We start from the raw sequence: 115343 nt of genomic DNA, 5'->3' as shown, positions 1-115343 counted from the left end.
CCGTCTGCTGGCGGGCGACAATAATAACGTGATGATCGTCGGCGATGATGACCAGTCGATCTACGGCTGGCGCGGTGCGCAGGTTGAGAATATCCAGCGTTTCCTGAAAGATTTTCCGAACGCGGAAACCATCCGCTTAGAGCAAAACTACCGCTCCACCAGCACCATTCTCAAAGCCGCCAACTCGCTTATCGAGAACAACAGCGGTCGTATGGGTAAGAACCTGTGGACCGAAGACGGTGAGGGCGAAAAAATTTCCCTCTACTGCGCCTTCAACGAGCTCGATGAATCGCGCTTTGTGGTGAACCGCATCAAAACGTGGCAGGACAACGGCGGTGCGCTGAAAGACTGCGCCATTCTCTATCGCAGCAACGCCCAGTCGCGCGTGCTGGAAGAAGCGTTATTGCAGATGGCGATGCCGTACCGCATTTATGGCGGGCAGCGATTCTTCGATCGTCAGGAGATCAAAGATGCGCTGGCATATCTGCGTCTGATGGCTAACCGCAATGACGACGCCGCCTTTGAGCGCGTGGTGAATACACCGACGCGCGGCATCGGTGACCGCACGCTGGACGTCGTTCGTCACACTGCCCGTGACCGTCAGCTGACCATGTGGCAGGCGACGCGCGCTCTGTTGCAGGACAAAGTGCTGGCGGGCCGCGCAGCCTCTTCGCTGCAACGCTTCACTGAGCTGGTGGATGCGCTGGCGCATGAAACCGCCGATATGCCGCTGCACGTTCAGACTGACCGCGTGATCAAAGATTCCGGCCTGTTCATCATGTATGAGCAGGAAAAGGGTGAAAAAGGCCAGGCGCGAATCGAAAACTTAGAGGAACTGGTGACGGCAACACGCCAGTTCAGCTATCAGGATGAAGACGAAGATTTGATGCCGTTGCAGGCGTTCCTGTCACATGCTGCGCTGGAAGCGGGCGAAGGTCAGGCCGATGCCAATCAGGACGCCGCGCAGCTGATGACGCTGCACTCGGCAAAAGGGCTGGAATTCCCGCAGGTGTTTATCGTCGGGATGGAAGAGGGCATGTTCCCGAGCCAGATGTCGCTGGAAGAAAGCGGTCGTCTGGAAGAGGAGCGCCGTCTGGCCTATGTGGGTGTGACGCGGGCGATGCAAAAACTGACGCTCACCTTTGCTGAAACCCGTCGTCTGTATGGCAAAGAAGTCTCGCACAAGCCGTCGCGTTTTGTCGGCGAGCTGCCAGAAGACTGTGTGGAAGAAGTGCGAATGCGCGCTAACGTCTCGCGCCCGATGAACAACCGCAGCGTCGGCACCCCAACCAGCGTCAGCGATACTGGCTTCAAACTCGGTCAGCGCGTCGTACATCCTAAATTCGGCGAAGGCACCATCGTGAACATGGAAGGCAGCGGCGAACACAGCCGCCTTCAGGTGGCGTTCCCGGGAGAAGGGATCAAATGGCTGGTCGCCGCCTACGCTAAGCTGGAAGCCGCAAGCTAGCTTACTTGCGTCCTGAGCCCAGGCAGTGCCCGAGATCCTCATGGACTGCGTGTCCATTCCGGTGTCTCCGCGCTGGCCGGGCTCAATTTCGCTGCGCCGCTGACGCGTGCATCACGGTGTATTAAAGAGTATAAACGTCGCCCACTTCCGCTTTTGCATACCATTCCAGCATTGCTTTCACGCGTTCGTCGCCTTCTGGCGGTGTGCCGGGCAGGTAATCTTGTTCCTGAACGGGTTGATACGCGCCGTGTTTCACTTCGAAAATCACGCCACCTTCATCAAGCGATAATACGCTATGCCAGGTGTTGGCCGGGATTTCCAGCAGTTTGGTTTCAGCGCCGAGCCACAGGCGTTCGGTGACCTTGCCACTCTCATCGTAAGTCAGCACCAGAAAACGGCCACGCAGCGCGGTCAGCATTTCCCAAGTGTGCGGGTGACGGTGTATGCGCACGTAAGTCCCCGGCTCCATGGCGATCGCCAGGCGTTGTACGTCATCTTCCGGTAACGGATGGATGTTCAGATTCTGGCGCAGTCGCGGTGAATGCGCGGCCTGAGTGATCAGGTCGCACAGCGTGTCTTGGGTAATCTGCTTAATCATAGTTGGCTTCAGAAATAGAAAGGGGCTCAGGTCTCTGAGTGTAGCCAAAAAAGGGTTCTGACATAAGCGGTCAAAGGTTGCCAATATCGTCTGTATTTTATGCATAAATGTTGCGGGAATAGATTTGTTCGCGGTTGACAGTCTTTTTCTTCTCGGCGTAACATGCGCGCACTATTATCAATGAGGAACTGCGCCTTGGACACACCCAGTAGATACTGGCTCAATAACCTGTTCGTTAGGTACCACTTCTAAGGCCCTCCTCTATGCTGATGGCCTTAGTGGTTGTCAGCGACCCCCGTTCTGTCGCTGTGAGTCGGATCTGAATTTGGTCTGAATTACGCCGGTGACTCTTTTCGCCCCGTGATTTTCTGTGCTTCAACGCGTTGTCCACTTTCTGTCATTCTTGGGAGAACGGGCACATGCTGAGTGCTTTTAAATTAGAAAACAGCCGCTTATCCCGTTTAGAGCTGGACGAGGCAGACGATCTCAAAACCTCATTGTGGGTTGATTTGGTCGAGCCTGATGAGCAAGAGCGCGAGCGCGTTCAACATGAATTAGGGCAAAGCCTGGCGACGCGTCCCGAACTGGATGACATCGAAGCCTCCGCACGTTTCTTCGAAGACGAAGACGGCCTGCACATTCACTCCTTCTTTTACTATGAAGATGCCGAAGACCACGCGGGCAACAGCACCGTAGCATTTACCGTGCGTGAAGGTCGTCTTTACACCCTGCGCGAGCGTGAGTTACCGGCGTTTCGTCTTTACCGTATGCGCGCCAGAAACCAGACGCTGGTCGATGGCAATGCTTACGAGCTGCTGCTGGATTTGTTCGAAACCAAAATCGAACAGCTGGCGGATGAAATCGAAAATATCTATAGCGATCTGGAAAAACTCAGCCGCGTGATCATGGAAGGGCATCAGGGCGACGAATATGACGCCGCGCTGTCCACGCTGGCGGAGCTGGAAGATATCGGTTGGAAAGTGCGTTTGTGTCTGATGGATACCCAACGCGCGTTGAACTTCCTGGTGCGCAAAGCCCGCTTACCCGCAGGCCAGCTGGAGCAGGCGCGCGAAGTGTTGCGTGATATCGAATCCCTGCTGCCGCACAACGAATCCCTGTTCCAGAAAGTGAACTTCCTGATGCAGGCGGCGATGGGCTTTATCAACATCGAGCAGAACCGCATCATCAAGATCTTCTCGGTCGTTTCCGTGGTGTTCCTGCCGCCGACGCTGGTGGCATCAAGCTACGGGATGAACTTCGAATTCATGCCTGAGCTGAAATGGGCATTTGGTTATCCGGGCGCAATCGGTCTGATGATCATCGCCGGGCTGGCGCCGTACCTGTATTTCAAACGTAAAAACTGGCTGTAATCGTTTTTACGCGGACAACAAAAAGCCCCTGAACGGGGCTTTTTGTTGCTGTTAGGCTTTCGCCGTCATACCTCGACGCAGACGGCCCTGCGTGTAAAGCGCGTCGGTGATAAAGCACAGCAGGCCGGCCCAGATAAAGCCGAAGGTGATGAGCTGCGAGGTATTTACCGTTTCGCCGTAGAACACCACCGCCAGCAGGAACATCAACGTCGGGCCGAGATACTGGAAAAAGCCCAGCGTCGAGAGCTTCAGCCGTGCAGCCGCTGCGGTAAAGAACAGTAGCGGAATGGTGGTGATGATCCCCGCCGCCATCAGCAGTAAATCCAGTGACCATGGATTCGCCGACAGATTGCTGGTCGGGCTGTTAGCGATAAAGAACAGATAAACGCCCGCCAGCGGCAGCAGCCAAAGTGTTTCGATGAGCATGCCGGTCTGAGAATCCACACCGATTTTCTTACGCAGCAGGCCGTAAAAAGCGAACGTGAGCGACAGCCCCAGCCCGATGATCGGCACCGAGCCAAACATCCAGACCTGAATCAGCACACCGGCAAATGCCAGCACCACCGCGAGCCATTGCAAACTCCGGAACCTTTCGCGCAAAAACAGCATGCCAAGCACGACATTCACCAGCGGGCTGATAAAGTAACCAAGGCTGGCTTCGAGAATGTGGTTATTGTTAATCGCCCAGATAAAAATCAGCCAATTCCCACCGATAAACAGGGCGGTGATGAGTAACATGCCGACTTTCTTTGGTTGTGCGAGTACCCGCCGGACGTCACCCCAGCTGCGGCTGACGGACAGGAGCACTAACATAAAGAAGAACGACCAGATGACCCGATGGGTAAGGATTTCATCGGCAGGCACTTCTTTGATGAGCTTGAAATACGCCGGAGCGATCCCCCAAATCAAATAGGCGATAAAGGCAAAAATGACGCCTTGCCGGGTACGTTGTGCATCCATGTGGGTACCTGAAGTAAAAAATAAGAAGGAAAGGTTGCGAGTGTAACGGGTTTACGTCGCCTGATTTCTTTTTCGACGTCTCAGCCAACCATGTAGGTCGCGGTCGTTGTCGCTATATGTACGCCGGTGTCATTGTGCAGATCGACGCGGGCGACAGAAACTTTATTCCCGGCGCGGATCAGGCTGGCTGAGGCGATAAAATATTCGCCACGGCCGGGGCGCAGGTAATCGACCCGTAAATCGACAGTACCCATTTTTGACAGGCGCTGGCGCATTTCTGCTTCGAGCAACGGGTGGTCGGGTTTGTCGCGGCGGATCAACGAACTGGTGACGCACACCAGCCCGGCAGCGACGTCGAGCACTGCGGCGATCACCCCACCGTGTAAGATTTTTTGTGCTGCGTTGCCAACCAGTTTGGTTTGATTAGCGAATTTCAGCTCCGCGTAATCGCAGTCGAGACGTTTAAGCTCCAGACCGAGTTCGCGGTTAAAAGGCATGTCATAAACGAAAATATTGCCGATCAGCTGCAGGGCAGCTTCGTGGCTGAGGGATGACGCGGACATGAAAGGTTTCCTGATCCAAACGACTGAGCGTTATAGTCGCCCAACTAGTTAACGGAATGTTGATTTTATGTGCCAAGGACAGTGAATTCTACCTCGTGCATGATAAATCTATTCATTACTCTTGCGCGAATGTATATGTGTGTAAAATGCTCTGCTTTGTTTCTGAATACCGGCCTTTAGCTGGCTATTTCAAACCATCAATTCTAAAAAACATTAAACACTATAGGGTGAGGAAAAAATGCGTAAAACTTGGGCTGTCGGGGCCACCATGTTGGCGTTGCCATTGCTGGGACATGCAGAAGAAGCAACGGTACAGGAAGTGCATGATAAACCGGCAGTGCGTGGCAGCATCATCGCCAGCATGTTGCAGGATCACGATAACCCGTTCACGCTTTATCCTTACGAATCGAACTACCTGCTTTATACCGATACCAGCAACATCAACAAGAAAGCCATCCAGTCTTATGACTGGGCAAATAAAGCGCGTCATGACGAAGTCGCCTTCCAGCTGAGCCTGGCCTTCCCGCTGTGGCGTGGCATTGCCGGTGATAACTCGGTGCTCGGTGCATCCTATACACAGAAATCCTTCTGGCAGCTTTCTAACAGCGGCCAGTCTTCACCTTTCCGTGAAACTAACTACGAACCGCAGCTATTCCTGGCGTGGGCGACGGATTATGACTTCCTGGGCTGGACGCTGCGTGAAGCTGAATACGGCGTGAGCCACCAGTCAAACGGTCGCTCAGACCCGACGTCGCGCAGCTGGAACCGCGTCTATGCGCGCTTTATGGCCCAGCACGGCAACTGGCAGGTAGATCTCAAGCCGTGGTATCGCATTCCTGAAAGTGAAGAAAATGATGATAACCGCGACATCACCAAATACATGGGGTACTACCGTCTGAAAGTCGGTTATGCGTGGGGCGACAGCGTGTTCAGTGTAGAAAGCCGTTACAACTGGAACACCGGCTACGGCGGCGCGACCACTGGCTGGAGCTACCCGATTTCCAAGCACGTACGCTTTTACACGCAGGTGTTCAGTGGTTACGGTGAGTCATTGATTGACTACAACCACAAGCAAACTCGCGTGGGTGTGGGTATCATGCTTAACGATATGATGTAATACCCGTCATACTTCAGGTTGCAGATCTGCTGGTTGCGCCCGGTTCCCCGAATCACTTACTCAGATAAGTTTATCGGGATGCCCTCACTTGCCGCCTTCCTGCCACCCGAATTATTTAGGGTATATAATATTGTTGCAGTACAGCCCCGGCGGCTTTAGGGCTTAGCCGGGTGGTTTGAACAGTTGGGGAATTGAGTGTCTACGGCGGCAGTGATAAATAAAGAAGAGCTGGCTCATCAGGTATTACGCGATACCTTCGGCTATCAGCAATTCAGACCGGGTCAGCAAACGATCATCAATACCGCCATTTCTGGCCGGGATTGTCTGGTGGTGATGCCGACCGGCGGCGGTAAGTCGCTGTGCTATCAAATCCCTGCGCTGGTGATGGACGGCCTGACGCTGGTGGTTTCACCGCTCATCTCCCTGATGAAAGATCAGGTCGACCAACTGATGGCGGCGGGTGTTGAAGCCGGCTGCCTGAACTCGACCCAAACCCGCGAGCAACAGCAGGAAGTGATGGCAGGCTGCCGTACCGGCCGCATCAAAATGCTGTATATCGCGCCGGAACGTCTGATGCTGGGGGATTTCCTCGAGCAGTTGCAACAGTGGAATCCGGCGATGCTTGCCGTCGATGAAGCCCACTGTATTTCCCAATGGGGACACGATTTCCGACCAGAATACCGGGCACTCGGCCAGCTCAAACTGCGTTATCCGCAACTGCCGGTGATCGCGCTGACGGCGACCGCTGATGAAGCGACCCGCAACGACATCGTCCGTCTGCTGGAGCTTAACGATCCGCTGATTCAGGTCAGCAGTTTCGATCGTCCCAATATCCGTTACACGCTGGTGGAGAAGTTTAAACCGCTCGATCAGCTGATTCGCTTCGTGCAAGACCAGCGCGGCAAAAGCGGCATTATTTATTGCAACAGCCGCGCCAAAGTCGAAGACACCGCCGCGCGCCTGCAAAGCCGTGGTCTGAGCGTGGGTGCTTATCACGCCGGTCTGGACAACGATACCCGCGCCCGCGTGCAGGAAGGTTTCCAGCGCGATGATTTGCAAATTGTGGTCGCCACCGTGGCGTTCGGCATGGGCATCAACAAGCCCAACGTGCGTTTCGTGGTTCACTTTGATATTCCGCGCACCATCGAGTCTTACTATCAGGAAACGGGCCGTGCCGGGCGTGATGGCCTGCCTGCCGAAGCGGTGCTGTTGTACGATCCGGCCGATATGGCATGGCTGCGCCGCTGTCTGGAAGAAAAGCCGGCCGGTGCGCAACAGGATGTCGAACGTCACAAACTGAATGCGATGAACGCTTTTGCGGAAGCGCAAACCTGCCGCCGTCTGGTGTTGTTGAATTACTTCGGCGAAGGCAAACAGAACGCCTGCGGTAACTGCGACGTTTGTCTTGATCCGCCAAAACGCTACGACGGCCTGCTGGACGCGCAAAAAGCGCTGTCAGTGGTCGCACGCGTCGGACAACGCTTTGGTTTAGGTTACGTGGTCGAAGTGCTGCGCGGCTCGAATAATCAGCGCATCCGCGAATACGGGCATGAAAAACTGAGCGTCTACGGCATCGGTAAAGAACACAGCAACGAACACTGGACCAGCGTGGTACGCCAGCTGATCCACCTCGGGCTGATTATGCAAAATATCGCCATGCATTCGGCATTACAGTTGACCGAAGCGGCGCGTCCGGTACTGCGCGGAGAAATCCCTTTGCAGCTGGCGGTACCGCGTATTCAGACGCTGAAGATTAAAAGCCCGTCCCGCCAGAAAGCTTATGGCGGCAATTACGATCACAAGCTGTTTGCCAAACTGCGCAAGCTGCGTAAGTCGCTGGCCGATGACAATAATGTGCCACCGTACGTGGTGTTTAACGACACAACGCTGCTGGAAATGGCTGAACATCTGCCGATAAGCCCAAGCGATTTGCTGGATATCACCGGCGTCGGCCAGCGCAAGCTGGAAAAATTCGGGCGACCGTTTATGGCGATGATCCGCGATCACATCGATAACGGCGACGACTAACAGATTCGAATACCTACACATAACACAGAGAGTTAATCATGCTGACGCTGTTTCTGATGGTTGCGATGGTGCATATGATCGCACTGGCCAGTCCCGGTCCGGACTTCTTCTTTGTTTCGCAAACGGCGGCCAGCCGCTCGCGTAAAGAAGCGATGATGGGGGTCATTGGTATTACGCTGGGTGTCGCGGTATGGGCAGCGGTGGCGCTGATGGGCCTGCATCTGATCTTGCAAAAAATGGCCTGGCTGCATCAGATTATTACCGTCGGCGGTGGCCTGTACCTGTGCTGGATGGGGTGGCAGTTACTGAAATCTGCACGTTCTAAAAAGCAGGACGGCGGAGCTGAAACCGACGTCGCTGTCGCATTGCCCGCGCGTGGCCGCACCTTTATGCGCGGGCTGCTGACCAATCTGTCCAACCCGAAAGCCGTCGTCTACTTCGGCAGCGTGTTCTCGATGTTCGTGGGCGACAGCGTCAGCGGCGGCGAGCGTTCAGCCATATTCCTGTTAATCGTGATTGAAACCCTGGCCTGGTTCTCTCTAGTCGCCATGGTCTTTGCGCTGCCGAAAATGCGTCGCGGCTATCAGCGTTTAGCCAAATGGATTGATGGCGTCGCGGGCGTGGTATTTGCCGGATTCGGTATCGCGTTAATTGTAAATCGTTGATCTGAACGTTAAGCGCATAAAAAAGGGTCCGGCTAAATACCGGACCCTTTTTGCATTCTGAGGACTTAAACTTTGCGCGCACTCGCCAGTAAAACCCCCACCAGCATAAACAGCGAACCAAAAATGCGGTTGAGCAACTGCATCTGTTTTGGCGCCTTCACCCAGCCCGCGATGCGCGTTGCCAGCGTGGCGTAACCGATCATCACAATGATATCGACCACCACCGTTGTAACGCCTAACACCACGTATTGTGCAGCCTGCGGCTGGTGAGGAATGATAAACTGCGGGAACAGTGCCGCCAGAAAGACGATGCTTTTTGGATTGGTGAGGTTCACCAGAATGGCGCGTTTGAACAGGCGACGGCGCGGCATGCTGCTGGCCAGAGCGTTCAGATCAATCGCCCCGGCAGAGCGCCACTGGCAGATACCCAGCCAGATGAGATACGCCGCGCCCAGCCATTTGAGCATCTCAAACGCCAGCAGCGATTGTGAAATCAGCGCGCCAAGGCCGATACCTACCAGCACGATGTGGATTGACAATCCCAGTTGCAATCCGGCAATCGACGCCACTGCGCCGCGATAACCGTGACTGATGCCGGTGCTCATCGTATTGATTGCGCCGGAACCTGGGGACAGACTTAAAATAGAAGTAGTGAGCAGGTAGGTTAACCACCAGTCCAGTGTCATTGCGAGACTCCCTGAATACGTTTTATGTTGTTTTATGGCACAATACGCCATTGTCTATAGTTGTGCTATAGCTCACAAATAACACTTTTCTCCTCTGCGACTCACAAATTTGGATCAATTGAATGTCTGCGAATTACGCAAGTTGGTTAACACGTGAAAAGGAGTTTGCCGCCTTTGCGACCGGGCCTTTGCTTGATTTCTGGCGCACGCGTGAGGAAGGTGAGTTTAACGGCGTTGACGATGTCCCGATCCGCTACGTCCGGTTCTGTTCCCCCCACCATGATAAAGTCATTATGGTGTCACCGGGCCGTATCGAAAGTTACGTAAAATACCCCGAAGTAGCCTACGATTTATTTCACTGTGGTTACGATGTGATGATTGTCGATCATCGCGGGCAGGGGCGTTCCGGCAGGATGCTTGACGATCCACACTGCGGTCACGTCCAGCACTTTGATGATTATGTAGAAGATTTTGAGCGCTTTTATCAGCTGGAAATTGCGCCCCGTCAGTACGAGAAAAAGTTCGCGCTGGCACACTCTATGGGGGGGGCAATTCTGGCGCTGTATCTGGCGAAGAACCCGCAAAGCTTTGATGCGGCGGCCTTGCTGGCTCCTATGACCGGCATTTATTTGCCGATGCCGGGCTGGATATCCCGCCGGATCCTCAACTGGGCGGAAAACCGTCCGGTTCGTCGCGATGGCTATGCGCTTGGCACTGGCCACTGGCGGCCACTGCCGTTTGTGGTGAATCGTCTGACTCACAGCCGCGAACGTTATCGCCGCAATCTGCGCTACTACGCCGATTATCCCGAGCTGCAAGTCGGCGGGCCAACGTATCACTGGGTGCGTGAAGGTATCGACGCCGGGATGCATATCCTGAAAGAAGCCGAGAAAATCACCACGCCCGTCCTTTTATTGCAGGCAAGCGAAGACCGTGTGGTCGACAACCGGTCTCATCTTGCTTTTTGTCAGGCCATGGCCGTTGCGGGTCACCCTTGTGAAGGGGATAAACCGCTGGTCATTGAAGGCGCGCGCCATGAGATCCTGTTCGAGCGGGACGACCTCCGGGCACAGGCGCTGGACGCTATCATGCGCTTTTTTGTGCGACAGCATTAATCCGCGGTACGCCGCGCACAACTCCATCAGAGGTTAGAACCTACGCTATGTACCATGTTGTTGCTTCCGATTTAGATGGCACACTGCTATCACCTGACCATACCCTGAGCCCGTTCGCAAAAGAGACGCTCAAGCTGCTCACGCAGCGCGATGTGCATTTTGTGTTCGCCACCGGGCGTCACCATATCGATGTCGCGCAGATGCGTGACAATCTGGAAATCAGCGCTTATATGATCACCTCGAACGGTGCGCGCGTGCATAACACCGACGGTGAACTGATTTTCTCCCACAATCTGGACGAAGATATTGCCCGCGATCTGTTCGGCATCATGCACAACAATCCGGATATTCTGACCAACGTTTACCGTAACGACGACTGGTACATGAACCGCGACCGCGCCGACCAGGACGATTTCTTCCGTGAATCCGTGTTCAAATACAAGTTGTACGAACCGGGTCTGCTGGAAACGGATGGCATCTGCAAAGTCTATTTCACCTGCGAAGATCACGAGAAACTGCTGCCGCTGGAAGAAGCGATCAATGCGCGCTGGGGCGATCGTGTAAACGTCAGCTTCTCGCTGCCGGTCTGTCTGGAAGTGATGGCAGGCGGCGTATCGAAAGGCCACGCGCTGGAATACGTCTCGAAACTGATGGGTTACACGCTGAAAGACTGTATCGCCTTTGGCGATGGTCTGAATGACCTTGAGATGCTGAGCATGGCCGGAAAAGGCTGCCTGATGAGTGGCTCCCTGCCGCGCCTGAAAGCAGCGATGCCGGATGCGGAAATCATCGGTTCTAACGCCGACGATGCGGTACCGCATTACCTGCGCAGAATGTATCTGTCTGAATAATCCCGACGATGAAGTCCGTTAATCAGTAAAAGAAAAAGGCACCGTTCGGTGCCTTTTTGCTATGCGTCATGACATTTGGAATCAGGCGTTTTTCGCCAGCTGCGCCTTGTGTTTATTTTCACTCAGCATAGTTAATACCAGCAGCAGAACCGCCAGCACACATCCGGCAATCATCACGATAAAGCCGCCGTCCCAACCGAAGTAATCCACGGTGTAACCAACGATGGCACTTGCCGCAACCGAGCCGCCCAGATAACCGAACAATCCGGTAAAGCCCGCCGCCGTTCCCGCCGCTTTCTTCGGTGCCAGCTCCAGCGCGTGTAAGCCAATCAGCATCACAGGGCCGTAAATCAGGAAGCCGATGGTGATCATACAGGCCATATCAACGCCCGGATTGCCCACCGGATTCAGCCAGTAAACCACCGTGGCGATGGTCACCAGCACCATGAAGAATACACCGGTAGCGCCGCGGTTGCCTTTGAACACTTTGTCTGACATCCAGCCGCACAACAGAGTCCCCGGTATGCCCGCATATTCATACAGGAAATACGCCCACGAGGATTTATCCAGCGCGAAGTGCTTCACTTCTTTCAGGTAGGTCGGTGACCAGTCGAGAATGCCGTAGCGCAGCAGGTAAACAAACACGTTCGCCAGCGCGATATACCAAAGCAGTTTGTTGGGCAAAATGTATTGCATGAAGATCTGCTTCGCCGTCAGTTCCTGCTCGGCAGACTCTTTCACGTAGTCAGGCGGATAATCGTTTTTATACTCTTCGATAGGCGGCAGACCGCAAGACTGCGGAGTGTCGCGCATGGTCATAAAGGCAAATACCGCCAGCAGGATCGCCCCGAAAGCGGGCATATACAGCGCCGCATGCCAGTCGTTAAACCACGCCATGCCGAGCAGGAAAAGCAGGGGAGGAATACCGCCGCCGACGTTATGCGCGCAGTTCCACACCGAGACAATTCCGCCGCGCTCCTTCTGTGACCACCAGTGAACCATCGTGCGTCCGCACGGCGGCCAGCCCATGCCCTGAAACCATCCACACAGGAACAGCAGCACGAACATGATGGCGATGCTGGAGGTTGCCCATGGCACAAAGCCCATAAACAGCATCACAGCGGCGGCGAGGATCAGACCCGCAGGGAGGAATACGCGCGGATTAGAGCGGTCGGAGACCGAGCCCATAATGAATTTCGAGATACCGTAAGCGATGGAAATCCCGGACAGCGCAAAGCCCAGATCGCCGCGCGAAAAACCCTGATCGATGAGATAAGGCATTGCCAGGGCGAAGTTTTTGCGCACCAGATAATAGGCCGCGTAACCGAAGAAAATCCCCATGAAGATTTGCCAGCGGAGACGGCGATAGAGCGGGTCGACGTGGCTTTCATCCACGGGCGCTTTGTGTGGCGCGGGTTTGAAGATACTGAGCATACATGCCTCCCATGGCATAAATCAGGTCTGACTCATCATGAGCCACTGACAAAGGGCAATGCCGATATGTTCCAAAACGAACATCATGCTAACGGGCAGAGCGCCGATGAACTGTGATAGATGACATAATTGTTACAGTTTTATGACTAAGGAGGCGGATTTTGCGATATTGAGTAACAAAATGAAACGTCAGAAGGCCGGAATGTCTGGTTTGATCACGTTTTTGAAAGGTATCCCGTTCGTTAACGTGATCGCGCGCGTTTCCCTTCGAATGTGAGCGAAAAAATCCATTTTAACTCTGTGGACAACGCGATGAGGTGTCAAACCTGGCAGATCAGCAACAAAAAAGCGGAGCCAAAGCTCCGCCTGAGAGTGCCGCTGAAAGTGAAGATTACTGAACTTTCAGGGTATTGATAATAGCTTCGGCATCCGCCTGCGCTTGTTGCTGATTGTCAGCCGGCAGGGTGATTTGCAGCGTCAGAAGATGGCTGTCCACTTTACCCAGCACGATAGACGAATAAGCTTTCTGACCGGCAGAGGTGATCACGCTGTCATACTGTTGCATCGTCTGGCCGTTAACCTGAATCGATTTGTTCGTCACAACCTGCAGGTTGGTATCGCGGGCTTTTTGCTGATCCTGCAAACGGGCAGTCAGCGTTCCCAGCGATTCGGTCGTGTTATCCCCGAGGATCACAATCACCGCTTTCTGACCGGTGCTGTCGGCGTACACGTGCATGTTGTTTGCCTGAGTGCCCAGCTTACCGCTCTGGTCGCTCATTCCCTGCGGAAGGGAGAAGGTGACTTTTCCATCCAGCAGGCTGACTGGCGCGGTGGTTGTCGCGGCGGCGGCTGCTTTATCTGCTGCCGGTGCGTCAGTCGTTTTACCGTCACACGCCGCCAGACCGGCGACCAGTACTGCCATTCCCATCATTTTAGCGAAGTTACGCATCGGTCTTCCTTAAGTGGCCTGTTCATCAGGCTTAGATGTTGACTTAACGGCCTTATGGCAACCTATTCACGCCGCAAATGCAAGTCAGATTATGGCGCGATTTGTGTTTTGGTGAAGGCGGATCTGATAAGGGGCGAAAGCCCCTTGTTAACCGCTAGTGCGCGCGCATGGCCGACGAGGTGTGATTTCCCTGAGCGGACAGCCGCTTAAGCAGCATGTTCAGCAGCACGCCGTACATTGGCAGGAAGAACACCAGACAGATCAGCACTTTGAACGTGTAATCCACCAGCGCGATTTCCACCCAGTGTTCGGCCATAAAGGCGTCGGTGCTTTTGTAGAACGCGATGAAAAAGAACGACAGCGTATCGCTGATATTTCCCAGGAACATCGAGGCAACCGGTGCTATCCACCAGCGGCGGTTCCGGCGCAGGCGGTTGAAGACGTGAACGTCGAGAATTTGACCCAGCACATACGCCATAAAGCTGGCGGTCGCGATGCGTGCCACCATGATGTTCAGGCTGCTGAGTGCGCCGACACCCTGCCACTGCGCTTCAAAGAACAGGGCGGAAATGACGTAGGAGATGGCCAGTGCAGGCACCATCACGGAAAGAATAATCCGTCGCGCCAGAGGCGCACCGAAAATCCGCACGGTCAGATCGGTCGCCAGAAAAATAAACGGAAACGTGAACGCGCCCCATGTGGTGTGGAAACCAAAAATGGAGACGGGCAACTGAACCAGATAGTTACTGGAAGTAATGATGGCGATGTGGAAAAGCGAAAGCCATATCAACGCGGAAAACCGCTGTTGAGCAGTAAAGGAATACATGATGTGACCTTTTTAGTGAATTGGGGTGAGGGAACCCAAGAGTGTCTTTTCTTTCACACCGGTATTTCCGGTGCGGCGCGCATAGTATCTGTTGCGCAGCGTTTGCGCAACAAATCCGGTGGTTAATTATAGCGCAACGGTTTGCGCAGGTTGCGTGAGAAAACCAGCGGGTTAAACTGTGGCCCATTACCGTACAATCGCGCATTGCCGCTGAAAATGTTGAGAAACGAAATGACCGATCCCTTTATCAACCCGGACCATCAGCTTGATGCGCTGGGCCTGCGTTGCCCGGAACCTGTAATGATGGTCCGTAAAGCGGTACGCACCATGAAAGACGGCGAAACGTTGCTGATCGTCGCCGATGATCCGGCAACGACCCGCGACATTCCCGGCTTCTGCCGCTTTATGGAACACACGTTGTTAGCGTCTGATACCGAAAGCCTGCCGTACCGTTATCTGCTGTGCAAAGGGCGGATCGGCGAGACCCACCCGTAATCCTCAGCGCGATTTATTGCGTAACAGTCTCAGGGCGTTGGCAGTGACGAGTGCCGTTGCGCCTGAATCTGCCAGCACCGCCAGCCACAGGCCGGTCAGCCCCATAATGGTGGTGACCAGGAAAATCGCCTTCAGCCCCAGCGCGATGGTGATGTTCTGACGGATATTCGCCCGCGTCGCGCGCGACAGGCTGATCATCTGCGCCAGCCCGCTCAGGCGGTTGTGCGTCAGCGCAGCATCGGCGGTTTCCAGCGCCACGTCAGTGCCACTGCCCATCGCAATCCCGATTGTTGCGGCTTTCATCGCCGGTGCATCGTTGATGCCGTCGCCGACCATTGCCACCGGTTTCATGGCGTTCAGCTCAGTGACCGCGGAGACTTTATCGGCGGGCAGTAAACCGGCGCGGAAATCAATGCCCAGCCGGTCAGCAATGGTTTTCGCCGCACGCGGATTATCGCCGGTCAGCATCACTGCCGATACGCCGAGCGCTTTGAGACTGCGTAACGCGTCGACGGCGTCATCGCGCAGGCGATCCTGCATCGCCACCAGACCGATGGCCTGCGCGTCCTGCATCACGACGACCACAGTTTTACCGGTGGATTCCCACTCGGCGATTTGTGTTGTGGCGGCCGCACTCAGCGCACTTTCTTCCACGTGCTTTGGTGCCAGCACCTGAATCTTTCTGCCCGAGACAATCCCTTCCACGCCGGAACCGGCCAGTGCCCGGCGATCCTGTGCGGTGATTGGCAGCGGATTATGAGCTTTCGCGCGGGCTAAAATCGCCTGCGCCAGCGGATGATGTGAACCTTCTTCGACCGCAGCCGCGAGGCTTAACACTTCGCCTTCGCTGGCGCCATTCAGCACCAACACGTCGGTGACCTCTGGTTTACCTTCGGTCAGCGTGCCGGTTTTATCCAGCGCCACGGTTTCGATCAACGCCAGCTGTTCCAGCGCTGCACCGCCTTTGATTAACGCGCCCTGACGCGTGGCCGCCGCCAGTCCGGACGTGATCGCCGCAGGCGTCGAAATCACCAGCGCACACGGGCAGCCGATCAGCAGTAACGTCAGACCGCGATAAATCCACGTTTCCCACGAAAGCCCCATCGCCAGCGGCGGAATGATAATGACCAGCAGCGAAAGCAGCATGATGATCGGCGTGTAGTAACGGCTGAAGGTATCGAGGAAACGCTCGATCGGCGCGCGGCGCTCGTCGGCTTCTTCGATCAGTTGCAGGATGCGGTCAATAGCGCTGTTGCCGGGCGCGGAGGCGACTTCCAGACGCGCCAGACGATCGACGCACAGGCTGCCCGCCGGGACTTTTTCTCCAGGCAGGCGCTCGACCGGTACCGATTCACCGGTCAGCGCGCTTTCATCAAAACTGGCGGCGCTGTGCAAAACTGCATCGGCAGGCAGACGCCCACCGGCGGCGATTTCAATAATATCGCCGGGACGCAGACTGGCGACCGGCACGGATTCTGTTTTGCCATCAATAACCCGTACGGCGGTGTCCGGGATCAGCGCCATCAGTGCTTTCACCCCACTGCGCGCGCGACTGGCGGCAAAGGATTCGAGACGTTCACCGATCATAAACAGCAGCAATACCATCGCAGCTTCGGCGGTGGCACCGATAAACAGCGCACCCAGCGCGGCGATGCTCATCAGCGTTTCGATGGCAAAAGGCGAACCGGAACGTGTCTGGCGGATCGCCTGAAGCAACACCGGCCAAAGGCCGACCAGCGTGGTGGCGATAAACGCAATTTCACCGGCCTGCGGATTGAAAATATCGAGGATCCAGCTCAGTAACATCAGTGCGGAAAGGGCGATCAGCGGCAAATATTCTTTCAGCAGTGATGCGTCCTGCGCGGGGGGATTCTGCGTTTTATCGAGGGATTGCAGGGTAAATCCTGCGCCGGTGACGGCGTGCAGAACGTTTTGCGAAATATCATGGCTGGCGTCAATCACCAGTTTTTCGGTGGCGAACAGCACTTTGGCGCGACTGACGCCGTTCAGGCCTGATACGGCATTTTCGATTTTACGGGCACAGGCCGGGCAATCCATCCCCTCGACACGCCAGCTGTATTGCTGGTTGCCGGAGAGTGGCGCGCTGGGATCATCTTCACCCGGCGAGCCTTCCAGTGTGCCGTCGGCTGTGGTGTGTGAGTGTTCACTTGTTTTTGGTGCGCAGCAGCTGTCTGTGGAAGCGCATGCTGATGCCGCAACGGCTGGTTTATCGCTGCAACAAGGGGCTGGCGCAACGGCGCTGATTTTATTGATGTGCAGTCCGGGCGCACGTTTGCCCTGACAACCGCAGGTACAGCCGGTATTTTTTTGAAGTGGGATCATACTGCCTCCGGGTTGAAACCGAATGAGATTACAGGCAGTTTAAACGTTGGAGTAGACTCCAGGGTCAAGCGATATTTGAGAGGGCGGAACCGGAAGGTTCCGCCGCAGTGATTTTAATACCGGTTACAAATAAAGCGATCGCACAATCAGGAAATGACCGCCGAAATAGCAGGCAGCAACTAGCCCGTCGGCGACGCGGAACTTGAACCGGTAACGGCTGAGCAACCAGAAAATATTGCCCAGCAGAAGCAGGACGGTTCCGCAGAACAGCGAGAATGCCATGTCGGTGCTGCGCGCGAAATACTGTTCTCCCGCCAGCCAGACCATCAGCAGCGTCATCGCGATGTAAGTGGTTACTGCCCATTTAAGCTCGGCCAGCCTTGACCAGATAACCGCCAGCAGCAGCGTGCCAATGACCAGCAAGGCCAGCGGTAGCGGCCAGAAAAAGGTAATCGTCATCTGGCTGGCGAAACTGAGCGTATACAGCAGATGCGAAAGGAAGAACGCGCCGAGGGCGTACATAAACCGCTCTTCTGGCAACAGCAGCAGGCCATCGGCCACCAATGTCGCCGCCAGACCCAGCAGGATCAGATAGCTGTACACATTGAGCGTCGGTGCCTGCCAGGCGAGTAAGAGCAGCAGTAATAAGGTGACAGGTTTGAAGACCCAGCGCTGCCAGCGCAGGCCGCGGTAGCTGGCATCAACGAACAACCAGCCGGAAAAAAATACAGCGAGGAATGGCCAACTCATTGTTTATCCTTTTATATTTCAAAACAAAACATCAAACCCATGCCAGTGTCTGCGTGCAGGAAAACGCATCCTGTTTTCCTGTATTTGATCTCAGTGTAGGAGACTGGCGCTGCCTTCGACAATCAGAAATCCCTGTTTCAGGCTGTGTGGCGAATTCCCACATGCTAAATTAGGCTGATTGCATTATCGCCTTCATCTTCAACGAATACAGACAAACAATGACTAAACCTCCGATGATTTTTATTGCGTTTATCGTGGTCATCGCGATTTTCGCCACCCGCCAGTATTTTCAGCAGCGCCGTACCAATGCTGATAACGACGCCGCGCCGCTTCGTACATTGCAGGTGGAAGTGACGGCCAAGCGTGAATACCTGTCGCCCAACCGGCGATCGCGCCAGCGGGAGCAGATCCCGGTCGAAGATAAAAAGTATGAAGGCTATTTCAAACCGCAAAACAGCGGTTCAGAGCTGAAACTCGTGCTGGATGAAGCGGCATATCACCAGCTGGCGAAAGGCCAAAAGGGGGTATTAAGCGTGAAGGGCAGCCGTTTTGTGGCTTTTACGGCGCAGGACGCGCCGTAAAAACAGAGATTACTTTTTGGTTGGCAGCGGCGGTTGTTTCTTCTGCCATGCCATCAGTTCAAACACGCCAAACAGAAAAATGCGCGTTTGCAGCCACGGGCCAATCGTATCTTTTTCTTTCCCCTGCGTGGCTTTAAGCAACATCACTTGCAAACCGTGCATGAAGAACATGAAGACAATCGCCACATCCAGAAAGTATTTGATCGGTTTCGGGAATGGATGAATCAGGTTAAACGCCAGAAACCCCCAAATACACAACATCAACAACCGACCAATATTGATCAACATCTTACTGCTCCTGTTCAGGTGAGCCGGTTTCAGGCGTCACATCGCGATGGTAAAGACGATAAGCAACTTGTCCGGCGACTTTCTCACGGTGTAACCGCCAGCTGGCGGGCACATCAAGTGTGTCGTGTTCGGCTTCCGTTTCGACGTAAATCCAGGCCTCGTCAGCCAGCCACTGATTTTGCTCGAGCAAATTCAGTGTGTCTTGCAGAATGCCTTTGCGAAAAGGCGGATCGAGGAAAACCACGTCAAAGGCGCTTCCGGCTTTTGCCAGCCAGTTCAATGTATTGACGTTAAATACTTTCGCATCTTTGGCGTTTAGCAGCGCCAGGTTTTTCTCTAACTGTTGCGCAACCGGGCGTTCGAACTCCAGCAGGGTGGCGCTGGCGGCATAGCGTGACAACGCTTCCAGACCCAGCGCGCCGCTGCCGGCAAAACAGTCCAGACAATGTGCGCCCTGTAACACCGGCGCGAGCCAGTTAAACAGCGTTTCGCGCACGCGATCGGTCGTCGGGCGCAGACCCGGACTGTGTGGAACCGGAAGTTTACGTCCGCGCCAGAGTCCGCCAATAATTCGGATTTGGCCTGCGGCGGGAGTGTTGGGTTTCTTTGCCATAGTTCGCTTGTGTAATCCGAAGCCGTCGGCTTCGTTGCATATCGTTTGGAGGGCTATTCTACCGGTGTGCGGGGAATGGGCAAATGTTTAACATGGGCGATTGAAAAACCAGCGGAATTCAACACGCGGGCGTGTTGCCGGAAGGGGAAAGTGATAGACTGCCCGACTATAACCCTATTAATAATCCGTTCGCCAATCATTAGCGGCGAGGAGTGAAGTTGTAAAATGGCTAAAGATAAAAAACGCGGTTTCTTCTCCTGGTTTGGCCGTGGCCGTCAGGAAGAAGAGCAGCAGAAAGAAGAAACGCGCGAAGAGGTGCCGGTTGTCGAAGAACCCGGCGTTCCCGTTGAGCCGGAACCGATCGCCGAACCTGAGCCGGTTATCGAGCCTGAACCCCTGACAGAACCGGAACCCGATGTTGAGGAGCCTGCACGTTTAGAGGCTGCTGAGGAACTGGCAGAAGAAATTGTTCACATCACAGAACAGGTGGCGGCGCAGCAGGTCATTGAAGAATCTGCGGTTGCTGAACCTGTTGTTATTGAAGCGGAAATCGAAGAACCCATTATTGTTGATGCGCCGGTCGTTGATGAACCGGTGGTATTGGAAGAGCAGATCATTGAAGACGACTTCGTTGAGTCAGCGGCTGAAATCGCCGAAGACGCCCGCGAAGATTCCCTGGATGCGGTCGATGATAATGTCGTCGTTGAAAATGAGCCGCTGCCGGTCGCGATGGATCCTATCGTTGTGCTGCCTGCCGGGGAAACCGAGCAGGAACGCCCGACCAAAGAAGGTTTCTTTGCCCGCCTGAAACGCAGCCTGGTGAAAACCAGGCAGAATCTTGGCTCGGGCTTTGTCGGCCTGTTCCGCGGTAAGAAAATCGACGACGATCTGTTCGAAGAGCTGGAAGAACAGCTGCTGATCGCCGACGTTGGTGTCGAAACGACGCGCAAAATCATCACTTCTCTTACTGAACACGCTTCCCGCAAGCAGCTTAAAGACGCCGATGCGCTTTACGGCAAGCTGAAGGAAGAAATGTCCGAAATTCTGTCAAAAGTAGAGCAGCCACTGGATGTCAGCGGAAAAACCCCGTATGTCATTCTGATGGTCGGCGTAAACGGCGTCGGGAAAACCACCACCATCGGTAAAATGGCGCGTCAGTTTGAAGCGCAGGGTAAATCGGTGATGCTGGCGGCGGGCGATACGTTTCGTGCGGCGGCGGTGGAGCAATTGCAGGTCTGGGGTCAGCGCAACAAGATCCCGGTGATTGCACAGCATACCGGCGCGGATTCAGCTTCCGTGATTTTCGATGCCATTCAGGCGGCCAAAGCCCGCGGTATCGACGTGTTGATCGCCGATACCGCGGGACGTCTGCAAAACAAAGCGCATCTGATGGAAGAGTTGAAGAAGATCGTCCGCGTGATGAAGAAACTCGACGAAGACGCGCCGCATGAGGTTATGCTGACGCTTGACGCCAGCACCGGCCAGAATGCGGTCAGTCAGGCCAAATTGTTTAACGAAGCAGTCGGGCTAACCGGCATTACGTTGACTAAACTGGACGGCACCGCAAAAGGCGGCGTGATATTCGCCATCGCCGATCAGTTCAGCATTCCGATTCGTTATATCGGGGTCGGCGAAGGTATCGAAGATTTGAGGCCGTTTAAGGCAGACGATTTTATTGAGGCACTTTTTGCCCGAGAGGATTAATACGGATGATTCGCTTTGAACAGGTCAGTAAAGCTTATCTGGGCGGACGACAGGCGCTTCAGGGCGTCAATTTTCACATCCAGCAAGCGGAAATGGCATTTCTGACCGGTCACTCTGGTGCGGGTAAAAGTACCCTGCTGAAGCTGATTTGCGGCATTGAGCGTCCGAGCGCCGGGCAGATTTTGTTTGGCGGCCACGACATCAGCCGCCTGAAATCCAGTGAAGTGCCGTTCCTGCGCCGTCAGATAGGGATGATCTTCCAGGATCACCATCTGCTGATGGATCGCACCGTGTACGACAACGTGGCGATGCCACTGATTATCGCCGGTGCCAGTACGGAAGACATTCGTCGCCGCGTATCGGCCGCGCTGGATAAAGTCGGGTTATTGGATAAAGCCAAAAACCTGCCGATCCAGCTGTCCGGTGGTGAGCAACAACGTGTGGGCATTGCCCGCGCGGTGGTCAACAAGCCTGCGGTGCTGCTGGCGGATGAACCGACCGGTAACCTTGACGGTGAACTGTCGGAAGGTATCTTGCGTTTATTCGAAGAATTTAACCGGGTTGGCGTCACCGTGCTGATGGCGACGCATGACGTGGGTCTGATTGCCCGTCGTAATTACCGCACGCTGACGCTGAGTCAGGGCCGGATGTCGGGAGGAGTGTACTAATGGCGAACAGTCCAAACCCGACGAAAACCGCAAAAAGCGCCCGCGCAGCGAAAAGTAAAGCGTTGCAAGGGGGCTGGCGTGAACAGTGGCGCTATGCGTGGATGAACGCGCTGGCGGACATGCTGCGTCAGCCGCTGGCCACGCTGCTTACGGTAATGGTGATTGCGATTTCCCTGACCCTGCCGAGCGTATGTTATCTGGTATGGAAAAACGTCAGTACGGCGGCCGAACAGTGGTACCCGACGCCACAGCTGACGGTGTATCTCGACAAAGCGCTGGATGACAACGCGGCCGAAAACGTGGTGAAAACCCTTAAAACCGAAGCGGGCGTCGATAAAGTCAACTATCTCTCCCGCGAGGAAGCGATGGGCGAATTCCGCAACTGGTCTGGCTTTGGCGGCGCGATGGATATGCTTGAGCAAAATCCGTTGCCTGCGGTGGCCATCATTACGCCGAAAATGAATTTCCAGGACTCTGCAACACTCAACACCTTGCGCGATCGTGTGGCGGCTGTGCAGGGCGTGGATGAAGTGCGTATGGACGACAGCTGGTTTGCCCGTCTGGCGGCGCTAACCGGTCTGGTGGGTCAGATAGCCGCGATGATCGGCATCCTGATGGTGATCGCTGTGTTCCTTGTCATTGGTAACAGTGTGCGTCTGAGCATCTTCAGCCGCCGCGATACCATCAACGTCATGAAGCTGATAGGCGCGACCGACGGCTTCATTTTGCGGCCCTTCCTCAATGGGGGCGCGATGCTCGGGTTCACAGGCGCATTGCTGTCGCTGGTACTCTCCGAAGTACTGGTGCTGCGCCTTGAGAGCGTGGTGACTCAGGTCGCACAGGTCTTCGGTACGACCTTTGACCTGCACGGGCTGGGCTGGGACGAAAGCCTGCTGCTGTTGCTGGTTTCCGCCATGATTGGATGGATCGCCGCCTGGCTGGCGACGGTGCAACATTTACGGCGATTTACACCACAGTAGCGAATTTTTGCTATAATCTCCCCCTGCTGCTCAAGAATCGTGTCACAGGGGGAGAGCTGCTTCACATCATTTCGCATCATCTTTTCCTGCTTTCCCCGCAATGGCACAAATTCACTATCCAATAGTCAGTCTGTCACTTAGAGTCTTCAGACTGTTGAAACCGTCCCTGAACTTTATGTAAAATTCGTGGTCGAAGAGCAGCGAATATGAAGGGCTCGGCGTTGCTTTGTTGTGGTCACTTTTCGTTAAAAGCAGACCGGCAGCGAGGCGGTATCATCCCGCAGCAACGTGGTATAAAACCTGCATTACGTCATACATGAGAGGCTTGAATGACCAAAGAAATGCGCGCTTTAGCATTAGTACCCCAAGGTAGCCTGGAAGCCTATGTTCGGGCGGCCAATGCCTATCCTATGCTCACCGCAGAGGAAGAACGGGCGCTGGCTGAACGGCTGCATTACGACGGTGACCTGGAAGCGGCTAAACACCTGATCCTGTCTCACCTGCGCTTTGTTGCTCACATTGCCCGCAACTATTCAGGTTACGGTTTGCCACAGGCAGACCTTATCCAGGAAGGTAACATCGGCCTGATGAAAGCGGTTCGCCGTTTTAATCCGGAAGTCGGTGTGCGTCTGGTGTCCTTTGCGGTGCACTGGATCAAAGCAGAGATTCACGAATATGTGCTGCGTAACTGGCGCATCGTGAAAGTCGCGACTACGAAAGCACAGCGTAAGCTGTTCTTTAATCTGCGCAAAAACAAACAGCGTTTGGGCTGGTTCAGCCACGACGAAGTGGAGCACGTTGCCCGCGAATTGGGTGTGACCAGCAAAGATGTGCTGGAAATGGAATCGCGCATGGCCGCACAGGACATGACGTTCGACCCAACGCCGGATGATGAACCACGCGACGGCGCGGCGATGGCGCCGATGCTGTATCTGCAAGACAAGAGTTCTGACTTCGCAGAAAGCATCGAAGAAGATAACTGGGATCGTGACGCGACAGACAAACTCTCTTCCGCGATGGAAGGTCTGGACGAACGTAGCCAGGATATCATTCGTGCGCGCTGGCTGGATGACGACAATAAATCCACTCTGCAGGAACTGGCCGATAAGTACGGCGTTTCAGCAGAACGTGTTCGTCAGCTGGAAAAGAACGCGATGAAGAAACTGCGCGTGGCGATCGAAGCCTGATAAGTGCGTTTCTGACGTGAAAAAGCGACCTTCGGGTCGCTTTTTTTATACCTGAAACCCAGACGTTATTTCTTCCAGACATTCCCTTCGCGTACAAACCTGCACGCCCGCATAAACGCATCCAGTACTCTTTCAGGTTCCGCCTTCATCTCCCAGCTGTTGATTTGAGGCAACTGTACCTGCGTATCTTCCATCAAATATAACCCAACGCCGCGACGGCGTGTCACTTCACGCACCAGCAGGTCACTGAGTTCGGCGTGTGTGCCGTTTAGCCGGATTTTCACTGCGCCCAGAATACGTTCGTTGAAGACGGCAGCGAATAACGCACGGTCCGGCTTCAGGCAGTTTTGCCAATCGCTTTCGGTTTGCTCAGGCCAGATTTTTGCCAGATCAATCAGGTCTTGTGCGCTGAGTGAAGTGAGTCTTTGGATAGTTAATTTCATGAGGCGGACAGGTCAGAAAATGGGAAAGCCAGTGTAGCGGAATCCACTAAAAACGGTGCGTAACTTTTTTTGTACAGTATCAAGTCGAAAACTTTTTTTCAGATCCCTGTATAAGCGATAAATGTTGGCTTTAATCAATAATGCCAGCGTTAACCACTGATTGTTTGAAAAGGAACCGCGTATTCGCCCAGATAAAATTCTGTTTACACCTCATATTTCTGATTGTGCTATTTGATTTGCAGAAGAAAATTCCTGTTTAATGATATGAATTATAAAGTCTTATTTGAAAATTAGACGAAATAAGCCGGTAACTCGTTATTACTTATACTAAATTTCTTAAGTGATGATGTTTTGAACAGGCAAAGAAAGAGCAAACCACAACACACATCAACGGGGTAATCGGATGAAAGTAACAAAGGGTAAGATCTGGCTGGCAGGGTGTATCGCGTTGGCAATGAGCCAGGCTGCGTTTGCAAAAGACATTAAAGTTGCCATCGTCGGCGCAATGTCAGGGCCGGTTGCCCAGTATGGCGATATGGAATTTACGGGCGCAAAACAAGCTATCGCTGATATCAACGCCAAAGGCGGCGTAAAAGGCGACAAACTGGTTGGCGTCGAATACGACGATGCGTGTGACCCGAAACAAGCCGTCGCCGTGGCGAACAAAGTGATCAACGACGGTATCCGTTACGTGATCGGCCATCTGTGTTCTTCTTCTACTCAGCCCGCTTCCGATATCTATGAAGACGAAGGCGTGCTGATGATTACGCCAGCCGCGACCAACGCGGATTTGACCACCCGTGGTTACAAAATGGTGATGCGCACCACCGGTCTGGATTCCGATCAGGGCCCGACGGCGGCGAAATACATCCTCGACACCATTAAGCCAAAACGTATTGCCGTTGTGCATGACAAACAACAGTACGGCGAAGGCTTGGCACGCTCTGTTCAGGACGCGCTGAAAAAAGGCGGCGGTAACGTCGTGCTGTTTGAAGGTGTGACCGCAGGCGACAAAGATTTCTCCACGCTGGTGGCACGTCTGAAGAAAGATAACGTCGACTTCGTGTACTTTGGCGGCTACTACCCGGAAATGGGCCAGATCCTGCGCCAGTCCAAACAGGCCGGTCTGAACGCCAAATTCATGGGGCCGGAAGGCGTGGGCAACTCCTCACTGTCTAACATCGCCGGTGATGCGTCTGAAGGGATGTTCGTTACCCTGCCAAAACGCTATGACCAGGTGCCGGCTAACCAGCCAATCGTTGATTCCCTGAAAGCCAAGAAACTGGATCCAACCGGTCCGTTCGTCTGGACGACTTACGCCGCATTGCAGGCGCTGACCACCGGTATGGAACGCAGTGGCAGCATGGAACCGGCAGACATTGCTAAAAACCTGAAATCAGCTTCAGTGGATACCGTCATGGGACCGCTGAGCTGGGATGAGAAGGGCGATCTGAAAGGATTCGAATTCGGTATTTTCGAATGGCATAAAGACGGCACGTCTACCCCTATCAAATAAAACCGCACCAAAGTGGTCCTCCGCTCCCTCCCTGTGAAGGGGAGGGCTGGGGTGGGGTATTAATGGCAACTGTGTTGTTTACTAAACTCCCTCCCAACCTCCCCTTCGCAGGGGGAGGAGTAGCACAAGTTATCAAACCCTTGATTTATAAGGATAGGGTATGTCAGAGCAGTTCCTCTATTTCACTCAGCAGATGTTCAACGGCGTAACGTTGGGCAGTACTTACGCGCTGATCGCCATCGGTTACACCATGGTTTACGGCATTATCGGCATGATCAACTTCGCCCACGGCGAGGTGTATATGATCGGCAGCTATGTCTCCTTTATCGTGATTGCCGCCCTGATGATGATGGGTATCGATGCCAGCTGGTTGCTGATCGGTGCCGGATTTATCGCGGCGATTGTGATTTCCAGTGCCTACGGCTGGAGTATTGAACGCGTGGCATATAAGCCGGTGCGTAACTCCAAACGTCTGATCGCACTGATTTCCGCCATCGGGATGTCCATATTCTTACAAAACTATGTCAGCCTGACGCAGGGCTCGCGCGATCTCGCCTTACCGAGCCTGGTCACCGGCCAGTGGACGATCGGCGAAACTAACGGCTTCGCGGCGACCATCAGCACCATGCAGCTGATCATCTGGGTTGTGACCTTTATCGCCATGCTGGCACTGACGCTGTTCATTCGCTATTCGCGCATGGGCCGTGCCTGCCGCGCTTGCGCTGAAGATCTCAAAATGGCGAGCCTTCTTGGGATAAGCACAGACCGTGTGATCTCCCTGACGTTTGTTATCGGCGCTCTGATGGCGGCGGTGGCAGGTGTGCTGCTCGGTCAGTTCTATGGTGTGATTAACCCGTACATCGGCTTTATGGCCGGGATGAAAGCCTTCACCGCGGCGGTGCTTGGCGGTATCGGCAGCATTCCGGGCGCAATGATCGGCGGCCTGATCCTTGGCGTGGCCGAAGCGCTGACTTCCGCTTATCTGAGTACTGAATACAAAGACGTGGTCTCCTTCGCGCTTCTGATCGTCGTGTTACTGGTGTTGCCGACCGGTATTCTGGGCCGTCCGGAGGTAGAGAAAGTATGAAGCGCCTGAACCTCTTAAATGCGCTGGTCTCTGCGTTTGTCCTGCTGATTCTGGCGGCATTCATCATGGGGCTGCAACTTAGCCTCGACGGCACCAAACTGGTGGTGAACGGCGCGGGCGAAGTGCGCTGGACGTGGATCGCCATCGGCTGTGCGATTGTCTTTGTTTTCCAGCTGTTCCGCCCGATGGTGAGCAGCGGTCTGAAGAAAATCTCCGGGCCGGGCTGGGTTCTGCCGAGTTTTGACGGCTCGACGCCGAAACAAAAACTACTGGCGCTGGTTCTGATCATCGCTGCTGTCGCCTGGCCGTTTATCGTCTCGCGTGGCACGGTGGACATCGCCACGCTGACGCTCATCTACATCATGCTGGGTCTCGGTCTGAACGTCGTCGTGGGCTTATCGGGCCTGCTGGTGCTGGGCTACGGCGGTTTTTACGCCATCGGCGCCTACACCTACGCGCTGCTCAACCATTATTATGGAATTGGTTTCTGGGAGGCATTACCGCTGGCCGGGTTGGTCTCGGCGGCATTTGGTTTCCTGCTCGGATTCCCGGTGCTGCGGTTGCGAGGTGATTATCTGGCGATCGTGACGCTCGGTTTCGGCGAAATCGTGCGTATTCTGCTGCTCAATAACACCGAATTGACCGGCGGCCCGAACGGCATCAGCCAGATCCCCAAACCGACGCTGTTCGGACTGGAATTCAGCCGGACACCGCGCGACGGTGGCTGGGACACGTTCAGCAACTTCTTCGGCGTCGCCTATGACCCGAGCGACCGCATTATCTTCCTTTACATGGTCGCGCTGCTGCTGGTGGTCGCCACGCTGTTCATCATCAACCGTTTGCTGCGGATGCCGCTGGGCCGTGCGTGGGAAGCGCTGCGTGAAGATGAAATCGCCTGCCGCTCTCTTGGCCTGAATCCGACCCGCATCAAACTCACCGCGTTCACCATCAGCGCTGCGTTTGCCGGTTTCGCCGGTACGCTGTTTGCTGCACGTCAGGGCTTCGTCAGCCCGGAATCCTTTACCTTTGCGGAATCCGCTTTCGTGCTGGCTATCGTGGTGCTCGGCGGAATGGGCTCACAGTTTGCGGTCATCCTGGCGGCTATCCTGCTGGTAGTGTCGCGGGAGCTGATGCGTGATCTTAACGAATACAGCATGTTACTTCTCGGTGCTTTGATGGTGCTGATGATGATCTGGCGTCCGCAGGGCTTACTGCCGATGAAGCGCCCGCAGCTCAAACTGAAGCTGTCTAAAAAACAAATCGCCGATCAGGGGGAACAGGCATGAGCACGCAACCTCTGTTAGCCGTTGAAGGTCTGACGATGCGTTTTGGCGGCCTGCTGGCAGTCAATAACGTGGCGCTGAACCTTAATCAGGGCGAAATCGTTTCACTGATCGGCCCGAACGGTGCCGGTAAAACCACGGTGTTCAACTGCCTGACTGGTTTCTACAAACCGAGCGGCGGCACCATCAAACTACGCGAACAGCATCTTGAAGGATTGCCGGGGCAGAAAATTGCCCGTATGGGCGTCGTCAGGACATTCCAGCATGTGCGACTGTTCCGCGAAATGACGGTGATCGAAAACCTGCTGGTCGCCCAGCATCAGCATCTGAAAAGTGGCGTGCTGGCCGGTTTGTTCAAGACGCCGGGCTTTCGCCGTGCCGAAGCTGATGCACTGGATCGCGCCGCCGACTGGCTGGAGCGCGTCGGTTTACTTGAGCTGGCGAACCGTCAGGCGGGCAATCTGGCGTACGGTCAGCAGCGTCGTCTGGAGATTGTTCGCTGCATGGTGACGCGTCCGGAAATCCTGATGCTCGATGAGCCTGCTGCCGGTCTGAATCCACGCGAAACCGAAGAGCTGAACCAGCTGATCGCCGAACTGCGTAACCAGCACAGCGTGTCGGTGTTGCTGATTGAGCACGATATGAAACTAGTGATGGGCATTTCTGACCGCATCTACGTGGTAAATCAGGGTACGCCGCTGGCGCAGGGCACACCGGCTGAAATTCGTAACAATCCGGATGTGATCCGTGCGTATCTTGGCGAAGGGTAAGGGACAGAACACGATGTTGTCATTCAATCAGGTATCCGCTCATTACGGCAAAATTCAGGCGCTGCACGAAGTCAGCCTGAGCATTAATAAAGGTGAAATCGTCACGCTGATCGGCGCGAACGGCGCGGGGAAAACCACGCTGCTCGGCAGTTTGTGTGGCGAACCGCGCGCGTCGCACGGCTCGATTATTTTCGAAGGGCAGGACATCACGCAGTGGCAGACCGCCAAAATCATGCGCGGCGATATCGCGATTGTGCCGGAAGGCCGTCGCGTATTCTCGCGGATGACGGTGGAAGAAAATCTGGCGATGGGCGGCTTCTTTGCCACTCGTGAACAGTTCCACTCGCGTCTGGAGCGCGTTTTCCAGCTGTTCCCGCGCCTGAAAGAGCGTCGCGTCCAGCGTTCCGGCACCATGTCCGGCGGTGAGCAACAGATGCTGGCGATTGGTCGTGCGCTAATGAGCCAGCCGCGTCTGCTGCTGCTCGATGAACCTTCACTCGGGCTTGCGCCGATCATCATTCAGCAGATTTTCGACACTATCCAGCAACTGCGCGAAGAGGGGATGACCATCTTCCTGGTGGAGCAAAACGCCAATCAGGCGCTGAAACTCGCCGATCGCGGTTATGTGCTGGAGAACGGTCATGTCGTGCTGGAAGACACCGGCGCGGCGTTGCTGGCCAACGAAGCGGTGCGCGCGGCGTATTTAGGCGCTTGATATTACAATAATAAATTTGAAACCAGTCTGGTTGGGCAGACTGGTTTTGAGTTACGTTAAGTTGGCGTAACACGGCGTGGCTCTATATATTTTACTCCGGGCAGGCCGCCATTTGCCCATACTTCCGCCGCATCGAAAAACTGCTGTTTATGGCCTGGTTCTGCGAGACAGGCGGCAATACCTTGTAGGTTCACCCCATGCTGTTTAAGCCAATATAATATACGGACAAAACTGCCCTTATCCGGACGGTAGTGTCCACTCTTACTTGTTATCGCAACCACCTTGCCATTATCTACGGCTATTTCTCCTGCAGATTGTACAGGAGCCCCACTCAAAAAACTGGAGTGATGGAAAACATCCGTCTTATGATTATTAGCGTAAAGACTATTATCTGGCGCCATAACAAATATAGCCCAGCCTTTTCCCATTGAAGCTGTTTTCATATTTCCAGTGTGGAATTCTTCATGGCGAGAGTTATAAATAATACCGTTTTTGACATAAATTTTTTTATCCTCACGTTGTGCACTGTTCAGATAAGAAACCCCTTTATCAAGCTTATACATCAATATCGGCCCTGAATTTTTTTTCAGCATGTCAGGGATATAGAGTTCACGCAGCCAGTCAATGAAATTCAGATGTGTGGATGAATTCTTCCATACTGATAGAGGTGAAGGGGTATCGAAGATGGGGTGCGTTAGCGGGAAGTGATTTTCAACTATCATTTCTGGCCAATACTCTTCATCCAAAATGTGATGTGCTTTCCCGTTAGAACCTGCAACGCCATTAAGTAAGGGTTTCACTACCGCCCTGACTTTTGCCCATCCTTCTTGGCCGTATCCGAGACTCTGGCCCGTCACTCGTTGACTGGCGAGTTTTTCAACACGATTAAGCGCCTGAGCATACAGCGTTATCACTGCCGCTGCACGGTGACCGGCCGGTTTGTTATCAACATATATTTTACACGCTTTACAAATTAAGAGTAATTTATCAGCTTCCTCGGCGAATGATTCCTTTGATAATTTCCCATATTCTCTCAGGCGCTTGTCAATATTCAGCAGGTAAATATTTTTTCTTCTGCAAGATAATCCTAAACTTGACTCTTCAATGAATTCATTTTCTGTCCATATTTCATTTAGCATATAATTATATCTCTTTATTAATATATTAATTCTAAATATGTTAAGTTTAATTACTGTATTTGATTTGCACTATCCGGTTTTATTCTTTCACCCAATGTTTTTGGGTGATTTAAAATTAAACATGATTGGATTTCAAGTTGTTCTCATAATATTGACTCTGTCAAAATGAATTTTCCATTATTTATACATCTATTACTGGACTCTAATCAGAAAGCTTTATATGACTGATATCGCACCAGCCCTGTTCAGCAAGTAAATACGCGGTTCAGCAGTGTATGCAGTGATACGTATTCGTCCTGCGCCTGGGCGAAAAGGGCATGGTCATCCTCCCGTGGAACTGAACACTAGCCAGGTGTTGAAGGTTGCTGGCCGTGGTGGCGTGCTGGGAAATACGGATACCCGCTTTGCGGGTGAATGAAGCCGTATGCAGACCTATCTTGGGGCGTAAAATCCGGCGATAATCAGCTGCAGATCGCATCATTAAAAAACCGCACTGCAGGCGCTTTGCGGTTTTTATTTTTGGTTTAAATTACCCTACTTAACATCTCATTAAATTTTACGCATCATTTGGAGCAACAATGAACACAGAAGGTTTACTCGCCGCCCGTATGGTCAGGCTCAAAAGTTCAGCCATCCGGGAACTGCTCAAACATAGCAAAATGGAAGGCGTTATTTCGCTGGCGGGTGGCATTCCTTCTTCGGCGCTGTTTGATTTCGATGGCCTGCGTGAAGCCACGCAAAGGGCGATCACTGAACAGCCTGAGCACGCATTCCAGTACGGCCTGACGGAAGGCAGTCATACGCTGCGTGAGCGTATTGCTGAGCTATGCGCAGAGCGCGGCGTGGTGGCCAGTGCTGACGATATCGTGGTCACCGCCGGTTCCCAGCAGGCGCTGGATCTGGTGATGCGTGCCGTCGTGAACCCGGATGATATTTTCGTGGTGGAACGCCCGACCTATCTGGCGGCGTTACAAACGCTGGAACTCGCCGAAGCGCAGATTCTTTCCGTCGGTTCTGACGGCGACGGCATGATTGTCGATGAACTGGCTGAGTTGCTGAAAACCCGCAAAATCAAAGGCGTCTATCTGGTGCCGACATTCGGCAACCCGAGCGGCGTAACCCTGAGCCGTGCGCGTCGTGAGCAACTGGTGCAACTGGCGACTCAACATGAATTCCTGATTGTGGAAGATGATCCGTACGGCGAATTGCGTTTTACCGACGAACGCCAGCCGACGCTGTTTGAGCTGTCCAAAGCGCTCTACGGCAACGCCGAGAACATCATCTACACCTCGACGTTCTCCAAAATTCTGGCACCGGGCCTGCGTCTGGGCTGGGTGATCATGCCTGACTGGTTGCTGCATAAAGTGGCGATCATTAAACAGGCGGCAGATTTGCACGCCAGTGCGCTGTCGCAGTCGATAGCCGAATGCTATCTCGGCCTGGGGCGTCTGCCTGCGCAGATCGAAACCATCCGCGCTGCATATAAAAAGAAATGTGAAGTCATGGCTGAGCTGCTGGAACGTGAGCTGGGCGACGTACTGACCTTTGAATATCCGAAAGGCGGGATGTTCCTGTGGGCGCGTTTTCGCGAGCCGCGTAACTGCGCCGAGTGGATGAAAAAGACGTTAGAGCAGGGCGTGGTGTTTGTGCCGGGCGAATTCTTCTATGCCGACAACCCGGATCACTCCACCTTCCGTCTGTCTTTTGCCACCGCGACCGAAGAGCAAATGCACGAGGCCGTTGCCCGCCTGAAACGCGCGCTGTAATCCCCCGCATTCTCTTCTCTGAGGCGCACCGCTTATCCGGTGCGCCTTTTTTTTGCCATCTGCCCGTCACTTCCAGTTAACGCTTCTGTCACATCAATGTCATTTAACGGTTATTTTTCTGTCATTTAGCCGTGTCATGTTAGCTCCCGAATCAGAAAATCCTTACACCAACTGACATCACACCAGCCCTCTTCAGGAGACAAGCATGCTTAAGCACGCTGTTACAAAAACGACACTTTGCATCGCACTGGCATTCGCGTTCAGCACCCAGGCGATGGCGGTTACAGAGATTCCGTTCTGGCATTCCATGGACGGCGAGTTAGGCAAAGAAGTGAACTCTCTGGCCGACCGTTTTAACCAGACGCACCCGGATGTCAAAATCGTGCCTGTCTATAAAGGCAAATACGACGAAAGCCTGGCCGCAGGGATTGCCGCATACCGCACCGGTAACGCGCCCGCCATCTTGCAGGTTTATGAAGTCGGCACCGCCACCATGATGGCGAGTAAAGCCATCAAGCCTGTCTATGAAGTGTTCAGCGATGCTGGCCTGAAACAGGACGTCTCCCAGTTCGTGCCGACGGTATCCGGTTATTACTCCGACTCTAAAGGCCGTCTGCTGTCCCAGCCTTTCAACAGCTCCACGCCGGTGCTGTATTACAACAAAGATGCCTTTAAGAAAGCCGGTCTGAACCCGGATCAGCCACCTAAAACCTGGCAGGACATGGCCGTCTATACCCAGAAACTGCGAGAAGCGGGCATGAAGTGCGGTTACGCCAGCGGCTGGCAGGGTTGGATCCAGATTGAGAACTTCAGCGCCTGGCACGGTTTGCCGATCGCCTCTAAAAACAATGGATTCGACGGCACTGATGCGGTTCTGGAATTTAACAAACCAGAGCAAATCAAACATATTCAGATGCTTGAAGACATGAATAAAAAAGGTGACTTCACCTATTTTGGTCGTAAAGACGAGTCCACCGCCAAGTTCTATAACGGCGACTGCGCGATGACCACGGCGTCTTCCGGCTCACTGGCGGATATCCGTCAGTACTCCAAATTCAACTACGGCGTGGGCATGATGCCTTATGACGCGGATGTGAAGGGCGCACCACAAAACGCCATCATCGGCGGCGCGAGCCTGTGGGTGATGAACGGTAAAGACAAAGACACTTACAAAGGCGTCGCCGAATTCCTGCAATACCTGACCACCCCGGAAATCGCCGCCGAATGGCACCAGAAAACCGGCTATCTGCCTGTGACGACCGCCGCGTATGAGCTGACCAAAAAAGAAGGCTTCTACGAGAAGAACCCAGGTTCTGACGTCGCAACCCGCCAGATGCTGAACAAGCCACCGTTAGCGTTCACCAAAGGCCTGCGTCTGGGCAATATGCAGCAGATTCGTACGGTCGTGGACGAAGAGCTGGAAAGCGTGTGGAGCGGTAAGAAAACGGCGAAAGAAGCTTTAGACACTGCGGTACAACGCGGGGATCTTCTTCTGCGCCGCTTCGAGGCTTCGACGAAGTAATTTTTAGCCCCTTCTCCTGCGAAGGGGGTTGGGGTGGGATATTAATGGCAACTCTGAATCAGAGGTTGTCTGCTAAACCCCCTCCCAACCTCCCCCTTCGCAGGGAGAGGAGCTAAATACAAAACCAGCTTGTTTTTCTCCCTCCCCTGCGAAGGGGAGGAGCTAAAAGCCAAATACAAAACTAACCTGGTTTGCACCCGCCCCTTCGCCAGGGAGGGAGCCTTTCAAATCAATGAGTAAACCATTATGAGTTCACACCGTCCCGGTTTTGGTTGCAGCTGGTTGCCTTACGCACTGGTGTTGCCGCAGCTGCTGATCACCGCGATATTTTTCCTGTGGCCTGCCGGTCAGGCGCTGTGGTATTCGGTGCAGACGCTGGATCCGTTCGGGTTATCCAGCCAGTTTGCTGGCATGACTAACTTCACGCAGCTGTTTGCGGATCCGTACTACCTCGAATCCTTCTACACCACGCTAAAATTCAGCTTTATGGTGGCGTTTATCGGGCTGGCAGTGTCGCTGTTTTTCGCCGCGCTGGTCGATCACGTCATTCGCGGCAGCCGTATTTATCAGACGCTGATGATCCTGCCTTACGCCGTCGCACCCGCCGTGGCTGCCGTCTTATGGATGTTTTTATTCAGCCCCGGCCTTGGCCTGATTTCGCATTTCCTGGCGTCGATCGGTTACAACTGGAACCACGCGCAAAACAGCGGACAGGCGATGTTCCTGGTGGTGCTGGCATCGGTCTGGAAGCAGGTCAGCTACAACTTCCTGTTCTTCCTCGCCGCGTTGCAGTCCATTCCCAAATCACTGGTGGAGGCCGCCGCGATTGATGGTGCAGGCCCGGTGCGGCGCTTCTTCAATCTGGTGCTGCCGCTGATTTCGCCGGTCAGTTTCTTCCTGCTGGTGGTGAATCTGGTGTACGCCTTCTTCGATACCTTCCCGGTGATCGACGCCGCGACCGGCGGTGGTCCGGTACAGGCGACGACCACGCTTATCTATAAAGTATACCGTGAAGGTTTCTCCGGTCTGGATCTCTCCAGCTCCGCCGCGCAGTCCGTTATTTTGATGATGCTGGTGATTGGCCTGACGTTCATTCAGTTCCGCTTCGTCGAGCGTAAGGTGCGTTACCAATGATTGAAAACCGCAGAGGGCTGGATTTTTTCAGCCACATCATGCTGCTGCTCGGCGTGCTGGTGATCCTCTTCCCGCTGTACGTCGCGTTTGTCGCAGCGTCTCTGGATAACAAACAGATTTTTGACGTGCCGATGACGCTCATTCCCGGCACGCATTTATGGGAAAACATCAGCGCCATCTGGACGCAGGGCGTCGGCAACAACAGTCCGGCATTCGGACGTCTGCTGATCAACAGCTTCATCATGGCGATCGTCATCACCGTCGGCAAAATCTCTGTCTCAATGCTCTCGGCATTCGCGATCGTCTATTTCCGCTTTCCGCTACGTAACCTGTTCTTCTGGCTTATTTTTATGACGCTGATGTTACCGGTGGAAGTGCGTATTTTCCCGACAGTACAGGTGATCGCTAATCTGCATATGCTCGACAGCTATACCGGCCTGACGCTGCCGCTGATGGCTTCGGCGACCGCGACGTTCCTGTTCCGCCAGTTCTTCATGACCCTGCCGGATGAGCTGCTGGAAGCGGCGCGTATCGACGGCGCGGGTGCGATGCGCTTTTTCTGGGACATCGTGCTGCCGCTGTCGAAAACTAACCTCGCGGCGTTGTTCGTCATCACCTTTATCTATGGCTGGAACCAGTATCTGTGGCCGATTCTGATCACCAGCGATGCCTCGATGGGCACGGCGGTAGCCGGGATTAAAAGCATGATCTCCTCAGGCGACGGCTCGACCCAATGGAATCAGGTGATGGCGGCCATGATCCTGACATTATTGCCACCGCTGGCGGTGGTGCTCCTGATGCAGCGCTGGTTTGTGCGCGGTCTGGTAGACAGTGAGAAGTAAACCGAAATGGCAAATTTGAAATTACAGGCAGTTACTAAGTCTTACGATGGCAAAAACCAGATTATCCAGAGTATCGATCTGGACGTCGCCGATGGAGAGTTCATCGTCATGGTCGGACCGTCCGGTTGCGGGAAATCCACGCTGCTGCGCATGGTCGCCGGGCTGGAGCGCACTACCTCCGGCGATATCTACATCAACGACCAGCGCGTCACCGAGCTGGAACCCAAAGATCGCGGCATCGCGATGGTATTCCAGAACTACGCGCTGTATCCGCACATGACCGTGTTCGACAACATGGCCTATGGCCTGAAAATTCGCGGTTTCGGCAAAGCGCAGATCCTCGCGCGCGTTGAAGAAGCCGCGCGTATTCTTGAACTCGGCCCGCTGCTCAAACGCAAACCACGTGAACTTTCCGGCGGCCAGCGTCAGCGCGTAGCCATGGGGCGCGCTATCGTGCGTGAACCGGCAGTTTTCCTGTTCGACGAACCCTTGTCTAACCTGGACGCCAAACTGCGTGTACAGATGCGCCTCGAGCTGCAACAACTGCACCGCCGGCTGCGCACCACCAGCCTGTACGTGACGCACGATCAGGTCGAAGCCATGACCCTGGCCGAGCGGGTGATCGTGATGAACAAAGGCATCGCCGAGCAAATCGGCACCCCGTCGGAAGTCTATCGCCGCCCGGCAAGCCTGTTCGTTGCCAGTTTTATCGGCTCACCGGCGATGAATTTGCTGCCCGGTCAGCTCGCCTCGGACGGCACGTCGCTGGTGATGGAAGACGGTTTCGAATTGCCGCTGCAAGTCCCGCGCCCGGAATGGGGCGGCCGCGAGTTGACCCTGGGCATTCGTCCGGAACATATTCAGCTGACAGAGGATCAACAAAGCGGGATCCCGATGGTACTCAATACGCTGGAACTGCTGGGCGCGGATAACCTGGCGCACGGCAAACTGGCAGGCAGCGGCGTCGTGGTGCGCTTATCGCATGAAGTGTTCCCGACGGCGGGTTCGCTGTTACGCTTGGCTTTCCCGGCGAAAGCGTTACACTTTTTCGATACTCACAGCGGATTACGGATGGAATGAATATGAAAGCCTGGCCTTATCCTCGCATTGTGGCGCATCGTGGCGGCGGCGCACTGGCACCAGAAAACACGCTGGCCGCCATTGATGTGGGCGCGAAATACGGTCATACGATGATCGAATTCGACGCCAAACTGGCGCAGGGCGGGGAAATCTTCCTGCTGCATGACGATACCCTGAACCGCACCAGCAATGGCTGGGGCGTGGCGGGTGAGCAGCCGTGGGAGAAACTTCAGCAACTCGACGCCGGTGACTGGTACAGCGCCGCGTTTAAAGGCGAAAAATTGCCTTTGCTGGCGCAGGTAGCCGAACGCTGTGCGCGCCACCACATGATGGTGAACATCGAAATTAAACCGACCACCGGTCTGAATGAAAAAACAGGCACTGACATCGCGCTCGCTGCCCGTGAGCTGTGGAAAGATCAGAGCGTTCCGCCGCTGCTCTCCTCTTTCGAATTCGACGCGCTGGTCGCCGCCAAAAAAGCCGCCCCTGAACTCCCGCGCGGATTACTCATCGACGAATGGCACGAAAACTGGAATGCGTTGACCGACGAACTGGAATGCGTGTCTTTGCACCTCAATCACAAACTGCTCAGTGAAGCGCGCGTAAACGCGATCAAAGCCGCTGGCCTGCATATTCTGGTATACACGGTGAATAACCCCGAGCGCGCGCGCGAACTCCTGCGCTGGGGCGTGGATTGCATCTGTACGGATAAGATTGATGTGATCGGGCCGGATTTTGAATAAAACGTGGTGGTAACAGGCGGGATCAGGCGTGGAAGACACCACGCCTGATAAAAAATTACGGCGTCTGATTCAATTTCTGATTCAGCGTCTGGTTATTCTGCTGGATCTGCAACCGTTGCTGATTGCTCTGGATTTGCGAACGTAGTTTGAGTTGCTGTTGTTGCTGATTACTGCGCAGATCCTGCTCCTGCTGACGCTTCTGCATTTGCTGGTTATTCTGCTGCTGTTGCTGCATACGCTGTTGCGACGGATTGGTCAGCAGCGGATCGTTCGGATTCGGCACCTTCTCAACGGCACCGGCAGCGTGAACGGCCAACAGCAATGGCAGTGCGGCGATCATTCCATATAAGCGTTTCATCGGTTCATCCTCCATTTCCAGTCATCCCTTAAGTGTATGCCATCACATCCCCGAGCGCGGCATTTGAGGGCACGTTTCCCTCAAAGCGTGGTGCGGCTCTCGTTTGTTCTATAATTAATCAGATGTAAACCACCTTCGCATCCCGCATTGTTTCTCATTCGGCTACAATCGTCCATCTTTCACATTTTAGGGCTCAACTGCCGTGCCTTTACTCATTATCACCACCATTTTGTGGGCCTTTTCCTTCAGTCTGATCGGCGTTTATCTCGCCGGACAGGTCGACAGCGTCTTCGCCGTGTTGGTCCGTCTGGGGCTGGCGGCGCTGGTGTTCCTGCCGTTCCTGCGCTGGAAAGGCTATGCGCTTACCACCATCTTGCTGTACATGGCGGTCGGTGCGATGCAGCTTGGGATCATGTATCTCATCAGCTTCGAAGCCTATCTGTACTTGTCAGTGCCGGAATTCCTGCTGTTTACCGTGATGACGCCGTTGTACGTGACGCTGATTTATGATCTCATCAGTGGCCGCAAAATCCGTATTGGCTATGCACTCAGCGCACTGCTGGCGGTGGCAGGTGCGGCGATTATCCGTTACGACCACATCAGCGAGCATTTCATCATCGGGCTGTTGCTGGTACAGGCGGCGAATATCTGTTTTGCCATCGGGCAGGTGGGATACAAACGTCTGATGGAAACCCGTCCGGTACCGCAGCATACGGCCTTTTCCTGGTTCTACATCGGGGCGCTGATGTGCGCCGTGGTGGCGTGGTTCCTGTGGGGTAATCCGCAGAAATTGCCGACCACGGAGTTGCAATGGGGGATTCTGGTGTGGTTAGGCGTTGGCGCGTCGGGCCTGGGATATTTCATGTGGAACTACGGTGCGACGCAGGTGGATGCCGGAACGCTCGGGATTATGAACAACTTTCACGTCCCGGCCGGGCTGTTAGTGAATCTGGCTATCTGGCAACAGCAGCCACACTGGCCGAGCTTTATTCTGGGCGCTGCGGTGATTATGTCCTCACTGTGGGTGCACCGGCGTTGGGTCGTGCCGCATCGCGAACAAACGGCAGATGATCGCACGCGTGCTGCCTCGCCGAACGAATAAACGCTTCCGTGACCGGCTGACGCTGCTCGCCATCACGCACGGCGGCGTATAGCCGGCTCCATAAGCCATCGCCCAGGGTTTTGGTTACCACCAGACCCTGGCGCTCAAAACTCTCCACCACCCAATGTGGCAGCGCCGCAATTCCCATTCTCGCCGACACCATCTGAATCAATAACAACGTGTTATCGACGCTTTTCAGCGACGGGCTGACGCCTGCCGGTTGCAGGAAATGCCGCCAGATATCCAGCCGCTGGCGCTGCACCGGATAAATCATCAGCGTTTCACTGCTCAGATCTTCCGGCGTGATGACGGCCTGGGTCGCGAGCGGATGATCCGGTGCCAGCACCAGACGGACTTCAAAATCAAACATCGGCGAATAGTGCAAACCGCTGCGCGGCAGAATATCGGACGTCAATACGAGGTCCAGCTCGCCCTGTTGCAGCGCCGGTTGCGGGTCAAACGTCACGCCGGATTTGAAATCCATCATCACCTGCGGCCAGTTCTGATGGAAGTTGTCCAGCGCGGGCGTCAGCCACTGAATGCAGCTGTGGCATTCGATGGCGATACGCAGTGAAGTCTGATGCGGTTCATTACACGCCTGCAATGCCTGCTGGATTTGTGGCAGCACCTGCTCTGCCAGATTGAGCATGATTTCACCCTGCGGCGTAAACCGCAGCGGCTGGCTTTTGCGCACAAATAATCTGAAACCCAGCCGTTGCTCGAGGTCACTGAACTGGTGAGACAGGGCCGATTGTGTCTGATGAAGCTGCGAGGCGGCAGCGGCCAGTGACCCGGTGTTGCGCAGTGCTTGCAACGTTCGCAGGTGTTTCAGTTCGATCATGAGAGTCCTTCACTGTGACATGAATAATTTGCGCTTGTGCAATATACAGTACCTGCGGATTATGGATGTGTAAACATCTGGACGGCTAAACAGGAATTAAAAAGATGACGATACTGAATCACACACTGGGTTTTCCACGCGTTGGTCTGCGTCGTGAACTTAAAAAAGCGCAAGAAAGCTACTGGGCAGGTCATTCCACTCAGGAAGAACTGCTGGCAACCGGACGCGAACTGCGCGCCCGCCACTGGAAACAACAGGCCGATGCGGGTGTGGATCTGCTGCCTGTCGGCGATTTTGCCTGGTACGATCACGTACTGACCACCAGCCTGTTGCTGGGTAACGTGCCTGCACGTCACCAGAATGCTGACGGGTCTGTCGATATCGATACCTTATTCCGTCTTGGCCGTGGCCGTGCACCGACCGGTAAACCGGCTGCCGCTGCGGAAATGACGAAATGGTTTAACACCAACTATCACTACATGGTGCCGGAATTCGTGAAAGGTCAGCAGTTCAAACTGACCTGGACGCAACTGCTGGAAGAAGTGGACGAAGCACTGGCGCTCGGCCACAAAGTGAAACCGGTTCTGCTCGGCCCGCTGACATACCTGTGGCTCGGCAAAGTGAAAGGCGAGCAGTTCGACCGTCTTTCGCTGATTAACGATATTCTGCCGGTTTATCAGCAAGTACTGGCCGAACTGGCAAAACGCGACATCGAGTGGGTGCAGATTGATGAACCTGCGCTGGTACTGGAACTGCCGCAGGAATGGCTCGATGCCTATAAACCGGCGTATGAGCAATTGCAGGGCCACACCAAACTGCTGCTGACGACCTATTTCGACAGCGTCGGCCATAACCTCGACACTGTTCGTCAGTTGCCGGTTCAGGGCCTGCACATTGATGCGGTTGCCGGTTGCGATGACCTGAAAACGGTGATCAACGCGCTGCCAAAAGACTGGCTGATTTCACTGGGCGTAATCAACGGTCGTAACGTCTGGCGTGCGGATCTGAGCACCTGGTTCGACCGCCTGAAACCACTGATTGAAGGCCGCCATGTCTGGATCGGCAGCTCCTGTTCATTGCTGCACAGCCCGATCGACCTAAGCGTCGAAAGCCGTCTGGATGATGAAGTGAAAAGCTGGTTCGCGTTTGCCCTGCAAAAATGTGCCGAGCTGTCACTGCTGACGTCTGCGTTGAATAATCCGACCGCAGAAGCACAGCAAAAACTGGCGGAATACAGCGCGCCAATTCGCGCCCGTCGTGAATCGACCCGTGTGAATAATCCCGCCGTCGGTAAACGCGTTGCGGCTATTACGGCCGCTGATATCGAGCGTCCAAACGTTTACACCAGGCGTGCTGTCGCACAACGTGCCCGTTTCAACCTGCCGGCATGGCCGACAACGACTATCGGTTCATTCCCGCAAACCACGGAAATCCGTGGCCTGCGTCTGGATTTCAAACAAGGCCGTCTGGATAGCGCCAAATACCGTACCGGTATCAGCGAACATATCAGGCAAGCCATTAAAGAACAGGAACGTCTGGGCATTGACGTACTGGTTCACGGCGAAGCGGAACGTAACGACATGGTCGAATACTTCGGCGAGCATCTGGATGGCTTTGTGTTCACGCAAAACGGCTGGGTACAGAGCTACGGTTCCCGCTGCGTGAAACCGCCGGTCATCATCGGCGACGTCAGCCGTCCGGAAGCGATCACCGTCGAATGGGCGAAGTACGCACAATCGCTGACCGAAAAACCGGTCAAAGGCATGCTCACCGGCCCGATCACTATCCTTTGCTGGTCCTTCCCGCGCGAAGACGTCAGCCGCGAAACCATTGCCAAGCAAATTGGTCTGGCGCTGCGCGACGAAGTGGAAGATCTGGAAAAAGCCGGTATCGGCATCATCCAGATTGACGAACCTGCACTGCGCGAAGGCCTGCCGCTGCGCAAGTCTGAGTGGAATGCGTATCTGCGCTGGGCGGTAGACGCGTTCAAACTGAACGCCGCCATTGCGAAAGATGACACGCAGATCCACACCCACATGTGTTATTGCGAATTCAACGACATCATGGATTCGATTGCAGCGCTGGATGCGGATGTGATCACTATCGAAACCTCGCGTTCTGATATGGATCTGATCGAAACCTTCAAAGAATTCGATTACCCGAATGAAATCGGACCCGGTGTTTACGACATTCACTCGCCAAACGTGCCAAGCGTGGAGTGGATCGAAAACCTGCTGCGTAAAGCGGCGGACAGTATCCCGGCAGAGCGCCTGTGGGTGAACCCGGACTGTGGCCTGAAAACGCGTGGCTGGCCGGAAACCCGCGAGTCGCTGGAAAACATGGTGAAAGCGGCTAAGCGTCTGCGTGCAGAGAAAATCTGACCGGATGTGAGTAAAGAGTACGTTGGTGGAAGTATGTCGGTGAATCGCCGACACGTTGGGCTCCGGGGCTGTATACCCGGAGCCCTTTTTTTATCGTTCATTCGTACTTTGTTACGACTCTTTCAGCCCGCGGCATACGGCGGCTGGAGCGTGATTGAGGGGGGTTTGACGGGCCGCTTTCTACAAAGCCCGGCTTTCTCCACTAGGCTTAATACAGGTTTCAACTCATTAAGACAGGGAGAGAACATGAACCGATTTACAGACAAAGTGGTTGTCGTTACCGGCGCGGGTTCAGGTATGGGCGCAGCTTCCGCCCAGCGTTTTGCCAAAGAGGGCGCGATTGTTGTGCTGGTCGGGCGAACCAAAGAAAAGCTCGAGAAAGTGGCCAGCACGTTAAGCAGCACGCAGTATTATATTCATCTGGCAGATGTGTCTTCGGCGCAGGACGTTGAACGCATGGCCTCGGTCATCGAAGATAAATTTGGCCGCGTGGATGTGCTGGTAAACGGCGCAGGTGTCGTGGTGCAGGGCAAGGTCACCGAAGCGAGTCTCGATGACTGGCAAAAAATCATGGCGATCGACCTGAGCGGCGTCTTCTACTGTACCCGCTTCTTCATGCCCGCGCTGATTAAAAGCAAAGGTAACATCGTCAACATTTCATCGGTCTCCGGTATGGGTGGCGACTGGGGAATGAGCTTTTACAACGCGGCCAAAGGTGGCGTGACCAACTTTACCCGTTCGATTGCGATGGATCACGGCAAAGACGGCGTGCGCGTTAACGCGGTTTGCCCGTCACTGACGTTTACCGAGATGGCGGCCGGGATTAAAGACAACCAGCCGCTGCTGGATAAATTCGCTGAACGCATCCCGCTTGGCCGTGGCGCAGAGCCGGAAGAAATCGCTGATGTAATAGCCTTTCTCGCCAGCCACGATGCGCGATTCGTCACCGGCGTGAATCTGCCGGTGGACGGTGGCCTGAGTGCGTCCAATGGCCAGCCTCCGCAAGCCTGAATATTTACAGCCCTTAAAGATATTTATGGCTCACTGTGCCCGCCTTAAGGCTGGCCAGTGAGCCGTTTTCCATCGTTCCTCGCAAATCTGCGAGTTCCCTTTCTGCCTTCAGCCGGGGTTAGTTATCATAGCCAGATTATGCTGAGAGGTAGCCCGATCATGACCCATCCACTTTTTTCTGTTTTATCTCCGGTACTTGAAGACGCCACAGGGATCCGCCAAGTCTATTTCGCCGGTGCCCAGCATCCGGTGCCCGCGCTGGCGTATCAGGTGGATTTTCCGCGTCTGGAACTGATTCTGGATGGCGAGCAGATGATGGAATGGGAAGACGAGCAGGGCAAAAGTCAGGCGACGCGAATGCTGGCGGGCGATGTATTGTTCGTTCCGGCAAAAGGCTGGAACAGCCCCCAGTGGCAAAAGCCGGTGCGGACGCTGAGTATTTTGTTTGGCAAACAGCAGCTTGGATTTAGCCTGCTTCACTGGGATGGTACAGGTTTTGAGGGGAGCGAAAAGGGCAATATTGGCAGGCGCGGACCTCGTGTCGGCGCGTTTATGTTACAGGCGTTGAATGAACTGGCGTGGCACCGAAGCGATCAGCAAACGGCACAGTTTTTGGTAAAAGGGTTGCTGAGCCATACGCTGGATCTGTTCAGCTCTTCGGTTCAGACCGCGTCGCGTAGTCAGGCGCTGTTCACGGCGATCCGCCAGCACATCGAAGAATATTATCGTGAGCCGCTGACCCGCGATTCCGTCGCCAAAGCGTTTTATATCTCACCGAATTATCTGTCGCATCTGTTCCAGAAAAGCGGCGGAGTCGGGCTAAATGAATATCTGAATTATGTGCGGCTGGAGCAGGCAAAAAATCTGCTGAAAGGCTACGACATGAAGGTGAAAGAAGTCGCTCATGCCTGCGGGTTTGTCGACAGCAACTATTTTTGCCGCCAGTTTAAGAAAAGCACCGAGCGCTCGCCTTCAGAGTATCGCCGGCAATACCGTAGCCAGTTGGAACAAGCACACCCCTGACTAGGGTAAAACGATCTGCGTACCCTGCGGCGAGGTGGCGATTTTTTTGACAGCAGCCATCACTTTTTCCGGCGTGCGCAAAAATGTATGCATACCCGTCTGAACGCAGCGACTGTGGGAAAAGCGCTCGCGGTTTTCAAGCTGGATCTCGGTGACCAGCAGGACAATATCCGCTTGCGCAATATCGCTTTCTGAAAGCGAATTTTCGATGCCCAGGGCGCCCTGCGTTTCCACTTTTACCTGCCATTTTTCCTGCGCACTGAGCTTTTCCAGACGCTCTGCCGCCATGTACGTATGCGCCACACCGCTGATGCACGCCGTGACGGCGACCAATTTCAATGACATTGCTATGCCCCTTTGTCGGAAATCATTGATCCGGTGCTTAACACCCTAGCCACCCAGCGTGACCCGATATCCGTAGCTTTCCGCCAGCGCACGATAAAGCGCAAGGGTTTCTGCTTCAGGCACCGGCGTTTTGTGCATGGAATAGATTTTCCCCAGCAGCGGATACTTGGCTTCACCGTATTTGTGGAAGGGTAACAGATGGATTTCATTTAAGTGGAAGGGTTTAAGGAAATCCAGGATCTGTTGCATGTTTTCGGGCTTCAGGGTGTAACCGGGGATCAGTGGTAAACGGGGCAGCAGCTTCACGCCGCGCCGGGCAAGTTCACTGAAATTCTCCAGCACGCGTGGCTGATTCATGTTGAGAATGGAACGTGCCAGTGACGGATCCATTATTTTGAAATCAAACAAAACCTGATCGCAGCGATCGGCCAGCGCAAGCAGGTGATCCCGCGGCGCATCGCCTGCCGTTTCGATAGCCGTATGAATGCCCAGAGCCTGTAGCTCCTGCAATAACGCGCTGGCAAAAGCATGTTGCATCAGCACTTCACCACCCGAAAGCGTGACGCCGCCGCCGGACGAGCGGAAAAACACCTCGTCCTTCAGCAGACGTTTCATGAGTTCTGGCAGCGTAATGTCTTCGCCGACATATTCCATCGCACCGCTGGGGCATTCATCCGGATCCTGCAGGCATGTCCGGCAGTTGAGGCATTTCGCCTGCCGTTTGATGACGTGTATGCGTGGCGACATAGACTCGGGATTAGCGCACCACGGGCAGCGGTGCGGGCATCCTTTGAAGAAAACAAGGGTACGAATACCCTGGCCGTCGTTAAGTGAAAACCGCTGAATGTTGAAGATGCGTCCGCGCAGGGTGTTATCTGCGACGGTCCTTTTTACGACGATGGGGATGCGCAGCTCAGAGCTGATGCGCGGTTCGGCCGATAATGTCATCCTGAATCTCCTTTGACAGCTCGACGAAGAATGCGCTGTAGCCTGCTACCCTGACGACCAGCCCCGCGAAATCCTGCGGACGCTTTTGCGCTTCGCGCAGTTGCTCTGCATTGACTACGTTAAATTGCACATGCTGCAATTTTAGGCGGGTGAATGCGCCGAGGAAATCTGCCAACTTGTTCAGCCCCTGATGACCTTCGAGCGTCGACGGCGTGAATTTCACATTCAGTAGCGTACCGTTGGAAAGCAGCGTGTTATCGAGTTTGCTGACCGATTTCAGTACGGCAGTCGGCCCTTGATGATCTTGCCCCAGCATTGGTGAAAGCCCGCCGTCGGCCAGCTGTTCACCGGCATAGCGGCCATCCGGCGTCGCGCCGACCACCGCGCCTAATGGCACATGAGCTGAAACCGTATAGGAGCCCGGCGTGAATTGCCCGCCGCGCGGATTACGGTATTGCTCGACTTCTTTGCAGTAATAACGCAGCAAATCGGCGCTGATGAGATCAACTTCATCGACATCGTTGCCGTATTTTTCAAAGCGATTAATCAGACGGGCTCGAATGGCGCGACCTTCTTCGCTGGCAAAATTTTCTTTCAGTGACGCCAGTAACTCATCAAATGTCAGACGTTGCTGGTCAAAAACCATGCCTTTCAGCGCATGCAGGGAATTGCTGAGGTTGGCGATGCCAATTCCCTGAACGCCGGAGAAGTTGTAGCGTGCGCCGCCTGCGGTGATGTCTTTGCCGCTCTCCAGACAACCTTCAATAAATGAAGAGAGCAGCGGAACGGGCGCCCAGTCGCGGTGGCCGATGTCGCAGATGTTGCTGCCCTGCGCCATCAGTTTGACGTAGTGGCTGATTTTCTGGCAGATCTTTTCCACCAGATCCTGGTAGGTGATCGCCGCATTACCTTCGTTTTCATGCAGTGTTAATTCCATCACTTTCAGCAGATTAAACATGGCGATATCGTGCAGCCCGTAAGTTTTCCCTGGAATCGACAGTTCCACACAGCCCACAACGGCATAATCCCGTGCATCTTCGAGCCGCACACCGCGGTTAAGAAACGCGGGCACTACCACTTCATCATTAAAAATTTGCGGTATGCCGGTGCCGAGACGAATGGTTTCGGCTGTTTTCAGCAGGAACGGGCGGTCAATGAGTTCATTTACCCGCACGCCGAGATTGGGCTGTGGCAGGCAGATGCTCTGGTAGGCATCCAGACACAGGAATGAAAGCACGTTTACGGCGCTGCGCCCGGTTTCAGTAAGGCCACCGAGCAAGATGGTATACCCGGTCGGGAATCCGGCGAAATACCGCGCGCTAGAGGCCGAGCGCAGCAGGACGATGTCGTTGCATTTCACCCACAGGCTTTCCAGCAGTTCTTTGAGGAATGCTGGCGATTCCCCGTGTGACAAGGAATGTTGATAGAACGGTAACATGTACTGATCGAAGCGCCCGAGTGAGAGCGAACTGGCGTTGGATTCGTACTGCAAAATAATATTCATGTACCAGAACAACTGGCAGGCCTGATAGAAATCCTGTGGCTTACTGGCTGAAATATGCAGCGAAATACCGGCGATTCTTTCCAATTCCTGTTTTCTTTGCGGATCTTCACATTCCTCCGCCATCAGCGTCGCCAGCGCGGCGTAACGCAGAATGTGCCGTTTTGCCGCCTGCAACAGAATCAGCGCCGCCTGGTAGAACGCGTTATCTGGCTCCTGTGAAACGTGCTGCTGTAGCCCGGCCACTAAATTATCCAGACCGGTGTTCAGCAGACGCGGATAATCAATAATGATGTGGCCCTGACCTTTGTCGGTCTGGTTGATGCTGAAAATCTGCGTTTTGGTGGCGGCGGTGACCTCTTCCGGCATCTGGCTGTTGATGAAGTCTTTCATCGAACGCGATTCCCAATAAGGGAAAAGCTGCTCACGATAAACCTGTTTATCCTTCGCAGAAATGTTGAAACGATCCTGCGGACGGGTGGAGAAAGCATCCAGCTCTTTGAGCAGCCAGTAGGGATCCATTTCAGGAGAGACGATCCCCGCACGTGGTTTTACCGTGCGATTACCGGCAATCAGTTCGTCTTCGCGCAAAGTAATCTCAACGTGATCCAGAATGTATGCCGTGGCCTTCGCACGGCGAAGAAGCGTCGGTTCACCCTCAGTCTTTCGATGGCTTGCGGTATACAGCAAGGCGCGTTCCAGCGAGATTTCACGCGGGCTGGCGAAAAGCGCGGCTTTCAGACGATCGATGCGGGAAGTCATCCTGTTCTCCTTAAATTCAATCCGTGACAGCCGTGTTCTTGAGGTGTGCGGCAATCTTTTCCATGATGGCGTCGGCGCGTTTGACTGCGTCACTGATGCCAACGCGCACCGTCATTTTCCCTTTAAAGCGTTCCTCGAATTTGATGCCGATATCTTTGGTGAGAATCACAATGTCCGCAGCGGCCACGTCTTCTGCCGTCAGCTCGTTCTCCAGACCGATTGAGCCCTGCGTTTCCACTTTGCAATCCCAACCTTTAGCTTTGGCTGCACGTTCGATAGCCTCCGCTGCCATGTAGGTATGAGCAACGCCGGACGGGCAGGCGGTAACAGCAATAATGTTGGTCATAATATTTTCCCTGATGTCAGTTAATTTCAAAGTCCAAATCCAGATCAGATTCCTGGTGGTTTTTGGTGGATTGTTTTTTGGCGGCGAGATATTTCAGCAGGTTGAGACACAGGGCGGTCACGATCATGCCAACCAGCAGCGCGCCGATATAAGCAAATTTGCCCTGAACGACGGGCAGTACGATCAGGCCACCCCAGCCCGCATAGCATTCTGCGCCGAGCAATGCAGCGGTGACTGCTGCACAGGCCGAACCGATCATGATGGAAGGAATGACGCGCAGCGGATCAGCGGCGGCGAAAGGGATTGCGCCCTCAGTGATGCCGACGCAGCCCATTAACATGGCCGCTTTGCCCGCTTCACGTTCCTCTGTGGAGTAAAACTTGCGACCAATCAGGGTGGCGAAACCGACGCCAAGGGGAGGTGTGGCGATAGCGACCGCAGCAATGGCAACGACGGTATACACGCCCTGCGCGACGCAGATCAGCATAAATGCGTAGGCAACCTTATTCACAGGCCCGCCCATGTCGAAGGCCAGCATCAGCCCCATAATGATAGCGAGTACCACAATGCTGCCTTGTTGCATCCCTTGCAGCCAGTGGGTGAGCGAGGTAGTCAGCAGCCCGACAGGTTCGCCCAGGCCCCACATCATGATCCCCGCCGTCAGCAAGGTGCCGACGATCGGGATCACAAAGATCGGCATCACAGAGCGCAGGATCTTCGGTACAGGGATCTTTTTGAGATAGAAAACGATAATGCCGCCCAGCAGGCCGGCGATGATCGCCCCGAAAAAGCCTGCGCCAAAGGAAGCGCCCACCCAGGCACCGATGGCAGCAGGTGCCAGCGCTGAGCGGTCAGCGATGGAGTAACCGATGTAGGCGGCCAGAAAAGGTACCATCAGGGTCAGACCGGCAACGCCGATATCAAACAGTTTTTTCAGATTCGGATCGGTTAAGGCATCCGGCACAGCACCTTTACCGTAAAGCATGACAGAGATGGCCAGCAAAATGCCGCCCGCGACCACAAAAGGAATCATGTGTGAGACGCCAGTCATCAGGTGCTGGCGGGTATTTTTTAGAATATTGAGCAAGTCTTTCATGATTAGCTCCTGGAGCTTCCGGTGTCGGGCGTAACGATCACAAATATCAGGGCTTCTTTTGGTGAAAAAGCGCAGATACTAAAAGGGTATCGACGACAACAATAGGCTGAGGGCGGTGGCGCTAATAGTGGACAGATTTGTGTTTTACTGGACTTTTGTAATGTTCGATCGAAAATGCGAGCGGCTTCAAATAACCCGAGATAAGGGGAGGTTTATCGACTCCTGTACAGTGTGAGCTGTCTCGCAAAAAGCGGGATACATTACATTTATCCAGTGTTTGTCATTTTTGTCTCGTAGTCAGCATGAGCCTCGGGACCCTATTCTGCGAGTGCCGGTAATGATCACCGGCATCTGGGATGAGGATTCAGAAATGACCAAGAAGTTGAGCTTCACCTGCGTACTGGTTAATGGGGTTCATGCTCGTCCGGCGAGCCATATAGAATCGTTGTGCAACGGATTTGAATCGACGTTTCAATGGTATAACACTCGCACTGACCGTGTTGCTGACGGTAAAAGTGTGTTGTCGCTGATTGGCGCAGACATTCTGTCTGGCGATGAATGCCATGTGACGGTCGAAGGTGTTGACGAAGTGGCAGCACTGGCAGCGCTGGCGCATTTCATCGAGCATCAGTTTCCGCTGTGTGATGAAGCCCTTCCTGAACACGATCAAACCGCAGATCGTGAGCCTCTCCCCGAATCCCTGACGCATCTTTCCCCGGTGATTTACCGCGCCCGTTCCGTCAGTGAAGGCTGTGCGCTGGGCAAACTGGTTAATCTCTCCAACGTGAATCTGGCGGCATTGACTGATTTGCCTGCGTCTCAAGGCAAGGATAAAGAACAAAGTTTGCTTTCCGGCGGGCTGGCACAGCTCGAAAAATCTATTGAATTACAGCTAATGGAAGGCAGCTGCACCATTACCGCTGTGCTTGAAGCGCATCGTTCTTTGCTTCGCGATAACAGCCTGCGCGACGCGTTGCTAAGCCATGTGATGGAAGGAAAAAGCTGCGCGCAGAGCATTGTGGAAACCGCCGCGCATTTCAGTGCGCAACTCGCAAAATCGTCCAGCGCTTATCTGCGCGAACGGGAACTGGATATTCGTGATGTCAGTTTCCAGCTGTTGCAGCATATTTACGGCGAAGCGCAGTTTGCTTCCCAGCAAACCCTCAGTGAAGCCAGCATCTGTCTGGCGGATGAACTGACCCCCAGCCAGTTTCTCGAACTGGATAAAAAGCATCTGAAAGGCCTGCTGCTCGGCAGCGGCGGCAGTACGTCCCATACGGTTATTCTCGCGCGATCGTTCAATATTCCTACGCTGGTAGGTGTCGACCCTCAGCCTTTGCAGGTTTATCTGCGTCAGGACGTGCAAATCGACGGCGATCTGGGGCTGATAGCCTGCGCGCTGACGGAGCCTGTGCGTCGTTATTACCGTCAGGAGCAGGCCGTCCATCAGGCATTGCGCCAGCAGCAGAGCGTATATCTCTACAAACCGGGCTATACCGCGGATGGCGTGCGGATGGAAGTGGCGGCGAACATTGCGCATTCAGTCGAAGCCAGTGCCGCTTTCAGCAACGGCGCGGAAGCGGTCGGCCTCTTCCGTACAGAAATGCTGTATATGGATCGCGTCAGTGCGCCTTCGGAAGACGAGTTGTACAACATTTACTGTCAGGCGACGGAAGCGGCGAAAGGAAAAACCATTATCGTGCGGACGATGGATATCGGTGGAGATAAGCCGGTTCATTATCTGAATATTCCTGCTGAGAATAACCCGTTCCTTGGTTATCGCGCTGTGCGTATTTATCAGGAATTCTTGCCGCTGTTCCACACTCAGCTGCGTTCGATCCTGCGGGCCTCGGCACATGGAACGCTGAAAATCATGATCCCGATGATCTCCTCGATAGAAGAGATTTTATGGATCAAAGATCGTCTGGCAGAAGCCAAACAGTCCCTGCGCAACGAGCAAATCCCTTTCGATGAAAAAATTCAGCTGGGGATCATGCTGGAAGTGCCGTCGGTGATGTTCATCATCGATCAGTGCTGCGAAGAAATTGATTTCTTTAGCATCGGCAGTAACGATCTCACGCAATATCTGCTGGCGGTCGATCGCGATAACGCAAAAGTGACCCGTCATTACAACAGCCTGAATCCGGCGTTCCTGCGCGGCCTCGATCATGTTGTGCGCGAAGTGCATCGTCACGGTAAATGGATAGGGCTGTGCGGTGAACTGGGTGCGAAAGGCTCGGTGTTGCCGCTGTTGGTTGGGCTGGGGCTGGATGAAATCAGCATGAGCGCACCGTCGATTCCGGTCACCAAAGCGCGGTTGTCGAAACTCGACAGTCGCGAATGCCGTCTGTTGCTCAACCGCGCGATGCAGTGCCGCACGTCGCTGGAAGTTGAACACCTGCTGGCGCAGTTCCGTATGGAGGTGAACGACGCGCCGCTGATCACTGCGGAATGCGTGGCGCTGAATACCGACTGGCGCAGTAAAGAAGAAGTTATCAAAGGCATGGTCGATAACCTGATGCTGGCCGGTCGCTGCCGTTATCCGCGCAAACTCGCCGCCGACGTCTGGGCACGCGAAGCGGTATTTTCCACCGGTCTTGGTTTCGGCTTTGCCATTCCGCACACCAAATCTGAACACATCGAGCAATCGACCATCAGCGTGGCGAAATTACAGGAGCCGGTGCAATGGGGTGATGAAGAGGCGCAGTTTGTCATCATGCTGACCCTCAACAAACACGCCGCGGGTGACCAGCATATGCGGATTTTCTCAAAGCTGGCGCGCCGGATTATGCACGACAGTTTCCGCGATGCGTTAATGCAGTCAACGACGGCGGTGCAAATCGAAGCGCTGCTGAAACAAGAGCTTGAACTCTGACAGGAGATGGCATGGAACTCTATCTGGATACTGCTGATATCAGTGCAGTGAAGCGTTTGTCGCGAATTTTACCGTTGCAGGGTGTGACTACCAATCCCAGTATTATTGCCAAAGCGCGGACCTCATTGTGGGAAGTGTTACCTGCGCTGCGTGATGCGCTGGGCGGTGAAGGGAAACTGTTTGCACAGGTTCTGGCGAATCATGCCGAACACATGGTGGAAGAGGCGGAATTGCTGCACTCCCGTGTTCCGGGGCTGGTCGTCAAAGTGCCGGTCACCGCCGAAGGGCTGGCGGCGATCAAAATTCTGCGTACCCGTAAAATCCCGACGCTGGGCACTGCGGTGTATGGCGCAGGCCAGGGTTTACTTTCGGCACTGGCGGGGGCGGAATATGTCGCGCCCTATGTGAACCGGCTTGATGCCCAGGGCGGTGATGGCATCGCGATGGTCACCGAGTTGCAGCAATTACTGACGCTGCATGCTCCGCACGCCAAAGTGCTGGCGGCCAGTTTTAAAACGCCGCGTCAGGCGCTGGTTTGTCTGCTGGCCGGGTGTCAGTCAATCACTCTGCCGGTGGATGTGGCGGAGCAGTTTATCAGTGCGCCTGCGGTTCAGGCGGCGGTAGAAAAGTTCGAAGAAGACTGGCAGGGCGCATTTGGGCAACTCCCACTGTAATGATTGATTTTATTTCTGATTAAATCTTGCGCATAAAAAAGGCCCGACGGGAAAACCCGTCAGGCCTTTTCTGTTTTCGCATGCGAAAACTTTCACTTCACGTGCGTTTATTTCACGCCGTACTGAGCGAAATAATCCAGCATCCGCTGCCAGCCATCGGCTGCGGCTTCCGCGTTATAACTCGGGCGATAATCAGCGTTAAACGCGTGCCCGGCTTGCGGATACACTACGATTTCCGCATCGGCATTGGCAGCGCGAATAGCCTGACGCATGGTTTCGATAGTTTCCTGCGGAATACTGCTGTCCTGCCCGCCATACAAGCCAAGCACTGGCGCATCAAGAGCGGCGGCGCGGTCTACCGGATTCGACGGGCTGGTCAGCGTTTTATCGCCCACCAGTTTGCCGTACCACGCCACACCGGCTTTCAGCTGCGGATTGTGTGCCGCATAAAGCCAGGTGATCCGCCCACCCCAGCAGAAACCAGTAATGCCTAATTTGGAGATATCGCCGCCGTGCTGCGACGCCCAGTGGGCCGCGTGGTCAAGATCGGAAAGTACCTGCTGATCCGGCACTTTACTGACCAGTTTGGCAAATAACTCGCTGATTTCAGTGTAATCGCGCGGGTCTCCTTGACGGAAATACAGCTCGGGGGCAATCGCCAGATAGCCCTGTTTCGCCAGACGGCGACAAACATCCTGAATGTGTTCGTGTACGCCAAAAATCTCCTGCACCACCAGAATGATAGGTAATTTGCCGGTGAACTGCTCCGGACGAGCAAGGTAGGCGGGCAGATCTTCTCCCTGCGAAGGGATGGTGGTCTGTCCGGCGTGCAGGCCGTCGGTATCCGTGTGGATTGTGGTTTCCGCAACCGGCGTGACGGCCGGCGCAAAGCTGGTCGGAGCCTGTTTCAGGGGGAGGATTTCATCATTTTTCATTGGAGTCTCCATACAGAAAATTTGCGCTTTGGATTAAAACTATAGCCGGAAAGCGGCAACAGCAAGGCGCAAGAGATGTTCTATAGTTAAAAGTTAGTCAGGAAAACTGTCACGGAAGACCCATGGAACGCCCGAAACTTAAGTTAGGAGTCTTGTGCAATGTCGAAATTACCTTCAAAAAAAACCAAGAAAAGTGAGTCACTACCGGTAAGCCACGCCCCCGCCACGGGCATTAAATCCACACAACCTGGCTTGGGAGACCTGGCTCCCACCGATCGCGCTTATCAGCCTTCGCCGCAACCGACACCACCCGGAAAAGAGCCTACCGCCTCCGGCAGTGCCAAAAGTCCGCAGAATACTAACGCCAAACTCGATGCGCTTGAGCGACATCGTAAAAATGGTGAAAAACAGCCGCTGACCACCAATCAGGGGACGAAAATCTCTGATGATCAAAACTCGCTGAAAGCCGGAAGCCGTGGCCCGACCCTGCTGGAAGATTTCATTCTCCGCGAGAAAATCACCCATTTTGACCACGAGCGTATTCCTGAACGTATCGTTCATGCGCGAGGTGCTGCGGCTCACGGTTATTTTCAGCCTTACCGCAGCATGAAATCTGTCACCAAAGCCAGTTTCCTCTCTGACCCGAAAAAGCAGACGCCCGTGTTTGTGCGCTTTTCTACTGTGCAGGGGTCGCGGGGTTCTGCGGATTCCGTCCGTGATATTCGCGGCTGGGCCACCAAGTTTTATACCGATGAAGGGATTTATGATTTGGTCGGTAACAACACGCCGGTCTTCTTTATTCAGGACGCTCACAAGTTCCCGGACTTTGTGCATGCCGTAAAACCTGAACCGCATAATGAAATTCCGCAGGGCGCCAGCGCGCACGATTCCTTCTGGGATTACGTTTCCCTGCAACCGGAAACCTTGCATAACGTGTTCTGGGCGATGTCCGATCGTGGCATTCCGCGCAGTTACCGCACGATGGAAGGTTTCGGCATCCACACATTTCGCTTCGTGAATGCCAAAGGAAAATCCACCTTTGTGCGTTTTCACTGGAAACCGCTGGCGGGCAAAGCCTCGCTGCTGTGGGATGAAGCTCAGAAACTGGCCGGGAAAGATGCGGATTTCCACCGTCGTGACCTGTGGGAATCTATCGAGGCTGGCGATTACCCGGAGTATGAACTGGGCGTTCAGTTGATCCCCGAAGAGGACGAATTCAAATTTGATTTCGATTTGCTCGACCCGACCAAACTGATTCCGGAAAAACTGGTGCCGGTGCAGCTCATCGGCAAGATGGTGCTTAACCGTAACCCGGATAACTACTTTGCGGAAACCGAGCAGGTCGCGTTCCATCCGGGGCACGTGGTGCCGGGCATCGATTTCACTAACGATCCATTGTTACAGGGCCGGCTTTTCTCCTACACCGATACGCAGATAAGCCGTCTGGGCGGGCCGAATTTCCACGAAATCCCGATTAACCGGCCGACCTGTCCGTACCATAACTTCCAGCGTGACGGTATGCACCGTCAGGATGTAGATACCAATCCGGCAAACTACGAGCCGAATTCTATCAACAACAACTGGCCGCGAGAAACGCCTCCAGCCGCATCGGGCGGCGGTTTCGAAAGTTATCCTGAGCGAATTGATGCGGCAAAAGTGCGCCAGCGCAGCGAGTCGTTTGCTGAGTTTTATGCGCAGCCGCGCCTGTTCTGGTTGAGCCAGACGCCAACCGAGCAGGATCACATTGCCGGGGCGTTCTCGTTTGAATTATCTAAAGTCGCCCGACCTTATATCCGCGAGCGCGTGGTGGATTTGCTGGCACGTGTCGATCAGTCGCTGGCGCAGAAGGTGGCGAAAAACGTCGGCGTGACGCTTTCAGCAGACACGCTGAAAATCAAACCCCCAAAACCGGTGAATGGTCTGGACAGCGATCCGTCGCTCAGCCTCTATGCCAGCGGCAAAGGGGTGATTAAAGGGCGTCAGGTTGCGCTGCTGCTGGGCGACGGCGTTCACGCGGCCGATGTTCTGGAAACCTTGCAGGCGCTTCAGGCTGCGGGCGTTCACCCTAAACTACTGGCCAGCCATTTGGGGACAGTGACCGCAGATGATGGTTCGACGTTACCGATTGACGCGACGTTTGCCGGTTCGCCGTCAATCACCGTTGACGCCGTGATAGTGCCGCACGGGCACATTGATGCATTGCTGATGAGCGGGGACGCACGTCATTTCGTTCTTGAAGCCTATAAACATCTGAAAGTTATTGGCCTGAGCGGTGACGCGCGCCGCTTTAAATCCCTGCTGGGGCTGAAGGATGACGTGAAAGAAGAGGGGATTATCGAAGGCGAAAAAGCTGAAGGTGCCCTGCTGAAGGCATTCCTGAAAGATTTGGCGAAGCACCGGATCTGGTCACGCAGCGCTGCAGCTGACGCCGTTCCCGCCTGATTTACAGTAAATATCTATGCAGGCAGAGTCTCTCACGGGGCGATGTCTGCTTTTTTATGTCCGCAATGGAGGCATCGCCGTATAAAATTTCCTCTTTAGCGGCATAATTTGTGATGTAAGTCACAAATTAAATGTATGCGTTATTCTTGTTGTTACATCATAGTGACGACCGTCACGAAATGACGTCACAATGTTCAGTACAGTTGCCGGGTGTTCCTCCTGCCAATAATTGACCTTACACACAGAGGAGTTTGTTATGTCTCAGCCTGAAGTTTTCCACCTTGGCCTGACCAAAAAAGATTTAAACGGCGCGACGCTGGCGATTGTTCCCGGCGACCCTGAGCGCGTGGAGAAGATTGCCAAACTGATGGAAAACCCGGTTCGCCTGGCTTCCCACCGCGAATTTACATCATGGCGCGCTGAGCTTGACGGCAAATCTGTGATCGTGTGCTCAACCGGTATCGGTGGCCCGTCAACGTCTATCGCAGTCGAGGAGCTGGCACAGCTCGGCATCCGCACTTTCCTGCGCGTGGGCACCACGGGTGCCATTCAGCCGCATATCAGCGTCGGCGACGTTCTGGTGACGACGGCGGCTGTGCGTCTTGACGGCGCCAGCCTGCACTTTGCACCGATGGAATTCCCGGCAGTGGCCGATTTCGCCTGTACTACAGCGCTGGTCGCTGCGGCAGAAGCCGTGGGCGCACAAACACATATCGGCGTAACTGCCTCTTCTGACACCTTCTATCCGGGTCAGGAACGTTATGATACTTACTCCGGCCGTGTTGTTCGTCGTTTCAAAGAATCGATGAAAGAGTGGCAGGAAATGGGCGTGATGAACTACGAAATGGAATCTGCCACTCTGCTGACCATGTGTGCAAGCCAGGGTCTGCGTGCAGGTATGGTTGCGGGTGTCATCGTGAACCGCACGCAGCAGGAAATTCCTAACGCGGAAACCATGAAAAAGACCGAAAGCCATGCGGTGAAGATTGTCGTCGAAGCCGCACGCCGCCTGATTTAATTTTTATAAAATCAAAACAACACATCACATTTATGGGCTGCCTCCGGCGGCCCATTTTTTTGCCCATTCCAAAGGATCTGTTAAGGTCAGGTTTGTAGTGAGTCTGGAATAATCCCTTTCATTACGCCTCCGACTCCATGAAAAAAGGAACTGCATTTTTGACTGTTAACGAGATTCTGGATTACACCACCACGTTTATTCGTGCACATCAGGTGTGGGCTGCGCCCATCGTTTTTGTCCTGGCTTTCGGTGAATCACTGGCCTTTCTTTCGCTGCTGCTTCCCGCGACCTTTATTTTGCTCGGACTTGGCGCGCTGATTGGCGAAACTGGTATCCCTTTCTGGCCCATCTGGGCGGCAGCGGCGGCCGGTGCGTTCCTGGGCGACTGGCTTTCGTACTGGGTCGGTTCCCATTATCAGGATCGTGTCGGCAACTTCTGGCCGTTCTCCCGTCATCCGCAAATGCTTGTACGTGGTCACGCTTTTTTTGATAAATGGGGCATGCCGGGCGCGTTTATTGGCCGCTTCTTTGGCCCGCTTCGTGCTGTCGTCCCGCTGGTCGCAGGTATCTGTGGTATGCCGCAAAAGTACTTCCAGATTGCCAATATCACTTCTGCGCTGATCTGGGCCTTCGGTATTCTGGCGCCCGGCGCTTTTGGCATTCAATGGCTCAGCCGCTGGTTTTGAATCCTGCTCTCTGTGAATGTCTGCCGCAAGGGGGAAATAGCAGAGAAATTCCTTTTTGGAAGACATCCCGCAAAGCCTTAATGCAACAGAAAATAGACTGGACATCCATACAGCCTGCTATTACCGTGACCGCAGATGACTTTAAGAAGGAAAACGCGTGGATATCAGTATTCTGACGGCCCTCGGCGCCGGATTAATCGGCTTATTAGTGGGCTGGCTGGTGGCCAGTTTACGCCAGCAGCAACAGCAGACTGAGTTCGAGACTCAGCGCCGTTTGCTTGAGCAATCTCTTGAGCAGGTGAGGGCCGAAAATGACGCGGTCAAAGTCGAGCGGCAATCCTCTTTGCAGCAAATCCGCGAGGCTGAACTGGAGTTACGGAAACTTCACAGCATGCAGGCGGCCAGCCAGGAAAAACTGCAACTGCTGACGCACTGGCAAAACGAATGCGAACAGCTTAATCAGGAGCTGCGTGCGCAGCGTGAAATTAACAGCGCACAGGAAGCCGAATTACGTGAGGTATCGACCCGTCTTGATGAAACACGCATGGCCGCCGAAGATAAGCAGCGGCTGCTGATCAACAGCGAACAGCGTCTGAGCAGCCAGTTTGAAAATCTTGCGAACCGTATCTTCGAACAAAATGGCCGTCGCGCTGACGAACAGAACAAACAAAGCCTCGATAAACTGTTGCTGCCGCTGCGCGAGCAACTGGACGGTTTCCGTCGTCAGGTGCAGGACAGCTTCGGGCAGGAGGCGCGTGAGCGACATACGCTGGCGCACGAGATCCGTAATCTGCAACAGCTGAATGTTGAAATGGCGCGTGAAGCCGTCAATCTCACCAAAGCGCTGAAAGGCGATAACAAGACGCAGGGGAACTGGGGCGAGGTGGTGCTGAGCCGCGTTCTGGAAGCCTCCGGTCTGCGCGAGGGATACGAATACCAGACGCAGGTCAGCGTGCAGGTGGACAGCAACAGCCGAATGCAACCGGACGTCGTGGTACGTCTGCCGCAGAACAAAGATGTGGTGATCGACGCTAAAATGACCCTGGTGGCCTATGAGCGTTACTTTAACAGTGAAGACGACAGCGAGCGTGAACTGGCGCTCAGTGAACATATTGCGTCGGTACGCGGGCATATCCGTTTACTGGGGCGCAAAGATTATCAGCAGCTTCCGGGCCTGCGCAGCCTCGATTATGTGCTGATGTTTATTCCCGTCGAGCCCGCTTTTCTGCTGGCCATCGACCGTGAGCCCGAATTGATCAGCGAAGCGCTGCGACACAATATTATGCTTGTCAGCCCGACGACTCTGCTGGTGGCATTACGTACCATCAGTAACTTGTGGCGCTATGAACATCAGAGTCAGAATGCCAAACGTATCGCAGATCGCGCCGCCCGCCTGTATGACAAACTGCGTCTGTTCGTCGACGATATGGAGTCGATGGGGCAAAGTCTGGATAAAGCGCAGGGAAGTTATCGTTCCGCAATGAATAAACTCTCGCAAGGGCGTGGTAATCTCATAGGGCAGGTAGAAAGTTTCCGCGCGTTGGGCGTTGAAGTTAAACGGCCGATCAGCCCTTCTCTGGCCGAGATGGCAAAAGCGGAAAACGAACCTGAAGATACCGCATCTCTGCCCGACACCTCTGATGCGGAAGAAGAACCGACGTTGAACCCGAACGAATTATGACTATTGACCAGCGGCACCCTGTTTTCACTGATTTTATGATTCAACCGGTGAATCTTTGCAACATGTTGAATCAGCATCGGTGATGGGGCTTTCTAACGGGTTCTGATACACTTCTCCCCATGAGTTCGACTGAAAAAGCAGGCATATAAAATGGAAAAGCAGACGCAGGAAACTACGCATTTTGGTTTTCGCACGGTAGCTAAAGATGACAAACAGGGAATGGTGGCAGATGTCTTCCATTCCGTGGCGGCAAAATATGACCTGATGAATGACCTGATGTCTTTCGGTATTCATCGTATCTGGAAACGTTTCACCATCGATTGCAGCGGTGTTCGCCGTGGTCAGCGTGTGCTGGATCTGGCTGGCGGTACCGGCGATTTAACCGCTAAATTCTCCCGACTGGTCGGCGAGACCGGCGAAGTCGTTCTGGCGGATATCAACGACTCCATGCTGAAAATGGGGCGCGAAAAACTGCGGAACCTCGGCATTGTGGGTAATGTCAGCTACGTTCAGGCCAACGCCGAAGCGCTGCCTTTCCCGGATAATTACTTTGACTGCATCACTATTTCTTTCGGGCTGCGTAACGTTACCGAAAAAGAAAAAGCGCTGCGCTCTATGTATCGCGTGCTTAAGCCGGGTGGCCGTTTGTTGGTGCTGGAGTTCTCCAAGCCGCAGTTGAAACCGCTTAGCAAAGCGTACGACACCTATTCCTTCCATATTTTGCCTCGTATTGGCGAACTCGTGGCGCAAGATGCCGAAAGCTACCGTTATCTGGCTGAATCCATCCGTATGCATCCGGATCAGGAAACGCTGAAAGGCATGATGGGCGATGCCGGTTTTGAGAATGTGATTTATCACAATCTGACCGGTGGCATCGTTGCACTGCATCGGGGTTTCAAATTCTGATATGAGTATGCCGATGTTGTTAACGCCGCTACTGACTGCTGCCATCGAGACGCCGCTCAATTACCTGCTTTTCAGAGATCGCAGCATGAAGGCGGCGCGTACGCGTCTGGCAGGTAAAGTTCTTCGTGTCGAGTTGCAGGAACTGAGCGCTCCGCTGACGTTTGTTTTCAGCGAGCAGAAAATTGATGTCCTCGGACAATGGGATGGCGTGGCGGATTGTACCGTCACCTCAAAACTCTCCGTTCTGCATAAGCTGCGCGATCGCCAGCAGTTATCACCGCTAATGCGCAGCGGTGAGCTGGTGGTCGACGGCGATATTTCTGTGGTTCAGCAGCTGGTTGCGCTGCTGGATATGGCCGAGTGGGAGCCAGCCGAATTCCTGGCACCGTATGTCGGCGATATCGCAGCCCAAGGGTTAAGCCAGGCAGTGCAGGGCGGTTTCCGCTTCTTGCAAAAAGGGCTGAAACATCAGCAAAACTACGTGGCGCAAACGCTGACCGAAGAGTGGAAGATGGCTCCAGGCCCGTTGGAAGTGGTGTGGTTTAGCGATGAAGTCTCCGCACTGGTGCGGGAACTGGATGCTCTTGATAAACGCCTCGAAAAACTGGAGGGCAAACCGTGACGCCAAGGGAAATGCGACGTTTATACCTGATTATCCGCATGTTTCTTATCTACGGCCTTGACGAGCTTATCCCTAAAATCCGTTTAACGCTGCCATTGCGCATGGGCCGTTATCTGTTTTTCTGGTTGCCACATCGTCATAAAGAAAAGCCGTTGGGTGAGCGCATGCGACTCGCGCTGGAAGAACTCGGTCCGGTATGGATTAAGTTCGGTCAGATGATGTCCACGCGTCGCGATCTCTTCCCGCCACACATTGCAGACCAACTGGCCCTGCTTCAGGATCACGTTCCGCCTTTTGATGGTGCGCTGGCACGTCAGCAAATAGATACCGCGTTGGGCGGCCCGCTGGAAAACTGGTTTGATGAATTCGACCAGACACCGCTGGCGTCCGCCTCAATCGCCCAGGTGCATACGGCGATTCTGAAAGAGAACGGTAAGCCTGTGGTACTCAAGGTGATCCGCCCTGATATCTTACCGACTATCAAAGCTGATATCCGTCTGATGTCGCGCCTCGCCGGTTGGGTGCCGATCTTGTTGCCCGATGGCCGCCGTCTGCGTCCGCGTGAAGTGGTTCGCGAATATGAAAAAACGCTGCTTGATGAGCTAAATTTGCTGCGCGAAGCGGCGAATGCTATCCAGTTGCGTCGTAATTTTGAAGGGAGCCCGATGCTGTATGTGCCGGAAGTGTATCCGGATTACTGCAGTGAGCGCCTGATGGTAATGGAACGGATTTACGGCATCCCGGTTTCCGATGTTGAAGCGCTGCAAAAGCAGGGCACCAACATGAAGCTGCTGGCCGAGCGTGGTGTTCAGGTCTTCTTCACGCAGGTTTTCCGCGACAGTTTCTTCCATGCCGACATGCACCCCGGAAATATTTTCGTCAGCTACGAAACGCCTGAAGATCCTTGCTACATAGGCATCGATTGCGGCATAGTTGGATCACTCAACAAAGAAGATAAGCGCTATCTGGCTGAAAACTTCATCGCTTTCTTCAACCGTGATTATCGTAAAGTGGCTGAACTGCACGTCGATTCGGGTTGGGTTCCGCGCGATACCAATGTTGAAGATTTTGAATTTGCTATCCGGACCGTGTGCGAACCGATTTTCGAAAAGCCGCTGGCCGAGATTTCCTTCGGTAACGTGTTGTTAAATCTGTTTAATACCGCGCGCCGCTTTAATATGGAAGTCCAGCCTCAGCTGGTTTTACTGCAAAAAACGTTATTGTATGTCGAAGGTTTGGGACGTCAGCTGTATCCGCAACTGGATTTGTGGACCACGGCAAAACCTTTCCTGGAAAGCTGGGTTCGCGATCAGGTGGGGCTGCCTGCCATGATCCGCGCGCTGAAAGAGCGTGCGCCATTCTGGGTTGAGAAACTGCCTGAGTTACCCGATCTGGTTTACCAGAGTCTGCAACAACACAAGCTGTTGCAGTACAACATCGAAAAGCTTTCCTCCCAGATGCACAACCAGAGTTCCCGTCAGGGTCAGTCTCGTTATCTTTTGGGTATAGGGGCGACACTGTTATTGAGTGGAACCCTATTGTTGTTGGGCAACGTCAAAGTATATCCGGCGTGTCTGATAACGGCGGGTGTTATTTCCTGGCTGATCGGCTGGAAACGCGCCAGTTAACACACTGTTTAAAATAGAATTTATTTAAATTGAATGCCGTTTGCCAACGGCAATGAATGTCGTTCCTTCCTATTTGAGGTGAAAATAATGGGTGGTATTAGTATTACTAAGATCCTGATTCTCGTTGTGCTTGTCGTATTGTTGTTTGGTACGAAGAAACTGCGTGGTCTGGGTGCTGATCTGGGTGCTTCCATCAAAGGCTTCAAAAAGGCCATGAGTGATGATGATAGCCAGTCAAAAACAAACAAAGACGCTGACATAACGCCAACTGATGCTGATTTCGCTGCCAAGTCTATTGAAGGCAAGCCAGACGCTAAAGCAGAAGATACCAAGAGCCAAAACAAAGAGCAGGTATAAGCCGTGTTCGATATTGGATTTAGTGAACTGCTGCTGGTATTGGTGATCGGCTTGGTTGTCCTCGGGCCGGAGCGTTTACCTGTAGCAGTCAGAACAGTAGCAGGCTGGATCCGTACGCTTCGCGCTATGGCTGCTTCGGTACAAAGCGAGCTGTCGCAGGAGCTGAAACTTCAGGAGCTGCAAGATAGCCTGAAGAAAGCCGAAGAAGCGGGTCTGAAGAATTTAACGCCGGAAATCAAAGCGTCGATGGACGAGCTGAAAGAAGCGGCAGAATCCATGAAGCAATCTATCAACTCAGGGCTGAATCCTGCTGACAAAGCAATGGAAGAGGCGAAAGCGGAAGGTAACACCATCCACAATCCTGTGATAGATGATGCAGAAGCGCATCACGATGCGGGCATCTCCCCGGCTACGGCGGATAATGTGGCCTCTGCGCCAGTTGCGGCACCACAAAGTGCGGTTGATGCCGCTCTGGCATCGAACAGGACGGCCCATGCCGCTGCTGCACAGGCCGAGACGCTGGCCGCCACCGCAGAACCTGTCATCACTGAGCCTTCTGTGGCCACGGCGCCTGTGACCAAACCTGTTGCCGTTGAAGCACCCGTTGCTGAACCTACTGCGCCGGAAAAACCGGTTTCACTCACTAAACCGACGGGCGAGCGCTAAACATGGCTGTTGAAGATACCCAACCGCTTATCAGCCATCTGATTGAGCTGCGTAAGCGACTACTGAATGCCATTGTCTGTATCTTAGTGGTGTTCCTGGCACTGGTTTATTTTGCCAATGACATCTATCAGCTGGTGGCTTCGCCGTTGATCGAACAAATGCCTTTAGGCGCGAGCATGATTGCGACAGACGTCGCCTCACCGTTCTTTACGCCTATCAAGCTAACGATGATTGTCTCGGTATTTGTTTCCGCACCGTTTATTTTGTATCAGGTCTGGGCGTTCGTCGCGCCTGCGCTGTACAAACATGAACGCCGTCTGATGATGCCGCTGCTGTTCTCCAGTTCCGCACTGTTTTACCTCGGCGTGGCATTTGCCTACTTTGTGGTGTTTCCGCTGGCGTTTGCTTTCTTTGCGAAAACCGCTCCGGCAGGCGTGCAGATTGCTACAGACATTAACAACTATCTCGATTTCGTGATGGCGCTGTTCATGGCATTTGGCGTCTCCTTCGAAGTACCGATTGCGATCGTTCTGCTGTGCTGGAGTGGTGTTACCACACCAGAAGACCTCAAGAAAAAACGCCCGTATGTGCTGGTTGGCGCGTTTGTGGTCGGGATGTTGTTAACACCGCCTGATGTGTTCTCCCAGACATTGCTGGCGATTCCGATGTATCTGCTGTTTGAAATCGGCGTGTTCTTTGCCCGTTTCTATGTGGGTGGACGACGTCGTGCGGATGTGGATAAAGAGAACGAGCCGGGTGAACCTGAGTAATATCCCGGTCCTTTCATTCGTGTTAAATAGACATCAAACCGCCCGCAAGGGCGGTTTCTGTTTCAGGATTTCGTATGTTTGAAATTGGTATCAATCTCACCAGTAATCAGTTTGATAAAGATCGTCCTCAGGTGGTGGAAAGAGCCCGTGCAGCAGGTCTGAGCGGTATGCTGATCACCGGCACCTCTGCACAGGAAAGCGTGGAAGCGCAGAAAATGGCGGCAGAGCATCCTGACTTTTGCTGGTCAACGGCGGGAGTGCATCCGCATCAGGCAAGTGGCTGGAATACTGACGTTGAGCTGACGATCCGACGGCTGGCTGCTATGCCGCAGGTTGTCGCTATCGGCGAATGTGGTCTGGATTTCAATCGCAATTTTTCCCCCGCTGATCAGCAGGAAGCGGCGTTTACCGCACAGCTCGGGCTAGCAGCAGAGTTGCAGTTGCCGGTTTTTTTACACTGTCGTGATGCTGGCGAACGTTTTGCCGCGTTGCTGAAACCCTGGTTGTCGACATTACCGGGCGGCGTCGTTCACTGTTTTACCGGCACGCAGCATGAGCTTGAGCTGTATCTGTCTCTGGGCCTGTCAATCGGGATTACCGGATGGGTTTGCGATGAACGTCGCGGGCTGGAACTGCGTGAGATGTTGCCGTTGATCCCGGCAGACCGGCTAATGCTGGAAACGGATGCACCGTATTTGTTGCCGCGCGATATGGAAAACAAGCCGAAGAACCGGCGCAACGAGCCGGCATTTTTGCCGCATATTGTGAATCAGGTCGCGCTGTGGCGTGGAGAAGATCCCCAGTGGCTGGCAGATATCACTGACGATAATGCACGTAAGATGTTCGCTCTGTCCGCGCGTTAAGTGCCTGAAATGATAATTGCCTGAATTGAAAAAGCACCGGATAACGGTGCTTTTTCATTGGCAGAGCGGAGACAGGAAAGGCCGCTCAGATTTTCTGGAAGTGCGTGTTATCGATGCTCTGCCGCACGGGCTGGTTGATCAGGTTGAGCATCAGCAGTGAACGGGCTTCGCCATCAGGCTCGGTATAGATAGCCTCGAGACCTTCGAAAACGCCTTCGGTGATCATCACCACATCGCCTTCATACGGTGTTTCAGGATCGCGAATTTCTATGGTTGGCGGTTCCATAAGCTGTTTGATCACGTCGGGTTGAACCGTCGCCAGTTTGGGGCCAAAGCGGATGAAGTGGCTGACGCCACGGGTGGCGCTGATCGTCGTGGTATGTATCCGTTCCGGGTCAAACTCGATGAACATGTAATTCGGGAACATGGGTTCGCTGACGGAAGTACGGCGTCCGCGCACCACCTTTTCCAGGGTGATCATTGGCGTCAGGCAATTAACCTGCTGGCGCTCAAGATGTTCTTTGGCGCGAAGCAGCTGACCGCGTTTGCAATAGAGTAAGTACCAGGATTCCATAGTTTCCCACATTAAAACGTTGATTCCGGCAGCATAGCAAAAGCCGCCCCTGATATACAGGCAGGGAGAATCAGTGCAGACGTTTGCTGCTTGTCGGCCAGTTATCTTTTATTATCGAAGAAAAGTGCACACTTATCCCCTTATCTTCATCTTATTACAGTCAGGAGAAGCGTCATGGAGCTGTTATTACTGAGCAACGGTAAGCTTTCCGGTGAATCAGAATTACTGGGTTATGCGAAAGAGCGTATTCAGGCGGTGCTAAAATCCCGCGCGATCACCTCCGCCGTCCTTGTCCCTTACGCGCTGATCCGCAGTGATTACGACGAACGTGCCACTGCACTTTCTCAAGCGCTGGGTATCGAAGTCACCAGTATTCATCACGCAGATAACCCGGCAGATGCCATTGCCAGCGCGCAATGTATTTTGATTAGCGGCGGCAATACCTGGATGCTCAATCAGCTATTGCACGAAAACAGCCTGATTGTTCCCATTCAGCGCGCCGTGCGTGAACGCAATGTGCCTTATATCGGCTGGAGCGCAGGTTGTAACGTCGCAACGCCAAGTATTCGTACCACCAATGATATGCCGGTACGCAACTCCGTGGTGCTGCCGTCCCTTGGCCTGTTTCCGGTGCAAATCAATCCGCATTACATCGACGCACACGTCAGCGGCCATATGGGAGAAACCCGTGACGAGCGTATTGCCGAATTCTGTGCGGTGAACCCGTCTGAGTCGGTGATTGCGCTGCGCGAAGGCAGTTTGTTGCAAGTGTCGGGTAATGATCTGAGTTACTTCAGCGCCAAAGATCAAGGCTTCAAGGTGTTCCGTCATGGTCAGGAGATTGAGGAATATCAGGACACGCAGGCGCTGAGCGGGCTGGTTCCTTTTACCTGCCGGTGATGCCGAGCGAAACGCGATTTGCGCACCGTCAGACCAACAGCCTCGGCTTCTGACGGTTACACTGCCTTTTCATTATTAGTGTTTACCAGCTGGTAACAAAAAAGCAGCAACAACTTAGGAGAGGCTCTATAATGCTTTCCTTCAACCCGGCGACTCAGAATCAGCATGAAATACCGTGATTTACGTGACTTCCTCTCGTTACTTGAAAAGAGAGGCCAACTGAAACGCATTACTCAGTCTGTCGATCCCTATTTGGAAATGACCGAAATTGCTGACCGTACCCTGCGTGCGGGCGGCCCGGCGTTGTTGTTCGAAAATCCAAAGGGTTATGACATGCCGGTGCTGTGTAATTTATTCGGCACGCCTGAACGTGTGGCGATGGGCATGGGCAAGGAAGACGTCAGTGCGTTACGTGAAGTCGGTGAACTGCTGGCGTTTCTGAAAGAACCTGAGCCGCCGCGCGGTTTGCGCGATTTATACGACAAAGCACCAAAGTTCAAGCAGGTGCTGAATATGCCGACCAAAGTGCTGCATTCTGCACCTTGTCAGCAGGAGATTTGGGAAGGCGACGAGGTGGATATCACCCGAATTCCCGTGATGCAGTGCTGGCCGGAAGATGCTGCGCCGCTGATCACCTGGGGGCTGACCGTCACCCGTGGCCCCGATAAACCTCGTCAGAATCTGGGTATTTATCGTCAGCAGGTACTGGGAAAAAACAAAGTCATCATGCGCTGGCTGTCTCATCGCGGTGGTGCGCTGGATTTCCAGGAGTGGTGCCAGAAACATCCTGGGCAACGTTTTCCTGTGGCCGTGGCGCTTGGCGCTGATCCGGCTACGATTTTAGGCGCGGTCACGCCGGTACCGGATTCGCTGTCTGAATATGCGTTTGCGGGTTTGTTGCGCGGCAATAAAACCGAAGTGGTGAAGTGTATTTCTAACGATCTCGAAGTGCCCGCCAGCGCAGAAATTGTGCTTGAAGGGTATATCGAACCGGGTGAAATGGCGCCGGAAGGGCCCTATGGCGACCACACAGGCTACTATAATGAAGTGGACAGCTTCCCGGTCTTCACGATTACGCACATGACGCAGCGCAAAGATCCTATCTATCATTCGACCTACACCGGCCGTCCGCCGGATGAGCCGGCGATACTGGGCGTGGCGCTGAATGAAGTCTTTGTGCCAATCCTGAAGAAACAATTCCCGGAAATTGTTGATTTTTATCTGCCACCGGAGGGTTGCTCCTACCGTATGGCTGTCGTTACCATGAAGAAACAATATCCCGGTCATGCGAAGCGCGTGATGATGGGAGTCTGGTCATTCCTGCGTCAGTTCATGTACACCAAGTTTGTGATTGTGTGTGATGACGATGTGAATGCCCGTGACTGGAACGACGTGATTTGGGCGATTACCACCCGCATGGATCCCGCGCGGGATACGGTGCTGGTAGAAAATACGCCCATTGATTATCTCGACTTTGCCTCTCCGGTCTCGGGCCTCGGTTCGAAAATGGGGATGGACGCGACCAACAAATGGCCGGGTGAAACGCAGCGTGAGTGGGGGCGTCCGATTGTGAAGGATCCTGCCGTCACCGCCCGTATCGACGCCATTTGGGATGAGCTCGCTATTCTTAATGATAAAGACGATGCGAAGAAATAATCGACGCCTGGTCCCACGCTTTGCTTTGATGACCCACAGAGGGAACGCATGACAACATTGAGCTGTAAAGTGACCTCGGTAGAGGCGATTACCGATACTGTGTATCGAGTCCGGCTGTTACCGGAAGCGCCTTTCTCGTTCCGCGCGGGTCAGTATCTGATGGTAGTGATGGACGAGCGCGATAAGCGTCCGTTCTCACTGGCCTCGACGCCTGCGGAACACAACGTGATCGAGTTGCACATCGGCGCGTCCGAGCTGAACCTGTACGCGATGGCCGTGATGGATCGCATTCTGAAAGAGCAGTCGATTACCGTGGATATTCCTCACGGCGACGCATGGCTGCGCGAAGAAGGCCAGCGTCCGCTGGTGCTTATCGCCGGCGGTACCGGTTTCTCCTACGTGCGTTCGATTCTGATCACCGCGCTGGAGCAGCAGCCTCATCGCGACATTTCGATCTACTGGGGTGGGCGCGAGCTGAAGCACCTTTATGATCTGGGTGAGCTGGAAGCGCTGAGCATTCATCACCCGAATCTGAAAGTGATCCCGGTGGTGGAACAGCCTGAAGACGGCTGGCAGGGCAGAAGCGGTACCGTGCTGAGTGCTGTATTGCAGGATTTCTCCTCTCTGGCGGAACACGATATTTATATCGCCGGACGTTTTGAGATGGCGAAGATTGCCCGTGAGCGTTTTGTTGCAGAGCGCGGTGCGCTGGAAGACCGTTTATTTGGCGACGCATTCTCTTTCATTTGACTGGTGCAGCACGTCGCAAGTCGTGAAAAAGCCCGCCCCTGACAGGCGGGAAAACGGCAACTAAAACGGATAAGACGAGATTTATAAAAAGCGGGCTGAGATGCCCGCTTTTTGTTTATGCAGATAATGGAAAATCAGACGCGTTCAAACACGGTCGCGATGCCCTGACCTAAACCGATACACATGGTCGCGACGCCAAATTGCACATCGCGCCGTTCCATCAGGTTCAGCAGGGTGGTGGAAATACGCGAACCCGAACATCCCAGCGGATGTCCCAATGCAATCGCGCCGCCGTTGAGATTGACGCGTTCTTCCATAGTTTCCAGCAGGCCCAGGTCTTTCACGCACGGCAAAGCCTGTGCGGCAAACGCTTCATTGAGCTCGAACAGGCCGATATCCTCAACGCTCAGCCCGGCGCGTTTGAGCGCCAGTCGCGTTGCAGGAACCGGACCGTAACCCATAATCGACGGATCGCAGCCGACCACCGCCATCGCACGGATCCGTGCGCGAGCTTTCAGGCCTAATGATTTCGCTTGAGACTCGCTCATCAGCAGCATTGCCGAAGCGCCGTCGGAGAGTGCCGATGAGGTACCTGCTGTGACGGTGCCGTTAACCGGGTCGAATGCCGGACGCAGCGCGGCCAGCGTCGCGACCGTGGTTTCCGGACGGATGACTTCGTCAAAATCATAACGGGTCAGCACGCCTTCTGCGTTGTGGCCTTCGGTCGGTACGATTTCGTTAGCAAAGTGACCGGCAAGCGTTGCGTCATGCGCCCGCTGATGCGAACGCGCAGCGAATTCATCCTGCATTTCACGGCTGATGTGGTGCATTTTCGCCAGCATTTCTGCAGTCAGCCCCATCATACCGGCAGCTTTTGCGACGGTTTTGCTCAGGCCGGGATGGAAATCTACGCCGTGATTCATCGGCACGTGACCCATGTGTTCCACGCCGCCAATCAGGCTGACCTTTGCGTCGCCAACCATAATGGCGCGCGCCGCATCATGCAGTGCCTGCATCGACGAGCCGCACAGACGATTGACGGTGGTAGCCGGTACGCTGTGCGGGATCTCCGCCAGTAATGCGGCGTTGCGGGCAATATTGAAGCCTTGCTCCAGTGTCTGCTGTACGCAGCCCCAGTAGATATCATCAATGTTTTTGGCATCCAGCGCCGGATTGCGTGCCAGTACGGCACGCATCAGATGCGCGGATAAATCTTCAGCCCTGACGTGGCGGAATGCGCCGCCTTTCGAACGGCCCATTGGCGTGCGGACTGCATCAACTATGACTACGTTTTCCATGATTTCGGTCCTTATGCCTGATTACCGGTGCTGATGTTTTCCAGCGGAGCCGCAACCGGGTAGTAACTTTCATTGGTTTGCGCTTTGGTGCGAAGCCCGTCCGGTGCCTGATACATCGGCCCCAGGTGCGCGTAATGTTCGGTCATTTTGAGATATTCCGCCGTGCCAATCGTATCGAGATAACGGAACGGGCCGCCGTGGAACGGAGGGAAACCGATGCCGTACACCAGTGCCATATCAGCTTCTGCCGGGCTGGCAATAATGCCTTCCTCGAAGCAGCGCACCACTTCGTTAATCATCGGGATCATCATACGGGCGATGATATCCTGCGGTGAGAAGTCAGCGTGGCCCGGTTTGAGATTTTCAGCCAGCAGGCTGAGCACCTGTTCATCCACCTCTTTACGCGGTTTACCTTTGCTGTCTTCGCTGTAACGGTAGAAGCCCAGCTGATTTTTTTGGCCAAAGCGGCGGTTATCGAACAACACGTCCACGGCGTCACGATAGTCTCGCGCCATACGCTGCGGGAATCCGGCCGCCATGACCGCCTGCGCATGATGCGCGGTATCGATACCGACCACATCCAGCAGATATGCCGGGCCCATCGGCCAGCCGAACTGTTTTTCCATCACTTTGTCTATCTGGCGGAAATCTGCGCCGTCACGCAGCAGTAAACTAAAGCCGGAGAAGTACGGGAACAGGACGCGGTTGACGAAGAATCCCGGGCAGTCGTTGACCACAATCGGCGTTTTGCCCATGGTCAGTGCGTAAGAGACGATGCGCGACAATGTTTTATCTGAGGTTTTCGCGCCACGAACAATTTCCACCAGCGGCATACGATGCACCGGGTTGAAGAAGTGCATGCCGCAGAAGTTTTCCGGGCGTTTCAGCGAGGAAGCCAGCTGATCGATAGGAATAGTTGATGTGTTGGAGGCCAGAACGGTATCGGCGTCGAGTAACGATTCGGCCTCGGCCAGCACTGCGGCTTTCACTTTTGGATTTTCCACAACCGCTTCGACCACCACGTTGGCGCGTTCGATACCGCTGTAATCCAGCGTCGGATGAATGGTCGACAGCACTTTCGCCATCTTCAGTCCATCGAGCTTTCCGCGCTCGAGTTGCTTGTTGAGCAACTTGGCCGCTTCGTTCATGCCAAGCGTCAGGGACTGGTCATTGATGTCTTTCATCATGACCGGTACACCTTTCAGCGCGGACTGGTAAGCGATCCCGCCGCCCATAATGCCTGCGCCAAGCACGGCGGCCTGCACCGGTTTTTCGCTGTTATGCGCCAGTTTTTTAGCTTTGGCTTTGACGAACTGATCGTTAAGGAAAATGCTGACCAGCGCCCGCGCTTCTTTGGATTGTGCGAGGGGCACAAAGCTGGCGGTTTCCAGTTTGAGTGCTTCGTCGCGGCCAAGATGCGCGGCGGCTTCAATGGTTTTGACTGCGGTCATCGGTGCCGGATAGTGTTTGCCGGCATTCTGCATGACCATGCTTTTCGCCACGCTGAAACTCATCGCCGCTTCGATCTGGCTGAGTTTGAGCGGCAGGCGTTTCGGGTCACGGCGTTTTTGCCATTCCAGTTTGCCGTCAACCGCCTGTCTGAGCATGGAGATCCCGGCGTCGCGCAGCTTATCGGCATCAACCACCGCATCGACCAGCCCGACTTTCAGGGCTTCTTTCCCGCTGATGTTTTTACCCGCGGCGATAATTTCCAGGGCGCTGTCGGTACCAATCAGGCGCGGCAGGCGAACGGAACCGCCGAAGCCCGGCATAATCCCTAAACTGGTTTCCGGCAAACCAATGCGTGCATCGGCAGTGCTGATACGAAAATCGGTAGCCAGTACGCACTCGCAGCCGCCGCCCAGCGCATAACCGCTGATGGCAGAAAGCGTCGGCACCGGTAAATCTTCCAGTCGGTTGAAAATGCTGTTGGCGAAATTCAGCCACTCATGCAGTTTCTTCGCTGGCGCGTTAAACAGGGACAAAAATTCAGTGATGTCCGCACCGACTATGAAGGCCGGTTTGGCTGAGCTAAGCAGCAACCCTTTCAGGTCAGACTGCTTTTCGAGTACCGTAATCGCCTCGCCTAAGCTGGCGACCGTTTGAGTATCGAGCTTATTCACCGAGCCCGGAGCGTCGAACACCAGCTCCGCGATACCGCCGTCGAGCCAGTGCAGGTGTAATGTTTCGCCTTGGTAAAGCATGTGTCTCTCCTGAATCATCTGGGATGATCTGGTATGACCAGATGCTTTCGAGTGTGGTTATTATGTTAATAATTTGCAAATGAGATGTGTTTTATTTGCTGGCAAGATCACAAACCTTCCATGACTATGGCAGGCGTAAGGCTGTGATAAGATGCAGCATCGTCTTTCCGGTGAAAAAAGGACAGTTGGATGGAATCGCTTACTACGCTTTATAAAGAACATATCGCTACGTTGCAGTCGCGTGCCCGCGAAATTCTGCAACGTTCTCAGCTTGATGCGTTACTCATTCACTCTGGTGAACTGATAACGACCTTCCTTGATGACCACAGTTATCCCTTCAAAGTGAATCCGCAGTTCAAAGCCTGGGTGCCGGTCACCAAAGTGCCAAACTGCTGGTTGTGGGTCGATGGGGTGAATGCGCCGAAGCTGTGGTTCTATTCGCCGGTCGACTACTGGCACAGCCACGAGCCGCTGCCAGACTCGTTCTGGACCAAAGAGGTCGCCATTACGCCCTTAGCCAATGCCGATGACATCAAAGGCCAGTTGCCGGTGGATCTCAAGCGTGTCGGTTATATCGGTTCAAGCCAGGATCGCGCTATCAGCATGGGTGTGCCCGCAGCTAACGTGAACCCGAAAGCGGTGCTGGATTTCCTGCATTATCATCGTTCGTACAAAACCAGCTATGAGCTGGCCTGTATGCGTGAAGCGCAGAAAGTGGCCGTCAGCGGACATCGCGCGGCGAAAGAAGCTTTCCTTTCTGGCATGAGCGAGTTTGATATCAATCTGGCGTATCTCACCGCCACTGGCCATCGCGATACCGATGTGCCGTATGACAACATTGTCGCGCTGAATGAACACGCCTCCGTACTGCATTACACCACGCTCGATAACCAGCCGCCGTCCGAGATGCGCAGCTTTCTGCTGGATGCCGGTGCGGAGTACAACGGTTATGCCGCTGACCTTACCCGCACCTATGCCGGGAAACCGGACAGTGATTTCGGTGCGCTGGTAAAAGATCTCAATACCGAGCAGCTGGCTTTAATTGACTCGATTAAGTCCGGCGTGCGCTATACCGACTATCATGTTCAGATGCATCACCGCATCGCCAAACTATTGAAAGCGCACAAGCTGGTGTTGGATATCAGTGAAGACGCGATGGTGGAACAAAACCTGACCGGGCCATTCCTGCCGCATGGTCTTGGGCATCCGCTGGGATTGCAGGTGCATGACGTTGCTGGCTTTATGCAGGACGATAAAGGTACCCATCAGGCTGCGCCTTCGCAGTATCCGTATCTGCGTTGCACCCGCGTGATTGAGCCGGGCATGGTGCTGACCATCGAACCGGGTTTGTACTTCATCGATTCGCTGCTGGCGCCATTGCGCGAAGGGCAATTCAGTAAGCACTTTGCCTGGGATCGTATTGAAGCAATGAAGCCGTTTGGCGGGATCCGTATCGAGGACAATATTGTTATCCACGACAACCGTGTCGAAAACATGACCCGCGATCTGAAGCTGGCCTGATGCAGCCGTATCCCGTTCCCGCTGAGTCTGTCACTTTCAGCGAGGAGATAAAGAAGAGCCGCTTCATTACCTTCCTGGCAAGAACAGAAGGCGTCGAGGCGGCGAAAGCGTTTATTCAGGACATACGACATCAGCATCCGGCAGCGCGTCATCACTGCTGGGCGTTTGTGGCGGGTGCACCGGATGATTCGCAACAGCTGGGTTTTTCTGATGATGGCGAACCGGCAGGCACTGCGGGCAAACCCATCCTCAGTCAGCTGATGGGGAGCGGCGTCGGGGAAATCATTGCCGTCGTCGTGCGTTATTACGGTGGCATTATGCTGGGCACCGGCGGGCTGGTGAAAGCCTACGGCGGCGGGGTTCAGCAGGCATTAAAACAACTTACCGTGCAGCAAAAAGTTCCGCTGGCAGAATTCGCGGTGCAGTGTGATTACAGCCAGTTACAGCTGGTGGAAACGCTGCTCTCGCAAGTCGGCGGGCATATTTTACGCAGTGAGTTTGGCGCTGCGGTCGATCTCGTTCTGGCGCTGCCCGCTGCGGATGCAACGGCAACGGTCAGTCATCTGTTCGATATCAGCCGTGGCACGCTCATTCTGCGTCCGGTTTCTTAATTTTTTCTATGGTTAATTCGCTGAGGAACGCACCAGCATGCATTTTCGTGCCATAACACGCATCGTCGGGGTGCTTGTCATCCTGTTTTCCGGAACGATGATTATTCCCGGTCTGGTCGCTCTTATTTATCGGGACGGCGCGGGACGTGCGTTCAGCCAGACGTTCTTCGTCGCCCTGGCGATTGGACTTTTCCTCTGGCTCCCCAATCGAAAGCAGAAGAGTGAACTGAAGCCGCGCGAGGGTTTTCTCATCGTGGTCCTGTTCTGGACGGTGCTGGGCAGCGTCGGGGCATTACCCTTTCTGTTCTCCGAACGGCCAAACCTCTCACTCACCGATGCGTTCTTTGAATCTTTCTCCGGCCTGACGACGACCGGTGCGACTACTCTGGTCGGGCTGGATTCCTTACCGAAAGCGATTCTGTTCTACCGGCAAATGCTGCAATGGTTTGGCGGTATGGGGATCATCGTGCTCGCCGTAGCAATCCTGCCGATATTGGGCGTTGGCGGAATGCAGCTGTATCGCGCTGAAATGCCGGGGCCGCTGAAAGACAACAAGATGCGCCCGCGTATTGCTGAAACCGCGAAAACCTTGTGGCTGATCTATGTGTTGCTGACCATCGCCTGCGCATTATCGTTATGGGGCGCAGGGATGTCAGTCTTTGACGCCATCGGGCACAGCTTCTCGACTATTGCCATCGGCGGCTTCTCGACGCATGACGCCAGCATTGGTTATTTCCACAGCGGCACCATCAACAGCATTATCGCGGTGTTCTTGCTTATCTCCGGCTGTAACTATGGTCTGCATTTCGCGATGCTGAGTGGCCGTAACCTGAAGGTGTACTGGCGCGATCCGGAATTCCGCATGTTCATCGGCGTACAGTTTACGCTGGTAGTCATCTGCACAATTGTTCTGTGGATCCACAATGTCTACGGTTCCGGGCTGGAAACTATTAATCAGGCGTTCTTCCAGGTGGTGTCGATGGCGACCACGGCGGGTTACACCACAGACAGTATTTCAAAGTGGCCGCTGTTCCTGCCTCTTCTATTATTGTGTTCTGCGTTTATCGGTGGCTGTGCCGGTTCGACCGGCGGCGGCCTGAAGGTTATCCGTATCCTGCTGTTGTATTTACAGGGCTCGCGTGAACTGAAAAGACTGGTGCATCCGAATGCGGTTTACACCATCAAGCTGGGTAACCGCGCGCTGCCGGAACGTATCATCGAAGCCGTATGGGGATTTTTCTCGGCTTATGCGCTGGTATTTATTGTCAGCATGCTGGCGATTGTTGCGACTGGAGTGGATAACTTCTCGGCATTCGCCGCTGTGACGGCCACGCTGAATAACCTGGGGCCTGGGCTGGGCGTTGTCGCCGATAACTTTGCGTCCATGAATTCCGCGGCGAAATGGATCCTGATCGTCACCATGCTGTTTGGTCGTCTTGAGGTCTTCACACTATTAGTACTGTTTACGCCGACGTTCTGGCGCGAATAAGTTTTGGAAAGGGAAACAAGAATGAAAGCGTTGATACTCTACTCAAGCCGTGACGGGCAGACTCATGCCATCTCTTCTTATATTGCCAGTGAGCTGAAAGAGAAGTGCAGCTGCGATGTCATCGATCTGGTGCACGCCGGGCATGTTGATTTGAAAAGCTACGACCAGGTGATGATTGGCGCGTCTATCCGTTATGGTCACTTTAATGCGGTGCTGGATAAATTTGTGAAAAAGCACGCTGATACTCTTAACCAGATGCCATCGGCCTTCTTTGGCGTCAACCTCACCGCCCGTAAGCCTGAGAAGCGCAGCCCGCAGACGAATGCGTATGTGCGCAAGTTCCTGCTGAACTCACCTTGGGAACCGGCAATCTGTGGTGTCTTCGCGGGTGCGCTGCGTTATCCGCGTTATCGCTGGTTTGATAAGGTTATGATCCAACTTATTATGCGTATGACAGGCGGTGAAACGGACACCAGCAAAGAAGTTGAATACACAGACTGGCAGCAGGTTGCTAAATTCGCAGAGGATTTTGGGCAGATATCGTATAAAAAATCGCTTTAATGCAGGCTTTATAAACGTTTAGACCAAAAAGAAAGCACTCGAAAAGTTTTTTCAAATTAAAGGTTGCGGCCTTCTGAGAACTCCCTATAATGCGCCTCCACTGACCGGGAACAACGACTGAGAAGTCGCTCGGACAGGAAGAGAAAAAGATGAAAGTTCAAATGAATAATCTCTTGACTCTTCAGCGGGAAAACGTAATATACGCCTCCCGCGCCGCATAAGATTCCTTGCGAACCGCGGCATGCTCTTTAACAATTTATCAGACAATCTGTGTGGGCACTCACAAGACGATATCAGCCACCTCGGTGGCAAAAAATATCAAGTCTTAGAGTGACCAAGCAGTAATTCATTTAGTTGAATTATTACGAAGTAATCTTTGAGCACCGCTTAACTTGTTTAAGCAAATCGAACTTTTAATTGAAGAGTTTGATCATGGCTCAGATTGAACGCTGGCGGCAGGCCTAACACATGCAAGTCGAGCGGTAGCACAGGAGAGCTTGCTCTCTGGGTGACGAGCGGCGGACGGGTGAGTAATGTCTGGGAAACTGCCTGATGGAGGGGGATAACTACTGGAAACGGTAGCTAATACCGCATGACCTCGCAAGAGCAAAGTGGGGGACCTTCGGGCCTCACGCCATCGGATGTGCCCAGATGGGATTAGCTAGTAGGTGGGGTAATGGCTCACCTAGGCGACGATCCCTAGCTGGTCTGAGAGGATGACCAGCCACACTGGAACTGAGACACGGTCCAGACTCCTACGGGAGGCAGCAGTGGGGAATATTGCACAATGGGCGCAAGCCTGATGCAGCCATGCCGCGTGTGTGAAGAAGGCCTTAGGGTTGTAAAGCACTTTCAGCGAGGAGGAAGGCGTTGCAGTTAATAGCTGCAGCGATTGACGTTACTCGCAGAAGAAGCACCGGCTAACTCCGTGCCAGCAGCCGCGGTAATACGGAGGGTGCAAGCGTTAATCGGAATTACTGGGCGTAAAGCGCACGCAGGCGGTTTGTTAAGTCAGATGTGAAATCCCCGAGCTTAACTTGGGAACTGCATTTGAAACTGGCAAGCTAGAGTCTTGTAGAGGGGGGTAGAATTCCAGGTGTAGCGGTGAAATGCGTAGAGATCTGGAGGAATACCGGTGGCGAAGGCGGCCCCCTGGACAAAGACTGACGCTCAGGTGCGAAAGCGTGGGGAGCAAACAGGATTAGATACCCTGGTAGTCCACGCTGTAAACGATGTCGACTTGGAGGTTGTGCCCTTGAGGCGTGGCTTCCGGAGCTAACGCGTTAAGTCGACCGCCTGGGGAGTACGGCCGCAAGGTTAAAACTCAAATGAATTGACGGGGGCCCGCACAAGCGGTGGAGCATGTGGTTTAATTCGATGCAACGCGAAGAACCTTACCTACTCTTGACATCCACGGAATTCGCTAGAGATAGCTTAGTGCCTTCGGGAACCGTGAGACAGGTGCTGCATGGCTGTCGTCAGCTCGTGTTGTGAAATGTTGGGTTAAGTCCCGCAACGAGCGCAACCCTTATCCTTTGTTGCCAGCACGTAATGGTGGGAACTCAAAGGAGACTGCCGGTGATAAACCGGAGGAAGGTGGGGATGACGTCAAGTCATCATGGCCCTTACGAGTAGGGCTACACACGTGCTACAATGGCATATACAAAGAGAAGCAAACTCGCGAGAGCAAGCGGACCTCATAAAGTATGTCGTAGTCCGGATTGGAGTCTGCAACTCGACTCCATGAAGTCGGAATCGCTAGTAATCGTAGATCAGAATGCTACGGTGAATACGTTCCCGGGCCTTGTACACACCGCCCGTCACACCATGGGAGTGGGTTGCAAAAGAAGTAGGTAGCTTAACCTTCGGGAGGGCGCTTACCACTTTGTGATTCATGACTGGGGTGAAGTCGTAACAAGGTAACCGTAGGGGAACCTGCGGTTGGATCACCTCCTTACCTAAAGATACGCATTGTGCAGTGTCCACACAGATTGTCTGATGAAATTAATGAGCAAGAGCACCTGTTGATGCGGTAAGGGAGACCTTACGCTGATGCGAAAAGTGCCAAGCCCTTTTGGGGGTCTGGTGCGGATTTTTCGTGTCCCCATCGTCTAGAGGCCTAGGACACTGCCCTTTCACGGCTGTAACAGGGGTTCGAATCCCCTTGGGGACGCCACTCCGATAATGTGTGAAAGACATTATCACCGAATATCTTAAAGATGACTTTAACGAGTCGTGTTTAAGATATTGCTCTTTAACAATCTGGAACAAGCTGAAAATTGAAACATTACAGCTGAACATCACTCTCCGTAGAAGTACTGAGTGATGATTTTGTCTGTAATAGAGTCTCTCAAATAATCGCAATGCGACGATGTCTTTTAAGACACCTTCGGGTTGTGAGGTTAAGCGACTAAGCGTACACGGTGGATGCCTAGGCAGTCAGAGGCGATGAAGGGCGTGCTAATCTGCGAAAAGCGTCGGTAAGGTGATATGAACCGTTATAACCGACGATACCCGAATGGGGAAACCCAGTGTGTTTCGACACACTATTGCATGGTGAATACATAGCCATGCAAGGCGAACCGGGGGAACTGAAACATCTAAGTACCCCGAGGAAAAGAAATCAACCGAGATTCCCCCAGTAGCGGCGAGCGAACGGGGAAGAGCCCAGAACCTGAATCAGTTTGTGCATTAGTGGAAGCGTCTGGAAAGTCGCACAGTATAGGGTGATAGTCCCGTACACAAAAATGCACTTATTGTGAGTTCGATGAGTAGGGCGGGACACGTGACATCCTGTCTGAATATGGGGGGACCATCCTCCAAGGCTAAATACTCCTGACTGACCGATAGTGAACCAGTACCGTGAGGGAAAGGCGAAAAGAACCCCGGCGAGGGGAGTGAAATAGAACCTGAAACCGTGTACGTACAAGCAGTGGGAGCCTACTTTGTTGGGTGACTGCGTACCTTTTGTATAATGGGTCAGCGACTTATATTTTGTAGCAAGGTTAACCGAATAGGGGAGCCGTAGGGAAACCGAGTCTTAACTGGGCGTCAAGTTGCAAGGTATAGACCCGAAACCCGGTGATCTAGCCATGGGCAGGTTGAAGGTTGGGTAACACTAACTGGAGGACCGAACCGACTAATGTTGAAAAATTAGCGGATGACTTGTGGCTGGGGGTGAAAGGCCAATCAAACCGGGAGATAGCTGGTTCTCCCCGAAAGCTATTTAGGTAGCGCCTCGTGAACTCATCTTCGGGGGTAGAGCACTGTTTCGACTAGGGGGCCATCCCGGCTTACCAACTCGATGCAAACTCCGAATACCGAAGAATGTTATCACGGGAGACACACGGCGGGTGCTAACGTCCGTCGTGAAGAGGGAAACAACCCAGACCGCCAGCTAAGGTCCCAAAGTCATGGTTAAGTGGGAAACGATGTGGGAAGGCATAGACAGCCAGGATGTTGGCTTAGAAGCAGCCATCATTTAAAGAAAGCGTAATAGCTCACTGGTCGAGTCGGCCTGCGCGGAAGATGTAACGGGGCTAAACCATGCACCGAAGCTGCGGCAGCGACGCTTAGGCGTTGTTGGGTAGGGGAGCGTTCTGTAAGCCGTCGAAGGTGTCCTGTGAGGGGTGCTGGAGGTATCAGAAGTGCGAATGCTGACATAAGTAACGATAATGCGGGTGAAAAACCCGCACGCCGGAAGACCAAGGGTTCCTGTCCAACGTTAATCGGGGCAGGGTGAGTCGACCCCTAAGGCGAGGCTGAAAAGCGTAGTCGATGGGAAGCTGGTTAATATTCCAGCACTTGGTGTTACTGCGAAGGGGGGACGGAGAAGGCTAGGCTAGCCGGGCGACGGTTGTCCCGGTTCAAGCGTGTAGGGGGTGTGACTTGGTAAATCCGGTTACATATTCAACCCTGAGGCGTGATAACGAGCCACTACGGTGGTGAAGTAGTTGATGCCATGCTTCCAGGAAAAGCCTCTAAGCTCCAGGTAACACGAAATCGTACCCCAAACCGACACAGGTGGTCAGGTAGAGAATACTCAGGCGCTTGAGAGAACTCGGGTGAAGGAACTAGGCAAAATGGTGCCGTAACTTCGGGAGAAGGCACGCTGGCGCGTAGGTGAAGAGACTTGCTCTCGGAGCCGAAGCCAGTCGCAGATACCAGCTGGCTGCAACTGTTTAATAAAAACACAGCACTGTGCAAACACGAAAGTGGACGTATACGGTGTGACGCCTGCCCGGTGCCGGAAGGTTAATTGATGGGGTTAGCAGCAATGCGAAGCTCTTGATCGAAGCCCCGGTAAACGGCGGCCGTAACTATAACGGTCCTAAGGTAGCGAAATTCCTTGTCGGGTAAGTTCCGACCTGCACGAATGGCGTAATGATGGCCAGGCTGTCTCCACCCGAGACTCAGTGAAATTGAACTCGCTGTGAAGATGCAGTGTACCCGCGGCAAGACGGAAAGACCCCGTGAACCTTTACTATAGCTTGACACTGAACATTGAGCCTTGATGTGTAGGATAGGTGGGAGGCTTTGAAGCGTGGACGCCAGTCTGCGTGGAGCCAACCTTGAAATACCACCCTTTAATGTTTGATGTTCTAACTCGGCCCCGTGATCCGGGGTGAGGACAGTGTCTGGTGGGTAGTTTGACTGGGGCGGTCTCCTCCTAAAGAGTAACGGAGGAGCACGAAGGTTAGCTAATCACGGTCGGACATCGTGAGGTTAGTGCAATGGCATAAGCTAGCTTGACTGCGAGAGTGACGGCTCGAGCAGGTACGAAAGTAGGTCATAGTGATCCGGTGGTTCTGAATGGAAGGGCCATCGCTCAACGGATAAAAGGTACTCCGGGGATAACAGGCTGATACCGCCCAAGAGTTCATATCGACGGCGGTGTTTGGCACCTCGATGTCGGCTCATCACATCCTGGGGCTGAAGTAGGTCCCAAGGGTACGGCTGTTCGCCGTTTAAAGTGGTACGCGAGCTGGGTTTAGAACGTCGTGAGACAGTTCGGTCCCTATCTGCCGTGGGCGTTGGAAGATTGAGAGGGGCTGCTCCTAGTACGAGAGGACCGGAGTGGACGCATCACTGGTGTTCGGGTTGTCATGCCAATGGCATTGCCCGGTAGCTAAATGCGGAAAAGATAAGCGCTGAAAGCATCTAAGCGCGAAACTTGCCTCGAGATGAGTCTTCCCTGTGGCTTTAAGCCACCTGAAGGGACGTTTAAGACTAAGACGTTGATAGGCTGGGTGTGTAAGTGCAGCGATGCATTGAGCTAACCAGTACTAATGACCCGAGAGGCTTAACCTTACAACACCAAAGGTGTTTTGATTAGAGTGACTCTGCTGCGCGCGAGCGTGTGGAAGTAGATTTTCAGCGACGTTCCGAGATTGGTTCGTATGGCGAGGCGTTGTGAGAAATCACGGTGCGTGGCGGTACGGATGAAACAGAATTTGCCTGGCGGCACTAGCGCGGTGGTCCCACCTGACCCCATGCCGAACTCAGAAGTGAAACGCCGTAGCGCCGATGGTAGTGTGGGGTCTCCCCATGCGAGAGTAGGGAACTGCCAGGCATCAAATAAGTGGAAAGCCCTGTACTGACGTACAGGGCTTTTTGCTGTCTGGGATTTGGGTGAACGACGGGGGATTTAGCAGTCATTGAATCGTTATCTTTCTATCTGTGCTCTCCCGAGCGCTGATAAAACGCTGCCCCAGAGGTTATCGAATCAGTTAAACTATGCACAAATAAGTCACTCATGAGTAATATGTTATGTCGACTGACGACACCTCGCTTCAATCCCTGAATACCTTTTCTTTAGCTGCACATGCTGCTGTCATTACACATATAAATAATACAACTCAGCTGACCGATGCATGGAAAAAGGCGCAAGAAAAACAGCAGCCATTTCTATTGCTGGGCGAGGGTAGCAACGTTCTGTTTCTTGAAGACTTCACAGGATCTGTCGTTCTGAACAGAATCAAAGGTATTGAAGTGACGGAGAGAGCAGATGAATGGCTATTACACGTCGGTGCCGGGGAGAACTGGCACCAGCTGGTGTGCTTCGCTCTCGAACATAATATTCCTGGATTAGAAAATCTCGCATTGATCCCCGGCTGTGTCGGGTCTGCGCCAATTCAGAATATTGGCGCCTACGGCATTGAGCTGCAAAGTGTCTGCGACTATGTTGACGTTTTAGACATGCGAACGGGCAAGATAACCCGACTTCAGTCAGATGAGTGTCAGTTTGGATATCGTGAAAGCATCTTCAAACATGCTTATAAGGACGGTTATGCCATTGTCGCTGTAGGTTTAAAGCTGACTAAGCACTGGCAACCTAAGCTGACCTATGGAGATCTCACTCGCTTTGATCCTCAAACGGTCACTGCGCGTCAGATTTTCGATTCAGTGTGTGCAATGCGTCTGAGTAAACTGCCTGATCCTGCTATTACCGGTAATGCTGGTAGTTTTTACAAGAATCCGACGGTTGATGCAGCCACCGCTGAAAAGATCCGCAGTGAATTTCCTTCCATGCCATTTTACCCTCAGCCTAACGGGCAGGTAAAACTAGCCGCAGGCTGGCTGGTTGAACAGGCACATCTTAAAGGGTTCAGCATTGGCGGGGCAGCCGTACATCAGAACCAGGCGCTGGTGTTGATCAACAAAGATCACGCAAGCAGTGCAGATGTTCGTGCGTTGGCAAAACATGTACGAAATACCGTTGCTGCGAAGTTTGGTATCTGGCTCGAACCGGAAGTCCGTTTTATCGCCGCCGGTGGCGAAGTAAATGCCGTGGAGGCGCTGTCATGAAAGATATTACGGTTCCCCTGCACTTAATCTCTATTCTGGCCGACGGTGAGTTCCATTCTGGTGAACAGCTGGGTGGTGCGCTGGGAATGAGCCGCGCCGCGATTAACAAGCATATCCAAACCGTGCGCGACTGGGGTGTAGATATTTTCACTGTACCTGGAAAAGGATATAGCCTTCCACATCCCATCCAGTTATTGGATGAAGCTAAGATTCATTCCATGCTGCCAGCGGGTCGGGTAAATGTTCTGCCCGTCATTGATTCTACTAACCAATACCTTCTCGACAGGATCGGTGAACTGAGCTCGGGAGATGCGTGTGTTGCTGAATACCAGCAGGCAGGGCGAGGACGTCGAGGAAGAAAATGGTTTTCGCCATTTGGCAGCAACCTCTATCTTTCAATGTACTGGAAACTCGATCAAGGTCCGGCTGCTGCAATGGGGCTCAGTCTGGTTATTGGGATTGTTATGGCTGAAGTCCTTCAGCGCCTTGGGGCTGAAGACGTAAGGGTTAAGTGGCCTAATGACCTTTATCTGAAAGACAGAAAGCTGGCAGGTATTCTGGTTGAACTGACGGGAAAAACCGGGGATGCAGCACAGTTGGTTATCGGTGCGGGCATTAACCTTAGAATGCGCGAACCCGAAGCGGACACCATTAATCAGGGCTGGATAAACTTGCAGGAAGCGGGTGTCAATATCGATCGCAATGAGTTGACAGCAATGCTACTGAAAGAATTACGTGCTGCATTATTACATTTTGAGAAAGAAGGACTGGCACCCTTTATTAGCCGTTGGCGTGGCTTAGATAATTTCCTCGACCGGCCAGTAAAATTGCTGATTGGCGTTCAGGAAATTCACGGTATTGAACGTGGGATTGATCAACAAGGCGCTTTATTGCTAGAACAGGATGGCATAATTAAGCCTTATATCGGAGGGGAAATATCCCTGCGCGGGCGATGAAATAAAAAAGGAGAGCCGCGGCTCTCCTTGTCAATTCTGGCAACCTATTTTCTCAATCTGACATTTTCAACCGCGTGGTTAGCACTCTTGGTCAAAATGAGGCTTGCCCGCTCTCTCGTTGGAAGAATGTTTTCCTTAAGATTCAATCCGTTGATCTCATTCCATAGCTGCGTTGCAATATTCACTGCCTCTTCTTCTGGTAGCTTTGCATAGTGATGGAAATAAGAATCCGGATCGGAAAATGCACCCTGACGGAATTTCAGGAAGCGATTGATATACCAGCCCTGCAATAAATCTTCAGGTGCATCAACGTATATTGAAAAATCGACGAAATCTGAGACGAATACCCGATGCGGGTCATGAGGGTAATCCATGCCGCTTTGTAAAACGTTCAATCCTTCAAGAATAAGTATGTCTGGCTGTTCAATGACCTTATTTCCTTCTGGGATCACATCATAAATCAAATGCGAATATACCGGTGCGGTAACAGTTTTCGCACCAGATTTTACTTCAGAAACAAAGTTGACCAGCTGGTGCATATCGTAGGACTGAGGGAAGCCTTTCTTCTTCATGATCCCACGCTCCTGGAGCGTCTTATTGGGATAGAGGAACCCATCAGTTGTGATCAGTTCGACAGAACGATGCTCAGGCCAGCGGCTTAACAGCGCTTGCAGAACGCGCGCAGTGGTGCTTTTCCCTACTGCCACACTTCCCGCAATACCAATGACATAAGGGATCTTCTGGCCATCAGTGCCCAGGAATTGCTCAAGTACAGCCTGCCGGCGCAGGTTTGAACTGATATAGAAATTGAGAAGACGTGAAAGTGGCAAATAGATTTGTGCCACTTCTTCGAGGGATAAGTCCTCGTTGATGCCTTTGAGGTTCACCACTTCCGCTTCTTTGAGCGTTAACGGCACTGAATCACGTAAAGCAGCCCACTGTGCACGATCAAACTGCAAGTAAGGCGTTGCCAAAGATGGGTCTCTTTTTTTCATAAGTTAAAGTCTGCCTGTTAGCGCAGGTCAGGATAGGCGCTCACGCCAACTCCAGACAGTAAACCAGCAGCATATTATAGACAGCTTCGTTTTCAGGGGAGATCTTTTTCTTATAACTTAACGATTTCTTTGATTGAGTTAAAATTTTTTTGAGAAAGTAATGTAAACGCTGAAGAACGATGAGGCTGAGGTGCGGGTGGGATACGCAGCTGTCAGGTTAAAAGAGAGAAAGGGAAGAACAACCTATGGGTTGGAGTTTTTTGCAATAAACCACTTCATTTTTTCTACTGTAACCCGGGGATCCGGCCTGGCAGGGCGCACACCGATAACCCTGTGCGCGATAAAATGCTTCTGCCCCGGAACCGGACTGCATGTCCGAGGAGAGCAACGAGTAGCGTAAATCCTGCGCCTTATTTTCTGACTCCCGTAATAGTAAACGTCCTATACCCCGTCTCCGGGCCCGTGAACATACCAGTAAAGTGCTGACCTCGGCCTGATAGGGTGTGTCAGATGAACGGGTCAAATCAAGTAGCAGCGTGCCAGCGACACCTTGCTCATCCCTGGCTATCCACAGCAACAGTTCATGATGAGAAAGGGCGGGGCGCAAATCATGAAACGTATCCTCGGCTTCTTGATGTTCAAAAGTGCAGGGCAACCCTGCAGAAACTCCCTGACGACTGGCTTCTATAAGTAAGCAAGCGAGCTCGTCGCGATAGACAGGCAATGTGGCGGCATTAAGCATGACAATTTTCATTCCTTACCTCTCAAATGACAGCACGTCATACGTATAAGGAGTTATGCAAAAGATACGCCACAATAAAATAGCTTGAAAACAAGGCGTCTGAGGGGGAAAGAGTTCCATTGTGACCATCTATGAGGCGTGCGCGCATTTATGGTGCATAAAGAGTGGCTGCGACTCACTTGACCCATTTTTTGGTAAAGCAGCCACATAACACCAGTGAGGCTGGTGTTTACCTGCGAAAGTATTGGGCATTATTTGGATGTTATTTGCACGGATATAGGGGTGAAAGATGGAAAAACCCTATTTTTTGAATAAAACATGAGCTAAGAAGCAATTCATGCAATTTTTTAGTTGCATACCCCGCAAAGTCTCCCTAGAATGCGCAGCACTTGATGCCGGCATAGCTCAGTTGGTAGAGCAACTGACTTGTAATCAGTAGGTCCCGAGTTCGACTCTTGGTGCCGGCACCAATCAAGTACTTAACAATTAGGTGGGGTTCCCGAGCGGCCAAAGGGAGCAGACTGTAAATCTGCCGTCATCGACTTCGAAGGTTCGAATCCTTCCCCCACCACCATACAGGCCTTAGCAATGAGGCAGCTTAAAGTGATAAAGTCGCTTTAAGTGAAGGTGAGGAATTAAGTGTCTCACGTCCTTTTCCCCGTCTTCGAAGTTCTTCAGAAAAATTAGGTAGCCGAGTTCCAGGACGCGGGCATCGTATAATGGCTATTACCTCAGCCTTCCAAGCTGATGATGTGGGTTCGATTCCCACTGCCCGCTCCAAGTATGTGCTGATATAGCTCAGTTGGTAGAGCGCACCCTTGGTAAGGGTGAGGTCGGCAGTTCGAATCTGCCTATCAGCACCACTTCCAAATCCTCCCTCCCTGATTTTCTTTCTGTAAACTAATTCGTCAAGCAAACTGCTTGGTTGATGTGGTGATACCACCGATTTAACCGTGTCTTAGAGGGACAATCGATGTCTAAAGAAAAGTTTGAACGTACAAAACCGCACGTTAACGTTGGTACTATCGGCCACGTTGACCACGGTAAAACTACCCTGACTGCAGCAATCACTACCGTTCTGGCTAAAACCTACGGCGGTTCTGCACGCGCATTCGACCAGATCGATAACGCACCAGAAGAAAAAGCTCGTGGTATCACCATCAACACTTCACACGTTGAATATGACACCCCAAGCCGTCACTACGCGCACGTTGACTGCCCAGGCCACGCCGACTATGTGAAAAACATGATCACCGGTGCTGCTCAGATGGATGGCGCGATCCTGGTTGTTGCTGCGACTGATGGCCCTATGCCACAGACCCGTGAGCACATCCTGTTGGGCCGCCAGGTTGGCGTTCCATACATGATCGTATTCATGAACAAATGCGACATGGTTGATGACGAAGAGCTGCTGGAATTGGTAGAAATGGAAGTTCGTGAACTTCTTTCTCTGTACGAATTCCCAGGCGACGACATCCCAGTTGTTCGTGGTTCAGCGCTGAAAGCACTGGAAGGCGAAGCTGAGTGGGAAGCTAAAATCATCGAACTGGCCGGTTACCTGGACAGCTACATCCCAGAACCAGAACGTGCTATCGACCAGCCGTTCCTGCTGCCAATCGAAGACGTATTCTCCATCTCCGGCCGTGGTACTGTTGTTACCGGTCGTGTAGAGCGCGGTATCGTTAAAGTCGGCGAAGAAGTTGAAATCGTTGGTATCAAAGATACCGTGAAATCAACTTGTACTGGCGTTGAAATGTTCCGCAAACTGCTTGACGAAGGTCGTGCAGGCGAGAACGTTGGTGTTCTGCTGCGCGGTATCAAGCGTGAAGACATCGAACGTGGTCAGGTTCTGGCTAAACCAGGTTCAATCAAACCACACACTACCTTTGACTCAGAAGTTTATATTCTGAGCAAAGACGAAGGCGGCCGTCATACTCCGTTCTTCAAAGGCTACCGTCCACAGTTCTACTTCCGTACAACTGACGTGACCGGTACCATCGAACTGCCAGAAGGCGTTGAGATGGTAATGCCTGGCGACAACATCAACATGGTTGTTACCCTGATCCATCCAATCGCGATGGACCAAGGTCTGCGTTTCGCAATCCGTGAAGGTGGCCGTACCGTAGGTGCAGGTGTTGTTGCTAAAGTTATCGCTTAATTGCCGATAGACTTTTTTGTCACTATACGTTGACGCAATACACACTAAAAGGGCATCATTCGATGCCCTTTTTTTCTACGCTGTGGCGCTAGAACCTATCTCATCAGCGATTTATACGTCATAATCATTGGTGAGATAGGCTCTGAGATATAGCGTAAAACACCGAATTGCGCTCGAGTAGAGCATCGATCGGTTTGGTTTGCCTCGCAATGCGAGGCAAAGTTGTTTGTTCTGAATCATTGTGACGGGTTGGTTTATGAGTGCGAATACCGAGGCTCAAGGGAGCGGGCGCGGCCTGGAAGCGGTAAAGTGGCTGATTGTTGCCGTTTTGTTGGTTGTAGCTATTGTCGGTAACTATTATTACCGTGCATACAGCCTGCCGTTACGCGCGTTAGCAGTAGTTGTAATTATCGCAATTGCAGGCGCAGTGGCATTATTGACCACTAAAGGCAAAGCGACGGTTGCGTTTGCTCGTGAAGCGCGCACCGAAGTACGTAAAGTCATTTGGCCAACGCGCCAGGAAACATTGCATACCACACTGATCGTTGCTGCGGTGACTGCCGTTATGTCTCTGATTCTGTGGGGGCTGGATGGTATTTTAGTCCGCCTGGTATCCTTCATTACTGGTCTGAGGTTCTAAATGTCTGAAGCACCTAAAAAACGTTGGTACGTCGTTCAGGCGTTTTCTGGCTTTGAAGGCCGCGTAGCGCAATCGCTGCGTGAGCACATCAAATTACATGACATGGAAGAGCTGTTTGGCGAAGTCATGGTTCCAACCGAAGAAGTGGTTGAAATCCGTGGTGGCCAGCGCCGTAAGAGCGAGCGTAAATTCTTCCCGGGTTATGTGCTGGTTCAGATGGTGATGAATGACGCCAGCTGGCACTTAGTACGCAGCGTTCCTCGTGTAATGGGCTTCATCGGTGGGACATCTGATCGTCCTGCGCCGATCAGCGACAAAGAAGTTGATGCGATCATGAATCGCCTGCAACAAGTGGGTGATAAACCACGTCCTAAAACATTGTTTGAACCAGGTGAACTGGTACGTGTTAGTGACGGTCCGTTTGCGGACTTCAATGGTGTGGTCGAAGAAGTGGATTACGAAAAAAGCCGCCTGAAAGTCTCTGTTTCCATCTTTGGCCGTGCAACACCGGTTGAACTGGACTTCGGTCAGGTAGAAAAAGGCTAACAACTACGTTCGATAATCATTAGAACAGATGTTGTACAGGGCGCGAAATTGAACTATAATTTCGCGCCTTTTGTTTTTATGTGCAGCCTCTGCGCGTAAAACTGTAAAGTACTACAAATAACGGGGAGCCTCTTTAAACAGGCGATATCACCCAAACGAGGATATTTACCATGGCCAAGAAAGTACAAGCCTACGTTAAGCTGCAAGTTGCAGCTGGTATGGCAAACCCAAGTCCGCCAGTTGGTCCAGCATTGGGTCAACAAGGCGTGAACATCATGGAATTCTGTAAGGCGTTCAATGCTAAGACTGATAGCATGGAAAAAGGCCTGCCAATTCCTGTTGTTATTACTGTTTATTCTGACCGTTCTTTCACTTTCGTTACCAAAACCCCTCCTGCAGCAGTACTGCTGAAGAAAGCGGCTGGTATCAAGTCTGGTTCCGGCAAGCCGAACAAAGACAAAGTGGGTAAAGTAACGAGTGCTCAGGTTCGTGAAATCGCAGAAACCAAAGCTGCGGACATGACTGGTTCTGACGTTGAAGCGATGACTCGCTCCATCGAAGGTACTGCTCGTTCCATGGGCCTGGTAGTGGAGGATTAATAAATGGCTAAGCTGACCAAGCGCATGCGCGTGATCCGTGACAAAGTTGATGCTACTAAACAGTATGACATCACCGAAGCCGTTGCTCTGCTCAAAGAGCTGGCCACTGCTAAATTCGTAGAAAGCGTGGACGTTGCCGTTAATCTCGGCATCGACGCACGTAAATCTGATCAAAACGTTCGCGGTGCAACCGTTCTGCCACACGGCACCGGTCGTTCTGTTCGCGTTGCCGTCTTCGCCCAAGGTGCAAACGCTGAAGCTGCTAAAGCTGCAGGCGCTGAACTGGTAGGTATGGAAGATCTGGCAGATCAGATCAAAAAAGGCGAAATGAACTTCGACGTTGTTATCGCATCTCCAGATGCAATGCGCGTTGTTGGCCAATTAGGTCAGGTACTGGGTCCACGTGGCCTGATGCCTAACCCGAAAGTTGGTACTGTAACTCCTAACGTTGCTGAAGCAGTTAAGAACGCTAAAGCAGGTCAGGTTCGTTATCGTAACGACAAAAACGGCATCATCCATACCACTATCGGTAAGGTTGATTTCGAATCCGACAAGCTGAAAGAAAACCTTGAAGCTCTGTTGATCGCTCTGAAAAAAGCGAAGCCTTCCCAGGCTAAAGGCGTTTTCATCAAGAAAGTCAGCCTGTCCACCACCATGGGCGCCGGCGTTTCTGTTGATCAAAGCGGCCTGAGCGCAGTAGTTAGCTAATTAACTACCTGTGTTTATCGCTTTACGCGGGGGGTGGATTTGTATAAAATCTATCGCCCGTTGTTTCGTTAACGCGAAACCAAGAATTTTTCGGTTGGAGCCTGGCCTATCCAGGCCTCCGTCCAAGACCGCAGGTGTCCCGAAAGGGACTTAATCCTTCCTGCGTAGACGGTGACAGAGCCTGAAGAAAGTATTTCTTTTTTATTCTTAATTAAGATTTGTCTTTGCTGGATTCTCTGCTCACCGTGTTTGAACGCTTGATATCGATCTCGATAACAAGTGATGTGAGTTCCGGGGATTTTCCCCGGCCAAATCCAGGAGCAAAAAGCTAATGGCATTAAATCTTCAAGACAAACAAGCGATTGTTGCTGAAGTCATCGAAGTAGCCAAAGGCGCGCTGTCTGCGGTTGTTGCGGATTCTCGCGGCGTAACTGTAGATAAAATGACTGAACTGCGTAAAGCAGGTCGTGAAGCTGGCGTTTATATGCGTGTTGTTCGCAACACCTTAATGCGCCGCGTCGTTGAAGGTACTCAGTTTGAGTGTCTGAAAGACACGTTTGTCGGTCCAACCTTGATTGCATTTTCTTCTGAACACCCAGGCGCTGCTGCCCGTCTGTTCAAAGATTTCGCTAAAGCGAATGCAAAATTTGAGGTTAAAGCTGCGGCCTTTGAAGGTGAGTTTATCTCTGCGGCTCAAATCGACCGCTTGGCAACTCTGCCTACTTACGAAGAAGCAATCGCACGCCTGATGGCAACCATGAAAGAAGCCTCTGCAGGCAAACTGGTTCGCACTCTGGCTGCTGTACGCGATCAGAAAGAAGCTGCTTAATCAGCTTTTCTTTTCTCGTTTATTTGCTTACGTATAAACTATTTCTGAATTCTAGGAACACTTGAAATGTCAATCACTAAAGAACAAATCATTGAAGGCGTTGCAGCTCTGTCTGTAATGGAAATCGTTGAACTGATCTCCGCTATGGAAGAAAAATTCGGCGTTTCTGCTGCTGCTGCTGTTGCAGGTCCTGCTGCTGCTGCTGAAGCTGTTGAAGAAAAAACTGAATTCGACGTTGTTCTGGCCGCTGTTGGCGCGAACAAAGTTGCAGTTATCAAAGCTGTTCGTACCGCGACTGGCCTGGGTCTGAAAGAAGCAAAAGACCTGGTTGAGTCTGCTCCAGCAGCTCTGAAAGAAGGCATCAGCAAAGACGACGCTGAAGCTCTGAAAAAATCTCTGGAAGAAGCTGGTGCTTCTGTTGAAGTTAAGTAAGTTTAACTTCCCGGAGTGCAGTCTGTCCTAACAGACTGATGGCTGGTGACTTTTTAGTCACCAGCCTTTTTGCGCTATAGAGTGTCAGTGGTGTTTCACACTGTTTGAGCACTGAACTACTCTAATATCTCTTCTTGAGACGCCTTAATATATTGATGCCGCTTGCTATGGCTCATCCATAGATAATGCACAACGAAATGATTTAAGAGTGATAGAAACAGATATTGCGGAAAGCGTCTCTGCTTTCCGGTCGACATAAACGGTGTTGCATGAACTGTCCTTCTCAGGGCAGACAAGATTGGGTCACTGATCAGCGAGCTGAGGAACCCTATGGTTTACTCCTATACCGAGAAAAAACGCATTCGTAAGGATTTTGGTAAACGTCCACAAGTTTTGGACATTCCCTTTCTCCTTTCTATCCAGCTTGACTCGTTCCAGAAGTTTATCGAGCAAGATCCGGAAGGTCAGCACGGTTTGGAAGCTGCATTCCGTTCTGTATTTCCAATCAAAAGCTACAGCGGCAATTCTGAGCTGCAATACGTTAGCTACCGTCTTGGTGAGCCAGTATTCGACGTTAAAGAATGCCAGATCCGCGGTGTAACTTTCTCTGCGCCATTGCGTGTGAAACTGCGTCTGGTTATCTACGAGCGTGAAGCACCAGAAGGTACGGTCAAAGACATCAAGGAACAAGAAGTCTATATGGGCGAAATTCCGCTCATGACCGAAAATGGTACCTTTGTGATTAACGGTACTGAGAGGGTTATCGTATCTCAGCTTCACCGTAGTCCAGGCGTATTCTTTGACAGTGATAAGGGTAAAACCCATTCATCGGGTAAAGTGCTGTACAACGCACGTATCATCCCTTATCGCGGTTCATGGTTAGATTTCGAGTTCGACCCGAAAGATAACCTGTTTGTACGTATTGACCGTCGCCGTAAATTACCTGCGACGATCATTCTGCGTGCATTGAGCTATACCACTGAACAGATCCTTGACCTGTTCTTTGAGAAGGTGACTTACCAGATCCGCGACAACAAGTTGCAGATGGAACTGGTACCTGAGCGCCTGCGCGGTGAAACAGCTTCATTTGATATCGAAGCTGACGGCAAAGTCTACATCGAGAAAGGCCGCCGTATCACTGCTCGCCATATTCGTCAGCTTGAAAAAGACGACATTCAGCGCATCGAAGTTCCTGTTGAGTACATCGCAGGGAAAGTAGTTGCTAAAGACTACATCGACACTAATACCGGTGAGCTGATTGTCCCTGCGAACATGGAATTGTCTCTGGATCTGCTGGCGAAACTGAGCCAGGCCGGACACAAAACAATTGAAACGCTGTTCACCAACGATCTCGATCATGGCGCGTACATGTCCGAGACCATTCGCGTCGACCCAACCAGCGATCGCTTGAGCGCATTGGTTGAGATCTACCGCATGATGCGTCCTGGTGAGCCACCAACGCGTGAAGCAGCTGAAACTCTGTTCGAAAACCTCTTCTTCTCTGAAGATCGTTACGACCTGTCTGCTGTTGGCCGTATGAAGTTCAACCGCTCTCTGCTGCGTGATGAAATCGAAGGTTCAGGTATCCTGAGCAAAGACGACATCATTCAGGTAATGAGAAAACTGATCGGTATCCGTAACGGTCAGGGCGAAGTGGATGATATCGACCACTTGGGTAACCGTCGTATTCGTTCTGTCGGCGAAATGGCTGAAAACCAATTCCGTGTTGGTTTGGTTCGTGTTGAGCGTGCCGTTAAAGAGCGTCTGTCTCTGGGCGACCTCGACACTCTGATGCCTCAGGACATGATCAACGCTAAGCCGATTTCGGCTGCGGTGAAAGAGTTCTTCGGCTCAAGCCAGCTTTCACAATTTATGGACCAGAACAACCCGTTGTCTGAGATCACGCACAAACGTCGTATCTCTGCACTGGGCCCGGGCGGTTTGACCCGTGAACGTGCTGGCTTTGAAGTTCGAGACGTACACCCGACGCACTACGGTCGCGTATGTCCAATCGAAACGCCAGAAGGTCCAAACATCGGTCTGATCAACTCATTATCTGTCTATGCACAGACAAATGAGTATGGTTTCCTGGAAACCCCTTACCGCCGTGTGCGTGAAGGTATGGTTACCGATGAAATTAACTACCTGTCTGCCATCGAAGAAGGCAACTTTGTTATCGCTCAGGCGAACTCCAACCTGGATGACGAAGGCCACTTCCTGGAAGATTTAGTCACTTGTCGTAGCAAAGGCGAATCAAGCCTGTTCAGCCGCGACCAGGTTGACTACATGGACGTTTCTACCCAGCAGATCGTATCCGTTGGTGCTTCACTGATTCCATTCCTGGAACACGATGACGCCAACCGTGCATTGATGGGTGCGAACATGCAACGTCAGGCAGTTCCTACTCTGCGTGCTGATAAGCCGCTGGTAGGTACTGGTATGGAACGTGCTGTTGCGGTTGACTCCGGTGTTACTGCCGTTGCCAAACGTGGTGGTACTGTTCAGTACGTGGATGCATCCCGTATCGTTATTCGTGTTAACGAAGAAGAGATGAATCCAGGCGAAGCAGGTATCGACATTTATAACCTGACTAAGTACACCCGTTCTAACCAGAACACCTGCATCAACCAGATGCCGTGTGTGAATCTGGGCGAGCCAATCGAGCGCGGCGACGTGCTGGCAGATGGTCCGTCAACAGATCTGGGCGAACTGGCACTGGGTCAGAACATGCGTGTCGCGTTCATGCCTTGGAACGGTTACAACTTCGAAGACTCCATCTTGGTCTCCGAACGTGTTGTGCAGGAAGATCGCTTCACGACCATCCATATCCAGGAACTGGCATGTGTGTCCCGTGACACCAAGTTAGGGCCTGAAGAGATCACTGCTGATATCCCTAACGTGGGTGAAGCTGCGCTCTCCAAACTGGATGAGTCCGGTATTGTGTATATCGGTGCTGAAGTGACCGGTGGTGACATTCTGGTCGGTAAAGTTACGCCTAAAGGCGAAACCCAGCTGACTCCAGAAGAGAAACTGCTGCGTGCGATCTTCGGTGAGAAAGCGTCTGACGTTAAAGATTCTTCTCTGCGTGTACCAAACGGCGTTTCCGGTACGATTATTGACGTGCAAGTCTTTACCCGCGATGGCGTGGAAAAAGATAAGCGTGCGTTAGAAATCGAAGAAATGCAGCTGAAACAGGCTAAGAAAGACCTGACTGAAGAGCTGCAAATTCTGGAAGCTGGTCTGTTTGCACGTATCCAGTCCGCGCTGGTTGCTGGCGGTGTTGAAGCCGATAAGCTGGGCAAATTGCCACGCGATCGTTGGCTTGAACTGTCACTGACTGACGAAGATAAACAGAATCAGTTGGAACAGCTTGCTGAACAGTACGACGAACTGAAATCCGAGTTTGAGAAAAAACTCGAAGCTAAACGTCGTAAAATCACTCAGGGCGATGACCTGGCACCAGGTGTGCTGAAAATCGTTAAAGTGTATCTGGCCGTTAAACGTCAGATCCAACCTGGTGACAAAATGGCAGGCCGCCACGGTAACAAAGGTGTTATCTCCAAGATCAACCCGATCGAAGATATGCCTTACGATGAAAACGGGACTCCTGTTGACATCGTACTGAACCCGCTGGGCGTTCCATCACGTATGAACATTGGTCAGATTTTAGAAACCCACCTGGGTATGGCCGCGAAAGGTATTGGTGAAAAAATCAATGCCATGCTTAAGAAACATGAAGAAGTTTCTAAGCTGCGCGAGTTCATCCAGCGTGCCTATGATCTGGGCGACGACGTACGTCAGAAAGTTGATCTGACCACCTTCACCGATGATGAAGTATTGCGTTTGGCTGAAAACCTGAAAAAGGGTATGCCAATTGCAACACCAGTCTTCGACGGTGCGAAAGAGACAGAGATCAAGCAACTGCTTGAAATGGGCGGCGTCCCAACCTCTGGCCAGATCACACTGTTTGACGGCCGTACCGGCGAGCAATTCGAGCGCCAGGTTACCGTCGGCTACATGTACATGCTGAAACTGAACCACCTGGTTGACGATAAGATGCATGCGCGTTCTACCGGTTCTTACAGCCTTGTTACTCAGCAGCCGCTGGGTGGTAAAGCTCAGTTCGGTGGTCAGCGCTTCGGTGAGATGGAAGTGTGGGCACTGGAAGCATACGGTGCTGCTTATACCCTGCAGGAAATGCTGACTGTTAAGTCCGATGACGTGAACGGCCGTACTAAGATGTATAAAAACATCGTAGATGGCGATCACCGGATGGAACCAGGCATGCCGGAATCCTTCAACGTACTGTTGAAAGAAATCCGCTCTCTGGGTATCAACATCGAGCTGGAAGACGAGTAAGTACTCGAATTCGCACTGATCACAGGGGCACCTGTCTGTTTAGCAATAAACATCAGGTGCCTAACAGGTCTAACCCGACGGGAGCTAATCCGTGAAAGACTTACTAAAGTTTCTGAAAGCGCAAACTAAAACCGAAGAGTTTGATGCGATCAAAATTGCTCTGGCATCGCCAGACATGATCCGTTCTTGGTCTTTTGGTGAAGTTAAGAAGCCAGAAACCATTAACTACCGTACGTTCAAACCAGAACGTGACGGCCTTTTCTGCGCCCGTATTTTCGGACCAGTAAAAGACTACGAATGCCTGTGCGGTAAGTACAAGCGTTTAAAACATCGCGGCGTGATCTGCGAGAAGTGCGGCGTTGAAGTGACCCAGACTAAAGTACGCCGTGAGCGTATGGGCCACATCGAACTGGCTTCCCCGACTGCACACATCTGGTTCCTGAAATCGCTGCCATCGCGCATCGGTTTGCTGTTGGATATGCCACTGCGTGACATCGAACGTGTTCTGTACTTCGAATCCTATGTGGTTATCGAAGGCGGCATGACTAACCTCGAAAAACGCCAGATCCTGACTGAAGAGCAGTATCTGGATGCGTTGGAAGAGTTTGGTGATGAGTTCGACGCGAAGATGGGTGCAGAAGCTATCCAGGCCCTGTTGAAAAACATGGATCTGGAAGCAGAGTGCGAGCAACTGCGTGAAGAGTTGAACGAAACCAACTCCGAAACCAAACGTAAAAAGCTGACCAAGCGTATCAAGCTGCTGGAAGCGTTCGTTCAGTCTGGTAACAAACCAGAGTGGATGATCCTGACCGTGCTGCCGGTACTGCCGCCAGACTTGCGTCCATTGGTTCCGTTGGACGGCGGCCGTTTCGCAACGTCGGATCTGAACGATCTGTATCGTCGCGTAATCAACCGTAACAACCGTCTGAAACGCCTGCTGGATCTGGCTGCGCCAGACATCATCGTACGTAACGAAAAACGTATGCTGCAAGAAGCGGTAGATGCTTTGCTGGATAACGGCCGTCGCGGTCGTGCAATCACCGGCTCTAACAAGCGTCCGCTGAAATCTCTGGCAGACATGATTAAAGGTAAACAGGGTCGTTTCCGTCAGAACTTGCTGGGTAAACGTGTCGACTACTCTGGTCGTTCCGTTATCACCGTAGGTCCATACCTGCGTCTGCACCAGTGTGGTCTGCCGAAGAAAATGGCACTGGAACTGTTCAAACCGTTCATCTACGGCAAATTGGAGCTGCGTGGCCTCGCCACCACCATCAAAGCCGCTAAGAAAATGGTTGAGCGCGAAGAAGCTGTCGTTTGGGATATCCTGGACGAAGTTATCCGCGAGCACCCGGTACTGCTGAACCGTGCACCAACCCTGCACCGTTTGGGTATCCAGGCGTTTGAACCGGTTCTGATCGAAGGTAAAGCAATCCAGCTGCACCCGCTGGTTTGTGCGGCATACAACGCCGACTTCGATGGTGACCAGATGGCTGTTCACGTACCGCTGACGCTGGAAGCCCAGCTGGAAGCGCGTGCGTTGATGATGTCTACCAACAACATCCTGTCACCTGCGAACGGCGAGCCAATCATCGTTCCTTCTCAGGACGTTGTATTGGGTCTGTACTACATGACCCGTGACTGTGTTAACGCCAAAGGCGAAGGCATGGTTCTGACCGGTCCTAAAGAAGCTGAGCGTATTTATCGCGGCGGTCTGGCCTCTCTGCATGCGCGTGTCAAAGTGCGTATTACCGAAGAGATCAAAAATACCGAAGGCGAAGTTACGCACAAGACGTCGATTATCGACACGACTGTTGGTCGCGCCATCCTTTGGATGATCGTACCTAAAGGTCTGCCGTTCTCAATCGTCAACCAGCCTCTGGGTAAAAAAGCTATCTCCAAAATGCTGAACACCTGTTACCGCATTTTGGGCCTGAAGCCGACCGTTATTTTTGCTGACCAGATCATGTACACCGGTTTTGCTTACGCTGCCCGTTCAGGTGCGTCAGTAGGTATCGATGACATGGTAATCCCTGCGAAGAAAGCAGAGATCATCGAAGAAGCAGAAACCGAAGTTGCCGAAATCCAGGAGCAGTTCCAGTCTGGTTTGGTTACCGCTGGCGAACGCTACAACAAAGTGATCGATATCTGGGCTGCAGCGAACGAACGTGTTGCTAAAGCAATGATGGAAAACTTGTCTGTCGAAGACGTCGTCAACCGTGACGGTGTTGTTGAACAGCAGGTTTCCTTTAACAGTATCTTTATGATGGCCGACTCCGGTGCGCGTGGTTCTGCAGCACAGATTCGTCAGCTGGCCGGTATGCGTGGCCTGATGGCTAAGCCGGATGGTTCCATCATTGAAACGCCAATCACCGCGAACTTCCGTGAAGGTCTGAACGTACTCCAGTACTTCATCTCCACTCACGGTGCTCGTAAAGGCTTGGCGGATACCGCACTTAAAACGGCTAACTCCGGTTATCTGACCCGTCGTCTGGTTGACGTGGCGCAGGATCTGGTCGTTACCGAAGACGACTGTGGTACACACGAAGGCATTATGATGACTCCGGTCATCGAAGGTGGCGACGTTAAAGAACCACTGCGCGAACGCGTTCTGGGTCGTGTGACTGCTGAAGATATCATCAAGCCGGGTACGGCGGATATCCTGGTTCCACGTAACACCCTGCTTCACGAGAAGACGTGTGATCTGTTAGAAGAGAACTCAGTCGACAGCGTGAAAGTACGTTCAGTCGTAAGTTGCGAAACCGACTTTGGTGTGTGTGCAAACTGCTACGGTCGCGACCTGGCACGTGGTCACATCATCAACAAAGGTGAAGCGATTGGTGTTATTGCAGCACAGTCCATCGGTGAGCCGGGTACCCAGCTGACGATGCGTACGTTCCACATCGGTGGTGCGGCATCTCGTGCGGCAGCAGAATCAAGTATCCAGGTTAAGAACACGGGTACGATTAAACTGAGCAACCACAAGCACGTTAGCAACTCTAACGGCAAACTGGTTATCACTTCCCGTAACACTGAGCTGAAATTGATCGACGAATTCGGTCGTACCAAAGAAAGCTATAAAGTGCCTTACGGTTCCGTGATGGGCAAAGGTGATGGCGCTTCAGTTAACGGCGGCGAGACCGTAGCTAACTGGGATCCACATACAATGCCAGTTATCAGTGAAGTGAGTGGTTTCATTCGCTTTGCCGATATGGTTGATACTCAGACCATTACACGTCAGACAGATGACCTGACCGGTTTGTCCTCTCTGGTCGTTCTGGATTCCGCAGAACGTACTGGTAGCGGTAAAGACCTGCGTCCAGCACTGAAAATCGTTGATGCCAAAGGCGACGACGTATTGATCCCAGGTACAGATATGCCTGCTCAATACTTCCTGCCAGGTAAAGCGATTGTTCAGCTGGAAGATGGTACGCAGATCCACTCTGGTGACACCCTGGCGCGTATTCCTCAGGAATCCGGCGGTACCAAGGACATCACCGGTGGTCTGCCACGCGTTGCTGACCTGTTCGAAGCACGTCGTCCGAAAGAGCCTGCAATCCTTGCTGAAATCAGCGGGATCATCTCCTTCGGTAAAGAAACCAAAGGCAAACGTCGTCTGGTAATTTCTCCGTTGGATGGCAGCGATGCTTACGAAGAAATGATCCCTAAATGGCGTCAGCTGAACGTGTTCGAAGGCGAGATTGTGGAACGTGGTGACGTCGTATCCGACGGCCCTGAGTCTCCGCACGACATTCTGCGTCTTCGTGGTGTTCATGCGGTTACCCGCTATATCACCAACGAAGTGCAGGAAGTTTACCGTCTGCAAGGCGTTAAGATTAACGATAAACACATCGAAGTTATCGTTCGTCAGATGTTGCGTAAAGGCACCATCGTTAGCGCTGGTGGCACAGACTTCCTGGAAGGCGAGCAGGCAGAAATGTCTCGCGTTAAAATCGCTAACCGTAAGCTGGAAGCTGAAGGCAAAATCACGGCAACATTTAGCCGTGACCTGCTCGGTATCACCAAAGCCTCTTTGGCGACCGAGTCCTTCATCTCCGCTGCGTCGTTCCAGGAAACCACGCGCGTTCTTACCGAAGCGGCTGTTGCCGGTAAACGTGATGAACTGCGTGGCCTGAAAGAGAACGTTATCGTGGGTCGTCTGATCCCAGCCGGTACCGGTTACTCTTACCATCAGGAACGTGCTCGTCGTAAAGCTCAGGGCGAAGTGCCAGTTGTTCCGCAGGTGAGCGCGGATGAAGCAACGGCTAACCTGGCTGAACTTCTGAACGCAGGTTTCGGTAACAGCAACGACGAGTAATCGTCTTCTGTCGAAACGCATAAAGCCGCTCCTTCGGGAGCGGTTTTTTTTTGCCTGAATTTTGTGAGTGAGTTTGAGAACTGAAGGAACTGGAGGAGCCGGAATCGGGTACTGGACGATACCCGTTCCGGCTGTTTTGGAAGCAGCGCCGGGATAAATGGCGCCGACCGGTTGCGAATGTGCAGCGGCAAACGCACAGTAATACGGGCGCTAATGATGCGCGAGAGGCAAAATTCCGTTATGGAATCCGTATTCCTGAGAATTTACCTGTTTGCTTTGGAACGACATTTTCCTTCGAGGCGCGCCCCAAAAAACTGTCCCAGTCTTTCCACACCGGTTGAAGCCCTGCCTGCGTTAAGGCTGAGGCAACCCGCTGCGGCGAACGGTTGTCATGTGGCGCGAATTGCTCCAGCTCAGGATGATCGTCCGCATACCCACCGGGCTGTGTTTTGGATCCGGCGCTGACAGTATTGATCGCAAGAGGAATAACATGATCGCGGAAGTAGGGCGACTCACGCGTTGATAACGACAGCTCGACGTCAGGAGCCAGCATCCGGAAAGCGCATATCAGCTGCACCAGCTGGTTTTCCTCCAGCAGGGACGCCGGTTCGATCCCGCCGGTGCAGGGTCGCAACCGTGGAAACGCCACCGAGTAGCGGCTTTGCCAGTAGTTTTGTTGCAGATACAGTAAATGTTCGGCCACCATGTAGCTGTCGGTTCGCCAGTTGCCAGAAAGCCCGAACAGCGCACCCAGCCCGATCTTGTCGATCCCCGCCCGTCCAAGCCTGTCCGGCGTTTCCAGTCGCCAGAAAAAATCCTGCTTCTGACCGCGCAAATGGTGCAAGGCGTAGGTCGGCGCGTGGTAGGTTTCCTGATAAACCAGCACGCCATCGAGCCCCAGCGTTTTTAGTTCGGCGTAGTCTTCCTGTGGCAGCGGCTGAACTTCGATCATCAGTGAATCAAAATGGCTGCGTATGGCCGGAAAATGGCGGCGAAAATAGTCCATGCCAACTTTTGTTTTATGCTCGCCGGTGACCAGTAGCAAATGTTTGAATCCAAGAGCGTTCAGCGCTTCGCATTCTCTGCCAATTTCCTCTTCATCCAGCGTTTTACGTTTGATCTTATTGCTCATCGAAAAGCCGCAATAGGTACATTCGTTCGCGCACAGATTAGAAAGATACAGCGGAGCAAAGAAATTCACCGTGTTGCCGAACCGCTGGCGCGTGAGCTGCTGTGCCCGCTGCGCCATCTGTTCGAGATACGGCAGTGCCGCAGGGGAAATCAGCGCCATGAAATCTTCGCGCGTGATTTTATTGCGGCCCAGCGCCCGTTCGACGTCCCTGGCACTTTTACTGTTGATGCGCAGGGAAATATCATCCCAGTCGAGCGCTGACCAGACATCAGTAAAATTATTCATGAGGCTGCCTGCGTTGAAGTCAGAAAGCCGGTCAGCGGGCTGGATGCGCTCGCCTGCCGTTGTCTGCCGCCTAATCCGCTCTGCCGGGCGATCACGCCAGCTTCAACGGCCAGACGAAACGCCGTCGCCATGGCCACCGGATCGCCGGCAACCGCAATCGCCGTATTCACCAGCACAGCATCCGCACCCATTTCCAGCGCTTCTGCCGCCTGACTCGGTGCGCCGATCCCCGCATCTACCACAACTGGCACCCGCGCCTGTTCGATGATGATGTGCAAAAACTCGCGGGTTTGCAGCCCCTGATTGGAACCAATGGGGGCGCCCAGCGGCATGACAGCGGCGCACCCGGCTTCTTCCAGCCGTTTGCATAAGACCGGATCCGCGCTGCAATACGGCAAAACCACGAATCCCTGTTTCACCAGGATTTCTGCTGCCCTGAGCGTCTCCACTGCATCTGGCAGTAAGTATTTTACGTCCGGATGGATTTCGAGTTTTATCCAGTTTGTCCCCAGCGCTTCCCGTGCCAGTTGTGCGGCAAATACCGCCTCTTCCGCCGTTTTGGCGCCGGATGTATTGGGCAACAAACGTACGCCGAGCTGTTGCAGAGGCAAAAGGATGTCGTCTCCGCCGCGACGCAGATCGACACGTTTCATTGCCATCGTCACCAGCTGAGAGCCGGATGCCGCCAGCGCCTGCTGCATCAGGGCTGCACTGGCGAATTTTCCTGTTCCGGTGAACAGGTGTGAGGTGAAGTTCGTATCAGCAATTTTTAACATGTCATCCTCCGGCTATCGCCTGAAAGAGCAAAACCTGATCGCCGTCTTTCAGTAAGTGAGAAGGCCAGTTATCGCGGGGAATAATGACCTGATTGATCGCAAGCGCGCAGCCTTCAGCACTGAGTGACAGCAGACTGAGCAGGTCAAGTGGCGTCAGCGGTTCAGTAAAACGGTGCGGTTCATCGTTAACCTGAATATTCACGCATGACCTCCGCAGACCGTGCAGGAGGCCGAGCGGGTGAGTTGCAGAGAACGCCAGTTTTGTGTTTTTCCATCGAACAGCCGTAGCTTTCCGCTCAGCGTGCTGGATAAACCCGTCAGTATTTTCAGGGCCTCTAACGCCTGAAGCGTGCCGATCGTACCCACAACCGGCCCGAGAACGCCGGATGTCCGGCAGTTTCGTTGTGCGATTTCCTGATCGGGATACAGGCAGGCATAGCAGCCGCGAGCGTACGGCGCTTCGATAACGAGCAACTGGCCGCCAAAGCCGACGGCACTTCCGCTGATTAACGTTTTGCCCGCAGATACGCATGCGTGATTGACGGCATGCCGCGTTTCCATGTTATCGCTGCAATCTAAAATGAGATCGACACTGGCGACAGCATTACGTAACGCTTCGCCGCCCAGCCTTTCAGTGAGCGCGACGATTTCACATAACGGATTCAGGCGCAGTAATTCGCGCTTGGCTACCGTAGCCTTAGGTTGATCCAGATCGCCGGTACGGTAGAGGATCTGCCGCTGAAGATTAGTGAGATGGAGTTTGTCATCATCGGCCAGCAGTAACGTGCCGACACCGGCGGCCGCCAGATACAGGGCTGCCGGAGATCCAAGCCCGCCGAGCCCGACGATAAGCACTTTCGCCGCCGCTAATTTCTCCTGCGCCTGCGGACCAAACTCTTCCAGCATCAGCTGGCGGCTGTAGCGCATAAAGGCCGCATCGTTAAGCATCTTCCGGCACCTTACTGGCGCACAGGGCCAGCAGTTGGGCGGTGGCGGCGCGCCAGTCGGGTGCCTGCGTGATGGCGCTGACTACCGCAATGCTGCCCACGCCGCAGTCGAGAACCGACGGCGCGCGGTCAATGCTGATCCCGCCGATGGCTACCGTCGGAAAACTGCCGTTGAGCTGCTTAATATGTCGGGTCAATTCCGCCAAACCCTGCGGAGCCGACGGCATATCTTTCGTCTGCGTCGGGAAAATATGCCCGAGTGCGATATAAGAAGGATTGACCGCTACCGCGCGTGCCAGCTCGGCATCGTCATGCGTCGACACACCCAGCCGTAAACCAGCCTGATAAATGGCATTAAGGTCGGCGGTGTCCAGATCTTCCTGACCCAGATGTACACCGTAAGCCTGATGCTTTACCGCCAGACGCCAGTAATCGTTGATGAACAACCGCACCTGATAGTCTCGCCCCAGCGCAATAGCTTCAATAATGGCGGGTTCGGCCTCAGCATCAGGTAAATCCTTCACGCGCAGTTGCAGCGTTTTAACGCCCGCCTCCAGCAGACGGGCAATCCATTCCACGGTATCGACGACCGGATATAAACCGAGATGGAAGGGGACTGCTTGAAATTTTTGCGCTGACGTTATCATTTCCCCACCTCCGTGCTCAGATCTGCCGGATGATAAAGCTCGCTGCCCCGCGAGCGGAATTCGGCAGACATTTGAGCCATGCCGGATTCTACGATTTCAACCGGCTGGGCTTTGGCCTCCAGCGCGGCGGCGTAATCGCGGACTTCCTGAGTGATTTTCATTGAGCAGAATTTTGGTCCACACATTGAACAGAAGTGTGCGACTTTGCCGGATTCCTGCGGCAGGGTCTCATCGTGATAAGCGCGGGCAGTGGCCGGATCGAGTGCCAGATTGAACTGGTCTTCCCAGCGGAATTCGAAACGCGCTTTCGACATGGCGTTGTCGCGGATTTGCGCGCCGGGATGCCCTTTCGCTAAATCCGCCGCGTGCGCCGCAATTTTATAGGTGATTAGCCCCTGTTTGACGTCTTCCTTGTTCGGCAGGCCGAGATGCTCTTTCGGCGTGACGTAACACAGCATGGCGCAGCCGAACCAGCCGATCATGGCGGCTCCGATCCCTGAAGTGAAATGGTCATAACCCGGTGCAATGTCGGTGGTCAGCGGCCCCAGCGTGTAAAACGGCGCTTCGTGGCAATGCTCGAGTTCTTCGGTCATGTTGCGGCGGATCATCTGCATCGGCACATGCCCCGGCCCTTCGATCATCACCTGCACATCATATTCCCACGCGATTTTGGTCAGTTCGCCCAGCGTGTGCAGCTCTGCAAATTGTGCTTCGTCGTTGGCGTCCTGAATCGAGCCAGGCCGCAGGCCGTCACCCAGCGAGAGTGAAACATCGTAAGCTGCGCAGATTTCACAAATCTCGCGGAAATTCTCGTAGAGGAAACTTTCACGATGATGCGAAAGACACCATTTGGCCATGATCGATCCGCCGCGAGAGACGATACCGGTCAGACGTTTGGCGGTCATCGGCACATAGCGCAGCAACACACCGGCGTGAATAGTGAAGTAATCGACGCCCTGCTCGGCCTGTTCCAGCAGCGTATCGCGGAACATTTCCCAGTTCAGATCTTCTGCGACGCCGTTTACTTTCTCCAGCGCCTGATAAATTGGCACCGTGCCGATGGGCACCGGGCTGTTACGCAGGATCCATTCGCGGGTTTCGTGGATATAGCGGCCGGTGGAGAGATCCATCACCGTGTCCGCCCCCCAGCGCGTTGACCAGACCAGCTTCTCGACTTCTTCTTCGATGGACGACGTTACCGCTGAATTGCCGATATTGGCGTTCACTTTCACCAGAAAGTTTCGCCCGATAATCATTGGCTCCGATTCCGGATGGTTGATATTGGCCGGGATAATGGCGCGACCGGCGGCGACTTCCTGACGTACGAATTCAGCCGTGATATTGGCGGGCAGATGCGCGCCGAAACTTTCACCCGGATGTTGCTGGCGCAGAACTTCACCCCGGATCCGTTCGCGTCCCATATTTTCGCGGATGGCGATGAACTCCATTTCTGGCGTAATTATCCCCTGGCGCGCGTAGTGCAGTTGCGTGACGTTTTTTCCCGCTTTCGCTTTACGCGGGCGCGGCAGAAGTTCGAAGCGCAAATGATCTAAACCTTCGTCGGCCAGACGTTGCTGGGTAAAACCGGAGCTGACCTGCGGAAGTTCTTCGGTGTCTGCCCGTTCAGCTATCCAGCTGGCGCGGCATTTTGCCAGACCGGCATGGACGTCAATAGAGGCTTCAGGGTCACCGTAAGGTCCGGCTGTTTCATACACCGGAATCGCTTCGTTTTCTTCATATTGCGGGGTGTCTTTGCCGCCGCCGACCAGTGTCGGGCTGAGCTGGATTTCACGCATGGGAACGCGGATATCTGTGCGCTCGCCTTGCAGATAGATTCGGCGGGAGTTGGGAAATGCTTCGCCCTGCAGACTGTCGATAAATGACTGAGCCTGTGCGCGCTGTTCGCGGCGGTTGGTGGGTTTCTTTTCAGAGGTAACGGATTTTTGGGTACTCGACATAGCAAATTCCTCGTGTTCTACGAATAGAAAAAACGTGATGGAAAATTGCTTGTCTGGAGGTTTACGGCAGGAGTAAAAATGGGCGGTTTAGCGCAGGCGGCCGTTTTCAGGCTGATGCCAAATCGCGCTAAACGCATAACATTACTCTTGTTCCCTTCGCGGGTACTAACCCGATCAGGTTCCGCGGATCCCGAATTAACGGTCTCAGCCTGGCGTAATTTCGTGAGGAAATTATGCGCTAGGCACTCCGACAAGAAGCCTCAATATAGGAGGCCGTTTTGAAAACTACAACTAAAACTACACCCTGTGCAGGGTTTATTCCTGAGACCGGTTACGCCGGTCTGGCCAGATGATCATCATTGGCGGGCGGTAATGGCGCGCCATTAACAGGATCAAAGGCCAGAATAATCAATTGATCTTCCAGCTGAAAACGCGCATCCAACGCTTCACCTATATCGGATAATGCATAATGGAAGGCAAATGCATTGTCATCATCAATATCATTTTCTGTGTAACTGTCATGGAAAGCCATGATAGCTTCAGTATTGAGCTCCAGAGCGGGGTATATTTTGGACGCCTGAGATTTGACTGAGCTGTCTGCGCTGGCGACTTCATCGATTATGCGTTGATAAAGATGGAAATGGCCGGCAGAAAGGTAGTCCACCAGGTTGTGGCAAAAGTTATCCAACGCTTTTTCATTCAGCGGAGTATGTTTTTCTTTATTGGGTTTCAGGCCGACCAGTGTGCAGTATGAAACCAGCAATTCTTTGCGCGCGTGCAGCCATTGGTCGACTAACTCATTACTGCCACCAACGCGTTGGGTCAGTCTTTCCAGACGATTTAGCATGGTTGACTCCGTGAGCGGTAAAAAAGTAATCCGTTTTGGAAGGGTTACTAATATGTAAATATCTGTCTCAGATTGTCAGTCTCAACGAGGTTATGCAACAACAATTATGGAATTACAGATCACAGAGCAACATAACGGCTGGTGGGTTATCAGCCACGAAGGCAAGCTGTGGCTGCCTGAAGGTGAACTGCCGTTTGGCAGCGCGACGCAGTTCTCTCTGACCGGCAAAACCGCGCGGCAGATTGGCGAGTGGCAGGGTGAACCTGTCTGGCTGGTGCGTCAGGCGATGCACAACCATATGGTCTCGGCGCGTCAGTTACTCGATAAAGATCGCGGATTATTTCAGCTGGTCGGTCGCGGTGTGCAACTGGCTGAATTTTATCGTTCTCACAAGTTTTGTGGTTATTGCGGCCATGAAATGCAAGTCAGTAAAACTGAATGGGCTGCGCTCTGCGGACACTGCCGTGAACGTTATTATCCGCAGATTGCGCCGTGCATTATCGTCGCTATCCGCCGTGGTGATGAAATTTTGCTGGCGCAGCATGTCCGCCACCGCAACGGTATTCACACCGTGCTGGCCGGTTTTGTCGAAGTAGGCGAAACGCTTGAGGAGACCGTGGCACGTGAAGTGATGGAAGAGAGCAACGTTCGTGTGAAAAATGTGCGCTACGTCAGTTCGCAGCCGTGGCCTTTCCCGAATTCTCTGATGATGGCCTTTATGGCTGACTATGACAGCGGCGATATTCGTCATGATCCTAAAGAGCTGCTGAACGCGGGCTGGTATCGTTATGACGCACTGCCCATGTTACCGCCGCCGGGCACCATTGCGCGCAGGCTTATCGAAGACACTGTGGCGCTCTGCCGCGCGGCGAGCGATGAAGACGACGTGTAGCGCAAGTGTTGCGTGATAGAATACCGTCAGATTATTGCCGTGCCGCCCGAATATTGAAGGAAAGAACCAGAATGAATGAGTTGAAAAACGACCGCTACCTGCGCGCCCTGTTACGTCAGCCGGTGGATATCACACCCGTATGGATGATGCGTCAGGCTGGCCGCTATTTGCCGGAATACAAAGAAACCCGCGCCGTGGCCGGTGATTTTATGTCGCTGTGCAAGAATGCTGAATTGGCCTGCGAAGTGACGCTGCAGCCACTGCGCCGTTATCCGCTGGATGCCGCGATTTTGTTCTCTGACATCCTGACCATTCCGGATGCGATGGGGCTGGGGTTGTATTTCGAAGCCGGTGAGGGCCCTCGTTTTTCTTCTCCGCTGACTAACCGTGCTGACGTCGAAAAGCTGCCAGTTCCCGATCCGGAAATGGAACTGGGTTACGTGATGAACGCGGTTCGCACCATCCGTAAAAACCTTAAAGGTGAAGTGCCGCTTATCGGTTTCTCCGGGAGCCCGTGGACGCTGGCAACGTATATGGTTGAAGGCGGCAGCAGTAAAGCGTTCACCAAAATCAAAAAGATGATGTATGCCGAACCGGCAACCATGCATCTGTTGCTGGATAAAGTCGCCGACAGCGTGATCTTGTATCTCAACGCCCAAATTAAAGCAGGCGCGCAGTCCGTGATGATTTTCGACACCTGGGGCGGCGTGCTGACGCCACGCGATTACCGCGAATTCTCCCTGAACTACATGCATAAAATCGTCGATGGCCTGATCCGTGAAAACGAAGGACGTCGCGTGCCGGTCACGCTGTTCACCAAAGGTGGCGGGCAGTGGCTGGAAGCGATGGCTGCGACCGGTTGTGATGCACTCGGTCTTGACTGGACGACTGACATTGCTGACGCGCGTCGTCGCGTGGGCGATAAAGTGGCGATTCAGGGCAATATGGATCCCTCCATGCTGTACGCCTCTCCGGTGCGTATTGAGCAGGAAGTAGAAACCATTTTGGCAGGCTTCGGTAAAGGCAACGGCCACGTGTTTAATCTCGGTCATGGCATTCATCAGGATGTGCCGCCAGAAAACGCCGGTGCCTTCGTGGAAGCGGTGCACAGCCTGTCCCGCCAGTATCACGAGTAAGACTGAAAGATGATCGATACGCGCGCGTTACGTGAAGAGCAGCGGATCCTTGCAGATCGCATCACATTGCAAGATCCGCCTGATTTCCCCACTCCGACGTTGATTGCCGGTGTGGACGTTGGCTTTGAGCAGGGCGGCGACGTCACGCGCGCCGCGGTGGCAGTTCTGCGCTATCCCTCGCTTGAGCTGGTGGAATACCAGATTGCCCGCGTACCTACCGTGATGCCCTATATTCCCGGTTTTCTCTCCTTCCGCGAACTTCCCGCGCTGTTACAGGCCTGGCAGCAGCTCACGTCGCGCCCTGACTTAGTGCTGGTCGACGGGCAGGGGATTGCGCATCCGCGCCGTCTGGGCGTCGCCAGTCATTTTGGTCTGATGATCGACGTGCCGACCATCGGTGTGGCAAAAAGCCGGTTATGCGGCCAGTTTTTGCCTCTCGGTGAGGAGCTCTACAGCCAGCAGGCGTTGTATGAGGGTGATGAACAGATTGGCTGGGTGTGGCGCAGTAAGCTACGCTGTAATCCACTGTTCATTTCGCCAGGCAATCGCATCAGCATGGAATCGGCGCTGTATTGGGTCGAACATTGTATGCGGCAATATCGTTTGCCGGAGCCAACGCGTTGGGCGGATGCCGTCGCGTCAAATCGGCCAGCTTTCCAACGCTGGCAACGGTTGAGTGATGATCTTTAGGAATCAAGGAATAGGGATATTGATTTATTTCAGGTAAACTCCCGCGCAGAAAAGTTAACGAGATCAACTCATGTTACGTAATCCAATTCATTTACGTCTCGAAAAGCTGGAAAGCTGGCAACACGTGACGTTTATGGCGAGCTTGTGTGAACGCATGTACCCGAACTACCAGGCCTTCTGCCTGGAAACCGGGTTTGGCGAGCCGCAGGTTTACCGCCGCATCCTGGATCTCATCTGGGAAACGCTGGTGGTAAAAGACGCCAAGGTCAATTTTGACTCACAGCTCGAAAAGCTGGAGGAGGCGGTGCCTTCTTCCGATGATTACGACCTCTATGGGGTTTATCCGGCCATTGATGCCTGTATCGCGTTAGGCGAATTGATCCATTCGCGTCTGAGCGGTGAAACCCTCTCTCACGCCGTTGCGGTAAGCGAAACATCGATTCGTACCGTCGCAATGCTGGAGATGACGCAGGCCGGTAAAGAAATGACCGATGAAGAGCTGAAAGTAATCCCAGCTGTCGAAGAGGAATGGGACATCCAATGGGAGATTTTTCGCCTGTTGGCTGACTGTGAGGAGCGTGACCTGGAATTAATAAAAGGGTTACGTTCTGACCTGCGTGAAGCCGCTGTCAGTAACATTGGCATAAATTTAGCGCAATAAGGCAAGAAAACGTGATTTAACGCCTGATTTGTCGTGCCTTAAGGCTTCACATCCGCACCCTGTCTGGTCTACATTTGGGGTGCGTAAAAAAAGTGGCTATCGGTGCGTGTATGCAGGAGGGTGCTGTCAATCGGCATATCCGTCGCACTCGATGCTTTGCAAACGATAAACACACTGTAAAGGATAACTTATGAACAAGACTCAACTGATTGATGTAATTGCGGACAAAGCTGATCTTTCCAAAGCACAGGCCAAAGTTGCTCTTGAATCTACTCTGTCTGCTATTACCGAGTCTCTGAAAGAAGGTGATGCTGTACAATTAGTTGGTTTCGGGACTTTCAAGGTAAATCATCGTAACGAGCGTACTGGTCGTAACCCACAGACTGGTAAAGAAATCAAAATCGCAGCTGCCAACGTGCCTGCGTTCGTTTCTGGTAAAGCTCTGAAAGACGCTGTTAAGTAATTGCTTGCAGTGAAAAGAATAAGCGGAGGGGCCTTTAAGCCCCTTCAGTTTATCACCCCCAGGCTGGTAGCAGGTTTACTGGTGCTTGGTCTGGTGGGTTGCAGTTCAAAAAATACCACCCCGCAGTTCTTCGCCAGTGGTTACGTTGCCGATCAGGGCATTAACCGTTTATGGCGCGAAAACAATGCACAGAACCAACCTCAAACCATTCTTAACGTCTACAGCCCCTATTTTGGTGGCGATACGGTCATAACCCGATACGAATATCAGGACGGGCAGGTTCACCTTGTCAAAGAAACTCATGCGACCAAAACAGATTTGGGCGTGATGCTGCGTTTCGATGAGGGCGGCAATGTCAGCTTTATGCAGCGGCAACTTCCTGAGCGACGGGAAAAATTATCCTCAGACGACATCGAGCGCTATAAATATGAAGCGGCAAAAATCCTCGATGTGAGCAGCGCACTGCAGGCCGGTAATGTCCGGCTGATCCAGGCTCGCTGGCGGCAGGGTGTGATCACTACCTGCGCGGGCGAGCAGGTAACGCCAAATCTTACAGTGCGTTCGCAGGTCTGGCTGGCAAAACGAGCCACCCGCAGTAACGATCAACTCGGTTTGGCCTGGCTGACTGCGCCGGAAGGCAATGAATTACTGTTGGTCGCCAATGAAGATTTCTGTAGCTGGGAACCAAAAGAGTCAGATCTCTGAATCTTCGCGACAAAAGAAAAGGCACGCCGAAGCGTGCCTTTTTTGATCGTTAGCCGGTAAACCGGGTTTACTGATTGCGCTCACGGTCAATCGCGCGATAACCAATGTCTTTGCGGCAGAAGCTGCCTTCCCAATGGATATCTTTCGCTAAATCGTACGCACGTAGTTGAGCGGCTTCCACGGTTTTACCCAGCGCGGTCACACACAACACGCGACCACCGCTGGTGACAACCCGTTCGTCCTGTAAACGGGTGCCCGCATGGAACACTTTACCATCCGGTACTTCCTCAAGCGGCAAGCCATGAATGACTTCCCCGTTCTGATAGTCGCCGGGATAACCGCCGGCCGCCAGAACAACGCCCAGCGAAGGACGTGGATCCCATTCGGATGTTTTATCTCCCAGACGACCTTCTGCACCGGCCAGACAAAGATCCACCAGATCCGAGCGCATACGTAACATGATCGGCTGCGTTTCCGGATCGCCGAAGCGGCAGTTGAATTCGATCACTTTCGGCTGGCCGTCAGCGGAGATCATCAGACCCGCATACAGGAAACCGGTGTAAGTGTTGTTTTCAGCCGCCATTCCGCGCACGGTAGGCCAGATAACCTGATCCATCACGCGCTGGTGAATTTCATCCGTTACGACAGGTGCCGGAGAATAAGCGCCCATGCCGCCGGTATTCGGGCCGCTGTCGCCATCGCCTACGCGTTTGTGATCCTGGCTGGTCGCCATCGGCAGCACGTTCGTGCCATCCACCATCACGATGAAACTGGCTTCTTCGCCATCCAGGAACTCCTCAATCACAATGCGGTGACCCGCATCGCCGAAAGCATTGCCTGCCAGCATATCGTGAACGGCGTCTTCCGCTTCTTTCAGCGTCATCGCCACGATAACGCCTTTACCTGCTGCCAGACCGTCAGCCTTAATGACAATAGGCGCACCTTTGCTGCGCAGATAAGCCAGCGCAGGTTCGATCTCGGTAAAGTTCTGGTAGTCGGCGCTTGGAATGTTGTGACGGGCAAGGAAATCTTTGGTGAAGGCTTTGGAACCTTCCAGCTGGGCGGCTTCCTGCGTAGGGCCAAAGATCTTCAGTCCAGCAGCGCGGAAAGCATCAACCACGCCAATCACTAACGGTGCTTCAGGGCCGACAATCGTCAGGCCGATGTCGTTACTTTTGGCAAATGCCAGCAATCCGGCAACGTCAGTGGCAGCGATATCAACGTTTTCCAGCAAAGGTTCCAGCGCGGTGCCAGCATTGCCCGGCGCGACAAAGACTTTATCAGCCAGAGGTGACTGCGATGCCTTCCATGCCAGCGCATGTTCACGCCCGCCGTTACCGATAATTAAAATATTCATTCGAAGACTCCGGATGAGCGGGCGCATCGCACCCGCTGAAAGAAATTAATGACGGAAGTGACGCATATCGGTGAAGAGCATTGCAATGCCGTGTTCGTTGGCGGCTTTAATCACTTCATCATCACGGATTGAACCACCCGGCTGGATAACACAGGTAATGCCTACCGCAGCGGCGGCATCAATACCATCACGGAACGGGAAGAAGGCGTCAGAAGCCATAACAGAACCGGCGACTTCAAGACCTTCATCCGCCGCTTTGATCCCCGCAATTTTGGCAGAGTAAACGCGGCTCATCTGGCCTGCGCCAATGCCGATGGTCATTTTGTCGCGTGCATAAACAATGGCATTAGATTTAACGAATTTTGCCACTTTCCAGCAGAACAGGGCATCGGTGAGTTCCTGCTCCGTCGGCTGGCGCTCAGAAACGACGCGCAGGTCATTGGCATCCACCATTCCTAAATCGCGATCCTGAACCAGCAAGCCGCCGTTGACGCGTTTGAAGTCCAATGCCGCCTGCCGACCTTGCCACTGACCACAGGTCAGCACACGGACGTTTTGTTTGGCTGCGGTCAGAGCCAGCGCTTCTTCGCTGACGGAAGGGGCAATGATCACCTCGACAAACTGACGGCTGATGATCGCTTTGGCGGTGTCAGCATCCAGTTCACGGTTGAAAGCGATGATGCCGCCGAAAGCAGACGTTGGGTCAGTCTGGTAAGCGCGCTCGTAAGCGGCCAGGATGCTGTCGCCGATGGCTACGCCGCAAGGGTTAGCGTGTTTGACGATCACACAGGCAGGTTCCGCAAACTCTTTCACACATTCCAGCGCTGCATCAGTATCGGCGATATTGTTATAGGAAAGTGCTTTGCCCTGAAGCTGAGTCGATGTCGCGACAGAAGCCTCGCTGACGTTCTCTTCTATATAGAAGGCTGCATTCTGATGGCTGTTTTCGCCATAACGCATATCTTGTTTCTTTATATAGCTAAGATTTAGCGTACGGGGGAACTGCCCGGAGGCGGTTTCGGTATCGCCATGGTAAGCCGGAACCATCGTGCCGAAGTAGTTGGCAATCATGCCGTCATAA

Annotated in this window: 100 protein-coding genes, 5 tRNA genes, 3 rRNA genes and 1 riboswitch (2 of these 109 cut by a window edge); of the genes, 73 read left to right on the top strand and 35 right to left on the bottom strand. The window is 53.3% G+C overall.

Translation table 11 applies throughout. The features are described from left to right. Window positions 1–1468: the 3' portion of a DNA helicase II gene (gene uvrD / locus I2123_RS00780; RefSeq protein WP_112165529.1), read on the top strand. Its footprint begins 698 nt before the window's first position; the window shows 1468 of its 2166 coding nt (coding positions 699–2166); the start codon falls outside the window, past its left edge; the stop codon is at window positions 1466–1468. A 121-nt stretch (window positions 1469–1589) separates the two neighbouring features. Here the strand turns inward: uvrD and I2123_RS00775 are convergent, their stop codons facing one another. After that, complete coding sequence (locus I2123_RS00775; protein ID WP_213051587.1) at window positions 1590–2066, bottom strand: WbuC family cupin fold metalloprotein; 477 nt, start codon at window positions 2064–2066, stop codon at window positions 1590–1592. A gap of 419 nt (window positions 2067–2485) precedes the next feature. Here I2123_RS00775 and corA point away from each other — a divergent pair, with 419 nt between their 5' ends. Beyond that, on the top strand, window positions 2486–3436 hold the full coding sequence (gene corA, locus I2123_RS00770; protein WP_112165536.1) for a magnesium/cobalt transporter CorA: 951 nt from the start codon (window positions 2486–2488) through the stop codon (window positions 3434–3436). Between the two features lie 51 nt (window positions 3437–3487). On the opposite strand, the gene rarD is transcribed toward corA, so the two are convergent. Beyond that, a complete protein-coding gene (gene rarD, locus I2123_RS00765) occupies window positions 3488–4396 on the bottom strand; it encodes an EamA family transporter RarD (RefSeq protein WP_112165538.1) in 909 nt (302 codons plus the stop codon). A gap of 80 nt (window positions 4397–4476) precedes the next feature. Further along, complete coding sequence (locus I2123_RS00760) at window positions 4477–4959, bottom strand: thioesterase family protein (RefSeq protein ID WP_112165540.1); 483 nt, start codon at window positions 4957–4959, stop codon at window positions 4477–4479. 238 nt (window positions 4960–5197) lie between these two features. Here I2123_RS00760 and pldA point away from each other — a divergent pair, with 238 nt between their 5' ends. The 3 genes from pldA (at window position 5198) to rhtC (ending at window position 8769) form a co-directional block, all read left to right on the top strand. Continuing rightward, the gene (pldA, locus tag I2123_RS00755) at window positions 5198–6076 is read left to right on the top strand and encodes a phospholipase A (RefSeq protein ID WP_112165541.1); all 879 of its coding nucleotides are present in this window, start codon (window positions 5198–5200) and stop codon (window positions 6074–6076) included. A 195-nt stretch (window positions 6077–6271) separates the two neighbouring features. After that, window positions 6272–8104 (top strand): ATP-dependent DNA helicase RecQ, encoded by a 1833-nt coding sequence (gene recQ, locus I2123_RS00750; protein WP_112165543.1) that lies wholly within the window; start codon window positions 6272–6274, stop codon window positions 8102–8104. Between the two features lie 38 nt (window positions 8105–8142). Beyond that, window positions 8143–8769 carry a threonine export protein RhtC gene (rhtC, locus tag I2123_RS00745; protein WP_112165545.1) on the top strand — a complete coding sequence of 209 codons (627 nt, stop codon included), beginning with the start codon at window positions 8143–8145 and terminating at the stop codon, window positions 8767–8769. A gap of 65 nt (window positions 8770–8834) precedes the next feature. On the opposite strand, the gene rhtB is transcribed toward rhtC, so the two are convergent. Next, a complete protein-coding gene (gene rhtB / locus I2123_RS00740) occupies window positions 8835–9455 on the bottom strand; it encodes a homoserine/homoserine lactone efflux protein (protein WP_112165547.1) in 621 nt (206 codons plus the stop codon). 122 nt (window positions 9456–9577) lie between these two features. On the opposite strand from rhtB, the gene pldB reads away from it, so the two are divergent. After that, complete coding sequence (gene pldB, locus I2123_RS00735) at window positions 9578–10570, top strand: lysophospholipase L2 (protein WP_213051586.1); 993 nt, start codon at window positions 9578–9580, stop codon at window positions 10568–10570. 47 nt (window positions 10571–10617) lie between these two features. Then, window positions 10618–11421, top strand: a complete 804-nt coding sequence (yigL, locus tag I2123_RS00730) for a sugar/pyridoxal phosphate phosphatase YigL (RefSeq protein ID WP_112165551.1) — start codon at window positions 10618–10620, stop codon at window positions 11419–11421. A gap of 81 nt (window positions 11422–11502) precedes the next feature. Here the strand turns inward: yigL and glpT are convergent, their stop codons facing one another. The 3 genes from glpT to I2123_RS00715 all read right to left on the bottom strand — a co-directional run bounded on the left by glpT (window position 11503) and on the right by I2123_RS00715 (window position 14630). Then, entirely contained in the window at window positions 11503–12855 is a 1353-nt protein-coding gene (glpT, locus tag I2123_RS00725) for a glycerol-3-phosphate transporter (protein WP_112165553.1), read from the bottom strand. A 391-nt stretch (window positions 12856–13246) separates the two neighbouring features. Continuing rightward, entirely contained in the window at window positions 13247–13804 is a 558-nt protein-coding gene (locus tag I2123_RS00720) for a DcrB family lipoprotein (RefSeq protein ID WP_112165555.1), read from the bottom strand. A 154-nt stretch (window positions 13805–13958) separates the two neighbouring features. Further along, window positions 13959–14630 (bottom strand): 7-cyano-7-deazaguanine/7-aminomethyl-7-deazaguanine transporter, encoded by a 672-nt coding sequence (locus I2123_RS00715; protein ID WP_112165556.1) that lies wholly within the window; start codon window positions 14628–14630, stop codon window positions 13959–13961. Window positions 14631–14861: 231 nt separating this feature from the next. Between I2123_RS00715 and tusA the strand changes: the two genes are divergently transcribed. Further along, on the top strand, window positions 14862–15125 hold the full coding sequence (gene tusA, locus I2123_RS00710; protein ID WP_112165629.1) for a sulfurtransferase TusA: 264 nt from the start codon (window positions 14862–14864) through the stop codon (window positions 15123–15125). Between the two features lie 3 nt (window positions 15126–15128). Here tusA and I2123_RS00705 read toward each other — a convergent pair whose 3' ends face one another. Next, entirely contained in the window at window positions 15129–17468 is a 2340-nt protein-coding gene (locus tag I2123_RS00705) for a zinc/cadmium/mercury/lead-transporting ATPase (RefSeq protein WP_213051585.1), read from the bottom strand. Window positions 17469–17591: 123 nt separating this feature from the next. Next, entirely contained in the window at window positions 17592–18218 is a 627-nt protein-coding gene (locus I2123_RS00700; RefSeq protein ID WP_213051584.1) for a lysoplasmalogenase, read from the bottom strand. 218 nt (window positions 18219–18436) lie between these two features. On the opposite strand from I2123_RS00700, the gene I2123_RS00695 reads away from it, so the two are divergent. After that, window positions 18437–18799 carry a DUF2500 domain-containing protein gene (locus tag I2123_RS00695; protein WP_213051583.1) on the top strand — a complete coding sequence of 121 codons (363 nt, stop codon included), beginning with the start codon at window positions 18437–18439 and terminating at the stop codon, window positions 18797–18799. Window positions 18800–18808: 9 nt separating this feature from the next. Here the strand turns inward: I2123_RS00695 and I2123_RS00690 are convergent, their stop codons facing one another. After that, a complete protein-coding gene (locus I2123_RS00690; RefSeq protein ID WP_112165564.1) occupies window positions 18809–19087 on the bottom strand; it encodes a DUF1145 family protein in 279 nt (92 codons plus the stop codon). Between the two features lies 1 nt (window position 19088). After that, window positions 19089–19700: a 16S rRNA (guanine(966)-N(2))-methyltransferase gene (gene rsmD, locus I2123_RS00685; RefSeq protein WP_112165566.1), complete on the bottom strand. Its 612-nt coding sequence runs from the start codon at window positions 19698–19700 to the stop codon at window positions 19089–19091. Between the two features lie 225 nt (window positions 19701–19925). On the opposite strand from rsmD, the gene ftsY reads away from it, so the two are divergent. The 4 genes from ftsY to rpoH all read left to right on the top strand — a co-directional run bounded on the left by ftsY (window position 19926) and on the right by rpoH (window position 24239). Beyond that, window positions 19926–21404, top strand: a complete 1479-nt coding sequence (ftsY, locus tag I2123_RS00680; RefSeq protein WP_213051582.1) for a signal recognition particle-docking protein FtsY — start codon at window positions 19926–19928, stop codon at window positions 21402–21404. A gap of 5 nt (window positions 21405–21409) precedes the next feature. Further along, on the top strand, window positions 21410–22072 hold the full coding sequence (gene ftsE / locus I2123_RS00675; RefSeq protein WP_112165570.1) for a cell division ATP-binding protein FtsE: 663 nt from the start codon (window positions 21410–21412) through the stop codon (window positions 22070–22072). Further along, on the top strand, window positions 22072–23052 hold the full coding sequence (ftsX, locus tag I2123_RS00670) for a permease-like cell division protein FtsX (protein WP_112165572.1): 981 nt from the start codon (window positions 22072–22074) through the stop codon (window positions 23050–23052). The genes ftsE and ftsX overlap by 1 nt, the downstream gene beginning before the upstream one ends. A 329-nt stretch (window positions 23053–23381) precedes the next feature. Beyond that, on the top strand, window positions 23382–24239 hold the full coding sequence (gene rpoH / locus I2123_RS00665) for an RNA polymerase sigma factor RpoH (protein WP_112165574.1): 858 nt from the start codon (window positions 23382–23384) through the stop codon (window positions 24237–24239). Window positions 24240–24304: 65 nt separating this feature from the next. Here the strand turns inward: rpoH and panM are convergent, their stop codons facing one another. After that, complete coding sequence (panM, locus tag I2123_RS00660) at window positions 24305–24682, bottom strand: aspartate 1-decarboxylase autocleavage activator PanM (RefSeq protein ID WP_213051581.1); 378 nt, start codon at window positions 24680–24682, stop codon at window positions 24305–24307. A 403-nt stretch (window positions 24683–25085) separates the two neighbouring features. Here panM and I2123_RS00655 point away from each other — a divergent pair, with 403 nt between their 5' ends. The 5 genes from I2123_RS00655 to livF all read left to right on the top strand — a co-directional run bounded on the left by I2123_RS00655 (window position 25086) and on the right by livF (window position 30053). Next, on the top strand, window positions 25086–26198 hold the full coding sequence (locus I2123_RS00655) for a branched-chain amino acid ABC transporter substrate-binding protein (protein ID WP_112165578.1): 1113 nt from the start codon (window positions 25086–25088) through the stop codon (window positions 26196–26198). 160 nt (window positions 26199–26358) lie between these two features. Further along, window positions 26359–27285 carry a high-affinity branched-chain amino acid ABC transporter permease LivH gene (gene livH / locus I2123_RS00650; RefSeq protein ID WP_112165580.1) on the top strand — a complete coding sequence of 309 codons (927 nt, stop codon included), beginning with the start codon at window positions 26359–26361 and terminating at the stop codon, window positions 27283–27285. Beyond that, window positions 27282–28571: a high-affinity branched-chain amino acid ABC transporter permease LivM gene (locus I2123_RS00645; RefSeq protein ID WP_213051580.1), complete on the top strand. Its 1290-nt coding sequence runs from the start codon at window positions 27282–27284 to the stop codon at window positions 28569–28571. Before livH ends, I2123_RS00645 begins: the two co-directional genes overlap by 4 nt. Next, a complete protein-coding gene (gene livG / locus I2123_RS00640) occupies window positions 28568–29338 on the top strand; it encodes a high-affinity branched-chain amino acid ABC transporter ATP-binding protein LivG (RefSeq protein ID WP_112165584.1) in 771 nt (256 codons plus the stop codon). The genes I2123_RS00645 and livG overlap by 4 nt, the downstream gene beginning before the upstream one ends. Window positions 29339–29351: 13 nt before the next feature. Further along, window positions 29352–30053 carry a high-affinity branched-chain amino acid ABC transporter ATP-binding protein LivF gene (gene livF / locus I2123_RS00635; RefSeq protein WP_112165585.1) on the top strand — a complete coding sequence of 234 codons (702 nt, stop codon included), beginning with the start codon at window positions 29352–29354 and terminating at the stop codon, window positions 30051–30053. 56 nt (window positions 30054–30109) lie between these two features. Here the strand turns inward: livF and I2123_RS00630 are convergent, their stop codons facing one another. Continuing rightward, on the bottom strand, window positions 30110–31192 hold the full coding sequence (locus tag I2123_RS00630) for a hypothetical protein (RefSeq protein ID WP_213051579.1): 1083 nt from the start codon (window positions 31190–31192) through the stop codon (window positions 30110–30112). A gap of 578 nt (window positions 31193–31770) precedes the next feature. Between I2123_RS00630 and I2123_RS00625 the strand changes: the two genes are divergently transcribed. The 6 genes from I2123_RS00625 to ugpQ all read left to right on the top strand — a co-directional run bounded on the left by I2123_RS00625 (window position 31771) and on the right by ugpQ (window position 38279). After that, window positions 31771–32958 (top strand): aminotransferase-like domain-containing protein, encoded by a 1188-nt coding sequence (locus I2123_RS00625; RefSeq protein WP_112165587.1) that lies wholly within the window; start codon window positions 31771–31773, stop codon window positions 32956–32958. A 205-nt stretch (window positions 32959–33163) separates the two neighbouring features. Further along, the gene (gene ugpB / locus I2123_RS00620) at window positions 33164–34480 is read left to right on the top strand and encodes a sn-glycerol-3-phosphate ABC transporter substrate-binding protein UgpB (RefSeq protein WP_213051578.1); all 1317 of its coding nucleotides are present in this window, start codon (window positions 33164–33166) and stop codon (window positions 34478–34480) included. Between the two features lie 246 nt (window positions 34481–34726). Beyond that, a complete protein-coding gene (ugpA, locus tag I2123_RS00615) occupies window positions 34727–35614 on the top strand; it encodes a sn-glycerol-3-phosphate ABC transporter permease UgpA (RefSeq protein ID WP_112165592.1) in 888 nt (295 codons plus the stop codon). Further along, window positions 35611–36456 carry a sn-glycerol-3-phosphate ABC transporter permease UgpE gene (ugpE, locus tag I2123_RS00610; RefSeq protein WP_213051577.1) on the top strand — a complete coding sequence of 282 codons (846 nt, stop codon included), beginning with the start codon at window positions 35611–35613 and terminating at the stop codon, window positions 36454–36456. Before ugpA ends, ugpE begins: the two co-directional genes overlap by 4 nt. Window positions 36457–36462: 6 nt before the next feature. After that, window positions 36463–37536 carry a sn-glycerol-3-phosphate import ATP-binding protein UgpC gene (locus I2123_RS00605; protein ID WP_213051576.1) on the top strand — a complete coding sequence of 358 codons (1074 nt, stop codon included), beginning with the start codon at window positions 36463–36465 and terminating at the stop codon, window positions 37534–37536. Between the two features lie 2 nt (window positions 37537–37538). Next, complete coding sequence (ugpQ, locus tag I2123_RS00600) at window positions 37539–38279, top strand: glycerophosphodiester phosphodiesterase (RefSeq protein ID WP_213051575.1); 741 nt, start codon at window positions 37539–37541, stop codon at window positions 38277–38279. Between the two features lie 55 nt (window positions 38280–38334). Here ugpQ and I2123_RS00595 read toward each other — a convergent pair whose 3' ends face one another. Then, window positions 38335–38637: a DUF2756 domain-containing protein gene (locus I2123_RS00595; RefSeq protein ID WP_112165631.1), complete on the bottom strand. Its 303-nt coding sequence runs from the start codon at window positions 38635–38637 to the stop codon at window positions 38335–38337. A gap of 202 nt (window positions 38638–38839) precedes the next feature. Here I2123_RS00595 and I2123_RS00590 point away from each other — a divergent pair, with 202 nt between their 5' ends. Next, window positions 38840–39739 (top strand): carboxylate/amino acid/amine transporter, encoded by a 900-nt coding sequence (locus I2123_RS00590; protein ID WP_213051574.1) that lies wholly within the window; start codon window positions 38840–38842, stop codon window positions 39737–39739. Here the strand turns inward: I2123_RS00590 and metR are convergent. Beyond that, a complete protein-coding gene (gene metR / locus I2123_RS00585) occupies window positions 39645–40580 on the bottom strand; it encodes an HTH-type transcriptional regulator MetR (protein ID WP_112165602.1) in 936 nt (311 codons plus the stop codon). The two genes, I2123_RS00590 and metR, sit on opposite strands and share 95 nt — an antisense overlap. Window positions 40581–40684: 104 nt before the next feature. Between metR and metE the strand changes: the two genes are divergently transcribed. The 3 genes from metE (at window position 40685) to I2123_RS00570 (ending at window position 44995) form a co-directional block, all read left to right on the top strand. Further along, the gene (gene metE, locus I2123_RS00580; RefSeq protein WP_213051573.1) at window positions 40685–42961 is read left to right on the top strand and encodes a 5-methyltetrahydropteroyltriglutamate--homocysteine S-methyltransferase; all 2277 of its coding nucleotides are present in this window, start codon (window positions 40685–40687) and stop codon (window positions 42959–42961) included. A 246-nt stretch (window positions 42962–43207) separates the two neighbouring features. Then, entirely contained in the window at window positions 43208–43972 is a 765-nt protein-coding gene (budC, locus tag I2123_RS00575; protein ID WP_213051572.1) for a meso-2,3-butanediol dehydrogenase, read from the top strand. Window positions 43973–44131: 159 nt separating this feature from the next. Beyond that, window positions 44132–44995: an AraC family transcriptional regulator gene (locus I2123_RS00570; RefSeq protein ID WP_213051571.1), complete on the top strand. Its 864-nt coding sequence runs from the start codon at window positions 44132–44134 to the stop codon at window positions 44993–44995. Here I2123_RS00570 and I2123_RS00565 read toward each other — a convergent pair whose 3' ends face one another. The 5 genes from I2123_RS00565 to I2123_RS00545 are packed head-to-tail and all read right to left on the bottom strand — an operon-like array spanning window position 44996 to window position 49993. Further along, window positions 44996–45340, bottom strand: coding sequence for a PTS fructose-like transporter subunit IIB (locus I2123_RS00565; RefSeq protein ID WP_213051570.1), 345 nt, complete (start codon window positions 45338–45340; stop codon window positions 44996–44998). A 45-nt stretch (window positions 45341–45385) separates the two neighbouring features. After that, window positions 45386–46288, bottom strand: coding sequence for a [formate-C-acetyltransferase]-activating enzyme (locus I2123_RS00560; RefSeq protein ID WP_213051569.1), 903 nt, complete (start codon window positions 46286–46288; stop codon window positions 45386–45388). Continuing rightward, window positions 46254–48551: a formate C-acetyltransferase gene (locus I2123_RS00555; protein WP_213051568.1), complete on the bottom strand. Its 2298-nt coding sequence runs from the start codon at window positions 48549–48551 to the stop codon at window positions 46254–46256. The genes I2123_RS00560 and I2123_RS00555 overlap by 35 nt, the downstream gene beginning before the upstream one ends. A gap of 16 nt (window positions 48552–48567) precedes the next feature. Beyond that, a complete protein-coding gene (locus tag I2123_RS00550; protein ID WP_112165614.1) occupies window positions 48568–48897 on the bottom strand; it encodes a PTS fructose-like transporter subunit IIB in 330 nt (109 codons plus the stop codon). Window positions 48898–48913: 16 nt separating this feature from the next. Then, window positions 48914–49993, bottom strand: a complete 1080-nt coding sequence (locus I2123_RS00545) for a PTS fructose transporter subunit EIIC (RefSeq protein ID WP_112165616.1) — start codon at window positions 49991–49993, stop codon at window positions 48914–48916. A gap of 370 nt (window positions 49994–50363) precedes the next feature. Here I2123_RS00545 and ptsP point away from each other — a divergent pair, with 370 nt between their 5' ends. Both ptsP and fsa read left to right on the top strand, forming a co-directional pair. Beyond that, window positions 50364–52868, top strand: coding sequence for a phosphoenolpyruvate--protein phosphotransferase (gene ptsP, locus I2123_RS00540; protein WP_213051567.1), 2505 nt, complete (start codon window positions 50364–50366; stop codon window positions 52866–52868). A gap of 11 nt (window positions 52869–52879) precedes the next feature. Further along, the gene (gene fsa, locus I2123_RS00535; RefSeq protein ID WP_213051566.1) at window positions 52880–53542 is read left to right on the top strand and encodes a fructose-6-phosphate aldolase; all 663 of its coding nucleotides are present in this window, start codon (window positions 52880–52882) and stop codon (window positions 53540–53542) included. Between the two features lie 107 nt (window positions 53543–53649). Here the strand turns inward: fsa and I2123_RS00530 are convergent, their stop codons facing one another. After that, window positions 53650–54477, bottom strand: a complete 828-nt coding sequence (locus I2123_RS00530; RefSeq protein WP_112165620.1) for a dienelactone hydrolase family protein — start codon at window positions 54475–54477, stop codon at window positions 53650–53652. 159 nt (window positions 54478–54636) lie between these two features. Here I2123_RS00530 and katE point away from each other — a divergent pair, with 159 nt between their 5' ends. The 11 genes from katE (at window position 54637) to tatD (ending at window position 66116) form a co-directional block, all read left to right on the top strand. Continuing rightward, the gene (katE, locus tag I2123_RS00525; protein ID WP_112165622.1) at window positions 54637–56919 is read left to right on the top strand and encodes a catalase HPII; all 2283 of its coding nucleotides are present in this window, start codon (window positions 54637–54639) and stop codon (window positions 56917–56919) included. A 256-nt stretch (window positions 56920–57175) separates the two neighbouring features. Further along, on the top strand, window positions 57176–57937 hold the full coding sequence (gene udp, locus I2123_RS00520) for a uridine phosphorylase (RefSeq protein WP_112165624.1): 762 nt from the start codon (window positions 57176–57178) through the stop codon (window positions 57935–57937). A gap of 158 nt (window positions 57938–58095) precedes the next feature. Next, entirely contained in the window at window positions 58096–58623 is a 528-nt protein-coding gene (locus I2123_RS00515; protein ID WP_120078313.1) for a DedA family protein, read from the top strand. Window positions 58624–58780: 157 nt separating this feature from the next. Continuing rightward, window positions 58781–60304 carry a DNA recombination protein RmuC gene (rmuC, locus tag I2123_RS00510; RefSeq protein ID WP_213051565.1) on the top strand — a complete coding sequence of 508 codons (1524 nt, stop codon included), beginning with the start codon at window positions 58781–58783 and terminating at the stop codon, window positions 60302–60304. 150 nt (window positions 60305–60454) lie between these two features. Continuing rightward, window positions 60455–61210 (top strand): bifunctional demethylmenaquinone methyltransferase/2-methoxy-6-polyprenyl-1,4-benzoquinol methylase UbiE, encoded by a 756-nt coding sequence (gene ubiE / locus I2123_RS00505; RefSeq protein ID WP_112168235.1) that lies wholly within the window; start codon window positions 60455–60457, stop codon window positions 61208–61210. 13 nt (window positions 61211–61223) lie between these two features. Continuing rightward, a complete protein-coding gene (ubiJ, locus tag I2123_RS00500; RefSeq protein ID WP_213052448.1) occupies window positions 61224–61832 on the top strand; it encodes a ubiquinone biosynthesis protein UbiJ in 609 nt (202 codons plus the stop codon). Then, window positions 61829–63460 (top strand): ubiquinone biosynthesis regulatory protein kinase UbiB, encoded by a 1632-nt coding sequence (ubiB, locus tag I2123_RS00495; RefSeq protein ID WP_213051564.1) that lies wholly within the window; start codon window positions 61829–61831, stop codon window positions 63458–63460. The genes ubiJ and ubiB overlap by 4 nt, the downstream gene beginning before the upstream one ends. A gap of 87 nt (window positions 63461–63547) precedes the next feature. Then, entirely contained in the window at window positions 63548–63817 is a 270-nt protein-coding gene (gene tatE, locus I2123_RS00490) for a twin-arginine translocase subunit TatE (protein ID WP_112168237.1), read from the top strand. A gap of 3 nt (window positions 63818–63820) precedes the next feature. Then, a complete protein-coding gene (tatB, locus tag I2123_RS00485; protein ID WP_213051563.1) occupies window positions 63821–64483 on the top strand; it encodes a Sec-independent protein translocase protein TatB in 663 nt (220 codons plus the stop codon). Between the two features lie 2 nt (window positions 64484–64485). Further along, entirely contained in the window at window positions 64486–65253 is a 768-nt protein-coding gene (tatC, locus tag I2123_RS00480) for a Sec-independent protein translocase subunit TatC (RefSeq protein ID WP_112168239.1), read from the top strand. Window positions 65254–65327: 74 nt separating this feature from the next. Next, window positions 65328–66116: a 3'-5' ssDNA/RNA exonuclease TatD gene (tatD, locus tag I2123_RS00475; protein ID WP_112168240.1), complete on the top strand. Its 789-nt coding sequence runs from the start codon at window positions 65328–65330 to the stop codon at window positions 66114–66116. An 85-nt stretch (window positions 66117–66201) separates the two neighbouring features. On the opposite strand, the gene rfaH is transcribed toward tatD, so the two are convergent. Next, window positions 66202–66690, bottom strand: coding sequence for a transcription/translation regulatory transformer protein RfaH (gene rfaH / locus I2123_RS00470; protein WP_112168251.1), 489 nt, complete (start codon window positions 66688–66690; stop codon window positions 66202–66204). A 174-nt stretch (window positions 66691–66864) separates the two neighbouring features. On the opposite strand from rfaH, the gene pepE reads away from it, so the two are divergent. The 3 genes from pepE (at window position 66865) to fre (ending at window position 69996) form a co-directional block, all read left to right on the top strand. After that, complete coding sequence (pepE, locus tag I2123_RS00465; protein WP_213051562.1) at window positions 66865–67590, top strand: dipeptidase PepE; 726 nt, start codon at window positions 66865–66867, stop codon at window positions 67588–67590. Window positions 67591–67755: 165 nt separating this feature from the next. Then, window positions 67756–69246, top strand: coding sequence for a 4-hydroxy-3-polyprenylbenzoate decarboxylase (gene ubiD, locus I2123_RS00460; protein WP_112168242.1), 1491 nt, complete (start codon window positions 67756–67758; stop codon window positions 69244–69246). A 48-nt stretch (window positions 69247–69294) separates the two neighbouring features. Next, window positions 69295–69996 carry an NAD(P)H-flavin reductase gene (fre, locus tag I2123_RS00455; RefSeq protein WP_112168243.1) on the top strand — a complete coding sequence of 234 codons (702 nt, stop codon included), beginning with the start codon at window positions 69295–69297 and terminating at the stop codon, window positions 69994–69996. 134 nt (window positions 69997–70130) lie between these two features. On the opposite strand, the gene fadA is transcribed toward fre, so the two are convergent. Beyond that, the gene (gene fadA / locus I2123_RS00450) at window positions 70131–71294 is read right to left on the bottom strand and encodes an acetyl-CoA C-acyltransferase FadA (protein ID WP_213051561.1); all 1164 of its coding nucleotides are present in this window, start codon (window positions 71292–71294) and stop codon (window positions 70131–70133) included. 11 nt (window positions 71295–71305) lie between these two features. Then, the gene (gene fadB / locus I2123_RS00445) at window positions 71306–73498 is read right to left on the bottom strand and encodes a fatty acid oxidation complex subunit alpha FadB (protein WP_213051560.1); all 2193 of its coding nucleotides are present in this window, start codon (window positions 73496–73498) and stop codon (window positions 71306–71308) included. A 189-nt stretch (window positions 73499–73687) separates the two neighbouring features. Between fadB and pepQ the strand changes: the two genes are divergently transcribed. The 10 genes from pepQ (at window position 73688) to birA (ending at window position 85443) form a co-directional block, all read left to right on the top strand. After that, a complete protein-coding gene (pepQ, locus tag I2123_RS00440; protein WP_213051559.1) occupies window positions 73688–75019 on the top strand; it encodes a Xaa-Pro dipeptidase in 1332 nt (443 codons plus the stop codon). Beyond that, complete coding sequence (locus I2123_RS00435) at window positions 75019–75630, top strand: IMPACT family protein (RefSeq protein ID WP_112168247.1); 612 nt, start codon at window positions 75019–75021, stop codon at window positions 75628–75630. Before pepQ ends, I2123_RS00435 begins: the two co-directional genes overlap by 1 nt. A 37-nt stretch (window positions 75631–75667) precedes the next feature. Continuing rightward, window positions 75668–77119 carry a Trk system potassium transporter TrkH gene (gene trkH / locus I2123_RS00430; protein ID WP_213051558.1) on the top strand — a complete coding sequence of 484 codons (1452 nt, stop codon included), beginning with the start codon at window positions 75668–75670 and terminating at the stop codon, window positions 77117–77119. Window positions 77120–77140: 21 nt separating this feature from the next. Next, window positions 77141–77680 (top strand): menaquinone-dependent protoporphyrinogen IX dehydrogenase, encoded by a 540-nt coding sequence (hemG, locus tag I2123_RS00425; RefSeq protein ID WP_112168249.1) that lies wholly within the window; start codon window positions 77141–77143, stop codon window positions 77678–77680. A 414-nt stretch (window positions 77681–78094) separates the two neighbouring features. Further along, window positions 78095–79637: ribosomal RNA gene (locus I2123_RS00420) — 16S ribosomal RNA — on the top strand. Window positions 79638–79780: 143 nt separating this feature from the next. Next, a tRNA-Glu gene (locus I2123_RS00415) sits at window positions 79781–79856 on the top strand. Between the two features lie 224 nt (window positions 79857–80080). Then, window positions 80081–82990: ribosomal RNA gene (locus tag I2123_RS00410) — 23S ribosomal RNA — on the top strand. Window positions 82991–83136: 146 nt separating this feature from the next. Then, a 5S ribosomal RNA gene (rrf, locus tag I2123_RS00405) occupies window positions 83137–83252 on the top strand. Together the 16S, 23S and 5S rRNA genes with 1 tRNA gene alongside form the textbook arrangement of a ribosomal RNA operon. A gap of 197 nt (window positions 83253–83449) precedes the next feature. Next, the gene (gene murB / locus I2123_RS00400; RefSeq protein WP_213051557.1) at window positions 83450–84487 is read left to right on the top strand and encodes a UDP-N-acetylmuramate dehydrogenase; all 1038 of its coding nucleotides are present in this window, start codon (window positions 83450–83452) and stop codon (window positions 84485–84487) included. Further along, on the top strand, window positions 84484–85443 hold the full coding sequence (gene birA, locus I2123_RS00395) for a bifunctional biotin--[acetyl-CoA-carboxylase] ligase/biotin operon repressor BirA (protein WP_213051556.1): 960 nt from the start codon (window positions 84484–84486) through the stop codon (window positions 85441–85443). The genes murB and birA overlap by 4 nt, the downstream gene beginning before the upstream one ends. Window positions 85444–85487: 44 nt before the next feature. On the opposite strand, the gene coaA is transcribed toward birA, so the two are convergent. Both coaA and I2123_RS00385 read right to left on the bottom strand, forming a co-directional pair. Further along, complete coding sequence (coaA, locus tag I2123_RS00390; RefSeq protein WP_112169354.1) at window positions 85488–86438, bottom strand: type I pantothenate kinase; 951 nt, start codon at window positions 86436–86438, stop codon at window positions 85488–85490. Between the two features lie 217 nt (window positions 86439–86655). After that, a complete protein-coding gene (locus I2123_RS00385) occupies window positions 86656–87192 on the bottom strand; it encodes a GNAT family N-acetyltransferase (protein ID WP_213051555.1) in 537 nt (178 codons plus the stop codon). 382 nt (window positions 87193–87574) lie between these two features. Between I2123_RS00385 and I2123_RS00380 the strand changes: the two genes are divergently transcribed. The 13 genes from I2123_RS00380 to rpoC all read left to right on the top strand — a co-directional run bounded on the left by I2123_RS00380 (window position 87575) and on the right by rpoC (window position 101766). After that, window positions 87575–87650 (top strand) — tRNA-Thr (locus I2123_RS00380). A gap of 19 nt (window positions 87651–87669) precedes the next feature. After that, window positions 87670–87754: transfer RNA gene (locus tag I2123_RS00375), tRNA-Tyr, on the top strand. A 131-nt stretch (window positions 87755–87885) separates the two neighbouring features. Next, window positions 87886–87960: transfer RNA gene (locus I2123_RS00370), tRNA-Gly, on the top strand. A gap of 7 nt (window positions 87961–87967) precedes the next feature. Further along, a tRNA-Thr gene (locus I2123_RS00365) sits at window positions 87968–88043 on the top strand. A gap of 110 nt (window positions 88044–88153) precedes the next feature. Continuing rightward, on the top strand, window positions 88154–89338 hold the full coding sequence (tuf, locus tag I2123_RS00360; protein WP_213051554.1) for an elongation factor Tu: 1185 nt from the start codon (window positions 88154–88156) through the stop codon (window positions 89336–89338). Window positions 89339–89594: 256 nt separating this feature from the next. Continuing rightward, window positions 89595–89978 (top strand): preprotein translocase subunit SecE, encoded by a 384-nt coding sequence (secE, locus tag I2123_RS00355; RefSeq protein WP_013577415.1) that lies wholly within the window; start codon window positions 89595–89597, stop codon window positions 89976–89978. Beyond that, window positions 89979–90524: a transcription termination/antitermination protein NusG gene (gene nusG, locus I2123_RS00350; protein WP_056777953.1), complete on the top strand. Its 546-nt coding sequence runs from the start codon at window positions 89979–89981 to the stop codon at window positions 90522–90524. A gap of 170 nt (window positions 90525–90694) precedes the next feature. Then, window positions 90695–91123 carry a 50S ribosomal protein L11 gene (rplK, locus tag I2123_RS00345; protein WP_013577413.1) on the top strand — a complete coding sequence of 143 codons (429 nt, stop codon included), beginning with the start codon at window positions 90695–90697 and terminating at the stop codon, window positions 91121–91123. Between the two features lie 3 nt (window positions 91124–91126). Then, window positions 91127–91831, top strand: a complete 705-nt coding sequence (gene rplA / locus I2123_RS00340) for a 50S ribosomal protein L1 (RefSeq protein ID WP_112166685.1) — start codon at window positions 91127–91129, stop codon at window positions 91829–91831. A 331-nt stretch (window positions 91832–92162) separates the two neighbouring features. Then, a complete protein-coding gene (gene rplJ / locus I2123_RS00335; protein WP_112166688.1) occupies window positions 92163–92660 on the top strand; it encodes a 50S ribosomal protein L10 in 498 nt (165 codons plus the stop codon). Between the two features lie 66 nt (window positions 92661–92726). Continuing rightward, entirely contained in the window at window positions 92727–93092 is a 366-nt protein-coding gene (gene rplL / locus I2123_RS00330; RefSeq protein ID WP_013577410.1) for a 50S ribosomal protein L7/L12, read from the top strand. 330 nt (window positions 93093–93422) lie between these two features. Further along, window positions 93423–97451 carry a DNA-directed RNA polymerase subunit beta gene (gene rpoB, locus I2123_RS00325; protein ID WP_112166690.1) on the top strand — a complete coding sequence of 1343 codons (4029 nt, stop codon included), beginning with the start codon at window positions 93423–93425 and terminating at the stop codon, window positions 97449–97451. Window positions 97452–97542: 91 nt separating this feature from the next. Continuing rightward, the gene (gene rpoC / locus I2123_RS00320; RefSeq protein ID WP_112166692.1) at window positions 97543–101766 is read left to right on the top strand and encodes a DNA-directed RNA polymerase subunit beta'; all 4224 of its coding nucleotides are present in this window, start codon (window positions 97543–97545) and stop codon (window positions 101764–101766) included. A 238-nt stretch (window positions 101767–102004) separates the two neighbouring features. On the opposite strand, the gene thiH is transcribed toward rpoC, so the two are convergent. From thiH to rsd, 7 genes are all read right to left on the bottom strand, one after another. Beyond that, window positions 102005–103183, bottom strand: coding sequence for a 2-iminoacetate synthase ThiH (thiH, locus tag I2123_RS00315; RefSeq protein ID WP_112166694.1), 1179 nt, complete (start codon window positions 103181–103183; stop codon window positions 102005–102007). Beyond that, on the bottom strand, window positions 103180–103959 hold the full coding sequence (locus I2123_RS00310) for a thiazole synthase (protein ID WP_213051553.1): 780 nt from the start codon (window positions 103957–103959) through the stop codon (window positions 103180–103182). The genes thiH and I2123_RS00310 overlap by 4 nt, the downstream gene beginning before the upstream one ends. A 1-nt stretch (window position 103960) precedes the next feature. Then, complete coding sequence (thiS, locus tag I2123_RS00305; RefSeq protein ID WP_112166698.1) at window positions 103961–104161, bottom strand: sulfur carrier protein ThiS; 201 nt, start codon at window positions 104159–104161, stop codon at window positions 103961–103963. After that, complete coding sequence (locus I2123_RS00300) at window positions 104158–104907, bottom strand: HesA/MoeB/ThiF family protein (protein WP_213051552.1); 750 nt, start codon at window positions 104905–104907, stop codon at window positions 104158–104160. The genes thiS and I2123_RS00300 overlap by 4 nt, the downstream gene beginning before the upstream one ends. Further along, window positions 104900–105553: a thiamine phosphate synthase gene (gene thiE / locus I2123_RS00295; protein ID WP_213051551.1), complete on the bottom strand. Its 654-nt coding sequence runs from the start codon at window positions 105551–105553 to the stop codon at window positions 104900–104902. Before thiE ends, I2123_RS00300 begins: the two co-directional genes overlap by 8 nt. After that, window positions 105550–107511 carry a phosphomethylpyrimidine synthase ThiC gene (gene thiC / locus I2123_RS00290; protein ID WP_244879868.1) on the bottom strand — a complete coding sequence of 654 codons (1962 nt, stop codon included), beginning with the start codon at window positions 107509–107511 and terminating at the stop codon, window positions 105550–105552. The genes thiE and thiC overlap by 4 nt, the downstream gene beginning before the upstream one ends. Before the next feature lie 134 nt (window positions 107512–107645). Continuing rightward, window positions 107646–107771, bottom strand: a riboswitch (TPP riboswitch). A 71-nt stretch (window positions 107772–107842) separates the two neighbouring features. Further along, a complete protein-coding gene (gene rsd / locus I2123_RS00285) occupies window positions 107843–108358 on the bottom strand; it encodes a sigma D regulator (RefSeq protein ID WP_112166704.1) in 516 nt (171 codons plus the stop codon). Between the two features lie 106 nt (window positions 108359–108464). On the opposite strand from rsd, the gene nudC reads away from it, so the two are divergent. The 6 genes from nudC to I2123_RS00255 all read left to right on the top strand — a co-directional run bounded on the left by nudC (window position 108465) and on the right by I2123_RS00255 (window position 112905). After that, window positions 108465–109250, top strand: coding sequence for an NAD(+) diphosphatase (gene nudC, locus I2123_RS00280; protein ID WP_112166706.1), 786 nt, complete (start codon window positions 108465–108467; stop codon window positions 109248–109250). Window positions 109251–109321: 71 nt separating this feature from the next. Then, a complete protein-coding gene (gene hemE, locus I2123_RS00275) occupies window positions 109322–110386 on the top strand; it encodes a uroporphyrinogen decarboxylase (RefSeq protein WP_112166708.1) in 1065 nt (354 codons plus the stop codon). Between the two features lie 9 nt (window positions 110387–110395). Then, window positions 110396–111076 carry a deoxyribonuclease V gene (gene nfi / locus I2123_RS00270; RefSeq protein ID WP_112166710.1) on the top strand — a complete coding sequence of 227 codons (681 nt, stop codon included), beginning with the start codon at window positions 110396–110398 and terminating at the stop codon, window positions 111074–111076. 70 nt (window positions 111077–111146) lie between these two features. Further along, window positions 111147–111737, top strand: a complete 591-nt coding sequence (locus I2123_RS00265; protein WP_112166712.1) for a YjaG family protein — start codon at window positions 111147–111149, stop codon at window positions 111735–111737. A gap of 190 nt (window positions 111738–111927) precedes the next feature. Beyond that, window positions 111928–112200 (top strand): nucleoid-associated protein HU-alpha, encoded by a 273-nt coding sequence (gene hupA / locus I2123_RS00260; protein WP_013577396.1) that lies wholly within the window; start codon window positions 111928–111930, stop codon window positions 112198–112200. 51 nt (window positions 112201–112251) lie between these two features. Beyond that, window positions 112252–112905, top strand: a complete 654-nt coding sequence (locus tag I2123_RS00255) for a DUF1481 domain-containing protein (protein WP_244207851.1) — start codon at window positions 112252–112254, stop codon at window positions 112903–112905. Window positions 112906–112972: 67 nt separating this feature from the next. Here I2123_RS00255 and purD read toward each other — a convergent pair whose 3' ends face one another. Both purD and purH read right to left on the bottom strand, forming a co-directional pair. Beyond that, on the bottom strand, window positions 112973–114262 hold the full coding sequence (purD, locus tag I2123_RS00250) for a phosphoribosylamine--glycine ligase (protein WP_112166714.1): 1290 nt from the start codon (window positions 114260–114262) through the stop codon (window positions 112973–112975). A 45-nt stretch (window positions 114263–114307) separates the two neighbouring features. Further along, a protein-coding gene (gene purH, locus I2123_RS00245; protein WP_213051550.1) for a bifunctional phosphoribosylaminoimidazolecarboxamide formyltransferase/IMP cyclohydrolase crosses the window boundary here: on the bottom strand, window positions 114308–115343 show its 3' portion. Its footprint extends 554 nt past the window's final position; only the last 1036 of its 1590 coding nucleotides appear in the window; the start codon falls outside the window, past its right edge; the stop codon is at window positions 114308–114310.

It is taken from the genome of Rahnella inusitata, from assembly GCF_018288855.1.
GTDB lineage: Bacteria > Pseudomonadota > Gammaproteobacteria > Enterobacterales > Enterobacteriaceae > Rahnella > Rahnella inusitata.
Note: the sequence above shows the minus strand (reverse complement) of the source record. Positions and strands in the feature narration are given on the sequence as shown.

Coding starts and splice junctions, on each gene's coding strand:
- I2123_RS00705 (WP_213051585.1), bottom strand. CDS start 17,468: ATGATCCCACTTCAAAAAAATACCGGCTGTACCTGCGGTTGTCAGGGC.
- rplK (WP_013577413.1), top strand. CDS start 90,695: ATGGCCAAGAAAGTACAAGCCTACGTTAAGCTGCAAGTTGCAGCTGGT.
- birA (WP_213051556.1), top strand. CDS start 84,484: ATGAAAGATATTACGGTTCCCCTGCACTTAATCTCTATTCTGGCCGAC.
- yigL (WP_112165551.1), top strand. CDS start 10,618: ATGTACCATGTTGTTGCTTCCGATTTAGATGGCACACTGCTATCACCT.
- tatD (WP_112168240.1), top strand. CDS start 65,328: ATGTTTGAAATTGGTATCAATCTCACCAGTAATCAGTTTGATAAAGAT.
- I2123_RS00715 (WP_112165556.1), bottom strand. CDS start 14,630: ATGTATTCCTTTACTGCTCAACAGCGGTTTTCCGCGTTGATATGGCTT.
- trkH (WP_213051558.1), top strand. CDS start 75,668: ATGCATTTTCGTGCCATAACACGCATCGTCGGGGTGCTTGTCATCCTG.
- hemG (WP_112168249.1), top strand. CDS start 77,141: ATGAAAGCGTTGATACTCTACTCAAGCCGTGACGGGCAGACTCATGCC.
- ptsP (WP_213051567.1), top strand. CDS start 50,364: ATGACCAAGAAGTTGAGCTTCACCTGCGTACTGGTTAATGGGGTTCAT.
- pldB (WP_213051586.1), top strand. CDS start 9,578: ATGTCTGCGAATTACGCAAGTTGGTTAACACGTGAAAAGGAGTTTGCC.
- I2123_RS00385 (WP_213051555.1), bottom strand. CDS start 87,192: ATGAAAATTGTCATGCTTAATGCCGCCACATTGCCTGTCTATCGCGAC.
- ftsX (WP_112165572.1), top strand. CDS start 22,072: ATGGCGAACAGTCCAAACCCGACGAAAACCGCAAAAAGCGCCCGCGCA.
- hemE (WP_112166708.1), top strand. CDS start 109,322: ATGAATGAGTTGAAAAACGACCGCTACCTGCGCGCCCTGTTACGTCAG.
- I2123_RS00545 (WP_112165616.1), bottom strand. CDS start 49,993: ATGAAAGACTTGCTCAATATTCTAAAAAATACCCGCCAGCACCTGATG.
- secE (WP_013577415.1), top strand. CDS start 89,595: ATGAGTGCGAATACCGAGGCTCAAGGGAGCGGGCGCGGCCTGGAAGCG.
- I2123_RS00605 (WP_213051576.1), top strand. CDS start 36,463: ATGGCAAATTTGAAATTACAGGCAGTTACTAAGTCTTACGATGGCAAA.
- I2123_RS00560 (WP_213051569.1), bottom strand. CDS start 46,288: ATGACATTATCGGCCGAACCGCGCATCAGCTCTGAGCTGCGCATCCCC.
- I2123_RS00645 (WP_213051580.1), top strand. CDS start 27,282: ATGAAGCGCCTGAACCTCTTAAATGCGCTGGTCTCTGCGTTTGTCCTG.
- tuf (WP_213051554.1), top strand. CDS start 88,154: ATGTCTAAAGAAAAGTTTGAACGTACAAAACCGCACGTTAACGTTGGT.
- pepQ (WP_213051559.1), top strand. CDS start 73,688: ATGGAATCGCTTACTACGCTTTATAAAGAACATATCGCTACGTTGCAG.
- katE (WP_112165622.1), top strand. CDS start 54,637: ATGTCGAAATTACCTTCAAAAAAAACCAAGAAAAGTGAGTCACTACCG.
- I2123_RS00595 (WP_112165631.1), bottom strand. CDS start 38,637: ATGAAACGCTTATATGGAATGATCGCCGCACTGCCATTGCTGTTGGCC.
- I2123_RS00695 (WP_213051583.1), top strand. CDS start 18,437: ATGACTAAACCTCCGATGATTTTTATTGCGTTTATCGTGGTCATCGCG.
- fre (WP_112168243.1), top strand. CDS start 69,295: ATGACAACATTGAGCTGTAAAGTGACCTCGGTAGAGGCGATTACCGAT.
- I2123_RS00625 (WP_112165587.1), top strand. CDS start 31,771: ATGAACACAGAAGGTTTACTCGCCGCCCGTATGGTCAGGCTCAAAAGT.
- tatE (WP_112168237.1), top strand. CDS start 63,548: ATGGGTGGTATTAGTATTACTAAGATCCTGATTCTCGTTGTGCTTGTC.
- I2123_RS00555 (WP_213051568.1), bottom strand. CDS start 48,551: ATGACTTCCCGCATCGATCGTCTGAAAGCCGCGCTTTTCGCCAGCCCG.
- metR (WP_112165602.1), bottom strand. CDS start 40,580: ATGATCGAACTGAAACACCTGCGAACGTTGCAAGCACTGCGCAACACC.
- rpoH (WP_112165574.1), top strand. CDS start 23,382: ATGACCAAAGAAATGCGCGCTTTAGCATTAGTACCCCAAGGTAGCCTG.
- I2123_RS00530 (WP_112165620.1), bottom strand. CDS start 54,477: ATGAAAAATGATGAAATCCTCCCCCTGAAACAGGCTCCGACCAGCTTT.
- nusG (WP_056777953.1), top strand. CDS start 89,979: ATGTCTGAAGCACCTAAAAAACGTTGGTACGTCGTTCAGGCGTTTTCT.
- I2123_RS00655 (WP_112165578.1), top strand. CDS start 25,086: ATGAAAGTAACAAAGGGTAAGATCTGGCTGGCAGGGTGTATCGCGTTG.
- coaA (WP_112169354.1), bottom strand. CDS start 86,438: ATGAAAAAAAGAGACCCATCTTTGGCAACGCCTTACTTGCAGTTTGAT.
- fsa (WP_213051566.1), top strand. CDS start 52,880: ATGGAACTCTATCTGGATACTGCTGATATCAGTGCAGTGAAGCGTTTG.
- I2123_RS00565 (WP_213051570.1), bottom strand. CDS start 45,340: ATGTCATTGAAATTGGTCGCCGTCACGGCGTGCATCAGCGGTGTGGCG.
- rpoB (WP_112166690.1), top strand. CDS start 93,423: ATGGTTTACTCCTATACCGAGAAAAAACGCATTCGTAAGGATTTTGGT.
- livH (WP_112165580.1), top strand. CDS start 26,359: ATGTCAGAGCAGTTCCTCTATTTCACTCAGCAGATGTTCAACGGCGTA.
- ugpE (WP_213051577.1), top strand. CDS start 35,611: ATGATTGAAAACCGCAGAGGGCTGGATTTTTTCAGCCACATCATGCTG.
- I2123_RS00760 (WP_112165540.1), bottom strand. CDS start 4,959: ATGTCCGCGTCATCCCTCAGCCACGAAGCTGCCCTGCAGCTGATCGGC.
- rplL (WP_013577410.1), top strand. CDS start 92,727: ATGTCAATCACTAAAGAACAAATCATTGAAGGCGTTGCAGCTCTGTCT.
- ftsE (WP_112165570.1), top strand. CDS start 21,410: ATGATTCGCTTTGAACAGGTCAGTAAAGCTTATCTGGGCGGACGACAG.
- rfaH (WP_112168251.1), bottom strand. CDS start 66,690: ATGGAATCCTGGTACTTACTCTATTGCAAACGCGGTCAGCTGCTTCGC.
- tusA (WP_112165629.1), top strand. CDS start 14,862: ATGACCGATCCCTTTATCAACCCGGACCATCAGCTTGATGCGCTGGGC.
- thiH (WP_112166694.1), bottom strand. CDS start 103,183: ATGAATAATTTTACTGATGTCTGGTCAGCGCTCGACTGGGATGATATT.
- livF (WP_112165585.1), top strand. CDS start 29,352: ATGTTGTCATTCAATCAGGTATCCGCTCATTACGGCAAAATTCAGGCG.
- thiC (WP_244879868.1), bottom strand. CDS start 107,511: ATGTCGAGTACCCAAAAATCCGTTACCTCTGAAAAGAAACCCACCAAC.
- rhtC (WP_112165545.1), top strand. CDS start 8,143: ATGCTGACGCTGTTTCTGATGGTTGCGATGGTGCATATGATCGCACTG.
- I2123_RS00310 (WP_213051553.1), bottom strand. CDS start 103,959: ATGTTAAAAATTGCTGATACGAACTTCACCTCACACCTGTTCACCGGA.
- murB (WP_213051557.1), top strand. CDS start 83,450: ATGTCGACTGACGACACCTCGCTTCAATCCCTGAATACCTTTTCTTTA.
- purD (WP_112166714.1), bottom strand. CDS start 114,262: ATGAATATTTTAATTATCGGTAACGGCGGGCGTGAACATGCGCTGGCA.
- I2123_RS00570 (WP_213051571.1), top strand. CDS start 44,132: ATGACCCATCCACTTTTTTCTGTTTTATCTCCGGTACTTGAAGACGCC.
- rsd (WP_112166704.1), bottom strand. CDS start 108,358: ATGCTAAATCGTCTGGAAAGACTGACCCAACGCGTTGGTGGCAGTAAT.
- rplA (WP_112166685.1), top strand. CDS start 91,127: ATGGCTAAGCTGACCAAGCGCATGCGCGTGATCCGTGACAAAGTTGAT.
- corA (WP_112165536.1), top strand. CDS start 2,486: ATGCTGAGTGCTTTTAAATTAGAAAACAGCCGCTTATCCCGTTTAGAG.
- rplJ (WP_112166688.1), top strand. CDS start 92,163: ATGGCATTAAATCTTCAAGACAAACAAGCGATTGTTGCTGAAGTCATC.
- tatC (WP_112168239.1), top strand. CDS start 64,486: ATGGCTGTTGAAGATACCCAACCGCTTATCAGCCATCTGATTGAGCTG.
- I2123_RS00700 (WP_213051584.1), bottom strand. CDS start 18,218: ATGAGTTGGCCATTCCTCGCTGTATTTTTTTCCGGCTGGTTGTTCGTT.
- fadA (WP_213051561.1), bottom strand. CDS start 71,294: ATGGAAAACGTAGTCATAGTTGATGCAGTCCGCACGCCAATGGGCCGT.
- pepE (WP_213051562.1), top strand. CDS start 66,865: ATGGAGCTGTTATTACTGAGCAACGGTAAGCTTTCCGGTGAATCAGAA.
- ugpA (WP_112165592.1), top strand. CDS start 34,727: ATGAGTTCACACCGTCCCGGTTTTGGTTGCAGCTGGTTGCCTTACGCA.
- livG (WP_112165584.1), top strand. CDS start 28,568: ATGAGCACGCAACCTCTGTTAGCCGTTGAAGGTCTGACGATGCGTTTT.
- ubiD (WP_112168242.1), top strand. CDS start 67,756: ATGAAATACCGTGATTTACGTGACTTCCTCTCGTTACTTGAAAAGAGA.
- I2123_RS00720 (WP_112165555.1), bottom strand. CDS start 13,804: ATGCGTAACTTCGCTAAAATGATGGGAATGGCAGTACTGGTCGCCGGT.
- I2123_RS00630 (WP_213051579.1), bottom strand. CDS start 31,192: ATGCTAAATGAAATATGGACAGAAAATGAATTCATTGAAGAGTCAAGT.
- panM (WP_213051581.1), bottom strand. CDS start 24,682: ATGAAATTAACTATCCAAAGACTCACTTCACTCAGCGCACAAGACCTG.
- rsmD (WP_112165566.1), bottom strand. CDS start 19,700: ATGGCAAAGAAACCCAACACTCCCGCCGCAGGCCAAATCCGAATTATT.
- hupA (WP_013577396.1), top strand. CDS start 111,928: ATGAACAAGACTCAACTGATTGATGTAATTGCGGACAAAGCTGATCTT.
- I2123_RS00550 (WP_112165614.1), bottom strand. CDS start 48,897: ATGACCAACATTATTGCTGTTACCGCCTGCCCGTCCGGCGTTGCTCAT.
- ftsY (WP_213051582.1), top strand. CDS start 19,926: ATGGCTAAAGATAAAAAACGCGGTTTCTTCTCCTGGTTTGGCCGTGGC.
- metE (WP_213051573.1), top strand. CDS start 40,685: ATGACGATACTGAATCACACACTGGGTTTTCCACGCGTTGGTCTGCGT.
- pldA (WP_112165541.1), top strand. CDS start 5,198: ATGCGTAAAACTTGGGCTGTCGGGGCCACCATGTTGGCGTTGCCATTG.
- glpT (WP_112165553.1), bottom strand. CDS start 12,855: ATGCTCAGTATCTTCAAACCCGCGCCACACAAAGCGCCCGTGGATGAA.
- ubiE (WP_112168235.1), top strand. CDS start 60,455: ATGGAAAAGCAGACGCAGGAAACTACGCATTTTGGTTTTCGCACGGTA.
- budC (WP_213051572.1), top strand. CDS start 43,208: ATGAACCGATTTACAGACAAAGTGGTTGTCGTTACCGGCGCGGGTTCA.
- I2123_RS00265 (WP_112166712.1), top strand. CDS start 111,147: ATGTTACGTAATCCAATTCATTTACGTCTCGAAAAGCTGGAAAGCTGG.
- udp (WP_112165624.1), top strand. CDS start 57,176: ATGTCTCAGCCTGAAGTTTTCCACCTTGGCCTGACCAAAAAAGATTTA.
- nudC (WP_112166706.1), top strand. CDS start 108,465: ATGGAATTACAGATCACAGAGCAACATAACGGCTGGTGGGTTATCAGC.
- ubiJ (WP_213052448.1), top strand. CDS start 61,224: ATGTTGTTAACGCCGCTACTGACTGCTGCCATCGAGACGCCGCTCAAT.
- thiE (WP_213051551.1), bottom strand. CDS start 105,553: ATGATAACGTCAGCGCAAAAATTTCAAGCAGTCCCCTTCCATCTCGGT.
- rhtB (WP_112165547.1), bottom strand. CDS start 9,455: ATGACACTGGACTGGTGGTTAACCTACCTGCTCACTACTTCTATTTTA.
- rarD (WP_112165538.1), bottom strand. CDS start 4,396: ATGGATGCACAACGTACCCGGCAAGGCGTCATTTTTGCCTTTATCGCC.
- fadB (WP_213051560.1), bottom strand. CDS start 73,498: ATGCTTTACCAAGGCGAAACATTACACCTGCACTGGCTCGACGGCGGT.
- I2123_RS00435 (WP_112168247.1), top strand. CDS start 75,019: ATGCAGCCGTATCCCGTTCCCGCTGAGTCTGTCACTTTCAGCGAGGAG.
- ugpB (WP_213051578.1), top strand. CDS start 33,164: ATGCTTAAGCACGCTGTTACAAAAACGACACTTTGCATCGCACTGGCA.
- I2123_RS00300 (WP_213051552.1), bottom strand. CDS start 104,907: ATGCTTAACGATGCGGCCTTTATGCGCTACAGCCGCCAGCTGATGCTG.
- nfi (WP_112166710.1), top strand. CDS start 110,396: ATGATCGATACGCGCGCGTTACGTGAAGAGCAGCGGATCCTTGCAGAT.
- ugpQ (WP_213051575.1), top strand. CDS start 37,539: ATGAAAGCCTGGCCTTATCCTCGCATTGTGGCGCATCGTGGCGGCGGC.
- I2123_RS00775 (WP_213051587.1), bottom strand. CDS start 2,066: ATGATTAAGCAGATTACCCAAGACACGCTGTGCGACCTGATCACTCAG.
- I2123_RS00690 (WP_112165564.1), bottom strand. CDS start 19,087: ATGTTGATCAATATTGGTCGGTTGTTGATGTTGTGTATTTGGGGGTTT.